Here is a 111,569-nt window from a genome sequence, read left to right as displayed (position 1 = left end):
ACTGCCGCGCTGCTCGACGAGAAGCACACCGGCGAGACGTACTCGCTGTCCGGGCCACGCATCCTCACGATGTCCGACGTCGCCACCGAGCTCTCCGCCGCAAGCCGGCGACCGATCGAGTACGTCGACCTCACGCCGGAGCAGCACGTCAACGAACTGGTCGAGTACGGCGTGCCGCTGGAGGACGCGGAGTCCGTCAGAGACCTCTTCGCGGTGATCCGCAATCACCGCTCCGAGTACGTCTCCGAAGGCGTCCGGCAAGTGCTCGGCCGGGCACCCCGGGATTTCAGCGACTGGGCGCGAACCACCGCGCAAACAGGCGTTTGGTCCGCATGAGCCGCTAGGCCCGGGCCTAGCAATGTCCTTGGGGCCGATACGAGACGTGTCGGACGGCTGAGCTAGGCGCGGCACCGAACCTGCCCCCAAGGAACCTGCCTCCACCGGGCCGCAGCGGCCGGGTGGAGGCAGGCAGGCAGGATTCAGTTTGCCGATCGCAGCATCGACCTGATGCCGACGGTGAGTCCGAGAGCCGCGGTGATCAGCGCAGCGACCCAGCCCCACAAGGCGGCCGAAGATGTCACGTCGCCGCCGAACAGCGTCCGCTCGGCGTCGACCAGATACGACATGGGATTGAACTTCGACGCCACCTGCATCCAGCCCGGCCCGTTCTCCAGCGGCAGCAGCATCCCCGACAGGATCATCAGCGGGAACAGGAAGGTCTGCTGCACCACCCAGAACATCCAGTCCTGCTTGCGCACCGCGATCGCCAGCGCATAGCTGAACGAACCCAGCCCGATCCCGAACACGGCTAGCAACGCCAACCCCACGATCGCCCCATCCAGGTGCAGCTCGAACCCGAACGGCACCATCACCGCGATCACGATCACAGCCTGACCGAACAGCGGGACCATCTCCTTCAGCGCTCGCCCGATCAGCAGTGACGACCGGCTCAGCGGGGTCACCATCATCCGTTCGTGAGCGCCGGTCTGGAACTCGAACAGCAGGTTCGCCCCGGTCGTCGAGGTCCCGAACAGCGTCGTCATCACCAGGATCGCCGGCACGAACCATTGCCAGACCCCGCCGTTGAGCGATCCGCCCATCGATGCCGCGAGCAACGGCCCGAACAGCCCCAGGAAGAACAGCGGCTGGATCATTCCGAAGATCAGCGAGAACGGGTCCCGCAGTACGGGCCTCAGCTCCCGCGTCATCACGATGCCGACGTCGCGAAGCAGGCTCCGGCGGACGGGGTCGGTGGTCGGGACTGCGATGGAGGGTGCGATGAGGGTGGTCATGCTGCGGCCTTTCCGTTCGAGCTTGCATTGGACTCGGCCTCGCGCAGGCTGCGGCCGGTGAGGTTGAGGAAGACGTCGTCGAGCGTCGGGCGATGTACCTGAGCGGTCGCGACCGGTACGCCGTTGTGCTGTGCGGCGGTGATCAGTTCAGGCAAGGCCGCAGGGCCATCCGCGACCCGCACGGTGAGGCGGTCGCCGTCTGCTTGGACCTCGCGGGCTCCTGGGAGCTGCTCCGCCAGCCGCTGGAGTGGGCCTTGGTTGCCGGGGGCAACTGTCAGTAGGAGTTGATCACCGGCCAGGTCCGCCTTCAGAGCGTCGGCCGTGTCGTCCGCGATCACCTCGCCGTGATCCACCACGACCACCCGCTCGGCCATCGAGTCCGCCTCGTCCAGGTAGTGCGTCGTCAGCACGATCGTGATCGAGTACTGCTCACGCATCCTGAGGATGTGGTCCCACAGGTTCGCCCGGTTCTGCGGATCGAGCCCGGTCGACGGCTCGTCCAGGAACAACAGCCGCGGCGCGTGCACCAGTCCCATCGCCACATCCAGCCGGCGGCGCTGACCACCTGACAGATCGGAGACCTTGCGCTGCGCCAGCTCCTTCAGCTCGAGCGACTCCAGCAATTCGCCCGTGCGCCGCTTCGCCGCGCGCCGGTCGAGTCCGTAGATCACGCCCTGGCCGTAGAGCTCGTCGGCAACGCGCTGGGAGTGGCCCGCGCCGTTGCCCTGGCCGACATACCCGAGCTGGCGGCGGACCCGCCCCGGCTCGGCGGCCACGTCGTACCCGGCGACCTTCGCGGTGCCCGACGTCGGCGCGATCAGGGTGGTGAGCATCCGCAGCGTGGTGGTTTTGCCGGCGCCGTTCGGGCCGAGGACGGCGACCAGTTCGCCAGGCTCGACATCCAGGCTGATGCCGCGAACCGCGTGGACGGTCTCGGTACGGCTCACCACGAAGTCCTTGGTGAGCTCTCGGGTGCTGATCACGATGTCTCCTTGTGTCGTTAGGGCTGACACTCAGGACACTTCCAGCAGAAGAGGACAGGTTCTGGCCGTTACTCGTGCCAATCTGAAGTCATGTCCGAAACCTCGGCTCGACTGCTTTCGCTGCTGTCCCTGCTCCAGGCGCGCCGCGACTGGCCCGGCGCGCTGCTGGCCGAACGGCTGGAGGTGAGCCCCCGCACGGTCCGCCGCGACGTGGACCGCCTGCGCGACCTCGGCTATCCGGTCCGCGCGACCAAGGGCCCGGACGGCGGCTACCGCCTGGACGCGGGCGCGGAGCTGCCTCCGCTGTTGTTCGACGACGACCAGGCGATCGCGGTCGCCGTCGCCTTGCAGACGGCGACAACCACCGTGACCGGTATCGAGGAAGGCGCCCTGCGCGCGCTCGCCACGGTCCGTCAGGTCATGCCCGCACGGTTGAGGCAGCGCGTCGATGCCCTGCAGGTCACAACGGTCGACAAGTACGCCGATTCGCGCCGGGCGAAGGTGGATTCGGAACATCTGATCGCGATCGGTGCTGCGCTGCGCGCCCGCGAGGTCCTCCGCTTCGACTACGCGTCACCCGGCGCTTCGGAGGACGAGTGGGTGCCGCCACGCCGGGTGGAACCGCATCACCTGGTCACCTGGGGCGGGCGGTGGTACCTGGTCGCGTGGGACCTGGAGCGGAACGACTGGCGGACCTTCCGAGTGGACCGGATGCTGCCGAAGTCCCCGAGTGGCCCCCGGTTCACCCCTCGCGAACTCCCCGCGCCCGACGTCGCGACGTACATCTCGAGTCGTTTCCAGAGCCAGAACCAATGGCCGTGCCGCGGTGAGGCGATCCTGCGAGCGAAGGCTTCCGACATCGCCCGCTGGGCCGGCCGCGACGCGATCGTCGAGGAGCTCACGCCGACCAGTTGCCGCCTGGTCCTCAGCGCCTGGTCCTGGACCGGGCTGGCGGCCACCTTCGGCATGTTCGAGGCGGACCTCGAATTCACCGGTCCACCCGAACTGAAGGAAGCCGCCACCCAGCTCGCCACCCGCTACAACGCGGCGGCCAGTGCCTAGTTCTTCACGACCAGCTTGTGGTTGCCGACGTCGGCCAGCCATGCACGCCCCGGCTAGGTCTCACGGCTACACCTCAGCGATCGACTGGCCGGACACACCGAGCCTCCTGAGCGTGTACGTCGACGACGTGGACGAGGTGTTCGCCCGCGCGCTCGAAGCCGGTGCGAGCGTGGTCACCGAGCTGACGACCTCCAGGATCGTCGGTGATCGCGGCGGACGCCTCAAAGACCCGGTCGGCAACATCTGGTGGATCCAGACCCACCTCCACGATGTCGACGCCGCCGACCTCCCCGGCCTGTTCGCCGACCCCGCTGAGGCCGCGACAATGCGTCGGCTCCAGGACTCCTTCGCCGCCGAAATGCGCACCCGCCGCTGAAATCCACGCTTGCGTCCGAAGAACCGTGGGGCGGGACCCCCGATTCTTCGGACGCAAGCAGGTAGGTCAGCTGCGGGGCGTGGTGAGGGACGTGATGGCGGGGTTGGTCCAGTCGCTGGAGATGATGGTGGCGCCGCGGGCGGCCAGTTGGTTGAGCTTGTCGGTGGCCTGCTGGACGGTGGGGTTGTGGCCGTCGATCGCCGGTGCGACGTTCTGGGCATCAGCCATCACCAGCAGGTAGTGGCCGTTCTTGTAGAAGTCCGTGCTGCCGGCGACCCAGCCGTTCGCGTCGCCGTCGAAGGTGACGTACCACTGGGCGCGCGAGCCGCCGCGATCGCCGACTCGGGGATCAGTCGCGGAGGCACCGTTGATCGTGGTGAACATGGTCGCCCTGCCGAGGTTGCCCGACGCCTTGAGGCTGGTCAGGTGGTCGGCGTACTCCAGATCCGTGTCGTAATTGTCCAAGGGATTCTGCGCTTCGAACGCACCGGTCTCCGCAAGGATGACGAACTTCCCGCGAAGGCTCTCCCGGCTCGGCCACGCACCACCTCGTACTGCGGCGTCGAGCGTGGCCGCGCTGCCCTTCACGTCAGCCGGGTGCAGGATCGCGCCCGCGCCGAGCGCGTTCGTGAGCAAGGTGTCGAACTGCGCGGGGCCGAACCCGTTGGTCCCGTCGAAACCGTTCTTCAGTTCCAGCTTCAGGATCACCGGAGCATGATCCGGGTTCTGGTCGTGCCAGAGGCGGATGTTGCGCAGGCAGGTCTGGAAGCTCTGGTTGCGCGATCCAGAACGCAGCGCGGCGTACGTCGTGGCGGACGAGCAGTTGTTCGCGTTGCCCGGGTCGTGGCCGGCCCAGTAGGCACGCGAGCCGAGGAAGTTCTGCCAGACGTCGAGTTCGAGCATCGACGCACCCGACTGGAGCGCGTCGACCAACCAGGGAAAGGTTGCCTGGACGTACGCGTTGTGGACACCGACACCGGTGATCCCGGCGATCGAATTGTCGGCCGTGGTCGCGGCCTGGGCGGTTGAGGTGGGAAGGATGGCTGCGGCGGCGAGCGCCAGCAGGGCAGCAAAGGACGAACGCTTCACGGCATGACTCCTCAAGGGGCGGTTTGGGAGTGGCTGATTCACATCGTGAACTAAGTCACCGCAGCAGCGTCGTCGCCGATGGCGTGTCGGAGGCGAACCCGTTCCGAACGGCAGAAGTCAGGAGGAGTACAGAACGGGGTTCAGTGGCGACGAAACCCGGTCGCCTGCCGCGTTGCCCGGCATCCAGTTCTTCAGGTCGGCTTCTTGGTTGGTGTTCACCGGTGGCGCGATCTCCATCTCCGCGTCCACATAGATCACCGTCATCACCCGCCGAGGCACGTCGGTGTTGTTGGGCGCCGCATGATGGAACGTCCAGCCGAGGTGATAGCTGACCTCACCCAGATCGAACGGCTCGGAGATCTCGGCGAACGACTGTGCCGCCAGGGCTTCCTGCAGTACGCGCTCCGACTCGTCGCTGATCGGCAGGTCCCGCCCGTGCTCGAACGTATGACTCCCGGACGCGAAGGCAAGCGGGCCCATCTCCATCGGCGTCTCCTGCAGAGGGATCCACACGGTCACGCAGCGATCTGTGGCGAACGGCCAGTAGTACTGGTCCGCGTGCCACGGGGTCACGCCGCCGCCGGACTCCTTGTAAAGCGCCTGGTCGTGATACAGCCGGACGGACCGTACGCCGAGTAGCTGCGCCGCGATCCGTGCGAGTCGTGGCGACGACACGAACTCCAGCACCGGTTCGCTGTGCTGCCACAGGTTCGTCACCTGCAGGAACGCCTTGCCGTAGGTGTCGCGCTCCTCCAACGGCAGCTGCTGCGTGTTCAGCTCGATCACCTTGCCGGTGATCTCAGGCTCGTACGCCGCGATCGTCTCGGGGCTGAGCACGTTCTTCAGTTTCACGAACCCGTGCTCGGCGAAGTGGGCGATAGCGGCCCGATCGAGGGCGTAGTCGGTCTCGAGCTCTGAGCTGGTAAGCGTCATCCCACCAGGGTCCCGGCGGCATCCAACGTTGTAAAGGCGGGCGGTCGACGTTTCCGGTCGTAGCCGAAGAATCAGGCCACAGGTGTTCGCGGAGTTGCTCGATGTCCGCGATGAGGTGCCAGGTGGTGTTGGTGTCGAGGTCGACCTCCGGCTCGGCCGCGTCCGGAGTACTGCGGCCGCAGTTGCGCTGGTCGAACAGCACGACCTTGTACTTCGCTGGGTCGAACCGGCGGCGCCAGAACGGACCGGCTCCTGAGCCTGGTCCGCCGTGCAGCACGACCGCGGGTTTGCCGTCGGGTTTGCCGCAGAGGGTGGCCTCGTCACTCTCGAGCCCGGCGAAAACGCGAGACAGCGGATCGTGCATCTGACCGACAAGACCCTCCCGACCATCGAGGCTGAGTGGCGGGCGACCACCGCCGCGCTGGCGGAACTGGATGCGGAGCTCACGGCACCCCTCGGCCAGATCCTGGGGGAGATAGTTGCCGCAGTCACCCGCAAGCCCTTCCGTGAACGGATCGCCGACCACACCTGAGTCGCCGGCTCCACGCCGTAGATCCTCGGGCAGACAACGGAGGTTCAGGCGGCGTCGTGGAACACCAGGCCGAGGGTGTGGCGAAGACCTGAGCGGACTGTGCTCACGCCGTGCCGGACCGGCGAGGCGGACCAGCCGCGTGACGACTTCACCGGGCGATCCCTTGTCGTGAAGATCAACCCGCGACCTTGCGGCAAGGAGGTCACCGTGCCGCGGGACTGCGCACGCGGCCGCTGCTCGACCAGCAGGAACTCCCCGCCGACATGATCCACGCCCGGCCGGTCCAGCCCGATCACCACCTGCAACGGGAACACCAGGTCGCCGTACAGGTCGCGATGCAGCGCGTTCCAGTCACCCGCCTGGTATCTGAGCAGGATCGGCGTCGGTCGCGTCTGCCCCGCCCGGTGGCAGTCGTCGAGCCAGTCGGTGAGCGTGTCCGGCCAGGGCGCGGGCCGGCCGAGCCGCGTCGCCCACTCGCGCGCGATCGGCAGCAGGTGCGGATAGAGCGACTCCCTCAGCTCGGCGACCACGTCCGGGAGTGGGTGGTCGAAGTACCGGTACTGACCCGAGCCGAACCGGTAGCGCTCCATGTCGATGGTCGCCCGGAACCGTTCTGCCTCGCCGTACAGGCTTGAGATCTCAGCGCACTGCGCGGGGGTGAGCAGGGGAGGAGTCAGCGCGCATCCGAGCGAGTCGAGTTCCGCCGTCAGGTGGGTCCAGTCGAAATCCATACCTGTGGAACGTGCGCGGCTGCGCGGATGTGAGGGCTTCAGAGGGTCCCCGTGTAGGTGAGAGCGAACGCGCCGCACGGGCAGAGGAACAGCGACGCGACCACGATCACGCCCTTGAACGTCTGCCCTGGCCCGATCAACCGCCGGTACGCCGCGACGAGCACCGGCACCATCACGATTTCCAGCGCCAACATGCTCCGGGGAATCACAGTGCCGAGAGCGGCCAGTACCACGGACAGCCCCGCGGCCGCGATCCAAGCGGCAAAGCCCAGCCGGTACGTCGTAGCGGCGCCAAGGCGAACCGCGATCGTCTGGTATCCGGCAGCGCGATCCGCCTCCAGGTCGGCGAGAGTCGTGGGCAGATAGAGGCCAACGGCAACCAATGTGCCCTGCAACGCCATCAGCCACGGGAATCCGCCGAGGTCGGGTGTCACCGCGGCCCATCCTGCGAGCGGTCCGAAGGCGCCCAAGGCAAGGGAATTCACCGCGACGTCGAAGCCGGCCCGAGTCTTCAACCGCACCGGTGGAACGCTGTAGGCCCAGCCGAGCACCAGCGCCAGCAGCACGCCCAGGATGAACACCTCACCCACGTAGACGCCTGTCGCGAGCGAGGCAATTCCAGCGACCAGCGCGATCCGCTTGGCGCCCCCGACCGAGACTCGCCCGTCGAGCAGCGGGGACTTCGACTTGCGCGGGTTCAGCAGATCGCCGGGCAGGTCGTACGCGTCGTTGATCGCCAGCACCGCCAACCACAACAACGGCCCCATCACCACAGCGCCAACGAGCAGCCGCGGCCAATCCTGCACCGCCGGCACCAGCCGGTGTGTGGCCAGCAGAATCCCTACGTAGTAAGGAACAACCGACACCACCCAGAACGCCGGCCGCCCCACCGCCAGTACATCCCGAACCCGTCCGGCGGTTCTGAGGCCGTCCCGCGATGCCGAATTCCGTCCCACCACTGTGGTCACATCACCACACTGCTCCTCCCCGCTCTGATGACACCTCCCTCTGGCGAGTGAAACCCCTCACTCCACGGCGTCTTCAGGCGTGATTGTGAGCAAGAGAACCCGATTCGAGTGCGACCCGGACAGATCCGTCGGCCGCCGGTGCCAGTTCGTGCGGTTCCGATCCCTCACCGAGCGGCACTTCCTCGACAACGACCCGGCGAGAATCTCCACGAACCACACCCACCCACGCCGGCGCCTCTTCGCGTCTCGCGGACCGCCAACACTCACCTTCCGCCACGGCCACCCCACCAACCCCATCCACGCAGGCTCGGCACCGCCCTCAAGGCCACCCAGGAGTCGGCTTACTGAGTGTTGGCGGTCCGGCCCTTCCGCTTGGGCTCGGATTCAGCTGCACCACGGCCTCGGCTGGCTTCAGCCACCGACCTCACGTTCTCCACCCATGCGATGCCCAGGGACTGTGCCGACCGGTCTATTTCAGCCGACCTGTCCCCACCGCCCCGGACCGAACTGCCAGGGCGGTGAGAGCGCGGCTACCCCAGCTCGGCTCCGCCCGCCGTTGACCACGTCTTCCTCCCTCCTCGACCCACCGACGAACCCGACTACCCGGCTCGACCCGCCGACCTCCACCTGACTTCCCTCGTCGACCCGCCGACGACCACCGACTACCCGGCTCGACCCGCCGTACCGACGGCGTGATTTCGGCGGGTCGGGCCGGGTAGTGCCACCACCCCGGCGGGTCGGGCCGGGTAGTGGGGCCACCCCGGCGGGTCGAGCCGGGAAGTCGCGGCGGCGTCGGCAGGTCGGGCCGGGTAGTGGGGCCATCCCGGCGGGTCGGGCCGGGTAGTGGGGCCACCCCGGCGGGTCGAGACGGGAAGTCGCGGCGGCGTCGGCGGGTCGGGCCGGGTAGTGAGGCCACCCCGGCGGGTCGAGCCGGGTAGTGCCGCCATCCCGGCGGGTCGGGCCGGGTAGTGCCGCCACCCCGGCGGGTCGAGCCGGGAGGTCGCGGCGGCGACCGGGTCACCTCGCGCGCTGGACCAAGCCGCCGTGGTCTGGCTACGTGGTCTCTGGTCAGGGGCGTCCCGACGTACTGCGCCTCAGCCGGAGACGGGGTGGTACGCGCACGAGCTCGCCAGATCGGCCGGGGCGGACGACTTTCCGGTGGCCTTTGCCGTGGGTTTCCCCGTCGGCTTGGCGGTGGGGGTGTTCGACGGCTTCCTCGGATGGAGGGCGTTCTCGACGATCAGTCGCATTGCGGCGTAGTTGGGGTTGCGGCCGTTCGGGAAGTTCTTCTCCTTGTCGAGGTCGACGTTCGAGATCTTCGCCGACTTCACCTTCTGCCCGAGCGTGACCAGGTTGCCCAGCATGGTCTGCGGGATGTCCGTGCGAATCAGCTGCTCACCCGCCTTGGCGACTTCCTGGTAGTGCGTGAGGACGTTCTGCGGCGTCGCCCGCTCGACGATCGCCTGGATCGTGCAGCGCTGACGTTCCTGCCGCGCGATGTCCGAGCCTTTGACGCCGAACCGGCCGCGCGCGAACCACAGCGCGTCGTGCCCGTTCAGCTTCTGGTTCGGCCCGGGCTGCAGGTAGCCGCTGGGGAGAATGTCGTCGGCCGGCCCCGGGCCGCCATAGTCGCCGCCGATCGGCACCTTGTAGTTGATGTTCACGGTGATCCCGCCGAGTGCGGTCACCATCTGCTCGAAGCCGGACAGGTTGATCTGCAGGTAGTAGTGCAGCTTCAACCCCAGCGCCTCGCCGACCGACAGCTTCAGGACGTCCGCGCCCTTGTTGTCCGACTCACCGAGCAGGTCGCCGTAGTCGCGCGGGACATTCCGGTACATCGCGTCCAGGTAGTACTCCATCTGCTCGGTGTCGCCGAGCCGCGGATCCCAGTAGCCGGTCGGGAACTGCTTGTGCAGCGGGGAGTCCTTCGGGAACGGCATCCGCATGAAGTTGCGGGTAAGCGAGATCAACGCGGTGTCGCCGGTCTTCGTGTCGATGCTCGCCACCATCACGGTGTCCGTCCGGGTGCCGTCCCGCCCGGCGCCGTCATCCGCGCCGAGCAGCAGCAGGTTGAGCCGGGGCAGTTGCGCCCACGGGTCCTTCTTGTCGGCGATCTTCGGCCGGGTCGCGCTCTTGGAGTGCCCGCCCGCGAAGACCTTCCGCACCAGACTTCGCTGTGCCACCAGGTTCTGCGCCCCCAGCGCCGAACCCGACGCGATCGTGCAGCACACCAGCCCGATCACGAGTGACCCGAACAGCCGCGCCCCCAGACCCGCTTGCAACGGCCGCAACATCTTGTACGACGAGACCACGATCGCGACCCAGCCGAGTGCCACCAGCCCGAGCCCGGCGATCATCCAGAGCAGCAGGTTCGGGTCCAGCGCCCACGCGATCACGTCGTCCCGCCGAGCCAGCCCGAGGTAGGCGGCGCCGCCGAGCGCCGAGACGGTGATGCCCGTGACCAGGACGCCGAGACGAGTCCGCCCAGCCACCAAGTACGCCGTACCGGGCACTGCCGCGCCGAGGACGGCGAGCAGCACCGCACCGAACGCGGATCGCTGCCGGGTGCTTCTGGGCTTTGCTCGTCTGGCTCTAATCGCGCTCGGGGACATGGCTCCACTCGGTGGCCGGGAACAGGGCGGACGGACGCCTCCCCTGTTGGCGTCCACGGGGTCTGACTCCTTGTCGCGGAGAAAAGTTCGGCATGATGCGTGCCGTGACTGCGATCGAGGTGAGAAGGGCCAAGCCGGACGACGCCGAGGCCCTGGTCCGGCTCAGGGCGCTGATGCTCGAGGCGATGGGGATGGGGGAGGACATCGGGGGTGCGGACGCACCCTGGCGAGACGTCGCGGTGCGGTATTTCACCGAGGGGCTGGCCTCGCCGCAGACGTTCGTCGCGTTCGTCGTCGATGATCCCGAGGCCGGCGTGGTGGCGGGCGCCGCAGGGCACTGCAACCTGCACGCTCCGAGTCCGAAGGATCTGAGCAGCACGCGTGGCACCGTCTACAACGTCAGCACCGAACCCGCGTTCCGGCGGCGCGGGCTGGCCCGGGCCTGCGTGGTCGCCCTGCTCGACTGGTTCCGCGACGAGACCGACGTCGGTCAGCTCGAGTTGCACGCCACCCAGGCCGGCGATGCCCTCTACCGAGCCCTCGGCTTCGTCGCAAGCACCTACCCGGCCCAACGTCTCGTCATCGTCCGCTGACTACCTCGTACTGCGAGAACGCTTCTGCCCTGCGCAGGCAAACCGGTTGTGTCGCGAATGCCTGGCCCTACCTCGACGGCAGACGCTACGAGAGCCGCCTCGGCAAATACGACGACCCAATCCCGGCGTTCAGTTCTGGATGATCGAGAAGATGTTGCCGGCGGGATCCTTGAACCAGGCGATCAGCGGGCCCTGGCCCCGGTAGATCCCGAGGCCGTCCTGCTGGTCGCTGTACCGCTCGAAGGTGATGCCGCGGTCGGTCAGCTCCTTGGCGGCGGCGTCGATGTCGTCCACCGGGAAGTTCAGGATCGTGTACTCCGCGGGCGTGTGCTGCGGCTTCGGGTAGACCAGGACGGCGTTGCCGCCGGCGAGCTGCAGCCTGAGCAGGCCGTTCTCCTCGGTGACGTCGAGGCCCAACGTCTCGGTGTAGAAGCTCTTCGCCGCCGGGAGGTCGTCCACGGCGAACCCGCTGAATGCCTTGCTGTCCTTCAACATCTTGTCCTCCAGACCGGTCGGCACCCGGTCGGTGCCTCTATCCGGTACGTCGACGCCGGCCGCGCCGCTTCGACAAGGTCGGCAGGTCAGTTGTTCAGGGCGGTGTGCGAGCTCTGGCTCGTCATCGCGGTGACGGCGGCTGTCTCCAGACCGTCAGCGACGGTGTGCAGCAGACGGACCAGCTGGGCGGCGTCGGCCGGGCCGAGGATGCCCGTGATCACGTCGAGGACGCGGACCGTCAGGCCGTCCAGCTGGGACAGGCGGGCCTGGCCGGTGCCGGTGACCTGCAACCGTGGCGAAGTCCGGACCAAGCCGAGCGCCTCGAGCTCGGCGACGGCCAGCTCGGCCTCGCCGGGGGTGGTGCCGACCTGCTCGGCGACGCCGTCGGCGGTGTCGCGGCCCTGGGAGATCGCACTCAGGACCAGGGCCGCCGGCATCTTCATGCCGACCGCGTCCTGCAGTCCGAGGATCAACGGGTGGGCGTGTCCGCGGACGCGCTCCACGGCGTCGAGCAACCGGAGGGCGTCGCCGACGTCCCCGATCAGCTGCTCGGTCTGGACCGTGGCGATCCCGGTGGCCTGCGCGATCCCGTCAGGGACGGCCAGAGCCTTGGTTCCAACGTCTTCGATGGTCACGCGTCCAGCCTACGTAGTCCTTCCGACACCCCGGCGTGTCGTGCCTGAGGAAAGTCTGTGAATTGCCGATGAATTGACATCCGAAAATGCGTTCGAGCCGGCTCGTGGGCCAATTCCGTTTTCTGGACAACTGCCCAGAAATCGAGCGTGACCTAACGTCCGGCTCGTCCGTTGGATCTGACGTGACGGTGAACACACGGCGCACCGGCACCGCGCTCGCTCCGCGTCTCAAGGCCGACCACCCCTCGAAATTTGCCTGGAGGACAAGTGATAACCGCCACCGCCACCCAGACGTCTGAGCGCCGACGCGTACGAGTCTGGTTCGGTGAGCACGTCATCGCCGACTACAACGCCGAGCCGGCGTTGGCCGAGCGGTACGCCCAAGCCATGAGCCGTCGTTTCGCCGGACTGCGGGTCACCAACGACCCGATGCCGGCCACCGATCGTCTCCCCGACCCCCTGCCCGGCGAGCGCATGTGGGATGTAGCACCCCGCTGAGACCCTTGATCGGCGGCAAGCGAGTGCGGGCGCTCTGCCCCTCGCTTGCCGCCCTCAATTCCCCTTTGAATTGCGCCTGAACAAAATGTAGGAATACCCCCAGAGCGACGTCCGCACCGCGATCCCAGCATCCCCGCGGTGCGGACGTTTCAGGTTCTCCCGCGCCTCGTGAGGTAGGTGGCCAAAGCCTCGATCCCGGCAACTCCTGAGCTCGATTGCCGGTGATGTCGAGCCGGGCGGACGGGTTCCGACGTACCGGATGTGAGCTGATCGGCAGCTCCGATCCGGAGGAGACGAACAGATGGCAAGGCCCGTTCTGAACAGCATGTTGCTCGGCAGCACCGACCCCGACCGATTGAAGGCCTGGTACCTCGACGGCTTCCACGCCGAGGTAGACGGCTACGGCAACCTGAACCTCGGCGGGTTCGGCCTGGTGATCGAGAAGCGGGACGACGTCGCCGACCGGACCGCCGAACCCGGGCGGTTCGTGATCAACTTCGCCGTCGAGGACATCGAGGCGACCGCAACCCACCTTCGCACCCTGAACGTCGAGTGGCTGGTCGAGCCGGAGGACCGTGGCGTCGGCTGGTTCGCGACGTTGATCGATCCCGACGGCAACTACGTCCAGCTCATCCAGATGAAGCCGGAGTACTACGCCAAGCTCTGACCCACGCGCTCGGGCCCGGCCGCTCGCAGGGTCGCACCATCGACGACGTTCGGGCGAAATCCCGCCAAGAAGCCCAGTCCGTTCTCTAGCCTGGCCGGATGGACCCAGCGTTCGCGCCACAGCACGCGAGCGACCGCTGGTCGAAGACCCGAGGGTTGTGGGGGCGCCGTGATCGAGGAGTTCCGGGTTGAGGTTCCGCAAGCGGAGGTTGACGACCTGCGGGGCCGGCTGGAGCGGGTTCGCTGGCCCCGTCGACTGCCGGTCGACGGGGCCGGTTCCGCCGCGCAGTGGGAGCGGGGGGTGCCGATTGAGTATCTGCGGCGCGTGGTCGAGCGGTGGCTGGACTACGACTGGCGGGAGTGGGAGGCGCGACTCAACGAGTTCCCGCAGTTCACCACCTGGATCGACCAGCAGACCATCCACTTCCTGCACATCCGATCACCAGAGCCGGTTGCGCTGCCTTTGATCCTCACGCACGGCTGGCCCGGCTCGGTCGCGGAGTTCGTCGACGTCATCGGGCCCTTGACGAACCCGCGCGCGTACGGCGCGAACCCGGCCGACGCGTTCCACGTGGTGGCACCATCCGTCCCCGGACACGGGTTCTCCGTCCCGCTCGAAGACCCCGGCTGGAACCACGAGCGGATCGCCCTCGCCTGGGCCACGTTGATGGCCCGCCTCGGCTATTCGCAGTACGGCGCTCAGGGTGGCGACACAGGCTCGGTGGTGTCCCCGTTGCTCGGCAGGATCGACTCGGACCACGTGGTTGGCGTACACCTCAACGGTGGGCTGGCATTTCCCTCCGCACTGCCAGGGGATTTCGACGAGCTGAGCGCCCGCGATCAGGCCAAGTTGCGCCTGGCCGAACACCTTCGCGCGACCGGCACGGGCTATACCGAGCTGCAGTCGACGAAACCGCAGACGGTGTCGTTCGCGCTCAGCGATTCCCCAGTCGGCCAGCTGGCCTGGATCCTGGAGAAGTTCCACGACTGGACCGACCCGACCCGGGAACTCCCCGAGGATGCCGTTGCCCTCGGCCACCTCTTGACGGACGTCTCGATCTACTGGTTCACCAACACCAGCGCGACCACCGCCAACCTGTACTACGAGAATCGCCGCGCCGAACAGGTCGCCGGCCGCTCGGAGGTCCCTACGGGCGTAGCAGTCTTCCCGACCGATCCGGCGATGCGGCACATTCTCGACCGTGAGCACAACCTCACGCATTGGAGCGAGTTCGACCGCGGCGGACACTTTGCCGCTTTGGAGGCGCCTGACCTGCTGGTTGACGACATCCGAACCTTCTTCAGCACTCTGCGGTGAGCCTCCGCAGCCTCTACGGTGAGCCTCAGCAGTAAGCTCGGCAGCCGTGATCGACGCCGTAGGAAGTCCGGGCCCGGGCAACCGCTCGGGCAGGTGACGTCGACTTGCCTTGCCGCCAGGCGGCCAGGAAGGGTTGCGGCGCGACTGCGCCTCGTCGGATCCACCACCTGCCGGCCGCGGTGGGCCAACTGATGCCGAAGTGCAGGTGCGACGGCGTGAAGCGGGCACTTCCGGTCTTGCCGATCAGTCCGAGCGTCTGCCCCGCACGGACCTGGAGGCCCGGCTTGATGTCCGTCCCGACCTGGGACAGATGTGAACCGTAGTACCGGACCCCGTCGACGCCGACCACGGATACCGACAGTCCGCCGCGGTCTCGTCCCACGTTGGTTCGCGGATTCCAGGAGTCGACCCGGGTCACCTCGTCGACCCGCCCATCCACCGGCGCGACGAACCGGCACCCCACAGCCGCGAAGATGTCCGATGCCGGATAGTCGTGATGACTCTGCGAAGCGCTCGCCTTGCACCCACCCACCGGAAACACAAGATGAACCTTTGCCTCCGGCAACCGACCACCCGGCGGGACCGGAGTGCTGGCCCGAGTCGGCGCAGCGGTCGGCCGGGCTTGTTTGGCCGGCGAGGGCGTCGACTGGACTACCCCTGGCGTCGTCAGGGACGAACGAATGAGCGGATCCGCTGACTTGTCGGATGCCGATCGGTCGAAACCTCCGTTCGACCTGAGCAGGACGAACCCACCGACGGCCAGCACGAGAGCGCATGCCAGGCAAGCTGCCAGGAGGGACCGCCTCACTGGAACCAGAACGCGTTGACGGTCGCGACCGAGTAGACCGTTTCGCAGGGAATCCCGTTCTTGTCGGCATCCATGCGTGCCGGCCTGTCGTAGAACCACCAATAGGCGACAGTTTGGGCGTAGGTCGCACCGCGAGCGGCGAGGTCACGGCAGAGCAGGCCGGTTGTCAGCGGCGCTGCGCCGCCGATCTCCCGGCCAGCCCAGTACTGTCCGATGTCGCTGCGCGGATAGACCGTCTCACAAGGGATTCCGTTGCGGTCGGCATCCATCTGGTTCGGTTGGCCGTGCAGTCGCCAGTAGTCGATCGCGGCGACGTAGCTGTATCCCTTGGCCTTCAGATCCCTGCAGAACAGGTTTGCCGGCAGCGATCGGACATCGCCGCGAGCCTTTGGCGGTGCCGGCGCGGTGGTGCCCTTCACGGACGGCTGGACGGTCACCGTGGCGACAGTTGCCGGCGCTGAGGCGACAGTCGTCGTCTGCGGCGTGGTGGCCGCCTTGTCGGCCGGACCGGCTCTGTTCATCAGCACGACCAGCCAAGCCAGCAGGACGATGATGACGCCGACGGCAACCCCGGCCAATGCAGCCAGCGTCGCATTGCCATGGTCCTTCCCGACGCGCTTCTCGGAGTGACGATCGGTAACGAAAAGTAGTTTTCTTCCCATGATTTCCCCCAGGCGCTATTCAAGCCTCGGCGCTTACCGGCTGTCTACGGCCCAGCGACCCCCTATCTGGGGCCCACGACCCCCAGCAAATGCGACGCGGTCGCGAAGCACGGAAACTTTGCGGAATGGCGGTGTACGTGGTTCACCGGAATAACACCTCGATGTCACTCGGAAAGGCGATGATCCCGCCGGATTCCGCCATCCGAGAGGAAACACGATGGGACACTCCCACGGTCATCAGCACGGTCAGCACGGTCACAGTCACGGGCATGGCCACACCCATGGCCACACCCACGGGCACGACCACGATCATCACCAGCCGAACACCGAGCTCGACGCGGCCACCACCGCAGCCCTCGACCAGTCGATCCCGGACAGCGAGCTCTCGCCGACCGAGGTGTCCCGGCGCTCGCTGCTGCGCTCGGCCGGCATCCTCGGTGGTACCGCCGCGCTCGCCGTCACCGGCGCGCAGGCCGCTGCCGCCGCGGCGCCCAAGACCGTCCCGGGCTGGATCTTCGAGCAGGGCAAGCGTCCGCAGGTGTGGCTGGCCGGGGACCACCACATCCACACCCAGCTCAGCTCCGACGGCATGTACCGGGTGATCGACCAGGCCCGGCACGCCGCCGCGTTCGGCCTCGACTGGCTCGTCATCACCGACCACGGCGGCGCGACGCACGCCCGGATCGGTGTCGACCTGGTGAACCCGCAGATCAAGGCGGCTCGGACCGAACTGAAGAACACGCTGATCTTCCAGGGCCTGGAGTGGAACATCCCGGCCGCCGAGCACGGCACGGTGTTCGTCGCCCCGGGCTCGCGTGAGGTCGAAGTACTGAAGCAGTTCGAGAACAGCTACGACGGCAGCGTGAACAACGCCGGTGCCAACAGCCCGGTGAACGAGGCGCTCGCGGTGTCGGGTATCCAGTGGCTCGGTCAGCAGGTCGACCGCCGCCGGGTCGAGGACGCCCTGTTCCTGGCGAACCACCCGGCCCGCAACGGCGTCGACAGCCCGCACGAGATCCGCAACTGGCGCGACGCCGACCCGCGGATCGCCGTCGGGTTCGAGGGTGCTCCGGGCCACCAGGCCGCCGGCCTCCCGAAGGGCATCGGCGCCGCGAACGCCCGCGGGTTCTACGGCAACGCGCCCAGCGCGAACTCGTTCCCGGCGTACCCGGCCGAGAGCTACCGCACCTGGGGTGGCTTCGACTGGATGACCGCGACAGTGGGCGGTCTCTGGGACAGCCTGCTGGCCGAGGGCAAGCCGTGGTGGATCAGCGCGAACTCCGACTCGCACGTGAACTGGAACGAGACCTCGCGTCGCCCCGACGGTTCGGACCAGGCCCAGTTCGACCGCGACGGCCGCTACATGGATCCCGTCTACGGCAACACGGTGAACGCACTCGCGGGTGACTTCTGGCCCGGCTTCTACAGCCGGACGCATGTCGGCGCCGAGCGTCGCGACTACCTGGCCGTGATGGAGGGCCTGCGGAACGGCCGGGTCTGGGTGGACCACGGCGCGCTCGTGAAGGGCGTAGAGGTCGAGGTCCGCGAGGTCGGCAAGAAGTACGGCGAACCGCTCGGTGGTGCGCTGCTGGTACGCCGGGGTCGTCCGGTGGAGCTGGTCGTCCGGATCACGACCCAGACGATGCCGAACTGGGCCAACTTCGTTCCGGTGCTCAACCGGGTGGACGCGATCCGTGGTGCGGTCAAGGGTGCGGTCAGCGACCGGGACACCTTCAAGGCGCCCGATACCAAGGTCGTCCAGCAGTGGGACACCTCCGGCAAGCGCGGCACGTTCGAGCTGGTGCTGCCGCTTGGCAAGGCGGAGGAGGCGTTCTATGTGCGCGTCCGCGGCACCGACGGACACCGCGGGCAGCCCGGCTACCTCGGCGCAGCGATCGACCCGGCCGGTCCGCAGCTGGACGTGGTCGGCGACGCTGACCCGTGGGTCGACCTGTGGTTCTACACGAACCCGATCTGGGTGCTGCCGAAGTAATGATCATCGCCGTAGATGCGGACAGCCGGGACGCGCTCGAGGCAGAGCACGTTCTGCATGAGCTGTTGGCTTCCGTTGCCGGACCGGTCGTCGCCTGCACCCACGTGGTGTCGGGCGGCGACCGGCCGCACCTTGCCGTCTCGATCACCGGTTCGGCTGATCTCGACGCGGCGGCCCTGACGCACGAGGTCGGCTCGGCGATCATCCGCCCCGGCGCCGCCGAACCAGAGGTCGCCGGCCCCAGCCGTCTCGTCCGTGGCGCCTATGTCGCCGCCGTCGAAACAGCCCTCGGTACTGCGGGACGCCTGGTCAGGTTTCCCGGACAGGAGCAGGCGCGGGGAGTCATGACGGTCGCGGAATTACGTGAGCGCTGTGGGATCGACGAGGTGGAGGCCCTCGGCGGAATCCCCGTCGACGAGGACTCCCTGGTCGACACTCTCGACTTCATCCGCCCGATCCGACGCAACGGCCAGGTGGTGCTGCTGGTCCAGCCGGCGGCAGGTGGCGTCCTCATCCCCTTCGAGGTCGAGCACCAACAGAAATGCTGCGCTGATCACTGACCCCGCGGACCGCCGGCACTCACCAACCTCCGCCGGCGGGAGCCCGTCAGGCTCAGCCCGCCAGGTCAGAACCGGGTTGGTGAGTGCCGGCGGTCCGGTCATCCCAGGCGGGGGCGTCTCGCAGTACGGGTGGGAGCGGGCCGATCACGCCGAGGCGTTGGGTGCAGCGGGTGAGCGCGACGTACAGATCGCGGAGGCCGCGCGGGGACTCGATCAGGATGCCGTCGGGGTCGACCACCAGGACGGAGTCGAACTCGAGCCCCTTCGCGCCGGCCACTGTGAGCACGGTGATGTCGTCCCCACCGCCGATCGCCTCTTGCACCAGCTCGAGCCGGGACCGCGAGGTGATCACCCCGACCTGCCCGTGCTGGACCTCCTCCCGGGCGACCTTGCTCACGTACTGCGCCTGGTCCGCCGGCGGGACTTCCTCGTGCCAGGGCTTCACGCCGGTGGATCGCACCGACTCGGGCGCCTTCGCTGCCGGGTCGACCTCCGACAGCACGTGCCCGGCCAGGTCCATCACCTCAGCGGGTGTGCGGTAGTTCATCGTGAGCTCGGCAAGCCGCCAGCGATCCCCGAAGGTCTGCACGAGCGCTTGCTGCCAACTCGTCCCACCGCCGGCCGCCCCGGTCTGGGCGACATCCCCGACCAGCGTCATCGAGCGTAACGGGCAGCGCCGCGCGATCGCCCGCCACGCCATCGGCGACAACTCCTGCGCCTCGTCGACGATCACGTGGCCATAGGTCCACCGGCGATCGGCCGCGGCCCGGTCGGCCAATGTCCGGTCGTCGTCCGCCTCGTAGCGCGCCGCCAGCGACTCGGCGTCGAGGAGGTCCTTCGCGGTCAGCACCTCCGACTCCTCGTCCTCGTCGAAGTCGGTCGAACCCGAACCGGTCAGCACATCCAGCGATCCCTGCGCGTAGGCGATCGCCCGCGCTCGGTCGGCGCGTTCCCGGGCCGCGTCGCGCCCGTCGTCACCGAGCAGCTCGGCTGCCTCGTCGAGCAGGGGGACATCCGCCGGGCTCCAGTCGTCGCCGTACCGGAGCAGGTGTTCACGGTCGAGCGGGCTGAGTTGCGGCGCAGCCGTGGCCAGCCGCTCCTCGTCGCCATACAGGTCGACCAGAAGGTCCTGCGGGCTGAGCAGCGGCCAGAGTCGCTGCAGCAGGTTCTTGACCGCGGGCTCGGCGACGACCTCCTTGCGGAGCTCCTCCAGGTCGTACTCGTCCAGCAGGTTCTCCCCGCCGAGCGGGTCCGCGCCGATGATGTCGGCGTACTGGCAGGTGAGCGCGTCGATGATGTCCTTTCCGAAGAACGGCCGGGCCTGGTTGTGCGTGAGCCCGCGAGCGCGAGCCCTGGCGCGTGCGTCCCCGCAGACGGAAGAATCCAGCCGCAGTACGGTGCGGTCGACGGTCACCTCGATCGGCTCGGCCGGGAGCCACTGCCGATCCGCGACGGCCTTCTCGATCACGTTGGCCATCGCGGCGCGGCCCTTCACCTCGGCAGCCTCGGGCGACTCCGGCCGGGTCGCGATCAGGTCGGGATAGAGCTCCGCGACCGTGACGAGTCGGACGCCGTCCTCGCCGAGCGACGGCAACACCTGGCCGATGTACTTCAGGAAGGTGGAATTGGGACCGACCACCAGAATTCCGCGCTTTTCCAGCTGGTCACGATGGGTGTACAGCAGGAATGCGGCCCGATGCAGCGCGATCGCGGTCTTTCCGGTGCCCGGGCCACCCTGGACCACGAGGATGCCGGCGAGTTCGGAGCGGATGATGCGGTCCTGGTCGGCCTGGATCGTCCGCACGATGGACTCCATCGTGCCTGTCCGCTTCGTGTTCAGCGCGCTGAGCAGGATCTCCTCGCCGACCACGCCCCGGCCGGGTTGCGACGCGCCCGGCGCGGTCCGGTCGAGATCGAGTTGTTCGTCCTGGATGTCGACGACCTTGCGCAGCCGGGTCTGGATGTGCCGGCGCCGGATGACCCCGTGGTTCTCGACCGCGGTCGCGATGTAGAACGGCCTGGCCGCAGGCGCACGCCAGTCCACCAGCAGCGGTTCGTAGTCATCGTCGTGCAGCCCGATACGACCGATGTGCAGCACCTCGCCGGCCTCGTCGTCGAGCCGTCCGAAGCAGAGTCCCTCCTCGGCCGCGTTCAGCCGGGCGAGCCGCGCATTGAGGTCGCGGATCCGGCCGTCGCGCTGGTGCAGGGCCTGCCGGTTGCGAGTGCCGGCGACCTGCTCGTCGCGCAGGCGACCGTCGGTACGCTCCCGCTCACGGTCAAGCGTCGCGTAGAAAGTCGCCAGGTGATCTTGTTCATCCTGGACCGGATTCTGCAATTCCAACCCCTTGTGATAAACTCTGCCCGTTGGTTCCCAGAGATGCTTTCTTGAATGCTCTGGTGGTAGCCACAAATATCCTGAGTTTAACGCATTTCGCTCATTGCTGCGCAGCCCGGGAAAGGGCACCATCAGTGGGCATGACGGTCCATCACATCGTCCCGCCGTACCTGCTCGAGCACCTCGAGCGGACCGTGGACGACCCGAATCTGCGGGCGCGCTACCGCCAGTCCCTCCAGCACGACGCTGTGTTCCGCGCTCGTCGCGCTGCCGCCCCACCGACGGCGGCGGGCGGCGGGCCGACGCGCGAGGTCCATGACGCCGAGCACGAGACCGCGTTGCCGGGGCGGCTGGTGCGTTCCGAGGGCGGGAATCCCAGTTCGGACGACGCGATCAATGAGGCGTACGACGGGACCGGCGCGACCTGGACGATGTTCAGCGAGTGCTTCGGGCGGGACTCGGTGGACGGGGCCGGTCTGCCGTTGATCTCGACGGTCCACTACGACCGGGACTACGCGAACGCGTTCTGGGACGGCGCGCAGATGGTGTTCGGCGATGGGGACGGCGTGATCTTCCGCGGCTTCACCGGCTCGATCGACGTCACCGGCCACGAGTTGACCCACGGCGTCACGCAGTACACCGCGAACCTCGTGTACGAGGGCCAGTCGGGCGCCCTGAACGAGAGCATCTCCGATGTTTTCGGCTCACTCGCCAAGCAGCACCACCTCGGTCAGAGCAGCGCGGACGCTGACTGGCTGATCGGAGCCGGCATCTTCCAGCCCGGCGTCCAAGGTGTCGCGCTGCGCTCGCTCGCCGCACCAGGGACCGCGTACGACGACCCACGGCTGGGCCGGGATCCACAGCCGTCCCACATGTCTTCGTACCTCGAGACCACCGACGACAACGGCGGTGTCCACCTCAACTCGGGCATCCCCAACCACGCCTTCTACCTGGTTGCGACTGCACTGGGCGGCAACGCGTACGAGGCCCCCGGCCAGATCTGGTACGCGACGATCACCTCGGGGAGCCTCCCCGAATCCGCCGGCTTCGCGGATTTCGCCCGGGCGACCCAGTCGGCAGCCGAGACCCTCTACGGCCCGACGTCTCCCGAACTGACCGCCGTGACCACGGCCTGGCAACAAGTAGGCGTGCTGCCAAGTGTCACCCAGCCACCACAGCCCGCCACGGCTGCGGAGTCGGGCGATCTCATGCGCGCCGCCAAGACTGCGCTGGACCCCAGCAAGCCACCAACGCTGCCACCCGAACCCATCGCCGGCGACGAGCCCGCCGCAGGCGACGACGGCGTACAGAAGTGATCGGCTAGCGGGCTCGACGGCGGGGGGCAGGCGGGAGTCTCCGCAGCTGTGTCCTAAGTCGCCCCCGAGCGGTTTGACCTCAAGTCTTCTTGAGGTAATACCTTCGATCGAGTGACTGTTCATCCGCTCCGCCTGGCGCTGCTCGTGCGCAACACCGAGCCTGGGGGCTTCGGCACCGTCGCGACCGAGTGGTTCCAGCGCCAGGTGGAGCAGCGGGACGAGTTCAAACTCGAGCTGGTGGATCTTGCCGCCACGCCGCTGACCTCCTTGCCCGCACGGATCGAGGAAGCGGACGCCGTGGTGATCGTCAGCCCCGAGTACAACCACGCGTATCCCGGCGACCTCAAGTCGGCGATCGACGCGGTCCGGCGCCCGTGGTACGCGAAGCCCGTCGCTTTCATCGTGTACGGCGGACGCTCGGGTGGCATCCGCGCGGCGGAGCAACTCCGCCTCGTCTTCGGCGAACTCCACGCGGTCCCGATCCGCGAAACCCTCAGCTTCCACCAGGCCCCCAGTTGCTTCGGGCCTGACGGCACTCCCGTCGACCCGACCACCACGGACGCCGCCGGGCTCCTGCTCGACCATCTCAGCTGGTGGGCCCGAGCCCTCCGAGACGCCCGGGCCGAAACGCCGTACCCCGCGTAGAAACCAGAGCCGAACGGTCTCGAGGTTCTCGGCTGTGCTCTGATGACAGGCGTGACGAGTGAGGATTTCGAACTGCGGACCGAGCCGTTCCGCCCCGAGTTGCTCGTGCACTGCTACCGGATGCTCGGCTCGATCCACGACGCCGAGGACCTCGTGCAGGACACGCTGGTCCGAGCTTGGCGCGCTTTCGACCGGTACGACGAGAAGCGCGCGTCCCTTCGGACCTGGCTCTACCGGATCGCGACCAACACCTGCCTCAACGCACTCGAAAGCCGCAAGCGCAGACCATTGCCCACGGGCCTGGTCGGGCCCGGCGAAGATCCAGAGGCTCCACTGGTCCGCGGCGAGGAAGTCCCGTGGTTGCAGCCGTTCCCGGACGGCCTGATGCGGACAGATCCGAGTGACCCGGCCACGGTGGTCGCAGAACGCGGCAGTCTGAGGCTCGCCCTGATCGCAGCGATGCAGTACCTGCCGGCCAAGCAACGCGCCGTCCTGATCCTCCGCGACGTGCTCGACTGGTCGGCCGCCGAAGTCGCCGAGGCGCTCGAGATCTCCCCGGCCGCGGTGAACAGCGCCTTGCAGCGAGCCCGCGCCAAACTGGCCGACGCCGCCGTCGGCGAGGACGACGTACTGGAGTCCGACGATCCGGCCTGCCGGGCGATGGTCGACCAGTACATCGAGGCGTTCGAGAAGGCCCATGTGGTGGCGTTCTCGAAGCTGCTCGCCGAGGACGTCATCCTCGAGATGCCGCCCTTCCTCAACTGGTTCGCCGGCCGCGAGAACTACGTCCGCTTCGTGGCGCGCGTCTTCGAGTTGCGCGGTACGGACTGGCGGGTCTTTCCCCTCGCGGCCAACGGACAGCCAGGCATCGCGGTGTACTGCGGCGACGAGACCGGCGTACACCGCCTGCATACGCTTCACGTGTTCACGATCACCAAGGCCGGCATCACCCACAACCGCGTCTTCCAGGATGCCGGGGTCTTCGCCGCCTTCGGGCTGGCGCCTGAGTTGCCGTCGCAGGAATAGGTCAGGAGGAGTGGCTGTTGGCGTTCAACGTGAGTGCTGAATCGATGCCCCTGTCCGTGCTCGACCTTTCGCCGGTGCCGACGGGGACGCGACCGTCCCAGGCGCTGCACGAGACCCTGGAGCTCGCCCGCACGGCCGAGGCCGCGGGTTACCACCGGTACTGGCTCGCCGAGCACCACAACATCCCGAGCGTGGTCAGCTCCAGCCCCGAGGTGATGATCGCCGCCGTCGCGGCAGCGACCTCGACGATCAGGGTCGGCTCGGGCGGCATCATGCTGCCGAACCACTCGCCGCTCAAGGTCGCCGAGACCTTCCGGGTTCTGGCCGGACTCCACCCGGGCCGCATCGACCTCGGCATCGGCCGCGCTCCTGGCACCGACCAACGCACCGCGCTGGCCCTCCGCCGCAGCCGCGAGGCCCTGTCCGCCGACGACTTCCCTGAGCAGTACGCCGAACTGCGCGCCTACGCGGAGGGATTCCCCGCCGGACATCCGTTCGCGCCCATCTCCGCCCAGCCCGACGACGTACCGCTGCCGCCCGTGTGGATCCTCGGCTCCAGCGCCTACGGCGGCCAGGCAGCAGCCGCACTGGGAACGGGTTTCGCTTACGCCGGCCACTTCGGCAACCTCGATCCGGCCGGGGTGATCGGGTCCTACCGCGAGATGTTCCAGCCCTCGCCCGAGCAGGCCGAGCCGCACGCCATTCTCGCCCTCGCCGCGATCGTCGCCGAGACCGAGGAACGCGCCCAGGCGCTGGGTCGCGCCAACGAACTCTCGATGCTCAGGCTGCGCTCGGGCCGTCCCGGCCCCCTGCCGTCACCCGAGGAAGCCGCGGCGTACCCGTGGTCCGAGGGTGAACGCGCCGCCGTCGAGGAGTGGGCAGGCCTGGTGTCAGTCGGTACTCCGGACCAGGTGGCGGCAGACCTCGACCGCCGAGCCCGTTCGGCCGGTGCCGACGAACTCATCATCACCACGAACATCCACGACCCGGCCGAACGTCGCCACTCCTACACGCTGCTGGCTTCGGCGTGGGGCCTCAAACCGCGCTAGAACATCCCGTTGGCGTTCGCCGAGCTCTGGGGCACGTCCTGGATGACGTCCCAGTGCTCGACCACCTTGCCGTCTTCGAGTCGGAAGAAGTCCGCCACCGCCTGGCCGGGCGTGCCAGGCTCGAGGACGAGGTGCGAGTGCGTGACCACCATGCTGCCTTCGCCGATCACACGCTTGATGTCCAGTTCCAGCTCCGGGTACTGCTCGAGCAGGTAGTGGACGAACGCGATGAACGCGTCGGGTCCGTCCGGGGCCTGGGGATTGTGCTGGATGTAGCGGTCTCCGACGTGCTCCGCGACTGCCCTCTCCGGGTCGCCACCGAAGGCGGTCCGGTAGTAGTCGACGACGGCCTTCTTGTTCTGCTCCACGGACACGACTGCTCCGATGCGGTTGAGCACCCTCGAGCGCAGGCGCTGGTTCTGGTGACAGATGTCGCCCCGACTCACGCTAGGGACCGTGCTCTCGATCCGGCATCCCCAGTTCGAGGTGGTCAAGCGCAGCCTATGTGGAGTCAGCTCGATGTGCCGCGGATGTGTTCGAAGATGAGGCTGGTTTCGGCGTGGACGACGGCGGGGTCCGCGGTGAGGTGGTCCAGGACGAAGTCGCGGAGGGCGTCGGGGGACGCGGCGGCCACGTGCAGCAGATAGTCGCTCGCGCCGCTGACGTGGAAGAGCGCGAGTACGCCGGGTAGGCGCGGCGCCTGCGCCCGGAACCGATCGATCTCGTCGCGCGAATGCGCACTGATCCGGATCGCCACCATCGCCTGCAGCGGGCGTCCCAGCGCGGCCAGGTCCACATCCGCGTGGAAGCCACGGATCACGCCCCGGTCGCGGAGCGCGCGGACCCGGGTCAGGCAGGTCGACGGCGCGATCCCGGTCGCCTCGGCCAGCGCATTGTTCGGCATTCGTCCGTCGGCGGTCAGCAGCCGGACCAATTCCTGATCGACCTCGTCGAGCGCAGCAGGCACCGGCTGCGGGGCCGGTCCAGGCGTCCGACGATCCTTCGGCATGCCCCCACTGTAAGGCTCATCCACAGAATCCACAGCGTGTGGATAGACCTGTGGACAAATTTTCTTCGGAACAATGGGGTGGAAGCTGCAGAAGATTCCATCCTCAAGAGCAATCGAGGGAGCCCGCTGACTACGCGCGACGCCGCGTGGGGTGGCGGCCTCAGCTGAAGCTGATCACCCGCGCGGTGTCGCCGGCGCTAGGAGGGGAGTGATCAGGCGGGAATGGGCGCCGGCTGGGTCAGGACCTTGTCGATGATTCCGTAGTCGAGCGCCTGGCCAGGCGTGAACCAGCGGTCCCGGTCGAAGTCGGCTTCGATCCGGCCGCGTGGTTGCCCGGTGCGGTCGGCCAGGAGGGTTGCCAGGTCCTTCTTGGCCAGCAGTGCTTGCTCTGCCTGGGTCTTGATGTCCGTCGCGGTCCCGCCCATGCCGCCGAGCGGCTGGTGCATCATGATCCGCGCGTGGGGCAGCGAGAACCGCTTGCCCGGCGCACCGCAGGTCAACAGCACCTGGCCCATGGAAGCGACCAGTCCCATCGCGTACGTCGCGACGTCGTTGCTGATGAAGTTCATCGTGTCGTAGATCGCGAGCCCGGCCGACACGGACCCGCCTGGCGAGTTGATGTAGAGCGAGATGTCAGCAGTCGGGTCCTCGGCGTTCAGCAGGATCAGTTGGGCGCACAGGGCGTTGGCATTCTCGTCCTTGATCTCGTCGCCGAGCACGAGGATGCGTTGCCAGAGCAGGCGCTGGTAGATGTGGTTGTCGAGGGCATTCAGTGGCTTGGTCTCGCTCATGTCGTCCAGCCTCGCCCCGCGCCGCCCGGGAGTCCCGGGAATCTGCCCGTGGCAGATCTGCCCACCGCAGACCCGGCGGGGATGGCACACTCGGTACAGGACCACGGACCGAGGAGGGCCCAGACGTGTTGCTACGCCAGGTGATCGGAAACGTCTTCCGCCGGCTGCGGCGCGAGCGGGGGATCACCCTGCGCGAGCTCGCCCAGCTGGCCCAGGTCTCCGTGCCGTACCTGTCCGAGATCGAGCGCGGCCGCAAGGAGCCGTCCTCGGAGATCCTCGCGGCGATCTGCCGGGCGCTCGAGCTCGAGCTGACCGACCTGCTCGCCGAGGTGCAGTTCGACCTGGCCACCGTGGTCCGGTCCACGCTGCCGATTCGGCTGCAGACCACGTCGATCCGGGTGGCAGACTCGTCCCCGCAGCGGATCGCGTCCGCTCCGAACGCTCACTCCACCTCGGCGCAGGCCTTCGCCCTGGTCGCCTGAGCCCCGCTCGATCCAGGCGGTGCTCTGGCACAGCAATCCCGCCGCGCGGTCCTGGCGTACGACACCCGCGCCTGCCGAGGTCCTGACCTTCCACCAGGGCCTGGCTGATTACGCACCCACGCCGCTGCGCGAGGTGCCGTCCCTGGCTGAGGAGCTCGAGGTTGGCCGCGTGCTGGTGAAGGATGAGTCGCAGCGGTTGGGCCTGCCCGCATTCAAGGCGCTCGGTGCGTGGTGGGCGATCCACCGCACCCTGCAGGATCTCGCCGGGCCAGTCGAGCTCGTCACTGCGACCGACGGCAACCACGGCCGCGCTGTAGCTCGCATGGCTTCCCTGCTGGGTCTAGCTGCCCACATCTACGTTCCGGACGTGGTCAGCGAGCAGTCCATCGAAGCCATCCGCGCCGAGGGTGCGAGCGTCACCCTCATACCCGATTCGTACGACGCTGCTGTGGTTGCTGCAGCCGCGGCGGCCACCGGTAACCGGGTGCTGATCCAGGACTCGGCCTGGCCCGGGTACGAGGTGGTCCCGCAGCGCATCGTGGACGGGTACTCGACCCTGTTCCGGGAGATCGACCTGCAGCCTGACCTGGTCGTAGTACCGATGGGTGTCGGCTCTGTTGCGCAGGCAGCGGTCACGCACTACCGAAGCGGGTCGAGCGCGCCGGTAGTACTCGGAGTAGAGCCAGCACGAGCCGCCTGCATCACAGCCAGCCTCCAAGCCGGCGAACCCGTCACTGTCTCTACCGGCACGACCGTGATGGCAGGCCTGAACTGCGGCACGCCATCCAGCCTCGCGTGGCCAGTCCTCCAGGCAGGGCTGAGCGCGTCGGTGACAGTAGAAGAGGACGAGGCGATCCAAGCCGTGGCGGATCTCGGCGGCGAAGGCATCTCGTCCGGCGCAAGCGGGGCCGCGACATTGGCGGGATTCCGCGCGGCGCTCGCCGCGGGTCAGCGGGACGCGCTGGGGGTCACCGCCGGCAGCACGATCGTCCTGATCAGCACCGAGGCCTCGCCCGAATTCGGTCGACACCCCGCCGCCTGACGGGCAGTCTCTCGACGTGGAGATCAGAGTCCGCTTCCCCGTTGACGACACCGAACTGTCGACTCTGCATGCGCTCGCGTTCGGGTCCGCGGTCGAGGTGCAACCTTGGGCGGCGCGGCTGGAGCGGCACGCCCTCACCTGGGTCGGTGCCTTCAGCAACGATCAGCTGATCGGCTTCGTCGGAGTCTGCTGGGACGGTGGCGCGCACGCCATCATCCTCGACACCGCGGTCCATCCATCGCATGGTCGACAGGGCATCGGCAAGCAGCTCGTGCTCGCCGCCGCTCAGGAGGCGACCCTGGCCGGCTGCGAGTGGCTGCACGTCGACTTCGAACCGCAGCTCGCCGATTTCTACCTGACGGCCTGCGGCTTCTCGCCCACCGACGCCGGTCTGCTCAAACTTCGAGATTGACCGCGGTCCCTAGCCTGCCCCGACCCAGCCACCTTCCGCCTGCCAATTCTTTGGCTCCGGCGCCAAGCCCGGCCGCCTCGCAGGTGCCGCTGGATCCCGGCCACCGATAACGGCTTCTTCGTCCGATAGCGCCTCATTTTCCCGCCAGTGGCCGAACAACCCGGCAGCTGACCCTCCAGAGTGTGGGGCTGTACCTACTAGTATGTTCGGAAGTCGACGAGAGGGGTGTGGCTGTGTACGCGATGCAGTACGAGATCAATCTGCCGGCTGACTACGACATGGGGATCATCCGGCGGCGGGTGGAGACGCTGGGCGCGCGGACGGACGACTTCGACGGGCTGGGGGTGAAGGCGTACCTGGTACAGGACCAGGCGAACGGCGCGATCGCGAACCAGTACGCGCCTTTCTACCTGTGGAAGGATCCGGCGGGGATGGGGCGCTTCCTCTGGGGTGGCGGGTTCTTCAGTGGGATCTGCAAGTCGTTCGGACGGCCGAGCGTGCGGCACTGGACCGGTGTCGAGGCTCGTCGCGGGTCGGCTGTGGATCAGCCGGCGCTCTCGGCGACGAAGCACACCCAACTGCTTCCGCCTGATGTGGATCCTGCCGAGCCAGTCGCCGAGGCTGTTCGGCTGCTGGAGAAGACGGCCGCCATGCCGGGTGTCCACAGCACGGCGATCGCTGTGGATCCGAGTCGGTGGGAGCTCGTTCACTTCACCTTGTGGAGTGGCGAACCGGGGACCGTGCCCGGCACGCGGTACCAGGTGCTGCACTTGTCCACACCCGGAACAAAAGGCCTGTTCGACCGGTGACTTCACGCATATCTTTTAAGGCATGACGTACTCGAGCCCGCACCTTTGACGCCCTGACCGCGTACCACCGAGCCTGTCCGCCCGCATCATCGCGTATGCGGCGTTGCAGGACTTCATCCCGCTGTATCCGCTCTACCAGTTGCTGTTCACCGATCACGGGTTGTCGGCATCGCAAGTGTCGACGCTGTTCATCATCTGGTCCACGACCGCGTTCGTGCTCGAGGTGCCCTCGGGTGCCTGGGCGGACGTGTTCTCCCGGCGCAAGTTGCTGGCTCTCGGCTCACTGCTCAGTGCGCTGGGCTACGCCAGCTGGATCCTCGTCCCCTCGTACGCCGGGTTCGCGCTCGGCTTCATCCTCTGGGGAGCCAGCTCCGCGCTGATCTCCGGAACCTTCGAAGCACTCGTGTACGACGAGTTGGCCGCGCGCGGGTGCACCGACAGGTATGCCGGGCTCATCAGTCGGGCCAAAGCGGCCGCGCTCGTTCTCAACCTGGCGGCTACCGCGCTGGCAGCTCCGCTGTACAAGCTCGGTGGTTACCAGTTGGCGGGTGCCGTGAGCGTGCTCAGCTGTCTTGCTCAGCTGGTTGTTGCGTTGTCCTTGCCGGAAGCGACCCGGGTCGCCACGGCGGACGAAACAGAGGAGGTGGAGTCTGGCTCCGGACCACTCGGGCGGTATGGATCGATGCTGCGCTCGGGACTGGCCGAGGCGGCGACCAGTCGGCCGGTTCGCAAGGCCGTTGCCCTGGTCGCGCTGCTGGGCGGATTCCTGGCGTTCGACGAGTATTTCCCCTTGCTGGCAAGGGATGTCGGCGCATCGACCACCCTGGTGCCGTTGCTGATCGCCGGAACCGTTGCCGCACAGGCGATTGGTGGAGCGCTGGCAGGACCGGCCTACAGGTTGCGCGCGTCGATCTTCGCAGTCGGGCTGGCCGCGACGGCGGGGCTGATCGCTTGGGGTTCGTTGAGCGGAACCGTACAGGGGTTCGTCCCGATCGCCGTCGGCTACGGACTGATGCAGCTGGTCATCATCGTCGCCGAGGCTCGTTTGCAGGACGCGATCGAGGGACCCGCCCGCGCCACGGTGACGTCGGTCTCGGGGTTGTTCGCCGAGGTCTTCGCCGTCGCGGTCTACGCCGGCTTCGCCCTCGGCTCGTTCCGGTTCACCCTCCCGGCCCTGGTCGCCGCCCTGACCATCCCCGTCCTACTGACCGCCCTCATCACCCCCGCTGCCCTCCCACCCCCAGCGTCGGAAGGAACCCGGTAGCCCCCGTCCTCCCGGCCGCGAAGGCCCGGTGAACCAGCCGTCGCCGACCGCAGGAGGGCGGGGCGGGGTGATTATTCGGTGTTGGCCGAAGGGTGGGGCGCATACGGTCGGGGAGTGACGACAACCGATAGGCCGCAGAGTGTTCTTGCGGCGGGTGCTGCAGCGGTGACCGTCGTGCTCTGGGCCTCTGCCTTCGTGGCGATCAGGCATGTGGGCCACGAGTTCTCGGCTGGGGCGTTGTCGCTCGGGCGGTTGCTCGTCGGCAGCCTGCTGCTGGGAGCCTTCGTCTTCACGCGACCGCGCAGGTGGCCCGCCAAGCGCGACTGGAAGCTGCTGCTGGTCTGCGGACTGCTGTGGTTCGGCGCCTACAACGTGGCGTTGAACGAGGCTGAGCAACGCCTCGACGCCGGAACCGCCGCCATGCTCGTCAACATCGGGCCGCTGCTGATCGCGCTGCTCGCCGGAGTGTTGCTGGGCGAAGGATTCCCGCGTCAGTTGGTGATCGGCAGCATCGCCGCCTTCGGAGGGGTCGTCCTGATCGGCACGTCGTCATCGGAAGGCAAGGCCGAGACGTGGGGAGTCATCCTCTGCGTCGCGGCGGCGGTCGCCTACGCGATCGGAGTGGTGGCGCAGAAACCGCTGCTCGGGCGGCTGCCGGCCTTGGAGGTGACCTGGCTGGCCTGCACGATCGGCGCGATCAGCTGTCTTCCGTTCGCGCCGGCGCTCATCAGCGAGACGGCCGATGCACGTGCCTCGACCATCTGGTGGATCGTGTTCCTAGGAGCATTCCCGACCGCGCTCGCCTTCACCACCTGGGCCTACGCCCTCGCACGAACCAGCGCGGGCCGGATGGGAGCAACGACGTACCTGGTACCGCCGCTGACGATCTTGCTGGCCTGGCTCCTGCTCGACGAGACACCGGCCCCGCTAGCCTTCGCGGGCGGAGCACTTTGCCTTCTTGGTGTTGCCATCTCCCGCACCAGACGCCGGGCCCCCGCAGCACCAACCTCAATCACGACCGCGCCCGACTAGTCCCAGCTTCAGGCGCGGGTATCACGTGGCGCGAGGGCGGGATAGCTGGCCGGCAGCGGTGTGTGGTGCGCGGTCAGGGCGTGGAGTGGGTGGCCGTTATGCCGTTGGTGAGGAGGGTCAGGGCGGTTTCGAAACCGGTGTCGAAGTCGTAGTGGAGGCCGTCCTCGCCAAGGGCTTCGACGACTCGGGTCAGCGCTGGTGCCTTGCCGGGCGGCAGGAGGTTGACTCGGGCGAGGAGGTCCGGAGCCAGGTCGAACGTCTCGGCCCGGACCGCCGCTTCACCGAGCATGAAGCCGTGGATGAAATCGACGAGGGTGTTGACCGCTTCGAAGATCTGCCGCGGCGAGAGCCCGGCCCGTTCCAGTGCGCGGTAGAACGGTTCGACCGTCGCGACCACGACCTCGGAGACGGCCGACGTATCGGACAGGACCTGCAGCGCGAGGTTCGGATGAGCTCGCAGGGCGTTGCGATACGCCCGCGCCGCGTTCTTCAGTTGCTCCTGCCACGGCAGTTCGTCGCCGGCGTCGGCGATGTCGAGTTGCGAGAAGACCAGCTCGGCCAGACCCGCGAACACGGCGGCCTTGTTGGGCAGGTGGTGGTAGATCGACATCGGGTTGACCCCCAGCGTCGACGCGAGCCGGCGCATCGTCATCGCCTCGATGCCCTCGTCGTCGACGATTCGCAATGCCGCCTCGAGAATCGCCCCCCGGCTGAGCCGTTCCTCCCCTGACCGCGGTCGCCCCGATCGACCGGCCCCGGGCTTGCCAGCAGTAACCATACGTCGTATGATACAAAATCATACAACGTATGGCCAGCGCGGGGCGGCAAGGACGGCCTGGATGCCGATGGCGATGGAGGTGGCGGGTGTGATGGGCGATGGCAGTGAGAAGCCATTGGCGGGGAAGGTGGCGTTGGTTGCCGGAGGGACGCGAGCAGCCGGGCGGGGGATAGCTGTGCAGCTGGGCGCTGCCGGGGCGACCGTGTATGTGACCGGACGGACCACGCAGGCGGAGCGCTCGGAGATGAACCGGCCGGAGACGATCGAGGAAACCGCCGAGCTCGTCGACGCGGCGGGCGGCCACGGCATCGCAGTACAGGTTGATCATCTGGTTCCGGATCAGGTCCGGGACCTGGTCGCGCGGATCGACCGCGAGCAGGGTGCGCTGCACGTCCTCGTGAACGACGTCTGGGGTCAGGCCGGTGAGCCGGAGTGGGACAAGACGGTCTGGGAGTCGGACCTCGACACCGGGCTGCGGTTGTTGCGGCTCGGGGTTGAGACGCACGCGATCACCAGCCACTTCGCGCTGCCGCTGCTGATCAGGTCGCCGGGCGGCCTGGTGGTCGAGATGACGGACGGCACCAACGACTACAACGCGGATCATTACCGCGTGTCCTTCTTCTATGACGTGGCCAAGGGCGCGGTGAGCCGGATGGCGTTCGCGCTGGCTCACGAGCTCGAGCAGTACGAGGGGACGGCAGTGCTGGTGACGCCCGGGTGGTTGCGATCGGAGGCGATGCTCGACGGGTTCGGCGTCACCGAGCAGCACTGGCGGGACGCGACCGAGACGATCCCGCACTTCGCGATCTCTGAGAGCCCGTCGTACGTCGGCCGCGCGGTCGCCGCCCTCGCCGCCGACCCCGAGGTCGCCCGCTGGAACGGCAAGTCCGTGTCCAGTGGAGAACTGGCGAAGGTCTACGGCTTCACCGATCTCGACGGCAGTCAGCCCGACGCGTGGCGCTACATCGTCGAGGTCCAAGACCCCGGCAAGCCGGCCGACACCACCGGCTACCGCTGACCCGCCGACCCGGGATCCCCAAGCTTTGCCGTGCCAAGCCTCGCCGTGCCAGGCCTCGCCGTGCCACGCCTCGGCGAGCCGGGATCCCGGCGCGGGTTGCTGTGGTGCGCGGACCAGGGGCGCGACCTTTGGTGAGGCTAGCTGTCGTGGATGGGCCAGGGCTGATTCGCCTGGTCCCCGGCAGGTTGGTCTCAGGCCACTCCTGGTGCTCGCGCGACCGCCCCGGCAGGGCGACTTCCACCGCCTCCGGAAACACCGCAACCGCATCACACAACACCGTCACGTCGACCCAAGACATTCTGGCGCTGGAGACGGTCAGGAAGGGACCACCATCCAGGTGGCGAGGGTCGCCATGATGAGGGCGATCGTGCCGTCCAGGAATTGCCAGGCGCGAGGCCGGGCGAAGACAGGGCCGAGTTTGCGGGCGAGATACCCCAGGGCGAAGAACCAGCCGAAGCTTGCGGCGACTGCGCCGAGGCCGTAAAGCCAACGACCGTCCGTGCCGCGCTGGTTGGCGAGTGACCCGAGGAGCACGACCGTGTCGAGATACACGTGCGGGTTGAGATACGTGAACCCCAGACAGGTCAGTACGACGCTGCGCAACGCGGCGGGAGCGTGATCCGCCGGGCTCATCGACTCCGGGTGGAAGGCCCTCCGCGCGGCGACCACGGCGTACGCGAAAAGGAAGGCGGCACCCCCGTACTTCGCGATGCTCAAAGCAGCCGGGCTGCTCGTCAGGAGAGCGCCGAGGCCGGCGATTCCACCCGAGATGAGCAGGGCGTCCGAGAGGGCGCAGGTCAGGACCACCGGCAGTACGTGCTCGCGGCGTAACCCCTGGCGCAGGACGAACGCGTTCTGCGCGCCGATCGCAACGATCAGCGAGAGCGACGTGGCAAAGCCGGCGAGGAGGGGCATGCCTCGAACGTAAGCTCCGGCGAGGCAGCAGACCAGCTAAAGATTCTACAGCACCATTAGCATTGCTTCATCATGCAAATCGACTCCGCACAGCTCGACACCTTCGCGGCCGTGATCGACGAGGGCAGCTTCGACGCCGCCGCGCGACGGCTGCGAATCACCCCGTCGGCGGTGAGCCAGCGGATCAAGGCGCTCGAGAGCCGGCTGGGTCAGGTCCTGGTCCAGCGGACGAAGCCTGCTCGCAGTACCGAAGCGGGCGAGGCTCTGCTGCGGCTGGCTCGGCAGGTGGACCTGCTGGAAATCGAGGCGGTCGCGGCCGTCAAGGGCAAGGTGGAAGGCCTGCGGCTGCCCCTCGCGGTGAACGCGGACTCGCTCAACGGCTGGTTCCTCCCGGCGCTGCTCGCGGTACCGCCGGAGTTGGTGACCGCGTTCGACGTTCGCCAGGAGGATCAGGATCACTCGGCCGAGCTACTCCGCAACGGCACGGTGCTGGCCGCGGTGACAGCCGATCCGCGGCCGGTCCAGGGCTGCCGGGTTCAGGCGCTCGGCAAGATGCGGTATCTGTCGGTCGCCACACCCCAGTACGCCGAGCGCTGGCTGACGGGCCGTCCGCTGGCCGAGGCGCTCGCGGCCGCGCCGATGATCGTCTTCAACTCCAAGGACATGCTGCAGCACCGGTTGCTCCGCAAGGTCACCAGAAGGCACCTCGATCCGCCGGTCCACTCGATCCCCGCGCCGGGGCCGTTCGTTCGCGCTCTCCGGCTCGGCCTCGGTTGGGGCATGCTCGAGGAGGAGGTGGCCGCTCCCGACCTCGCCGCTGGCTCGCTAGTAGAAGTTGCCAACGGCAAGTATGTCGATGTCCCGCTCTACTGGCAGCACTGGAAGCTCGACTCGGCGGTGCTGGACGCTCTCACGACGGCGGTTCTGCAGGCTGCCGGGCATGGGCTTCGTACTCCCTGAGCTCGACCTTGTTGCCGACCGTCAACGGCAGTTCGTCGATCATCTTGCGCCACGGTCAGGTGAGGTGTCGCTGGCCCTACAAGTCGTTGGTGAGGCGACTGTATGACTATCTCAGACGCCTGTTCAAGACGCTTGTGCCAGACTCCGGTTAGGATCCGGGCATGGGAAACCGTGAGGCGCTGGTCGAGGGCGCGAAGACCTGTCTGAAGGAGAAGGGCTACAGCCGGACGACCGCGCGGGACATCGCTACTGCGGCCGAGGTCAGCCTGGCTGCGATCGGCTACCACTTCGGGTCCAAGGAAGCGCTGATGAACGAGGCGATGCGGCAGGCGCTGGACGAATGGGGTGCGGAGGTCGGCGCGGCGATGGCCGGCGGGCTGGGAGCCGACGCCACGGCGCGCGAGCGGTTCGTGCAGACCTGGCGGCATGCGGTGGACACGCTCTCCACGCCCAGCACCCGGGCGCTGTGGATCACCCAGTTCGAGGTGCTCAGCCTGGGGGCGCACAAGCCGGAGTTGCTTCGGCAGTTGTCGAATCTGCGAGGCGAGGCGCGGGAAGGGGTGGCGACGATGTTCGGTGCGGTCGACCCGGACCTGGACGAGGCCACGGTGCAGCAGGTCGGCACGTTCCTGCAGGCTCTGCTGCTCGGCGTGGTCGTGCTCTGGCTGTTGGACCCGGACAAGGCACCAAGCGGAGATGACCTGGCCAAGTCCATCGAACTGGTCTGCGCCCGCATCCAGTCGAGCTAGGCTGACCCTCGCCTGCTGAAGGGGACCCGTGATGAAGAAGGCCGTACTGGTCGCGCTGGGCGTACTGCTGACTGTCGCCGGCGTGGTGTGGACGCTGCAGGGCCTCGGCTACATCAGTGGCAGCTCGATGACCGGCAGCACCTTGTGGGCCGTCGTCGGCCCGATCGTGGCCGCCTTCGGCGTCTCCCTGCTCTACGTCACCTTCCGCGGCCCCCAACGCCGCTAGCTCTGCACTGCCCCCTGCTTGCGTCCGAAGAAGTGCGGGTCCTGCCCCTCGCTCCTTCGGACGCAAGGACGTCAGAGCGGGCGGTACATCACGTGGAGGCCGACGAAGCCCTTGCTCGGGTGGTGGAAGGCTTCGGGGACGGTGCCGATGATCTGGAAGCCGAGGTCCTGCCACAGTTTCACCGCATGCTCGTTGGTTTCGACGACCGCGTTGAACTGGATCGAGCGGAAGCCCTCGGCCCCGGCCCAGTCGATCATGTCCTGGCAGAGGGCGCGTCCGACTCCCTTGCCGCGCTTCGAGGCGTCGACCATGAAGCTGGCGCTGGCGACATGCGCGCCGGGGCCCGGGCGGTTCGGGTACATGTTGGCGCTGCCGAGAACGGTGCCGTCGGCATCGACCGCGACGGTGGTCCGGCTCTGCCTCGCCGTCGACGGCGACATCCAGAGCCCGCGCGCCTGCTCTTCGGTGATGGCCGGGTCGTAGGCGTAGGTCTCGCTCGCGGTGACGATCTCGCGGAAGAACGGCCAGATCGCCGGCCAGTCCTCGGCGGACGCTGCTCTGATCTGCAAAGTGGATTCCATGATGCGAAAAGCATCACCTCCCCAGCGGCAGCTGCCAACCGGTTTCCGGCTGGGCGCCTAGACTCGCGGGGGATGACAAACACGGTGGTCGATGGGTTGCCGCGCTGGAGTCTGGCCGTGCCCCCGCTCGCTCTCGTTGTCCTGGCTCTGTCCTGGGGCCGCGACCTCGGCGCAGTACTGCTGATCCTGGTCTGCGCCGGTCTCGGCGCGGCGGTGATCGCCGCGGTCCACCATGCCGAGGTGGTCGCGCACCGGGTCGGCGAACCATTCGGCACGTTGATCCTCGCGCTGGCGGTGACGATCATCGAGGTCGCCCTGATCGTGACGCTGATGGCCTCGGGTGGTGACAAGGCGGCCTCGCTGGCCCGCGACACGGTGTTCGCCGCCGTGATGATCACCTGCAACGGGATCCTCGGGCTGGCGCTGGTGGTCGGGTCGTTGCGGCACAAGACGCAGGAGTTCCGGGTGCACGCCTCCGGGAGCGCACTCGCCGTGATGACCGCGCTGGTGACGTTGAGCCTGGTGCTACCGACCTTCACGACCAGTACGCCGGGGGCCACCTTCAGCTCGGCGCAGTTGGCGTTCGCCGGGGCGACGTCGCTGGTGATGTACGGGATCTTCGTCTTCGTGCAGACGGTCCGCCACCGCGACTACTTCCTCCCGGTGGATATTTCCGAGACACCCGCCGTCACTCTCACGACTCCCGCCTACTCGGCGCCCGTCTCCGATGACATCGAGGCCTTGGATCCACCAGACGAGTTGGATCTGCCAGACGAGTTGGATCTGCCAGCTGAGGAGGATGAGCCGCACGCGGCGGCGCCGAGTGGCAACGTGGCGCTGGTCAGTCTCGGGTTGCTCTTCCTGTGCCTGATCGCGGTGGTCGGGCTGGCGAAGACCGTGTCACCCAAGCTGGAGTCCGCGGTCGAGTCGGCCGGCGCGCCGCTGGCCGTCGTCGGTGTGGTGATCGCCCTGCTGGTGCTGCTGCCGGAGACGGTCGCCGCGGTTCGTGCCGCGCTCCGCAACCGGCTGCAGACCAGCCTCAACCTCGCCCTCGGTTCGGCGCTCGCCAGCATCGGACTAACGATCCCCGCGATCGCGGTGGCGTCGATCTGGCTCGACGGCCCGTTGGTGCTGGGCCTGGGTGGCAAAGAGCTGGTGCTGTTCGCACTGACCGTGGTCGTCAGCATGCTGACCCTGGCAACCGGCCGCGCCACGTTGCTCCAGGGCGCAGTACACCTGATGATCTTCGGGTCGTTCGTCTTCCTGACTGTCAGCCCGTGAGCGTCGTGAGGTAGTCGACGACCTCCTGGTGGTTGTGGCGGCCAATCCCTTCGGCGCTGTGGTAGCCGGGATCCTCGATCGTCGGGTCGGCGCTGAGCGGCTCCCAGTGAAAGGGGCCCACCTTCGCGGGTCGCAGCCGAGGGATCGCGCCGAAGTTCAGCCCCCATTTCGCTCGGACCAGCTGCCACCACCATCGTGTAGATGTTGCTCAGGGCAATTTCCGGAGACGGCTCCGGCTCCCGGTCAGTGCGCTTCCATCCACCATTCGGTGAACTCGTGGGCGCGGCCGTCGCGGTCCAGGCGGATCACCCACAGGTTGCTGAACTCCGCCGGCGGATCGGTCAGGTAGGTGGTCCAGCCCCGGACGAAGCCGACGCCGTCGCCGAAGCCGAGCACCTGGTACTCGAAGGTCGTCTCGCCCGGCGCGTCCGCGACCTCGAGCCAGGCGTTCACGATCGCGTCGCGCCCGAGCACCGGCTCCTCGTCGGGCCGCCGGTAGAACGCCGCGTCCTCGGTCCACAGTGCCGCGATGTCGGCCGGATCGTTCGACTCCCAGGCGCGCCGGTACCCGTCGACCCACCGGTCCAGATGCCGCTCCCGCATCCCGCTCACCCCGCGATCTCCATGCCCGCATCCTCCCGTGTCACCGGCCGTCCCCGGACGTCCAACACTCATCAACCTCCCCACCATCGCGCCACCACGCGCCGCTGACGCTCGGAGAAGGCTCAGCGGCCGTCGCCGGGCCGGGTTGATGAGTGCTGGAAGTCCGGGCCATCCGGCCTACTGGCACGAGACGCCAGGCCCTGAGGCTATCCGGCGCGGGTCTACTCGCCGGTCAGGCCGTCGACGCGCTCGCGGAGCAGGTCGGCGTGGCCGTTGTGCCGCGCGTACTCCTCGACCATGTGGATCAACAGCCACCGCACCGAGTACTCCTCGTCGCGACGCGGGTGGCGGAAGGTGTGATCCAGGTCGTACCCGCTCACGATCTCGTCCGAGGTCCGGATGATCGCCTTGAAGTCGGCGAGGTCCTGCTCGGCCTGCGCCGGATCCACCAGGTCGAAGTCGCCGTCGGGCTGCTCGGTTGTCCACAGCCGCGGTTCCACCGGTCGTCCGTCGAGGCAGATCTGATACCAGAAGCGCTCGACCTCGGTGAGGTGCCGGACCAGGCCGAGCAGGCTCATCGTGGACGGCTCGGCGCTGCGGGTGGCCAGCTGCTCACCGGTCAGACCAGAGGTCTTCCACAGCAGCGTGCCGCGATGGAAGTCGACGAAACCCTGCAGGAGTTCGCGCTCACCCGCCACGGTTGGCGGATCGGCGCGGAAGGCGGAATCTTCTGCGGTGGTCACGGCGTTGAACCTATCGTGCGTCTCACACCCGGATACTCTCCGCAGACGATCCCGGGGTGACGTACACTGTCGGTGACGGTCCGCCCAGTTCTGCCTCGGACCGCGCTCCAGCGCCCATCGTGCGCTGGCGTCGACCACCACGCGCCGCAGCCCACCTGGCCGCGCCGGGCAGGACGACCCTCGACTTTCTTGGAGTACCACATGGCGGCACGCCGCCCCAGTATCACTACGCCCGATTCCACTCGCACCGATCAGACAGCACGCGCCCAGGGTGAGGCCCCAGCGCGTCCGCGGCGCCGACGCCGCTCCGGTGCCCCCGGCAACAACGCCGGCAACAACCAGACCACTCGCACGAATGGTGCTAACGGCACCGGCCGTACGCCGGTCGCCGGCAACGGCTCGTACGACGAGCTCGAGGTGACAGTGGTCCCGGACGACCTGACCTTCGCCGACCTCGGCGTACCGGCTCAGCTGGTCACCGCATTGGCGGCGACGGGTGTGACCCACCCGTTCCCGATCCAGGCGGCCACGCTGCGGGATTCCCTGGCCGGCCGGGACGTGCTCGGCCGCGGCCGGACGGGTTCCGGTAAGACCTACGCATTCGTCCTGCCCCTGTTGGCCCGACTGGCCGCCAGCGGCACGAAGCGCCGGCCGAACCACCCGCGGGCGTTGATCCTGGCGCCGACCCGGGAGCTGGCAACGCAGATCCAGGCGTCGATCACGCCGCTGACCGATGCGCTCAAGCTCCGCACCATGACGATCTTCGGTGGTGTCGGGCACGGTCCGCAGATCACCGGCCTGCGCAACGGAGTCGACATCGTCGTCGCCTGCCCCGGCCGGCTCGAAGACCACGTCAAGGCCGGGCACGCGAAGCTCGGCTCGGTCGAGATCACCGTGCTGGACGAGGCCGACCACATGGCCGACCTCGGCTTCCTGCCGGCGGTCCGGCGCATCCTGGAGGCGACTCCGGCCGATGCGCAGCGGCTGCTCTTCTCGGCCACGCTCGACGCAGGCGTCGATGTGCTGGTCAAGCGGTTCATGACCAACCCGGTCACGCACAGCGTCGACTCGGCTCAGTCGCCGGTCGCGAAGATGACGCACCACGTGCTACACGTCCAGGCCGACAGCCGGCTGCCGGTGCTGGTCGACCTGACCGCCGCACCGGGCCGCACGCTCGTCTTCACCCGGACCAAGTACGGCGCGAAGTCGCTCACGAAGAAGCTGATCGCTCAGGGCGTTCCGGCCGTCGAGCTGCACGGCAACCTGTCCCAGGGAGCCCGGACCCGGAACCTCGAGGCGTTCTCCGACGGCTCGGCCAACACGCTGGTCGCCACGGACATCGCCGCCCGCGGCATCCACGTGGACGACGTCGCGCTGGTGATCCACGCCGATCCGCCGATCGAGCACAAGGCCTACCTGCACCGCTCCGGCCGTACTGCGCGGGCGGGCGCTGAAGGAACCGTCGTCACGCTGATGACGGACGACCAGGTCCGCGACGTGCGAGACCTGACCAAGAAGGCCGGGATCGCGCCGAAGGTGACCAAACTCCGCATCGGTGATCCGCTGCTGTCGGAGCTCGCGCCGGGTGAGCGGACCTTCGTGGCTCCCGTCGCGAAGACCACGATCGAGCCGAGCGCGGGCCGTCGTACCGGTGGCTCCGCCTCGGCGGGCGGTCGTGGGCGTCGTGGCCGCGGCGCCGGACCGGGCGCAGGCGCCGGCCGTGGCTCCGGGGCCGCACGCGGAGCCGGAACCGGAGCTGGGCGCGGAACCGGCGGCGGGCGCGGGGCTGGTCAGGCGACCAAGTCTCGTGGCGCGGCGCGCGGTGGATCGGGCTCCTCGGGTGCACCGAAGAGCTACTCGACCACCACGCCAGGGACCAGCTCCCGCACGGCAGGTGCAGCAGCCTTCTCGGCAGGCACCCGCTCCGGGGGCTCACGCCGCGGTCGCTGACCTCCACTGGTCGCTGACCTCCTAGCACTACCAGGGCCCAAGCCCGTCCCAGTCAGGCTTCTGACCGGGGCGGCCTGGGCCTTTGCGTGACGCTCGCGCCTTCTGTTGCCGGGGGCATGCGGACGGTACGGTTCGCTCGTGAACACCGTCGCGCAGATCTTCGTCGGCCTGGCAGGCGCCTTCCATCTGGCTGTCTTCGCCATGGAGAGCCTGCTCTTCCGGAAGCCGAGCACCTACAGGCGATTCCTGATCCCGAACCGGGCCGAGGCCGAGATCGCCCAGCCGTGGGCCTTCAACCAGGGCTTCTACAACCTGTTCCTGGCGCTCGGTGCGTTCGGCGGCCTGATCGCAGGTGGGGACAAGGGTCACGCGATCGCGCTGTTCTCCTGCGCCTGCATGGCCGGTGCCGGCATCGTCCTGGTCGCCTCGAACCCCAAGCTGGCTCGATCCGCGGTCCTGCAGGCCGGCCCGCCGATCCTCGCGCTGGTCCTGGCTGCGTCGCTGTGAGTTGAAGTCGACTTGAAGTCGAAGAGTTGACTTCAAGTCCACTTGATGTCCCAGGGTACTCGGCATGACGACGATCACCGAGGAGTCCATCCCGCGCACCCGAGTGGGTGTGCTCTCGCCGCAGTACAGGGCGTTGACGGTCGGGATGGTCGCTCTGGTCACCTTGGTCGCGTTCGAGTCGTTGGCGGTGACCACCGCGATGCCGACGGTGGCGCAGGCACTGGACGGCCTGTCGTTGTACGCGCTCGCGTTCGGCGGACCGTTGGCGGCGGGGGTCGTGGCGATCGTCGTCTCCGGCACCTGGAGTGATCTGAGGGGGCCGACCCGCCCGCTCTGGCACGGCACCGCGTGGTTCGTGGCCGGCCTGCTGATCGCCGGTCTCGCGCCGTCGATGGAGGTGTTGGTTGCCGGCCGCATCATCCAGGGCTACGGCGCCGGCCTCCTGACGGTCGCCCTGTACGTCGTGGTCGGACACCTCTACCCGGCGGAACTCCGGCCCCGGATCTTCGCCGCCTTCGCCACCGGCTGGGTGGTCCCGTCACTGGTCGGTCCCGCGATCGCCGGTCTCGTCGTGGAGCACACCAGCTGGCGGATCGTCTTCCTCGCAGTACCGGTGCTGGCGATCCCGGCCGTCCTGGTGATGCGCCCGGGGCTCGCCCACGCCAGTGCACCGAGGGAACGAAGGGATCAGCGGCTCTGGGACAAACGTGCGACGATCGCGATCGCCGCAGCCGTAGCTGTCGGTCTACTTCACTACGGTGGTCAGCAGCGCGGCGTCCTGCAGGTGCTCCTGCTTGTTGTCGGACTGACCGGCGTCATCTTCTTCGCGCCGAAGTTGCTGCCCAGCGGGACGTTCCGGATGAGCGCAGGACTCCCGGCGGCGATCGCTCTGCGAGGGTTGGTGGCTGCGTCCGGGTTCGGCGCCGAGGTGTTCCTGCCGTTGATGCTGACTCGCGAACGTGGTCTTTCCCCTGCCTTCGCCGGGTTGGTTCTGACGATCAGCGCGCTCAGTTGGACCGCTGCCTCTTGGTACCGCGGCCGCCCGAACCAGCCGTTCTCCCACGGTGTCTTCCTGCAGGCGGGCATGATCTCGCTCGTGCTCGGCATCGCGACCGCGGCCCTGACGCTGAACCCGCACGTCCCTGTGCTGGTCGGAGTCCTGGGCTGGGGGCTCGCCGGACTCGGCATGGGCACGGTGTTCCCGACCCTCTCGGTGCTGATCCTGGAGTATTCCAGCCGCGAAGAGCAGGGCGCCAACAGTGCGGCCGGGCAGCTTGCCGCTTCATTGTCGACGGCAACTATCCTGGCGATCTGCGGCTCGCTGTTCGCCGCGATCGAGCCGCACTCCGCGACCACGGCGTACCTGGCGGCCTTCGGACTGCCGGCCGTGCTCGCGCTCCTCGGCGTCCAGGCAGGCCGCCGTACGACGGCGCCCTGAACTACTCCTTGGAGCCGCTGACCCCGCGCCCCGCGCCCAGACGCTGTCGGGTGGGAAACCTCACCCGCGACGCGCGGCTCCGTTGACCCTGACAGACGGCTGCGGCTACGGTTCGGGGGACAACCTGCGGTGCCATGAGGGAAACCGGTGAAAGTCCGGTACGGCCGCGCCACTGTGAGCGAGCTTCTGCTCGTGAGTCAGGACGCTCGGACACCAGCAGCCTTTCGAAGGGGACGCGCACTTCCCCAGGAGGTTCAGATGCCAACACCTGTTTCCGCTCGCCCGGTCGCCGTGCCTGCCGTATCGCCGCGCCTGCTCGCAGCCGCCCTGCTCACCGTGGGCCTGTTGCTGATGCTCGCGTACCTGGTCGCGTTCGACCAGGGCGCGCTGTCCCAGTCGGGCATGTACCTGCACGAACTGATGCACGACGGCCGGCACCTGCTCGGCGTCCCCTGTCACTAGTGCCCCTGGAAACAAAGGGCCCGCCGGACCGGCGGGCCCTCGGAAAGACAGGACTGCCATGCGCAGCTTCGCTTCTCTCCTGGTGCGCGGACTGATCGTCGGCCTCTTCGCCGGCCTGTTGGCCGGAACCTTCGCGTACGTGATGGGCGAACCGCACATCGACTCGGCGATCGCGATCGAAGAAGCGACCGGTGCCGCGCACACCCACGATGCCGCCGGGAACGCTGTGCCCGTCGAGCCTGACGAGAAGCCCCTCGTCAGCCGGGACGGCCAGCGCGCCGGACTCTTCCTCGCCACCTCCCTGTACGGCGTGGCGCTGGGTGGCATCTTCGCGGTCGGATTCGCCCTGTTCCGGCGCAAACTGCGGACCAGCAGCGACTCGTACGCCGCACTCGGCCTGGCTGCGGCTGGTTATGTGGGGATCGTGCTCGTGCCTTTCCTCAAGTACCCGCCGAACCCGCCCGCCGTCGGTGATCCCGAGACGATCACCAGGCGGACAGTGACCTATCTGCTCACGCTGGTGATCGGCCTGCTCGCGGTCTGGGCGGGAGTCGCCGCCTCCCGCTGGGCGCTGCGGTTCGGCCCGGTCCAGTGGATCCGACTGGCCGTCGGCGGATCCGCCTTCCTGGCGACGGTGGTCGCGGCGTACCTGATCCTGCCGACGATCAACGAGGTGCCCGGCTCGTTCCCGGCCACCTTGCTCTGGCAGTTCCGACTCGCCTCGCTCGGCACGCAGACGACACTCTGGCTGCTACTCGGGCTCGGCTATGCCGCCGTGATCGATCGCCGCAAGCCGGCCACTACCCAGGCTGAGGCGGTTGCGGCTTGAGCACACTCACGCTGGTCGCGCACGCCCTCACGCCGGCGCTACGAGGTCTCGTCCTGGGCGGAGCTCCCGAACCGGATATGTCCAGCGTCGAGGCGGCCCGCGAACTCAAGGTCGAGGCCGACGAAGTCTTCGCCGGCCCAGAACCGGCCGCACTGAAGACGGCGGAGGCGCTCGGGCTGACTCCGTCGATCGAGCAGGCGCTGCGCGATCGCGAGTACGGCGACTGGAACGGGCAGAACCTCGAGGAACTGCTCGCGGCGGATCCCGGGCCGGTGGCCGCTTGGCTCGACCACCCGCATACCGCACCACCCCGTGGCGAGAGCGCGAACGACCTGATCGCCCGGGTCGCCGACTGGCTCGGCGATCTCGCCCAGGCGGAGGCGGAGCGTAGTACTGGGCAAGGGCGACGAACCATCGTGGCTGTGGTTCATCCGGCGGTCGTCCGCGCGGCGGTGCTGTACGTACTCGATGCACCGGCGGAGTCCCTTCGGCACGTCGACGTGCGGCCGCTTTCGGTGGTCCGGTTCTCCGCCTATGCAGGCTCGTGGTCCCTCGTCCTCGGCTGACGGAGCCCACCGATCAGCTGGTCGCGGCTCGTTCGGCGGCGCTTCGGAGGACGCAGAACTCGTTGCCCTCCGGGTCGAGCATGACGACGAAGCCGGCGCCCAGGGGTGCTCCCGGCTCCAGCTTGTCGGGTGTGGTCCGGTCGTCGTAGACGATGGCGCCGAGGTTGAGCAACCGCTCGACCTCCTCGTCGCGGGACCCGTCCGGCTCCAGATCGAGGTGGACCCGGTTCTTGACGGACTTGGTGTCCGGGTTCTGCCAGAACAGCAGGGTCATCGAGTCGGTGGTGACGGTCGCGGCCGGATCGCCCGGGAAGTCGTCGTCGGCGAGCTTGCCGCCGAGGACCTCGGCCCAGAAGGTCGCCAACGTGTAGGGGTCATGGGTGTCGAAGGTGACTGTGCGCACGGAGGAGGTCATGGGGGTGAGCGTGGCGCAGGTGACTGACCCGCGCTACTGAATTGCAGCCGGCTTGCGGAAGAACAGGCATGCCTGGGGGACTGCGGCCTCTAGATCCGTGATCAGTCGGGTGTGCGCGATCAGGCCGGCGGCGGTGGCCAGTTCGGCGATCCGGTCGGGCGGCAACAGGTAGACATCCAGCGACATCGGGTGGCCGCCGTACCCGGACTTCTTGTGCCGGCGTTCGTCGCCGACGTGGAAGCCGAGCAGCAGTTCTCCACCGGGAGCCAGGACTCGGTGGAACTCGGCGAACGCGACCGGCAGGACTTCCGGTGGGAGGTGGACGATCGACCACCAAGCGATGAGCCCGCCGAGTCCGGCGTCTGGCAGGTCAAGGTCCGTCATCGACCCGACGGCGAAGGTCAGCCCCGGGTGGTCCCGACGTGCCACTTCGACCATCCCTGGCGACAGGTCGACACCGGACGCCTGCAGTCCGAGTTCGTGCAGCAAGGCGGTCACACGACCCGGCCCGCAGCCCACATCGAGGACCGGACCGCTGCCGCCCTGCTGCACGAGCTCGGCGAACCTCGCCAGTGTCGCCCGTTCCCACGGCCCGCCGTCGCGCACTATCTCGGCATAGTCCGCGGCGACGGTGTCGTAAGACGTCCGGGTGTCATGCAGGTAGGACTGGGTCACGCCGGAGAGATTAAGCCTTGCCGAGGGTCTGCTTCTGGCGCCCCAGTCCCTCGATCTCGCACTCGACGATGTCGCCGGGTGAGAGGTAGGGGAACCGACCAGACAGTGCCACGCCTTCCGGCGTGCCCGTGTTCACGATGTCGCCCGGATCCAGCGTCATGTACTGCGAGAGGTCGCGGATCAGGGCCGCCACCGAGAAGATCATGTCGCGGGTGTTGGAGTCCTGGCGAGGCTCGCCGTTGACGAACGACTTGAGCGCGAGGTTCTGCGGGTCGCCGATCTCGTCCGCCGGGACCAGCGCCGGGCCGAGCGGGTTGAAGGTCTCGCAGCACTTGCCCTTGGACCACTGGCCGCCGGACACCTCGAGCTGGAACGCCCGCTCGGACACGTCGTTGGAGACCGTGTACCCGGCGATGCAGGCGAGCGCCTCCTCGTCCGACTCGACGTACCGCGCGGTCTTGCCGATGACGACCGCGAGCTCGACCTCCCAGTCGGTCTTCGTGCTGCCGCGCGGAACCAGCACCTCGTCGTGCGGGCCGACGACGGTGTTGGGGTGCTTGAAGAAGACGATCGGCTGAGCGGGCGGCTCGGCGCCGGACTCGGCCGCGTGGGCGGCGTAGTTCTGCCCGATGCAGACCACGGCCGCGGGCCTGGCGATGGGCGCGCCCACTCGCAGGCCGGCGGCGTCCACCACCGGGAGCGAGCCTGCCTCCAGTGCGGCGCGGGCACGCGCGATGCCGTCCGAGGAGAGGAAGGCGCCGTCGATGTCGGCGGTGACGGAGGTCAGGTCGTAGACGGTGCCGTCGGCGTCGCGCACGTACGGGCGCTCCTCACCGACCGCGCCGAGGCGCAGCAGTTCCACAGAATCTCCTAGCGGTGTCAGATCATTCTTTGTCGAAAATCGGCCTCAGCCGAGACCGGGAGGCCTCGATGTGGGATCGCATCGCGGCGGCCGCCTCGGTGGGGTCGCCCTTGCGGACGGCCGCCACCACTGTCTTGTGCTCGCGAAGTGCCTTGGTGGCGATGCCGCCACCGTAGTACAGCCGGAACAGGTGCAGGTGGCAGTGTGTGCGGGCGAAGGACTGCCGGGCGGTGTCGTTGCCGGACAGTTCCAGCACCAGGTCGTGGAACCGCTGGTCGTGTGCGGCCATCGCCTTGTAGCTGTCGTAGTCGGGCCGGTCCGGGACGTCGGTGTAGCTGAGCATCTCGTCCTTGAGCCGGACCAGATCGTCCGCGGCGGCGCGCTCGGCCGCCCGGCCGGCTGCCCACGGCTCGATGTGCAGGCGGTACTCGAAGAGGTCCTCGAATTCCTCCTTGGTCAACCGGGACGACACCCGGTAGCCGCGCAGTGGCTCCTTGATCACCAGGCCGTCGGACTCCAGCCGGGCCAGCGACTCGCGGATGGGGGTCTGGGAGATGCCGAGCTCCCGGGTCAGCGCGTCGATGTTGAGCCGGGTGCCCGGTTCGACCACGCTGTCCATGATCAGGCCCTTGACCGTCTCGTAGACGTCGTCACTCAGTACCTGTCGCTGGGGCAGGCGGGTGAGCTGTCCCGCCAGACCCAGATGAGCATCTGTCACAGTCGCTCCTCCCGAAACCTCATTCTGCCCGACCCTCCACCGGTTGGTGTGCACAGTCGTTACCAGAGCAAGTCTTGACGCCACCAGTGTGAAGCGGCAGCATCAGCTACGCAATATCCTATAGGATCTTTGAGGAGCAGGCCCCATGAACGTCCCATCGCTCTACCGGAAGACCGCCGTCGGGCTGGCCATCGTTGCGCTGGCCGCAACCGGCTGCAGCACCAAGAGCTCCAACGACACTGCGGGCGGTAGCAGCGGCAACGATGCCTCCGCCGGTACGTCGGGCGGTCCGGTCACGCTGAAGGACGCCTCCAAGGTCAAGCTAGCCCTGATCCCGGGCGGCGCGCACCCCTATTTCCAGCCGTGGAAGACGACCGCGGAGCTCGACAAGACCGACTTCAAGCTCGGTGACGTCACCTTCAACGAGACCGGCGAGTGGGACCAGGGCAAGCAGAACAATGTGATCAACTCGCTCGCGGCCCAGGGCTACAACGCGTTCGGGATCTTCGGTGTCTCGCCGACCGACATCAACTCCACCTTCGAGGACCTGAAGGCGAAGGGGTTCGCGGTCGGCTCGCTGGCCTCCTGCCCGGCCGGTGACACGAACTCGGCCGACTTCTGCCTGTCCACCGACGTCGAGGCGGCGGCGTACAAGGCGACCAAGGCAACGATCGACGCGATCGGCGGCGAGGGCACGATCGTGCACCTGACCGGTAACAACGTCGACTCGAACACGCAGCGCCGGATCGCCGGGGTGAAGAAGGCGATCGCCGAGACGAACGGCAAGGTGACCGAGCTGCCGGTGATCACCGACATCGACAAGGACCTGCAGACCGCGCAGAAGGCGGTCGCCGACCTGCTCGCCTCCAAGGGCAAAGAGATCAAGGGCATCGTCACCACCGCCTACAACCCGGCGGTCGCGGCGGCCGACGGCGTGGCCAGCAGCAAGCTGCCGATCAAGGTGGTCGCGATCGACGACGACGCCAAGATCCTGTCCGGGATCAAGTCCGGCGGCGTGGCCGCGACCGTGACCCAGAACCCGGTCGGCCAGGCGTATGTCGGCGGCTGGCTGCTCGCCCTGCTCGGCTCCAAGCAGTGCACGATGAAGACCCCCGGCGTGATCGTCGACTCGGGCTCCTTCGTGGTCACCAAGGCCAACGTGGACAGCTACGACACCGAGCGGAAGGCGAAGACGGCTGAGCTGCAGAAGGAGTTCGCGAGCCAGCTGACCTGCCAGTGACGTACTGACAATCCTTTGCTGAACGGCCATCCGAAAGCGGTAGAGAGCTTGCCCAAGTCAACAATCACCCGAGCCGAGGCGTTCCTCGTCGACCTCGAGGTGGAGACCGTCCGGACCGACGCGGTCCAGGCGTTCCTCAAACAGGAGACGGTGTTCGTCGAGCTGGAGACGAGCGACGGCCTCAGTGGCCTTGGCTACTCCTACACGATCGGAACCGGTGGCAGCGCGGTCCTCGCGATGCTGCGTGACCACTTGCTGCCCCGCCTGGTCGGCGCGGACGCGCGCAATGTCGAGGGGATCTGGTTCGACCTGTTCGCGTCCACCCGGGCGACGACAGTCGGGGCGATCACCTCGCTGGCGCTGGCCTCGGTAGACACCGCGTTGTGGGATCTCCGCTGTCGCCGTGCCGGTGAGCCGCTCTGGCGGCTCGCCGGTGGGTTCCGCCGGAACGTGCCGCTGTACGACACCGAGGGTGGCTGGTTGCACCTGACAACGGACCAGTTGGTCGCGGGCGCCCTCGCCTCGCAGAAGGCCGGATGGCCCGGGGTCAAGCTGAAGGTCGGCAAGCCCCGCGTGCACGAGGATCTGGAACGCCTCCAGGCCGTCCGGGACGCGGTCGGTCCAGCGCTGGACATCATGGTCGACGCGAACCAGTCGATGACGTACGCCGAGGCGAAGCGGCGCGCTCGCGCCTTCGAGCCGCTCGACCTGAGTTGGTTCGAGGAGCCACTGCCGGCCGACGACCTGACCGGACATGTCCGGCTCGCCGACTCCACCTCGATCCCGATCGCGGTGGGCGAGTCGATGTACTCCGTGTCGCAGTTCCGGGAGTACGTCGCCGCCGGCGCCGCGGGCATCGTCCAGGTGGACGTCGCCCGGGTCGGCGGTATCACCCCGTGGCTGAAGGTGGCGCACCTGGCCGAGACCTTCAACCTGGAGGTCTGCCCGCACTTCCTGATGGAGCTCCACGTCAGCCTGACGGCCGCAGTACCGAACGGTCGGTACGTCGAGCACATCCCGCAGCTTCGGGCGATCACGCACACCGAGATGGAGATCGTGGACGGTCACGCCGTGGCCCCCGACGAACCGGGACTCGGCATCGACTGGGACCACGACGCGATCGACGACCGGCGGGTCTCATGAGCGCACCGGTCTCGGAGACGGCCACCGCGGCGCTGCAGGAGCCGGACGCCCCGGTCGAGCAGCCACGCGGTGGGCGGGTCCCGTGGTGGGCGAACCAGCGGATCGGCCTGCTGTTACTGGTCGTCGCCCTCTCCGCCCTGTTCGGCATCCTGCGTCCCGCGTTCTTCAATCAGCAGTTGGTGGTCTTCCCGCTGCTGCGCGACATCGCGATGTTCACCGTGGTCGGCCTGGCCCAGATGTGCGTGCTGTCGATCGGCCACATGAACCTGGCGGTCGGCCGGATGGCCGCCGTCTCGATGATGGTCACCGGCATCTCGTACGACCTGTGGCACTTCGGCCTGTACGCCGGGTTGCTGGTCGGGTTGATCGCCGGGGCGGCGATCGGCGCGCTCGCGGGGTGGGTGATCGCGCGGACCGGCGTGAACTCGTTCGTCGTCACGCTCGCCCTGGACTTCCTGCTGCTGGGCCTGATCCCCCTCGTCTATACGGCGCTGACCGACAACGCGGCCTTCGTCACCAAGCCACCGGGCATGCGGGAGCTGCGGAACTACTCGCTCGCGGATGTTTGCATCGGCAACGTCTGCGGATCTCCCGCGGTGCCGCAGTTGGCGATGTTCGCGGTGATCGCGATGGTCGTGGTCGGCTGGATCTACAGCCGCACGAAGCTCGGCCGGGAACTGCTGATGACCGGTACCTCGGTCAAGGCCGCCGAGCTGTCGGGGATCCCGACGGCGCGACGGGTGATCATCGCGCATGCCATGTCCGGGTGTCTTGCCGCTCTGGCCGGGTTCATGCTGGCCGTCAGCACCGGTTCGATCAAGGCGACGATCGGTGAGGAGTTCATGCTGCCGTCGTTCCTCGGCCCGATCCTGGGCGGCACCCTGCTGGCCGGCGGGTTCATCTCCGTGTGGGGCACGCTGCTCGGCACCGCGCTGACCACGGTGATCCGGAAGGGACTCGACCTGCTGGGCGTCGGGCTGGAGAGCCTGAACATCTACCTCGGCCTGATCCTGCTGGTCGCGCTCTCGACCGACCGGATCCGAACAGTGTTCTCCGAGCGGCAGGGGGTGAGAAAACGATGAAACGCTTCGCCCTCCGTTTCGCCAGGACGACGGAGATGACCTTGCTGGTCATCTGCGTGGCGATGTTCGCCGGCCTGGTGATCGCCTCGAACGGTGACCTGCTCTCGGCCAATTCCTTGAGAGTGCTGCTTCAGTTCCTTGCCGTGCCCGTGCTGATCGGCTTGGCTCAGATGGTGGTTCTGGCCGTGGGACAACTCAACCTGGCCGTCGGTGCGATCGGTGGATTCGCCGCGGTCAGCATGGGTGTGCTGATGGCCGACCACGGGGTGCCCGTGCCGCTCGCGCTGCTGATCGGATTCCTGCTGGCATCCGTGGCCGGCCTGCTGAACGGTTTGCTCGTGGTGCTCACCCGGATCAATGGATTCATCGTGACGCTCGCGACCATGACAGTCCTGCTCGGCGTGCAGTACCGCGTGGTCGGCACGCGCACCGTCGACGGCTATCCCCAGAGCATCAAGAGCTTCGGCTCGTACGCCGTGTTCGGCATCCTGCCGTTGATCTTCCTGGTGGCGTTGGTGGTGGCCGCCCTGCTCGCGGTGATGCTGCGCCGGACTGTGCCCGGGCGACAGCTGCTCGCCTCGGGCGGGAACCCCATTGCCGCAAGGCTTTCCGGCATCTCGAACGACCGGTCCGTGATCATCGCGCACACCTTGTCCGGGGCGATCCTCGGCATCGCCGCGATCCTCACGGTCGCCTCGTCGCCGGGTGTGAACAAGAGCATCGGCGGTGACTGGCTGCTCCCGAGCTTCGCCGCCCCGATCATCGGTGGCGCCTTGCTGACCGGTGGTTCGGCCGTCGTGCTCGGCACGGTGCTGGCCGCGTTCATCGTGCGATTCGTCGACACGGCCCGGGCGGAGTTCTCGCTCGAGCCGAGCTGGGTGAACTTCGTCGTCGGTGCGGTGGTTCTCGGCTCGGTCGTGCTCGGGCAGGTCCGCACCCGCCGGCAGGAACGCCGTACCGTCGTCAAAGCGCCGGATGCGGCCGTGGCCGGAGGTGTGTCATGACGCTGTTCGAGGCCGAGAAGGTGGACAAGCTGTTCCCCGGCGTGCGCGCGCTGGACGGGGTGACGCTGAAGCTGGAAGCCGGCTCGGTGCACGCCCTGCTGGGCGAGAACGGCGCGGGAAAGTCGACCCTGATCAAGGTGATCACCGGGCTCTACCGTCCGGACGGCGGTCGCCTGCTGCTCGACGGCAAGGAGGTGCAGTTCGGATCGCCGCACGAGTCCGCTGCCGCGGGCATCGGCGTGGTGCACCAGGAGCGCAACCTGATCCCCGGGTTCACCGTCGGCGAGAACATCCTGCTGCAGAAGCTGCCGACGTCGCGCGGACTGGTGGATCGCGCGGCTATTCGTACCGAGGCGGCACGCTGGCTGGCCGAGCTGGACCTGGACATCGATCCGGACCAGCCGGTGACCGATCTGTCCGTGGCGCAGGCGCAGTTGGTCGAGATCGCGAAGGCGCTGTCGATCGAGAGCCGGGTGCTGCTGTTCGACGAGCCGACCGCGTCGATCACGCCGAACGAGGCCGAGCGGCTGTTCCGGGTGGTCGGCAAGCTGAAGGACGCCGACTGTGCGGTGCTGTTCGTCAGCCACAAGCTCGAAGAGGTCTTCCAGATCTGCGACACCGTCACGGTCCTCAGGGACGGCGCGTCGGTGCTGGAATCAGGCACGCTGTCCGACCTGACCCGTGACGAAGTGGTCGACCTGATGGTCGGCCGCGTCCACGAGGCCCTCGCGCTACCACCGCGGACCGTCCCCACCGGGGCCGCACCGCTGCTGGAGCTGTCCGGAGTCAGTACTGCGACCGGTCACGCGGACGTGGATCTCACGGTGCGGCCGGGCGAGATCGTCGGTCTGTACGGGCTCGTCGGCGCGGGGCGGAGCGAGCTCGCCAAGGCGCTGCTCGGGCTGGACCGGATCACAGCGGGCGAGGTCCGGGTGCGTGGTCAGGTGGTGCGGATCCGCAACGTCCGCGACGCGTTGCACCACCACAAGATCGGCTACGTCACCGAGAACCGGAAGGAGGAGGGCGTCTTCCTCGAGCAGTCGGTGAGCCGCAACATCGCGGTGACGGTGTGGGACAGGCTTCGCAAGGCCTTCGGCTATGTGCCGGCCAAGGCTGAGACCGCGATGGTCGCCGAGTACGTAGAACAGCTCGGGATCCGGATCGCGTCACCGGCGCAGCTGGCCGGGACCTTGTCCGGCGGGAACCAGCAGAAGGTGTCGCTGGCGAAGTGGTTGGCGGCGAAGACCGAGATCCTGATCATCGACGAACCCACGGTCGGGATCGACGTCCGGACGAAGGACGCCTTCCACACGCTGATCTGGGACCTGGCCGCCAATGGGCTGGCGATCCTGCTGATCACCTCGGATCTACCGGAGATGATCACGCTGGCCGACCGGGTGGTGGTGATGCGGGACCACCGGGTCCGCGGTGAGGTGGCGAACGACCACGACTACGACACGATGAGCCAGCGGGTCATCCGGCTCATCCACGCAGAAGGGACCACCGCGGCATGAGCGGGCGGGTTGACGAGGACACCGGCGGGCAGGCCGACGGTCGCGTGGGTGGGCGGGTCGATGCGCACCACCACATCTGGGATCTGAGCGTGCGCGAACAGAGCTGGATGGTCGGTCCTGAGCTTGATCCGGTCCGACGGAACTTCACGATCGATGACCTGGCACCGCTCGCATCCGCGGCGGATGTCACCGCGACCGTCGTGGTGCAGACAGTGAGCGTGGCCGCGGAGACGCCGGAGTTCCTGGATGTTGCTGCTGGCAATGAACTGGTCGCGGGCGTGGTCGGCTGGGTGGATCTGACCGCGCCCGATGTCGCGGATGCTCTTGCCGGACTGCAGAACAGGCCCGACGGTTCGTGGCTGAAGGGGATCCGGCACCAGGTGCACGACGAGGCGGATCCACGCTGGCTCTGCCGTCCCGACGTACGGGCTGGTTTGAAGGCGGTGGCTGATGCCGGGCTGGTCTATGACCTGTTGACGAAGACGCCGCAGCTGCCGGCCGCTGTGCAGACGGTTGCCGCGTTGCCGGAGCTGGCGTTCGTGGTGGACCACATCTCGAAGCCGGTGATCGGTGCGGATCCGGAGCCGTGGGCAACGGAGCTGCGAGCCCTCGCGGCGCTGCCGAACGTGTCGTGCAAGCTCTCGGGGATGGTGACCGAGGCTTCGTGGACCGACTGGAAGGTGGCAGACCTGCAGCCGTACGTGGAGGTCGTGCTCGACGCCTTCGGTCCGGACCGCGTCATGTTCGGCTCGGACTGGCCGGTCTGCCTCCTCGCCGCCTCGTACGCCGAGGTGGTCGAGGCCGCCGAAGAACTGACCGCCGGCCTGACCCCCGCCGAACGCAACGCCATCTTCAGCACCACAGCGCGCCGCGTCTACCACCTCACCTGACCTCCCCGACACCCAGCGTCCGAAGAACCGGGGGTCCTGCCCCGCACTTCTTCGGACGCAAGGTGTTCAGGGGGAGGCGGCGAACTCGACCCGGACGCCGAGCAGCCGGACCGGTCGTCTCAGCTCGAACTTGGCCAGTACCGCGAGCGCCGCCGCGGCCACCACCTCGGGATCTTCGGTGACCTCGGGCAGCTTCCGGCTCTTGATCGGCGTGTAGAAACTGGTGAACCGGACCTTCACGTGGACCCGCTGAACCCGTCGGCCCTCGGCGACGACGTCCCGGGTCAGCTCCATCGCCATCAGCCGGATCTTCTCCTCGATCTCCGCCCTTTCGGTCAGGTCTTCGCCGAAGGTCACCTCACGGCTCCGCGACACCGGTTCGCGGGGCACATCGGTCACCTCGGTGTCACCCAGGCCGCGCCCCAAGGCGAGGTACCAGGTACCCATTTTCGGCCCGAACCGCTTCCGCAGTACGTCGAGGTCGGCCGCGGCGAGATCGGCCACGGTGTGCAGGCCGAGCTCGTTGAGGTTCTGCGACATCCGGCTGCCGATTCCCCACAGCTCGCGCACCGGACGGTGGTCCATCACCTCGGCCCAGTTCGCCGCGGTCAGTTGGTAGACCCCCGCGCCGGTGCCGCTGTCCCGCTTGCCGAAACCGGTCGCGAGCTTCGCCCGCACCTTGTTGTCGCCGATCCCGATCGAGCACGACAGCCCGGTCCGCTCCAGCACCGCCTTCCGCAGGTCGGCCGCGAGGCCCCATGGGTCGTCGCTCGTCGCGCCGACGAAGCACTCGTCCCAGCCCCACACCTCGACGATCACGGGGAACTCGCGCAGCGTGTCCATTACCTCGGTCGACGCCGCCTCGTACGTGGCCGGGTCCGACGGCAGGAACACGGCGTCCGGGCAGCGTTTCCACGCCGCCTTCAGCGGCATCCCCGAGTGCACGCCGAACTCGCGCGCCTCGTACGACGCGGTGGCGACCACCTGGCGGGCCTGGCTCGGATCGCCCGAGCCGCCGACCACGACGGGGAGCCCCCGCAGCTCGGGGTGGCGCCGGACCTCGACCGCGGCGAGGAACTGATCCATGTCGACGTGCAGGACCCACCAACGGCTCATCGACGACTCCTCGGACTTGATACCCCAGGGGTACCACAGTCGCCCGAACAGGTCTTGGACCACGGACCTCCCGCACCGGCTTGTTGCCCTTGGCCACGGTCTGTGGTTGGACGAATCGAGACCAGGAGCAAGTAGTTGCCTGGAGCCCCTTTTAGGTCCGCGCCCGCGGGCAGTCGTCACCGTGTGTGAGGGGGTGTGGGGAGGTTTGTTCGCGGGTACTTTGACTGATGCCGCGGTTATGCAGACAGCCGCAGTGATTCCCGATCAGCCCGAGGTGTCTGTCGATGGCTCAGTTTTTCCGGACCGGCTCATGAGTCGGCGTAAGCCGCCGGCCGGGGCGGTCACGAAGGGGCCGGATGGTCTGCCCGACCCGCTGATGGAGAATTGGGAGTGGCAGGACGAGGCCGCCTGCCGGGACGTCAATCCCGAGTTGTTCTTCGCCGCCGAATCCGAGCGTGGTCTGCGGAAACACGCCCGCGAGATGCTCGCCAAGTCACTGTGCGGCACCTGTCCCGTGCAGCGTGAGTGCCGGAACCACGCGGTCATGGTCGGCGAGACATATGGCGTCTGGGGTGGTACGACCGAGGAAGAGCGCGAACCCGCCCTCCACGGCCGCCGCTAGGTGGTTACCCGCCGGTCAACCCAGCTGGGTGGAGCTGACCCTGGGTCGACGAGGCAGGCGTGGTCACGCTGTGTGCCATCGCGCAGGGGACCGTGATCGCCCTGCCCAGCTGACCTCTCGTGCGCGGTGCCCGGCTCGTCGCTCCGGGGTCAGTCGAAGAGTTCTTCGAAGAACGACTTCTTCTTCTTGCGGGGGTACTGCTGGTTGCCATAGCGGTCGTTGTCGTACCGCTTGTCCTTGTCATAGCGGCGATCGTCGTACCGCTTCTCCTCGTACCGCTTCTCTTCGTAGCGCGGCTGCTGCGGCTGCTGCGGGACTGGCGCCGCAGGGGTGTTGAAGGCGGCCTCGGCGTCGACGAGCCGCTCCAGTTCACCCCGGTCCAGGAAGATGCCGCGGCACTCCGTGCATTGGTCGACGGTGATGCTGCTGCGCTCGTAGGTTCGCATCGAGCCTTGGCACTTGGGGCAGGTCAGGGTCTCCATCTCAACACCCTAGGTGACGAAATGCCCGTCATCCCGGGAGTTCAGTGACTTCTTAGGAAGTGCTCACTCGGACGCATTCGCCTCAGGACGTGCCTGAACCGATCAAGCCCGGCCGGCACCCGTTCCATCAGATCTTCCCGGCCGGCTGGTGGTTCATACGGTTCCGGCCAGAAGTCGGTGATGTGGGTGATCAGCTCGCCGCGGAACCACGACCCGCGTCCCCTCAGTACTCATAGCCCGACCGGAATCCGCTGCACCGACAGGCGCGGCCACGCGGAGCTCGCTCGGCGCCGAAGTACGGGTGGGTTACTTGAAGCGGCCGAGGAAGTTGTTGAGGATGGGGCCGGCGGCCTTGGAGCCGGAGGCGCCGCCTTCGACGATGACGGCGAACGCTACGTCGCCTCGGTAGCCGACCATCCAGCCGTTGGTGATGACCTTGCCGTTGGAGACGACCTCCGCGGTGCCGGTCTTCGCCCCGTTCGCGCCAACGCCCTTCAAAACGCTCGCTGTTCCGCCCTGCACGTTGGCCCGCATCATCGCCCGCAGCGCGTTCGTAGTCGCTGCGGGCAACGCGGAAGCCACGGGACCGTTCGCGTCCTTGCCCGGGACCAGGACCGGCTTCAGTGCGGTGCCGTTCTTCACCGCGCCGGCCACCATCGCCATCTGCAACGGGCTCGCGGTCACGGTGCCCTGGCCGATCATCGACGCCGACTCGGCGACGACGTCCTTCGGCGCCGGGACCTTGCCGCCGTACGCCGGGATCGACAGCTTGAGGTCCTGGCCGAAGCCGAACATCGCCGCCGCCTTCGTCATGCCGTCGGCGGGGAGCCGGCCGTTCTGGGAGATGAAGGCGGTGTTGCACGAGTTGATGAAGGCCTTCTCCATCGTGCCGGTGCCGTACGCCGCGAGCCCGTCGTAGTTCTTGAAGGTCTTGCCGAACACGTTGATGGTGTTCGTGCACGGCATCGGCGAGTTCGCGGTCATCCCGGTGCCCAAGAGCGCCGCCGAGGTGACGATCTTGAACGTCGAGCCCGGCGCGTACTGGCCCTGGAAAGCGCGGTTGTAGCTCGTCGCGGTCGGCCCGTTGGCGGCGGCCAGGATCTGCCCGGTCGAGGCCTGTACTGCGACCAGCGACGCGGGCAGCTTGCTCGTCGCGAGCGCGGCTTCAGCGTATCGCTGCAGGTTCGTGTCGAGGGTGGTCTTCACGACGGTGCCGGGCTTGCCCTGCTGGTTGAAGACCTCCTTGATCGCCATCTTCGTCTTGCCGTCCCGCAGCGTCACCGTGCCGCCCGGAGTTCCCGCGAGCTGCTGCTGGAACGAGTACTGCAGACCGGTCGTTCCGACCAGGTCAGCGGAGGAGGCTGTCGGGCCGGCGTTCTTCAGCGTCTCGGCAGTCGCCGTCCGCATCGTGCCGATCACCGAACGCGCGAAGTTCGCGCTCTCCGGCAGCGACTGGGTGCCGCCCATCGTGAGCAGGCCGGGCAGCTTGCCCATCGTCGGCCGCAGCTTGTCCCAGTCCTCCGCGCGGATCGTGATCGCGTCGATGAACTGGCCGGCCGGCGCCGTCGTCGCCCGCGTCCGCAGCTTGGCTCCGTCGACCTGCAGCTTCTGCTGGAGGGCCGCGTACGTCGCCGCGGTCGCCACGTTGCCTGAGGCGACTCCGACGATCACGACCGGGCGGTTCGTCGTCAGCGGCTTGCCGGTGCGGTCGAGGATCGAGGCCCGGTTGGGCGCCGTACGAACCCGCTTCAGGTAGTTCGCATCACTCAGGCCGGGGTAGATCGTGTCGCCCGACGCCTTGATCTTCCAGGTGCCACCCGTCTTCACGGCGGTCGCGGAACTGGTCCACTTCATCGTCCCGATCCCACGCAGGATCGCCTCGACGGCGAGGTCCTGCGTGCAGGTGTTGCTGTCCGAACACTTCGGATCACCCTGCGGCGTCACGGTCACGGACTGCGCGACCAGAGCGGTGTCGACGCCGTCGAGCCGTGGCCCGAAGGTGGTCGGCGCGTCGGTCAGCGCGGCTGCCTCGTCGGGCTTGCCGTTCGGCGCCCAGGCCTTCACCCAGGCGGCGGCGAAGGACTTGACCAGCGCGGCGGAGGCCTGCGTCTCGTTGTTCGGGTCCGGCTTCCCGCTGCCCGACTTGCTGTCGGTACAACCGGCGGTGACCAGCAGAGCACTCAGACACACGATCGCAGCAGTTCGCTTCACGTTCCCAACTCTCGCACGGCGACGGGTACACACCTTGAACAGCCTTCGGCGTGTGGCCAGCCTGCCACGAGGGGGAAAATACTCACTCCGGACCTGCTCAGCCGAGCTGGATCACCGCGAAGCGGGCGCCCTCGGGGTCCGCGAGCACCGCCATCCGGCCGAAGTCGGTGTCGAGCGGATCACCGGTCAGTTCGCCACCGTGATCCCGCACCTGTCCGATGGTGGTGTCGGTGCACGAGGTCGCGAAGTACGGCAGCCAATGCGGCGGCGTCCCGGTCGGCAGGTCCGGGTGGAACTCCCCGGTCCCGGCGACCGGCTTGTCTGCGGCGTACAGGGCGGCGTACTGGGTGTCGTAGCCGCCGATCTCCTCCAGCCGGTAGCCGAAAACCGCCGAGTAGAACGCCTTGGCGGTCTGGTGGTCGCGGCTGAGGGCCTCGCTCCAGACGAACGAGCCGGGGGTCGACCGCCGCCCGCTGCCGATGTGCTCCGCCGCCTGCCAGAGACCGAAGATCGCGCAGTTCGGGTCGGCCGCGATCGCCATCCGGCCGTGGTCGCCGATGTCGTCCGGCTCCGTCAACAGCCGGCCGCCCTGGCTGCGGATCGTGTCGAGGGTGAGCTCCAGGTGGTCGGTCGCGAGGTAGGTCGTCCAGCGGCTCTGCAGGTGCTCGGTGCCGGGCTGCTTCGGGCCGATGCCGCCGACGTCCTCGCCGTCCACTCTGCAGACGTAGTAGTCGCCTGACGTCTGGTGCTCGTAGTCCCAGCCGAACAGTTCCGCATAGAACCCCGCTGCCGCCGCCGCGTCGTTCGCGGCCAGTTCCACCCAGGTCGGCGTACCCGCCGGCCGGGGCACGTTCCGCTCGGTCATCTACCCTCCGGGAATCCGTTTGCCAGGCGAGCCCCCCAACCTGCCAGGCAGTCCCGGTCACGTCGAGCCGATCACCAGCTGATCGGGTAACGGTTCGGTCACTCCTGGGGCGTATTCTGCTCGGTTGTGACCCGCCTAGCACTGCACAGCCGCCTGATCCCCGGCACCGAAGAGGCCTACGAGCTCGAGCACGCGCGAGTCTGGCCCGAGCTGATCACGGTGATGAACCGCGCCGGCATCACCGACTGGAGCATCTGGCGCAGCGGCCGCGATCTGTTCCACCTGGTCGAGTGCGACGACTACGAGGCGGCCGTCGCCCAGCTCGCGAACGACCCCGTCGACAAGCGCTGGCAGGAGCACATGAGCCAGTTCGTCGAAAGCTTCGCCCAGAACCCGGAGGGCCTCGCCGGCCAGTCCCTGCGCCACGTCTGGACCATGACCGAACAACAGGACTAGCCCGTACTACGCCCGGCGCGGGCCCGACATGACCGAGCACGCGGGCCCGGCGGACTAGGCGCGCATCTCCCAGACGAGGACTTCGGCGCCTTGCTGGCCGGCGGTGAGGCGGGGGCCTTCGCAGGCGAGTAGGCGCGCGGCGTCCGCAGTACCGAGGGTTCCGGCGCCTTCGAGGCTGATGGTGCCTAGGGCAACGAAGAGGTGTACGTGCGGCGCTTGGGGCAGGTGGACACTCGCGCCCGGCAGGAGCCGGGCGGCGTACAGGCCTGCCTGCTCCTGGTTGATCCGGATAGCGCCGGTGGTTGCGTGCTTGGGCAGGCCTGAGGCGATCGGCACGAGCTCACCCGCGGCCAGCGCGTCGTTGACCTCTGCTTGCTGGTACGACGGGGCGAGGTCGAGCTGGTCCGGCCGGACCCACATCTGCACATACCGGACCGGCTCGCCCGCGTCGTTCTTCTCGGAGTGCTGGATGCCGCTCCCGGCGCTCATCCGCTGGGCCAGTCCGGGGTAAACGATGCCGCTGTGGCCCTCGGAGTCCTGATGCACCAGGGCGCCCCGCAGTACCCAGGTGACGATCTCGAGATTCTGGTGCGGGTGTGTGTCGAATCCGGTGCCTGGGGCAACCACTTCGTCGTTGTGCACCATCAACAGGCCGAAGCCGACGTTCGCGGGGTCGTAGTACGGGCCGAAGGAGAACGAATGGTGCGAGTCCAGCCAGCCGGTCGTCGTACGGAACCTGTCGTCGGCCCGGCGGATGTCCACACTCATGACGACCAGTGTCGCTCAGCGGTCGGCGAACTCAGTAGTAACCCCTCTGGCCGTCGAGCAGTTCGCGGCTGGTGTCCAGGTGGCCGAGGTGACGGGCGGTCTGCTCGACGCCCCGTCGCCACTGCCGACCTGAAACGGGACTGCGGCCACTCGGTGGGTGGCCGCAGTCCCTTCCCGGGGAGGGAGTCTTGGTGTCAGCCGGTGGGGTTGCCGTTGTCGGAGCCGAGTTTCGCCTTGGCCGTCTGGGATTTGCCGGCCCGGGTGTAGGTGATCGTCACCTCATCGTCCGGGCGGTGCGAACGGACTGCGGCGACCAACGCGTCCCCTGACGCAATCGCCTTGCCGTTGACGGCGGTCACAACATCGCCCGCCTTCAAACCGGCCTTATCCGCCGCACCGCCGGACGTCACCTGGCCGAGGGTCGCTCCTTGTGAGAGCCCGTCGGAGGACTGCGCGTCGCCGACCTGTACGCCGAGCCGTGCATGCGTGGCCTTGCCCTTGGCCGCTAGCTCGTCGATGATCGGCTTGGCCTGGTCGATCGGGATTGCGAAGCCCAGGCCAATGTTGCCGCCGGCGGATTGTCCCGATCCGCCCGCGGTCTTGATCGCGGAGTTGATTCCGACCACCTGGCCGGCCAGGTCGATCAATGCGCCGCCGGAGTTTCCGGGGTTGATGGCGGCGTCTGTCTGGATTGCTGGAAAGACTGTGGTGCTGTTCTGCTGCGAGTCACCCGAAGTGACCGGGCGGTTGAGCGCGGAGACGATGCCGCTCGTCACAGTCGCTTCCAGGCCGAACGGCGAACCGATCGCGACCACGCCCTGCCCGACGCCGAGCGTGCCGCTCTTGCCGAGCACGGCCGGGGTCAGGTTGTTGGCGTTGGCCCGGATCACCGCGAGGTCGGTCAGCGGGTCGGTGCCGACGATGGTGGCGGACAGGGTCCGGCCGTCGTTCAGCATCACCGAGATCGAGCCGCCACTGCCGGCGCTCTCCACCACGTGGTTGTTGGTGACGATCAGGCCGTCCTTGCTGATCACGATGCCGGACCCGGTGGCCGCGCCCTGCGATGTGGCCACGCCGATCTTCACCACGCTCGGCAGGACCTTGGCCGCGGCACTCTGCACCGAACCGTCCGGCGCGGAAGCCGGAGCGGCCTGGCCGCTGGTCAGCGGAGCCGTCACCGACGGCGTCGCGCTGTTGGAGTTGTTCGTGGCCGAGTACACAGCCGCACCACCCACACCGCCTGCGGTGCCGACCAGCAGCGCGGTGGCTGCCACCAGAGCCAGACCGCGCCGCTTGGGCTTCGGTGGCTCGGGGTCGGCGGCCGGCGGCTGCGGGCCGAACGGCCAGCCCGGGCCCGGTGACGTCCCCTGATGCGTCCCGGTCGTCCCGAACTGTCCACCCTGTTGGTAAGCACTCCCACCTGAGGGGTGCTGACCGGGCCGCTGCTGGCCGCCCTGCGGCGCGTACTGCTGCTGCGAGTGCTGGCCGTAGCCGGTCAACGGCAGCTGCTGCGTGCGCTCAGGCGTACCGAACGACGGCGAGGCGCCCTGCTGGGGCTGGTTCCCGTACGTCGAACCCTGCGCCGGGTTGTCCTGACCCGGGTGGTTCTGCGGCTGGTGCGGCTGGTTCTCGGTCATGGGCTGTACTTTGTCGGCCGCACCTGAGAACCCCCTGAAGATCCCGTCAGAGCAGCCGAAGAACTCCGTGAAGATCCCCTGAAGAACCTGTGAGCCCGTGCACACGCCGGGCCTGGGCGATCACGAAGCTGAGAGGGCGACACGCGGAAATCTACTGTGATGGGAGTAGACATTCGGGGTTGAGCTGGTTAAGGTTCCTGGTGTTGCGAAGAGAGAACAGCACAGCTGACGCGGGCAGCCGACGACTGTCCATGCACGATGGGTACAACCAGAACGAGCAACACAGCAGTTCGAGCAGGACCGCAGATCTGCCGGAGCCGGTCAAGGTAAGGGGTTCCGGCAGCTGCAGCAGGACGGCCAGGAAGTGCGCAGTACGAAGTCAGTAGTAAGGCAGTGAGCAGGACTGGCCGGCAGTAGTGATCAGAAGTCGGAACACTGAAGAAGGAGAGGGTTACATCATCAGGATCGCCCGCTGTGGCTGCGTTTCGCCGGGCGGGTACCGCAGTCCCATCGAAAGAAGGTGGTCTTCGGTTACGCATTTCGCGATCCCCGCTGGATTCGCCCCTTGGGGCGGACCGCGGAAGTAGAGACCGGCTCGAGAGCCGGTAGATGGTGACAATCCAACCCCAGGGCCCCGGTGCTTCGGCACCGGGGCCCTCGACACGGAGGTGCGATGATCCCAGGCCAGCAGGTGGAGCAAAAAATGAGTACAGAGTGAGTACAGAACCGAACACAGAGTCGACCAACTTCGACGACGAGGACTATCCGGCCTACACCATGGGCCGGGCCGCCGAGATGATCGGCGCCACCCCGGGCTTTCTGAGGAGCCTGGATGAGGTGAAGCTGATCAGTCCGCAGCGCTCCGAGGGCGGACACCGCCGTTACTCGCGCTACCAGCTCCGCCTAGCCGCACGGGCCCGCGAAATGGTGGACCAGGGAACAGCCTTGGAGGCTGCCTGCCGCATCATCATCCTGGAAGACCAGCTAGCCGAGGCTTTGCGCATCAACTCCGAACTCCGCGCCCCCGCCGAGCTCCCCACAACAGCAGACAGCTAGCACCCCGTGCGCCTTACAGATCGTCGCTGATCAGCGGGTCAGCGGGTCTGGGTGGCGGCGTGGGGGAGCCAGAGGGTGAACTGGGCGCCTCCGCCGGGGACGTTGCGGGCGTAGATCATGCCGCCGTGCTGCTCGGCCGCGTGCTTGACGATCGCGAGCCCGAGGCCCGAGCCCGGGCGGCTACGCGCCTCGCTGGACCGGTAGAACCGCTCGAACACGTGCGGCAGATCCGCCTCGGAGATGCCCGGGCCGGTGTCCGTCACCGTCAGTACGCCGTCGAGCAGCCTCACCGTGACCCGGCCCACGGGTTCGCCTTCGCCGCGGGCGGTCGCTGCGTCATCCGGCACGCTGTACTTCGCGGCGTTGTCGAGCAGGTTCGTCACGGCCCGGCCGAGCAACCGCTCGTCACCCCAGACCGGGAACGGGTTGATCTTCACGTCCCACTCCAGCCCGGGGGCGCGGCGGCGTACCTTGATCACCGCGTCCTCGACCACGTTCGAGAGTTCGATCAGCTCTGCGTTCCGGACCTGCGGGGTGTCTCGGGCGAGCTCGGTCAGGTCGCCGATCAAGGCGGTCAGCTCGTCCATCTGTGCGCGGACGTCGTCCAGCAGTTGCTGCCGGTCCTCGGGCTTCAGTCCGCCGCGCTTGTCCGCCTGGGCGAGCAGGTCGAGGTTGGTCCGGATGCTCGTCAGCGGCGTCCGCAGTTCATGACCCGCGTCCCCCACCAACCGCCGCTGCCGGTCCTGCGACCGGGCGAGGGCGGCAAGCATCGCGTTGAACGCCACTGCCAGCCGGGAGATCTCATCAGAACCAGTGACCGGGATCGGGTTGAGTTGTTCGGTCCGCGCGATGTGTTCGGCGGCTCCGGTGAGCCGGGCGAGCGGGCGTAGACCGGACTGCGCGATTGCGTTGCCGGCCAAGGCGGCGCCGATCACACCGAGCAGACCGAAGGCCCAGAGCACGATGCCGAGATTGTGCAAGGTTTGGTCGATCGGCTGCAGGGACTGCGCGACGACCAGGGCCGCTTTGACATTGCTGTGCGGGATGTCTGCTTTGACGGCGACCACTCGGTAAGGGGTGCCGTTCGGTGCGCCCGCGGTGCGGACGCTCGGATTGTCCGACTGCGTCTTGGCGATGTTGAGCTCGTCCTGCCCCATCGGTGGCAGGTAGGCCGGCGAGACCCCGAGTGCCTGTCCGTTCTCGAACAGCAGGCCGATCCGGGTGTCGCTCAGGCCTAACGCGTCGGGCGGAGTCTGAGCGATCACGGCTGGATCGGTGATGACCTGCGAAGCCGCGGCCGCCCTGGCACGGGTGACCAGGCTGTCGTCGAGGTTCTGGTACATCTGCTGTCGCACGGTCAGGTAGGCCGCCAGGCTCACGAAGGCAACGGCGAGACCCACGGCCACAGCTGCGAGCAACGTGACGCGGGAGTGCAGGCTCAGCCGGTGCAGCTTCTCCTGCCACCAGTTCTGCGTCCGGGCCGCCGTCTCGCGCATTCGGTTGTTCCCGTTGCCGACGACAACGGTTTCATCCTGAGTCTGCGGTTGTACCTGCCCGCCTGTTCCCGGTGCGCCGTCGGGCCGAGGGCCTGTCCTTGGTTGGTTCGGCTCCGGACCGGCCGAGCCCGGCCCCATCGGCGCGGAACCTCCTTGGCCGGGCGGTGTGGAACCACCGGAGCCTTGACCGGGTGGTGTGGAACCGCCCTGGCCCGGGCGGCCGGCGTACGAGGGAAAATCAGGGGGTTGCGAGCTCACGGTGGGGTGTCTCTCAGCACATAGCCGATGCCGCGGACCGTGTGGATCAGGCGCGGCAGGTTTTCCACCTCGGTCTTGCGGCGCAGGTAGCCGATGTAGACCTCGAGCGAGTTGGCCGTGGTCGGGAAGTCGTAGCCCCAGACCGCGTCCAGGATCACCGCCCGCTCGAGCACCCGGCGCGGGTTGCGGATCAGCAGCTCGAGCAGGGAGAACTCGGTGCGGGTCAGCGGGATCGGGACGTTGCCGCGGTGCACCTCGTGGGCATCCACGTCCACCACCAGGTCGGCGTACTGCAGGACCTCGCCGCGTGGTCCGCCCTCGCCCGGCGTCGTACTGCGCCGCAGCAGCGCGCGGAGTCTGGCCAGCAGCTCCTCCAGCGCGAACGGCTTGGTCAGGTAGTCGTCGCCGCCGGCATCGAGGCCGTCCACCCGGTCCGCCACGGCGTCGCGGGCGGTGAGAACCAGGATCGGCACATTGTTGCCCGCGGCTCGCAGTGCCTTGGTGGTCTCCAGCCCGTCCAGGCGGGGCATCATCACGTCCATCACGATCACATCGGGTTCGACGTTACCGATCACCGCAAGCGCCTCGGCGCCGTCGGAGGCAGTCACCACCTCGAAGTCGTTGAACTCCAGCGAACGGCGCAGCGAGTCCCGGACCGCCCGGTCGTCGTCCACCACCAGTACTCGCATTTCGTGCTCTCCCGCTTCGCCTGAGTCGTCATTCGCGCAGGCCCGGCCGTCGGGACCTCCGCTTGTCGAGGCTATGCCGTCTGTTTGAGAATCGCCTGAGAACCCGCTGATCAGTCGCGAAGGAGGATCTCGTCGGCGTAGGTTTCCCGCGTGGACATCGTCGAATTCGCGCCTGAGCCGGAGCAGTACACCTGGACCTTCGGCGGCGCAGCCCCCATCCGTAAGGTGAAGCCCGGATCGGTCCTGCGACTGTGGACCGAGGACGCCTTCTGCGGCAAGCTCCGCAGCACCGAGGACCTGGCCAGCGCCTCCCTGACCATGCCGTTCGTGAACCCGCAGACCGGGCCGTTCTACGTCGAGGGAGCCGAGCCGGGGGACACCCTGGTGCTGCACTTCGTCGAGCTGACCCCGGCCCGGAGCTGGGGCGCCTCCGCGACCATCCCGTTCTTCGGCGGCCTGACCAGCACCGACCGCACGGCCACCCTGCAGGACCCGCTGCCCGAGCGAACCTGGATCTACGAGGTGGACACCGAGCGGCAGACGGTCGGATTCCAGGCGCAGGGCAGCAGTCTCGAGATCGCGCTGCCGATCGAGCCGATGCTGGGCACGGTCGGTGTCGCTCCGGCTGCCGGCGAGGTGCGCTCCTCGCTCGTGCCCGACATGTTCGGCGGCAACATGGACACTCCTGAGATGAAAGCGGGCGCCACCTGCTACCTCGGCGTCAACGTGGAGGGTGCGCTCTTCTCGATCGGCGACGGTCACTACCGGCAGGGGGAGGGTGAGTCCTGCGGTACTGCGGTCGAGGGCGCGATGAACGTCGTCCTGGTCGTGGAGCTCCTCAAGACCCAGGGTCCGGTCTGGCCACGGATCGAGAACGACGCGTACCTCGCAGTGGTCGGCTCGAGCCGTCCGCTGGAGGACGCGTGGCGTGCAGGGCAGGTGGACATGGTCGGCTGGCTGGGTGAGCTGTACGGCCTCGACAAGCTGGATGCCTACCAGCTGCTGAGCCAGGTCAGCGAGGTACCGCTCGCCAATGTCGTCGACGCCAACTACAGCGTGGTCACCAAGGTCCCGAAGCGCCTACTGCCGTCGGTCGAGGTGTACGGCGGCATCCACCGGCAGCTGCGCGACTTGGCCGCCACGCTCTGAGTTACTGCGGCTGCGGGAGACCGCAACACCGATCAGGCACAGGACGCCGCCAGCGAGTGCCAGTAGCGGGGCCTCGGCGTGCACGGCCAGACGAACAGCTCCTTCATCGTCTACGCGCCGGTCGGGCCTCGTCTGGTCGGCGGTCCGGACCGCCAACACTCATCAAGCGGCGTGGGCAGGTCGCTTTCCCGCTCAGGCAAGGCGGCCGCCGGCGTCGGGCGGGCCGTTGGCGAGTCGTGGCGGTCCGCTTGTCGGGTTGGTGAACCCCAACCAGCGTCGGGAGTGGTCTGCATCACTACGCTGGGGGCGACTTCAGCGACCCCTGGAAGGACCTGACCATGGCTGCCGACAAGTCTGTCCGCAGAGTTGCCCTGCTCACCGCGGGCGGCCTCGCGCCCTGCCTGTCATCCGCCGTCGGCGGACTGATCGAGCGCTACACGCAGGTAGCGCCTGACGTGGAGATCATCGCCTACCTGAACGGGTACCACGGACTGCTCAGCGGCCGGCACCTCGAGGTGACGCCCGACGTACGGGCGAAGGCTGGGCTGCTGCACAAGTTCGGCGGCAGCCCGATCGGCAACAGCCGGGTCAAGCTGACGAACACGGCCGACCTGGTCAAGCGCGGTCTGATCGCGGACGGGCAGAACGCCCTGCAGGTCGCGGCTGAGCGGCTGGTCGCAGACGGCGTCGACGTCCTGCACACGATCGGCGGCGACGACACCAACACCACCGCTGCCGACCTCGCGGCCTACCTGCACGAGCACGACTATGACCTGACCGTGGTCGGTCTGCCGAAGACCATCGACAACGACGTGATCCCGATCAGGCAGAGCCTTGGCGCGTGGACCGCGGCCGAGCAGGGCGCGATCTTCGCCCGCAACATCATCGCGGAGCACAGCTCGAACCCGCGGATGCTGGTCGTCCACGAGGTGATGGGCCGCAACTGCGGTTGGTTGACCGCGGCAACGGCCCAGGAGTACCGCAACTGGCTCAAGCAGCAGGAGTGGAACCCGGGCATCGGTCTGACCGCGGCCGGCTGGGACGTGCACGCCGTTTACGTGCCTGAGGCAACGATCGACCTGGATGCCGAGGCGGAGCGGCTGAAGAAGGTGATGGACGAGAACGACTGCGTCAACATCTTCTTGTCCGAGGGCGCCGGGGTGCCGTCGATCGTGGCCGAGATGGAGGCCCGCGGCGAGGCGGTCGGCCGCGATCCGTTCGGTCACGTGAAGCTCGACACGATCAACCCGGGCGCGTGGTTCGCCCAGCAGTTCGCCGAGCGGATCGGCGCCGAGAAGACGATGGTCCAGAAGAGCGGCTACTTCAGCCGGTCCGCGGCCGCGAACGACCGGGACCTCGCGCTGATCAAGGAGTGCACCGACTACGCGGTCGACGCCGCCCTGCGCGGCGAGTCCGGCGTGATCGGCCACGACGAGGAGCGGGGCGACGAGCTCCGCGCCATCGAGTTCCCCCGCATCGCAGGCGGCAAGGAGTTCAACCCCGAGGTCGAGTGGTTCACCACCCTGCTGACGGAGATCGGCCAACACTGACCCGCCGCTGACGACAACGTCCGAAGGACCGTGGGTCAGGCCCCGCGGTTCCTCGGACGCAAGCGATTTGGTGACGGCGTGCAGTCGGGTCGGCCAGGAGTCAGGTGGCGAGCCGGGTGACCCAGACGTCCGCGGCTTTCTCGATCTGGTCCAGCACCTCCTCGAAGCCGGCGTCATCGCCGTAGTACGGATCCGGTACGTCGACGTCCGCGAACAGCTCGACCGGTACTGCGAGGTCGGGGCCGCCGCGGCGTACCAGAGCCGACAAGTGACCCGAATCCATCGCGAGCACGAGCTGCCGATCGGTGAACCACTCGCGGCGGAACTCCTGCGCCCGGTGCGCGCTCCCGTCGTACCCGCGCCGCCTGAGTGCCGCCGCGGCCCGCGAATCCATCCGATCGCCGGCGTGCCAGCCGCCGGTGCCCGAGCTCGTCACCACGACGCCCTCGATTCCCGCCTCGGCCAGCTTGGCGCGCAGCACCACCTCGCCGATCGGGGAGCGGCAGATGTTGCCCGTGCAGACCACCTCGACGTGCCTCACCGCACCGGTCATCCAGCGGTCACCGGATCTCGGCCTCGTCCGGCAGGATCGCGTTCAGCAGGATGCCGACCAGCGTGATCACCAGGGACCCGAGCAGCGCGGAGCCGAACCCGGAGACGTGGAACTGGACGTCCAGCTTGCCGGTGATCCACGACGTGAGCAGCAGCATCAACGCGTTGATGACGAAGATCAGCAACCCCAGTGTCAGGATGATGAACGGCAGCGACAGCAGTTTCGCGATCGGCTTCACCACCGCGTTCACGATGCCGAAGATCGCCGCGACGATCAGCAGCGTCAGGACCCGGCGGCCCGTGGTGGCGCCCTCCAGCGTGATCCCGCCGACAACCCAGCTCGCAACCGCCAGCGCGACCGCGTTGGCGAGCAACTTGATGATCAGGTTCTTCATACCCTCGATCCTCCCACCCAGGGGTTCACCCGCCTCGCCCAGCCACGGACACGCCGGTACTGCGGATCGCCGAGCCGCCCGTACTACGGACAGCGGCGCGACGTACGGGGGTGGGGCGAGGCGCGCGTAGTACGGGGTGGGTCAGGTGGGTGGGGTGGTGGCGATCGCTTCGAGGAGGGATTCCTCGGCGCCGGCCAGGTGGCGGCGGAGTTCCTCGACGCATTCGTCGAGGTCACCCTTGTCCAGCAGGCGGACCAGTTTGCGGTGGGACGCGACCTGCTGCCTGGCGTCCTGGCGGAGCGCGTCGACGCGGGCCAGCGCGAGTCTGGCCTCGCCGGTGATCGAGTCGGCGGTGGCGATCAGCCGGGCACTGCCGGTGAGCGCGACCAGGCTGCGGTGGATCGCCAGGTGGGTCTCGGTCATCGCTTCCGGGTCGGCGCCCTCCTTGGCGGTGGCGGCGAACGTGCGCATCGCGGCGCGGACCCGCTCCCGAGCCAGCTCGTCGGCGTCGAACCAGGCCCTGATCCCGGCGGACTCCAGCACGAACCGTGCCTTGCAGATGTCCGCGACCGCGGCCGGGTGCAGGATCGCGACGCTCACGCCCTTGTTCGGCTCGCGGACCGCCAGACCCTCGGTGACCAGCATGGTCATCGCTTCGCGGACCGTGCTCCTGGCCACGCCGAGTGCCTCGGCGAGCGGCTGCTCGCGCAACGGCGTCCCCGGTTCGAGGTCGCCGGCGAAGAGGGCCGCGCGCAGTGCGTCGACGACGCGGTCCACCGTCGTCGATCGATCCACCCGCAGCCGTTCGTACATGAAGGTGATTCTCGTCCAGTCAGGGGCCGTTGTCGCGCGCGGCACGGTTGTCGGCGCCCGGTGATGGCCGGGCCTGTGGATAACTTACGACGCCGTCGCCCCGTTTTCGGCAGGCTGTTCCTCAGCGACCGGCCTTCCTGCCGGCCACCACCGAGCGAGTGAGGAGAGGCCATGGGCGAGGGCAAGACCCTACCGCTGCTCGGCGGCCTCGCCTTCCTGCTGCTGCCGCTGCTGCTAGTGATCACCTTGCTGTGCACGGCTCTGGCCGCAGGTAGCAGCCATGCAGATCCGTGCTCATCGACGGATTCGCTGGTGGGCTCGAACAACCAGCAGAGGGCCTTCAACTACTTCGCCTCGAACGGCTACAGCAAGGAACAGGCCGCGGGAATCGTCGGCAACCTCATCCACGAGTCCTCGGTCGAGCCGATGCTCAAGGAGGGCTCGCTCTCCGGCACCAGGACCTCGGCGAGCGAGGTCGACAGACCCGGCAGCGTGGACGACTGGGCAGGCGGCTGGGGGATCGTGCAGTGGACGCCGGCCAGCAAGGTGATCACTGCGTCGAGGCGCCTGGGGATCAAGGACGAGCAGATCGAGTCATTGGACTATCAGCTCGGATTCCTGAAGCAGCAGCTGGACGGCGACGGCCCGGTGCCCGAAGGCAGGGCCGGTCAGGAGTTGAAGGCAACGCGCAGCCCTGAGGATGCGGCCTTCGCGTTCGGCCGCTGGTACGAGCGGTTTCAGGGCTCGGAGAATCCCGACCACGAGCGCTACGCACAACGCAGGACCGCGGCCCGGCAGGTGTTCACCACCTTCGCCGATGTGGTTCTCCCCGTGGCAGTGCCGGTCGCTGCCAAATCCGGGGCCACACCTGGCGCCACACCCGGTGCCGCAGCCGGTGCCGGAGCGGGTGCTGGAGCGGGTGCTGCGGGGCTGGGCGGATGTGGAGCCGGCGATGGTGACGTCGTCAGGACGGCGCTCTCGCTGGCCTGGGACACCAGCGGGCACGGGAAGTTCCAGGGTGACGCCAAGCCGGAGTACCAGGTCGCCATGCCGAAGTTCAACGGCGCCACCGCGATCGACCCCCACAGCGACTGCGGTGTCTTCGTGGCGACGGTGATGGTGATGAGCGGGGTCGACAAGGGCTACGTGCGTCGGGTTGCCAGCAGCCAGCGCGAGTACGTGCGGAGCTCACCGAAGTACCAGACGTTCGAGAACCTCGACAACGTCAGCCAGGTGCAGCCCGGGGACATCTTCGTGCACGACGGCCACACGTTCATCTACACCGGCAACTACCAGGGCGGCGACGGCAAGACCTACAACGCGGCTTCGGCGTCATTGCACGGGCATGTGCCGGAGGCAACGACCGTGTACTTCTCCGATGCGCGCGGCCACTACACCGTGGCCCGGATCAAGAAATAGGGAGTGCGCGCGATGGATGAGAGTCAGCGGAGCCGGGTGCTGGGCGGCGCGGTCGTGGTCGTCCTGGTAATGGTGGTTGTGCTCGGCGGATTCCTGGTGTTCCGCAGTAAGCCTTCGCACATGCTGACAGTGAGGTCGATCCCGAACGACCTGACCTTGACTCTGGACGGAACGGCGATCGCCGCGGACGGTCAGGTGAAGGTCAAAGAAGGGCGCCATACGCTGGTTGGCCAGCGGCGCGGCTTCGAGACCTACACCCAGAGGATCGACCTCCGCGGAGACTCCTCGGTCAAGGTGTACCTCTTCTCGAACAGTGCCGATGGTCGGTCCTGGGAGCGGAACCATCCGGATCAGGTGCTGGAGACCGAGGCCGACGCAGCCCGGAGGTACGAGGAGATGAACGGCCGGCTGCAGCGCACCTATCCGATCCTTCAAGAGTTGCCGTACGTCGGACCCGGGTTCACGGTGAACTACGGCGCGTCCGAAGCGCTCCCGGACGACCCGGAACAGCTCGCCTTCTACATCAAGGTGACCGACTCCGAGGGCCGCCGGAAATCGCAGGAATGGCTCACCGGCCACGGCTACGCCACGGCCGACCTGGAGCTGATCTACACGACCTGAGCGGCAGGCGACCGGTCGCCCCGGGGTGGACGATGCCACCCGGGGGCGAACCGGCGTACCGGAGGAACTCAGAACATCAGGGCGCGCGCCGGGTCCTCGAGGATGGAGGCGACGTCGGCGAGGAAGGTGGAGCCCTTCTCACCATCGATCAGGCGGTGGTCGAAGGACAACGCCAGCGTCGTGATCCAGCGCGGGACGATCTCGTCGTCGACCACCCACGGCTGCTTGCGGACCGCCCCGAACGCGAGGATCGCGGCCTCGCCCGGATTGATGATCGGCGTTCCCGCGTCCACCCCGAACACCCCGACGTTCGTGATCGTGAAGGACCCGCCGGCCTGGTCCGCCGGCTGCGTCCTGCCCTCGCGCGCGACCGCGACGAGGTTGTTCAAGGCACCGCACAGCTCTGGCAGCGTGAGCGACTCGGCGCCCTTGATGTTCGGCACGATCAGCCCGCGCGGGGTGGCCGCGGCGATGCCGAGGTTCACCGAACCCTTGAGCACGATCTCCTGGGCCTGCTCGTCCCACGCCGCATTGATGATCGGCGTACGACGGGCGGCCAGCGTGACTGCCTTCGCCACGATCAGCAGCGGTGAAACCTTCAGGTCGCGGAAGGCCTTGTCCTTCTTCAGCCGTTCGACCAGGTCCATCGTGGCGCTGACGTCGACGGTGATCCACTCGGTGACGTGCGGCGCGGTGAAGGCACTGGCGACCATCGCCTGAGCCATCACCTTCTGCACACCCTTGATCGGTATCCGCGTGTCACCCTGCGCACTCACCACCGGCGAAGCCGCGAAGCCGGCTGCAGCACCGGCTGCGTAGCCAGCCGAAGCACCGGCGTCGGCGGCCGGTGCCGCCGCATGGCCCTCGACGTCGGCCCGGGTGATGATGCCGCCGGGACCGGTCGCAGTCACCGTCGCCAGGTCGATCCCGAGGTCCTTGGCCAGCTTCCGCACCGGCGGCTTCGCCAGCACGTGCACGGATCCGCCAGCCTGGTTGCTGCCGGCAACCACCGCTTCTGGTGCGGGCTCAGGCTCGGCAGCCGTGACCGGAGCAGTCGATGCGGCGACTGGGGTCGGGGCCTGCGGAGCTACGGCCCGAGTGGCGCCCTTGCGGGGGCGGCGCTTGGCCTCGGTGGTCTTGGGGCCATAGCCGACCAGGACCGCGGTCCGTCCACCGGGAGCCGCACCGCCGATCTTGCCGGCCTCGATCTCGTCCCCGTCCGGGATGGACGGAACGAGGTCCTCCTGCGGCGTGCCTTCGCCCACCGGCGGAGCCAGGTCGCCCGGCGAGGCGTCACCCGTCTGCACCGAGATGATCGGCGTACCGACGTCAACCGTCTCGCCCTCGGCCACCAGGAGTTCGGTGACCACGCCGGCGAACGGCACCGGCAACTCGACCAGCGACTTTGCCGTCTCGATCTCGACGATGGTGTCGTTCAGCTTGACCGTGTCGCCGGGCTTGACCTTCCAGCTGACGATCTCGGCCTCGACCAGGCCTTCTCCCACGTCCGGGAGGCGGAACTGCTGGATCCCCATCAGTACTCCATCACCCGGTCGACACCTTCGAGCACCCGGTCCAGGTCGGGCAGGTACTCCTCCTCCATCCGCGAGGGCGGGTAGGGGGTGTCGAACCCGGCGACCCGCAGTACGGGCGCTTCCAGGTGGTAGAAGCATTCCTCGGTCACCCGGGCAGCGAGCTCGGAGCCGGGGCCGAGCGACAGCGGCGCCTCGTGCACGACGACCGCGCGGCGGGTCTTCTTCACCGACTCGAAGATCGTCGCCAGATCGAGCGGCGCGATCGAGCGCAGGTCGACGACCTCCAGGTTGCGGCCGTCCTCGAGCGCCGCTTCGGCCGCCTGCAGGCAGGTCTTCACCATCGGGCCGTAACAGAACAGCGTGGCGTCGGTGCCCTCACGGACCACCTTGGCCTTGTACAGCGGGTTCGCCGGCGGGACGTTCTCGTCGAGCTCGGCCTTCTCGTGGTACCGGCGCTTCGGCTCGAAGAACACCACCGGGTCGTCCGACGCGATCGCCTGCTGGATCATCCAGTACGCGTCGACGGGGTCACCGCAGGCGACCACCTTGAGGCCGGCGACGTGCGCGAACAGCGTCTCCGGGGACTCCGAGTGGTGCTCGACCGCTCCGATGCCGCCGCCGAAGGGGATCCGGATCACGATCGGCATCTTGAGCTTGCCCATCGACCGGTAGTGCATTTTCGCCACCTGGCTGATGATCTGGTCGTACGCCGGGAAGACGAAGCCGTCGAACTGGATCTCACAGACCGGCCGGTAGCCGCGCAGGGCGAGCCCGACGGCGGTGCCGATGATGCCGGACTCGGCCAGCGGGGTGTCGATCACCCGGTCCTCGCCGAAGTCCTTCTGCAGGCCCTCGGTGACCCGGAAGACACCGCCGAGCTTACCGATGTCCTCGCCCATGATGAGGACCTTCGGGTCGTTCTCCATCGCGGCCCGCAGGCCCATGTTGATGCCCTTGCCCAGGCTGATCTTCGCCATGATTCAGCGCTCCTCTGCTGTGTCACCGAAGGAGGCCGCATAGGCGGTGTACTGCGCCTTCTGCTCCACCAGCTGCGCGGTCTGCTCGACGTACGCGTGGTCGAAGAAGTCGGTGAGTGACGGGTCGGGCATCGACAGGCAGCCTTCGCGCAGCCGGGCGGCGATCTGGTCGGCCTCGGCGTCGATGGCGTCGAAGAAGTCGTGGTCGACGCCGGCCGACCGGGCCAGGTAGGCCTTCACCCGCTCGATCGGGTCCTTGAGCTTCCAGTACTCCAGGTCCTCGGACAGCCTGTACTTCGTGGGGTCGTCCGAGGTGGTGTGGGCGCCCATCCGGTAGGTGTAGGCCTCGACCAGGGTCGGGCCGCTGCCCTCGCGGGCCCGCTTGAGCGCCTGCTGGGTGACCGCGTAGGTCGCCAGTACGTCGTTGCCGTCGACGCGGACGCCGGGGAAACCGAAGCCCGCGGCGCGCTGGTAGAGCGGGATGCGCGTCTGCCGGTCGATCGGCTCGGAGATGGCCCACTGGTTGTTCTGGCAGAAGAAGACGACGGGGGCGTTGAACACCGAGGCGTAGATGAAGGCCTCGTTGACGTCGCCCTGGCTGCTGGCGCCGTCGCCGAAGTACGCGATCGTCGCCTCGCCGTCCTCGGGGTCACCCACAGCGTGGTCGCGCTGCTGACCCATCGCGTAGCCGGTCGCGTGCAGCGTCTGGGCGCCGATCACGATCGTGTAGAGGTGGAAGTTGTTGTCGCGCGGGTCCCAGGCGCCCTGGTCGACGCCGCGGAACAGGCCGAGCAGGTTCAGCGGATCGACCCCCTGGCACCAGGCGACGCCGTGCTCGCGGTAGGTCGGGAAGACCATGTCCTTCTTGTTCAGGGCGCGGCCGGAGCCGATCTGCGCGGCCTCCTGACCGAGCAGCGAGGCCCAGATGCCGAGCTCGCCCTGACGCTGCAGGGCAGTCGCCTCCGTGTCGATCCGGCGGACCAGCGTCATGTCCCGGTAGAACCCCTTGATCGCCTCGTCATCGAGGTCGAAGGAGTAGTCCGGGTGCTCGACGCGCTCGCCTTCGGGCGTCAGCAGCTGGACGAACTCGACCTCCTCGGAGGCCCGGGACGGACTGACCGGCGCCTCGGCGGGCGCGAACACTTCCGGGGCAAGGCCCGGCACCGACTCACTCACATGCACTCCTCGGGTTCGAGCGCGGGATCGCCGCGACCGCAACGTTGCACGGGCCCCGACCCATCCAGCCGGGTGAGGCTTCCGGGGAAGAACCGCGTGGATCCAGGGTTGATGCACACCGCGTGGCAGTGAACCTCCTCACTGGTATCACTGCCTATCTTGCCGGACACCGTACCCAGCAGGTTGCTGATCCGCTAACTGTCTGGACGCGGACTTGTACGCCGGTACCGGAGGCCGTCTCAAGATGAGACACCAGTCCGGCAGGTGGTCACATCCCGGCCTCTCCTCCCGCTCGAATCCGAGGTTGTGACACCTCGGCCGGGATTCACACGGCATGTGTCACAGCTTCGTACCGATTACGGCACCCGCTCGAGCCGCCCGGACTTGAAGTCGGCCTGCTCCGCGATCGCTGTCACCAGGCGTGTTCCCCCGTCATGCCCTGCGAACAGCGCGTGCGGGTCGCGTGCGGATTGCCAGTCGTGGTCTCCCCGTCGTGCACCGCGAACAGCCCGTGCGCGCATGCGTGATCCGGCGGGTGCGTGGCGGCCTCCGTGCCGTCGCCTTCCACTGTCCACCCGCGCGCCGTCCACCACCCTGGAAGCCGGCGGCGCGGTGTCGGGAGTCACCCGCAGGACGGGCTGTCGAGTGTGAGGAGTTTGGGAGCGAGTGTGTGGACCGAGTGGCCGGTAAGCGTTTGCCAACGACCCGGTCCGCACACTCGATCCACGGGTTGGGCGAATGGCCCCAAGGTGGGGCCACTCGATGACTGTTGTCCGGTCTGTGAGCCCCAGATGCTGTCCAGTCGGTGATCCCGCCACGACCCCACAGGCGACCGCGTCAACGTGGCGGGAAAGCATGGTCCGCTGGCCGGATATCGCCTTGTGGCTGGATCGACGCGCGGACTAGTGTCAGCATCGTCAACACATTACGCCCATGACACCGCCCGAGAGGATGTCTCCGATGGCCGCTTCCGCCCCTGCCGTCCTGCCCGAGACCGGCACCCGCCAGGCCTCGGCGGCGATGATCTGGTCGGCTCTGGCGGTCGTGTACGTGGTCTGGGGCTCCACCTACCTGGCGATTCGCGTGGTGGTCGAGGCGCACATCCCGCCGATGCTCGGGATGGCAGCCCGGTTCCTGGTCGCCGCTGTCCTGCTTGCGGCCTTCCTCGCGCTGAAGTCCGGCCCGGGGCGGCTGCGGGTCAGCGGACGCGAGCTGCTCGGTTCCGCCGTGGTCGGTCTGCTGCTACTTGCCTTCGGCAACGGTGCGGTGGCGATCGCCGAGCAGACGGTTCCGTCGGGACTCGCCGCGCTGCTGGTCGCCGCGGTACCCCTCTGGCTGATGCTGTTGCGGGTCGGCGGCGGCGAACGGCCGCGACCGCTGACCTGGCTCGGGGTACTGATCGGATTCGCTGGAGCGGCTCTGCTCTCCCTGTCCGGCGGCGACACGAGCGCGAAGCCGCTGTCGGTGGCCATCCTGGTGCTCGGCACGATCAGTTGGGCGGTGGGCTCGCGATACTCCCCGCGCCTGGGCCTGCCGAAGGACCCTCTGGTGGCGACCGTCTACGAGATGGTCATCGGCGGTACTGCGATGGTGCTGATCGGTGTACTGCGGGGCGAGCCCGGGCGGCTCCACGTTGGCGCGATCGACACCTCGGGCTGGATCGCGCTGGCCTACCTGGTCGCGTTCGGCTCGCTGCTCGCGTACACGGCCTATTCCTATCTGTTGGCCAACGCCCCGATCTCGCTGATCGGCACCTACGCCTACGTGAACCCGGTGGTCGCGGTGTTCCTCGGCTGGTTGATCCTCAGCGAGCACGTCACCGCGAAGATTCTCCTCGGTGGCGCGGTCGTCGTCCTCGGCGTCGCCCTGGTCGTCACGGCCGAACGCCGCCGCACTCCCGTCGCCCCCGCGGTCACCGCACCTCGCGACTGAGCCCCCGGCCCCGGCCGCGGGCTGCGGGAGACCCGGAAGAAGGAAGAACCCGGGCTCCCATGGGGTGCCCGGGTCTCCCACCGCTGCCGATGCGCGCGGCAGCGGGTCCGTGTTTGCCGGCCGACGCCCTGCCCCGAAAAAACAGGACGCGAAACTCCGGCAATGTTGCGACGACATTCCGATTCGTCGTGGTAATGCCAATTCGGCGACCACCGAGCCCGCCGAAAATCACCCTCGAATCACCGGGTCATCCGTCACCCGCGCACAGACAACGACGAAGTCCCCGATCGGTTACGGGCTGAGGGCAACGACTCCCTGACCCAGCTGCTACCGACAAGTTGCCTGGTCAGAGGCATGTTGTTGCCGGGTCAGCAATCCCATCGCGTCATCGCTATGCCCTCAGGCCGAATCCCGCCTGAATCACGCCGGGCCGGAAAAGTTTGCCGAAGAAGTTTGTAACCACCCGGGACAGGTCTCGTTACCACTAAGACGAATCCGTCAAACCCGAAAGGAAACCTCGCATAATGCAGGTAACACGCAAGATCGCCGCTGCAGCGGCTGTGGCAACCGTTGCCACGCTGGGCCTGGCCACCGTCGTGAGCGCCAACATGATCGACGACACCAAGGCCAACAGCGGCCTTGCTGACGCGGCTTCGGTGGCGAGCAAGGGCTACGGCGACCACGGCAAGGGCAAGTTCTACTGGGTCAAGGACGACGGTAGCCTGCTGGCCGTCACCGACAACAACGTCGGTCCGTTCCAGGCCTGCCACAACTTCGTCCCGGTCAACGGTGTCGGCGGCCAGGTGCCCGTCACCGACATCACCGGCATCGTCGGTTTCTGGAACGACAACAACACCGCGACCGCTGTCAAGACCTGCGAGCAGGACTCGAAGCAGAACAACGACAAGTGGTACCGGATGGACGAGGGCGGCCTCATCTCCGTCTCCGACAACAACGTCGGCCCGTTCCAGGTCTGCCACAACGAGGTCCCGGTGAACGGTGTCGGCGGCCAGGTTCCGGTCTCTGACCTCGCCGGCGTCCTCGGCCTCGGCAACGACAACAACGCTGTCGACACGCTGAAGACCTGCGAGCAGGACTCCACGCAGAACAACTGACCCTCCCTGGTCAGTGATGCAGGACCCGAGATGGTCGCCTCGGTGGGGCGATTGAATCGGTAGCACCATCAGAAGCGGCATCGGGAAGTACGCCTCACTCCTTCCCGGTGCCGCTTCTCCTCGCCCGGGTCCCAGCCCGGTCCGAGCCGCCTTCTGTCAGCCGTCGAGGTCGCGGAGGTCCAGGACTGTTCCGCTGTCGAGCCGACGGTCGAGCAGCGACCAGATCCCCCGCGCGGCCTGCTCGGCGGTGATCAGCCCGCCGGAGCGCTTCAGGTCGCGGAATCGTTCGACGGCAGGAAACGCCCGCTCGTCCACCGCTCGGATGTCACCCTGCATCGCCGTGTCGACCACGCCAGGCGCTACTGCGATCACCCGGCAGCCGTTCTCCTCGGCGCCGACCGTACGCACCCATTGCTCGACCGCGGCCTTGCCGGCGTTGTAGGCCGACCAGCCCGGGTACGGGTTTCTCGCGGCGCCGGACGAGAGCATCACCAGATGCTTCTCGCGGTCCAGCTCAGCCGTCGCCCGGAGGAACGCCCGGCCAAGCACCTGTGGCGCAGCCGAGTTCAGCAGCACAGCCCGGGTATAGGCGTCCGCGTCGACCGCCGCAGCCGGGCCGATCGGAACGACCGTGCCGGCGTTGTGCACGAACACCACCCGGTCGCCATCGAACCCGGCCAGCTCGGCCGCGAAGTGTTGCTCGACCCGCTTCCAGTCGGCGGGGTCCGACAGATCAGCCTTGAAGTGCTCCACGGTCCCTCCTCGCCGCGACAGGTCGATGACCCGCGCGTCCGGGAACGGAACGGCCGAGGCCAGCGCGGCACCGATCCCGGCGGAGGCGCCGGAGATCCAGATCAGCGAGCTCACTGGCGCCAGGAGCGGGCGACGTCGAGGAAGAGGTCGTTCGCCTCGCGCTCACCGATCGTCACGCGGGCGCCGTCACCGGGGAACGGCCGGACCGAGACGCCCTCGGCTTGCGCCGCCTCGGCAAACGCCAGGGTTTCCCCACCGAGCGGCATCCAGACGAAGTTCGCGTGCGTCTCCGGCACATCCCAGCCGGCCGCCCGCAGCTCTGCGACCACCCGGGTCCGCTCGGTCACCAGGGCGTCCACCCGTTCCAGCAGTTCGTCCTCGGCCTCGAGTGAGGCGATCGCGGCCGACTGGGCGATCTGGCTGACCCCGAACGGCAGCGCGCACTTGCGGATCGCCGCCACGATCGGCGGGTGCGCGATCGCGTAACCAATCCGGAATCCCGCCAGCCCATAGGCCTTGGAGAAGGTCCGCAGCACCACGACGTTCGGCCTGTCCCGGTAGACCTCCGCGCCGTCGACCGTCTCGGGCTCGCGGATGAACTCGCGGTACGCCTCGTCCAGTACGACGAGGACGTTGCGCGGGACGACATCGAGGAACGCCAGCAACTCGTCCCGGCGAACCACCGGCCCGGTCGGGTTGTTCGGCGTACAGACCAGGACGACGCGGGTGCGGTCGGTCAGCGCGGCCTCCATCGCCTTGAAGTCATGCCGCGCGTCCTCGGTCAGCGGCACCTGCACCGAGGTCGCCCCGGTCAGCTGGACCGCGATCGGGTAGGCCTCGAACGACCGCCACGCGTAGACGACCTCGTCGCCCTCGCCGCACGCAGCCTGCAGCAGGTGGTACAGCACCGCGACCGAACCCGTGCCGACCGCGAGGTCGGTCACCGGCACGCCGAACCGCTCCGACAGGGCCTCGAGGAGCTCGAGCGCACCCATGTCCGGGTAGCGGTTCATGTTCGCCGCCGCCTCCATCGCCGCGGCCAGTACGCCGGGCAGCGGGGGATACGGGTTCTCGTTGCTCGACAACTTGTACGTCGGCCGGCCGTCGGTGCGCTCGGGTGGTCTGCCCGGCTTGTACGCCGCGACATCATCCAGACAGGCGCGGAAGCGGACCTCGTCCTCAGGGGTCATGCTCGCAGGCTAACTGTTGCGGCGCCGGGGTAGAACCCTGCCTCGGCGGACCCTACAAATTGACCATCAAGGGACCCCGCAAGGTCCGCTCATTCGCCGTGAATCCGACCGAACGTTGGACAAAGCGGCAGCGAATGGGCGGAACGCCTTGGCGTCGGCGGTCAGCCGCGGTAGCGCCCGCAGTACCGGAGATCAGGTGGGCAGGACGACCTCGCCGCCGGGAAGCGTGGCGGGGGTGAGGTCGAAGTCGAGGGGGTTGGTCAGGCAGCGGGCCGAGCCGCCGCCCTTGTGGAACTCCGACAGGTCGAGCACGACGATCTTCAGGCCGAGGCCGGTCAGCAGCTCCCGTAGCCGCGGCGAGCAGGCGGGCATGATGATGGTCTCGTTCACGACCAGGGAGTTCCCGCTGAACGCGAACGCCTCCTCGTCGGTGAGCACGATGGGGTCCGGAACGATGCCGAACAGCTCGGCCTGGCTCGCCGCGTCGAAGGCCGGCGGGTAGACCAGCGCGTGGGTGCTGTCGACCGGGCAGAACGGCAGGTCGAGGTGGTACATCCCCTCGTGCGCGATCCGCAGCCCGCGGACCCGGAGGTTCCACTCGGTCGCCAGGTGCTTGAGCGCATCCGCCTCGGTGCGTGGGCCGTAGCCGACCACCAGGCTGTCGCCGAAGAGGAAGGCATCGCCCGACTCGAAGTGCGGGCCGATCCCTTCACCGCCGGTCCGGCTCAGCTCGAACCCGTGGCCGGTGAACCAGTCGGCCGCCGTCAGCGACTCCTTGCGCCGCGGCTCGAACCGCATGTGGGAGAGCATCGCCCGTCCGTCACCGGTCGCCAGGCCGAGGTTCATCGCGTAGACCATGTCGGGGGAGTCCGGCCGCTGCTCCAGCACCTCGACCTCGCCACCCGCGTCGACGATCGCCTGACGCAGCGAGTCCCACTGCTTCATCGTCAGCGCCGGGTCGGGCTGGTCCTGGGTCGACATGTACGGATTGATCACGTAGTCGATCCGGAAATGGTCCGGCCGGACCATCAGATAGCGGCGACCCCACCCCAGCGAGTGACCCATGAAACCACCTCTGCGACTCGGGTCGGCGACATTGACCGATCCCCTGATTGTCTGACAATCAGTCAGTGTGCAGTCCTGCCTGACCCGAGTCAACACGGCTCGGCAGAAGGCCTGCGCGGACCCTGTCCACCTGGAGGAACTCGGTGGTGGAAGGGATGGTCGCCGGGAGAAGGTAGCGGGGTGGCGGTCTTGCTGGCGGTGCTCGGTGCGGCGGTGTTGCACGCCGTGTGGAACGCACTGGCGCACGGGGTTCCGGACCGGCTGGGCGGCTTCGCGTTGCTCGGGTTGTCGTCCGGGACGTGCGGCCTCGTCACGGTCGTGATCACGGGACTACCACCCGCACGTGTCTGGCCGTACATCATCGCCTCGGTCCTGCTGCACCTTGCCTACTACGGCGGCTTACTGGCGTCCTACCAGCTCGGGCAGTTCAGCCAGGTCTACCCGCTGGCTCGCGGTACGTCGCCCTGGGTGGTTGCCGTGGTCGCGATCGTCGTCCTGCACCAGGAGCCGGTGCCAGTAGAGCTGGCCGGAGTACTGCTGATCTCGGCCGGGCTGATCGCACTCGTGTTCATCGGCGGTCGTCCTACCCGGCGGCAGTCACCCGCGTTGTTGGCCGCGTTCGGGACGGGGCTGACGATCGCGGCGTACACGGTGGTGGACGGAGTCGCTGTCCACAAGGTCGCCCTGGCGTCGTACATGGGCTGGGTGTTCATGCTGCAGGGCTTGATCGTGCCGCTGCTCGTGCTCTGCCGGCGTGGCCCGGGCTTCCTGACTGTGGAGCGACGTTTCCTGTACGCCGGACTCGGCGGCGGGGTGGTGTCCCTTGCGGCGTACGGGCTGGTGTTGTGGGCGCAGACGCGCGGCACGCTGGCCTCGATCGCGGCCTTGCGGGAGACCAGCATCATCTTCGGGGCGATCATCGGCGCGCTGTTCTTCGGCGAACGGTTCGGGCCGAAGCGCGCTCTCGCCGCTGCTGTCGTCGTCGCCGGGATCGTGCTGATCAGTGCTGGATAAAGGAATCAGGGGGCCCCGGGCGGGGGACCCCCTGACTCGGCCTGCGATGTTTCAGTAGCGCGTCACGGCGTCCAGCGCGTCGACGATGCCCTCACCGAAGAAGGCGTTGTTCGCCGTCGTGCCGGTGCAACGCGGGTCGGGTGTGGCTGGGCACGCGGTGTCGTCGGCCTCCCGCTGCAGGGCCTTCTCCAGCTCACGCGGACCCCACCACGGGTGGACCGACTTCATCAGCGCGGCGACGCCGGTGACATGCGGGGACGCCATTGAAGTGCCGCTGAACTTCGCGTAGCCGCCGGGCACCGTCGACAGGATGCTGCTGCCCGGAGCCGCCACGTCGATCTTGCCCAGGCCGAAGTTGGAGAAGCTGCTCTTGGCCACGGCCTGGGTGGTGCTGGCAACTGTGATCACCCCAGGCAGCTCGGTCGGCATGTCGAGGCAGTCGTTGTTGATCTGCCGGGTCACCGTCGTGGTGTCGTTCGGGCTACTGCTGTCGGTGGTCTTGTGGGCCAGGTCGTAGTTCGAGTTACCGGCGGCCGCGACCGAGAGCACGCCGTGCTTGGTGGCGTACTCGTAGGCGCGGCGGACCGCCTCCTGGACGGCGCCCTGGTCTCCGTTGTCCTTGCACCAGAACGTCCACGGGTCGATGAAGTAGCTGTGGTTCGTGACGTCCATGTGGTGCTCGGCGGCCCAGATGATCCCGCAGATCGAGTACTCCGGGTAGATGAAGCCGTCGTCGTTCACGACCTTCACCGAGGCGATCCGGACGCCCGGAGCGACGCCGACGATGCCGATTCCGTTGCGGGCGGCGGCCACTGTGCCGGCCACGTGCGTGCCATGGGAGCTGGTGGTCGGCCGCCAGCCGCCGGCGGTGGTGTCGGGCACCCCGTTGTTGACGCAGTTGACCGAGTCCTTGGCGTCGAAGTTCGGCGCCAGGTCCGGGTGGGTGTCGTCGACCCCGGAGTCATTGATACCGACGAGGACCCGGCGGGATCCGTCGGTCACCTTGTGCGCCAGGTCGGCCTTGATCTGCTGCATGTCCCACTGCTCGACCTCGCGCGGGTCGGGAGTCGGCGTACCCTCGGCCGTGTTCAGGCCCCGGCTCTGCGCAGTCGGCGCAGTCGGCGCGGTCTTCGCGGCGGAGCCGACCGGGCCCTCGCTCACGGCCGCGGTCCGGGTGGCGCCGACCGACTGGATCTCCCGGCCGTCGCGACCGGAGCGGACGTCGGTGCGGAAGTCGGCGTTGGTCGCCTGCGCGATCACCACGCCGATCTCGTCGTAGGACTGGACCACGGTGCCGCCGGCGGCCTTGACGGCCTCCTCAACCTTCTTCACGTGGCCGTGGCCGGCCTTGGTGTTGATCGCGTAGTTCATCAGCGGACCGGGCGCGGACGAGGCAGCGGTCGATGCGGTGGGCGCGAAGGGCGCGGCCTGGGCGGCAGTGGCGGCACCGGCCGTGGTGAAGGCCAGAGCCGCCACGGCAAGGCCGGCACTCAGCCGGTGGGAACGGGAGCTACGGGACACACTGTCTCCTCGGGGCGATAGCGAGTGGACGGAACGCTGCCCGCGACTCTAGAACGCTTCTGCGCCCACGGGTCCCCGGGCCACCCAACACACGGGAAACCCTGCACCGCCTGCTACCGACAGTCCCCGGCCTCACTCTCCGCTGTCGACCTACTGCCCACAGCTGTGGATCGTCCTGTGGATAACCCGTGGACAAGCCGCGCGGTCAGGTGGACAAGCTGTGGAGTCAGCAGCCGCCTCAGGCGGCCGGAGCCTGTTGACGCCACTTGTCCACAGCCGCTCATTGCACCAGCCCACAGACCGCGCGAGCTTGTCCACAGCCGAGGGAAGGAAATCGGGATAGAAGGTGTTGCGTGTAAGTTAGATACAACAGGTATACGTCGTCTTGGTGAGGGGTGAGCAGTGAGCAGCGGGGTGCCGGAGAACGAGCCGGCGAGTGTGGGGTCGGTGTTGGGGGATCAGACCACCGAGATCGCCCGGATCGTCGCGGAGTCGGCTCCCGGAGTGGAGCGGATCCCGGCAGCGGAGCGCGTCTACGCGTACGTGAAGGCAGCCATTCTGGACCGGGTCTACCCCGGCGGTGAGTTGCTGACCGAGGGGGAGCTGGCCACCGCGGTGGGAGTCTCCCGTACTCCGGTCCGTGAGGCGCTGCTGCGGCTGGAGGAGTCGGGGCTCGTCAAGCTCTACCCGAAGAAGGGCGCGCTGGTCCTGCCGGTGCTCCCGCAGGAGATCAACGACGTCCTCGAGGCGCGCGAGCTGATCGAGGTCCACGCGGCCGCCAAGGTCTGGCCGCGCCGCAAGCAGCTCGCCGAGACCCTGAAGCCACACGTCGACGAGATGCGCAAACACCGCAGGGCCGGGGATGCGAAGAGCTTCCTGGAGGCGGACCGCGCCTTCCACGAGGCCATCGTCGGTGCCGCGGGCAACGAGATCCTCGCCAAGCTCTACAACAGCCTGCGCGACCGCCAGGTCCGGATGGGCGTGCCCGGCATCGAGGTGCAGCCCGCTCGGATGGACAGGTCGATCGCCGCTCACCAGGAGATGATCGACGCGCTCGGCGGGAACAGCAGCAAGCGCTTCCGCGAGCTCGTCGTCGACCACATCCACGCCGCCGAGACCGACCTGCGGGGCCTGCGGTGACCGAACTTCTCTTCCCCCTGGGCGGTCGTCGCGCCTGGGCGGTCTGGGCCACTGCTGTCTTCACCTACCTGGTCACCGTGTTGCACCGCGGCTCCATGAGCGTCGCGGGTCTGCAGGCGGCCGAGCGGTTCCACATCTCCGCGTCCGCGCTCGCCAGCTTCACTGTCGTGCAGCTGACCGTGTACGCCGCGATGCAGGTGCCGGTGGGCATCCTGCTGGACCGCTACGGGTCGAAACGCCTGCTGATCGCGGCCTCGGGACTTCTCTTCGTCGCTCAGTCCGCGTTCAGCCTGGTCGACTCCTACCCGGCGGCACTCGCGGCCCGGGCGATCCTCGGGGTGGGCGACGCGCTCGTCTTCATCAGCGTGCTCCGGGTGGTCATGTCCTGGTTCCCGGCCCTGCGCCAGCCGGTGATGTCACAGACCACCGGCATGCTCGGCGGTATCGGCGCGATCGTGTCGACAGTTCCGATGGCCGCCGCCTTCCACTCCTTCGGGTGGACCGGCACCTTCGCCGGCGCGAGCGTGCTCAGCCTGATCACCGGTGTCGCCGTCCTCTTCCTGCTCAAGGACAGCCCGTACGACGAGCCGCTGCACCGGACGAAGCAGTCCCTCTCGGAGGTCCGGCACAACCTGCGCCGGGCCTGGAGGGAGCCGGGCACCCGGCTCGGCCTTTGGACCCACTTCACTACCAGCTTCTCGGGCAGCACCTTCGGTCTGCTCTGGGGTTATCCGTTCCTGGTCCGCGGCGAAGGACTCGCTCCGACGACCGCGGCGGCTCTGCTGATCCTGCCCGTGCTCGCGGGGCTCTGCTACGGACCGGTCGTCGGCCGGTATGCGGCGAAGTTCCCCTTCTACCGGTCGTGGATCGTGCTCGCCGTGATCGCGGGATCCGTGGCCATGTGGACCGTAGTACTGGTGTGGCCAGGCCGGGCTCCGATGCCGGTCCTGCTCCTGCTGATCGTCGTACAGGCTGCTGGTGGTCCTGGGTCGATGCTGGGGCTGGACTATGCGCGGACGTTCAACCCGACGACCCGGTTCGGCGCCGCGAACGGGATGGTCAACACCGGCGGGTTCATCGCGACCCTGCTCTGCATCGGGATGGTCGGGGTGCTGCTGGACGCGTCCTCGGGCGGCGCGCCGCAGACCATCACCGACTTCAAGTGGGCGCTGACCTTCCAGTACGTGCTGTGGGGCATCGGCACGGTCCAGATCCTGCGCTACCGGCGGCGGGCCCGCGCGACGTTGGCCCGGTACAACCCCGAGGCCTACGAGGCCCTCCGCGCCAACCAGATCGTCCCTCTCGAGGCCTGACCCCGCCTCCGATGAGCTGGCGGGGGTCCCGCCACTTCTCCGGACGCGACAGGGCTGTCTCAGGGGCGCGCCAGGCGGGTGCCAGGGCGGTATCAGTGGTGCGGCGGACGGTGGTTCCAGAACAGTCATCTGGGAGGAACCGATGTCCACAACGAACCAGGTCGCCATCTCGGCCGAAGGTCTGGTCAAGAAATATGGCACCACCACCGCGCTGGACGGCGTCGACCTGAGCGTGCCGAGCGGCAGCGTGCTCGGCGTCCTCGGCCCGAACGGGGCCGGCAAGACCACCGCCGTCCGCATCCTCGCCACCCTGCTGAGCCCGGACGCCGGGCACGCGACAGTCGGCGGCTACGACGTGGTCCGTGAGGCGGCGCGGGTCCGCGAGATCGTCGGCCTGACCGGCCAGTACGCGTCCGTCGACGAGGACATGTCCGGGCGCCGCAACCTGGTCATGATCGGCCGCCTGCTCGGGCACTCCCGGCCGCGGTCCAAGGCCCGAGCCGACGAGCTGCTCGAGCGGTTCGGGCTGATCGAGGCCGGCGACCGGATCGCGAAGACCTACTCCGGCGGGATGCGCCGCAGGCTCGACCTGGCCGCGAGCCTGGTCGGGAACCCGAGCATCCTCTACCTCGACGAGCCCACCACCGGGCTGGACCCGCACGCCCGCGACGGGGTGTGGGACACGGTCCGCAACCTGGTGCTCGACGGAACCACCGTGCTGCTGACCACGCAGTACCTGGAAGAGGCCGACGCACTGGCCGACTCGATCATGGTCTTCGACAAGGGCAAGGTCGTGGCCTCGGGCCGTCCGGCCGAACTGAAAGCGCAGGCCGGCCGCCAGTCGATCGACGTCAGACCGGCCGAGCCGGGTCACCTGGAGCGCGTCGCCGCGATCGTCGCCGAGTCCGTCGGGGTGCGTCCCACCGTCGACGTGGTGAACGCCCTCGTCAGCGCACCGGTGACCGACGGCTCGGTGCTACCGGTCGTCGTCCGCCGGCTCGACGAGGAGGGGATCGCCGTCACCGAGCTCGCGCTCCGGCTGCCCAGCCTGGACGAGGTCTTCCTCGCCCTCACCGGGCACGCCACCGAAGAAGAGAACGTCGCAGCCCTGGAAGGAGCGGGCCGATGAGCACCGCGACACTCGAAGTACCCGCCCCCGCGGCCCGCCGGAGCCGGCCGTTCGCCTGGGTGGAGCAGAGCCTGACCCTTGCCTGGCGCAACATCGTGCGGATCAGGCAGAACCCGGAGGCGCTGGCGGACGTGACGTTCCAGCCCATCATCTTCCTGGTGCTCTTCCTGTTCGTGTTCGGCGGTGCGATCTCCGCCGGTGGGAAGTGGCAGGACTACCTGCCGTACCTGTTGCCGGGGTTGCTGGTGCAGACCGTCGTGTTCTCGACGATGGGGACCGGGGTCGCGTTGAACGACGACTTCGCCAAGGGCGTGTTCGACCGGTTCCGGAGTCTGCCGATCTCGCGGATCGCGCCGCTGGTCGGTGCGGTGCTGGGCGACGCGGTGCGGTACACGCTCTCGATCGTCATCCTGATGGGAACCGGCTTCGTGCTCGGCTTCCGGTTCGGGAACGGGGCGGGCAACGGACTGCTCGCCTGCCTGATCGTGCTGCTGTTCGCGCTCTCGCTGTGCTGGGTGTGGGTCTGGCTGGGGCTGAAGCTCCGGACCGCGCAGGGCGTGCAGGGAGTCGCGTTCCTGGTGATGTTCCCGCTGACCTTCGGCAGCAACGTGTTCGTGAACCCCGACACGCTGCCCGGCTGGATGCAGGCCTTCGTGAACGTGAACCCGGTGAAGTACCTGGTGAACACGATGCGGGGGCTGATGCTCGGCGGCGAGGTGCGGCAGCCGCTGCTGATCACGCTCGCCTGGATGGTCGGCCTGATCGCGGTCTTCGCCCCGCTGGCGATCCGCGCCTACCGTCGCCGCACCTGATCGCCGCAACCACAACGGGGGTCGAGGCAACTGCCTCGGCCCCTGTTGCCTGTCGCGGCAAAAAGGCGACGCTCAAGCGAAAGGCCCTATTTTCACACGGAAATCGGCCGGTCATCACGATCCGATCTGGCTAAGATGACAAGAGTTCAGGCACGGGGTATCGACAAGAGGTGCAATGAGCGAACCCTCCGTACGCCGCTATTCCGGACGCTCGGTGGACGAGTGGAAGGCGGCGCGACGGGAACGGCTGATGGACGCCGCGCTGGAGCTGTTCGGTACTGATGGCTACCAGGCGACCTCGGTGGAACGCCTGTGTGCAGAGGCGAAAGTGTCGACCCGGCACTTCTACCACGAGTTCCGGAACAAGGAGGCGGTCCTGCTCGCGGTGCACGCCGAGGTGATCGAGCTGGCAGTCCGTAGTACAGGTGATGCGCTCGAGCGGACCGCCGCCGCGCCGGTCCGCGAGCGGATCACCGCGGCCGTCGACGGCTACCTGCAGGCGATCATGGCGGATCTGCGCCGGGCGCGGATCTCCTTCGTGGAGGTTGTCGGCACGAGTCCCGCGATCGAGGAGCAACGCATCGCGTTCCGCGAGTTGCTGGTCTCGTGCGTGGATCACATCGGCGAGACCGCTGTCGCCCGGGGGGAGATCGCGCCGAAGGACTTCAGGTTCCTGGGGTTGTGCTTCATCGGCGCGGTGAACACCGTCGTGTACGACTGGATGCTGAAAGAGCCACGCCCACCTGAGGACCAGGTCCAGGGCGCACTGCGCGACCTGGCCGTCGCCCTCATGACGAGCTGATCACCTTACGGAGCTCCGCGGTCGCGTCCTCGCGGTTCAGCGCCGCGCCCGCTTCGTAGGCAGCGTCGTACCCGTCGGACCCGAGCGCCTCGCGGAGCCGTTCGACAGTACGGCGTACGTCGAGGTTCGGCCGGCTCCGCAGGCCGCGCAGAGCCGCGGTGATGCCGAGCAGCCGGGCGGCGCGTTCAGGATCGCCGGCCAGCAGATCGACCTCGGCGGCACTCTCGATCACCATGGAGATCAGCGGCATGTCGTCACTGCTCAGTGCGAGGTCGAGGCCGAGGCAACTGTGCTTGCGGGCGGTGGGGAGATCGCCGAGCGCGACCGCCACCCGAGCACGCTGCCCCATCACCAGCGCGTGCTCGTGCGGGGCCAGCCGCCCGACGCTCAGGTCGAGCAGTTCGTAGGCGCCTTCGGCTCGTTCGTGCGCCTCGTCGAAGTCGCCGCGTCGGAGCGCGAGCGCGCTCAGCCCGACCATGGCGATCGACTGCCCGCTCCGGCTGCCGGTCTCCTCAGACAGCTGCCGCGCCCGGAGCAGGTCGGCGAGTGCACCGTCCAGGTCACCGAGCTCGGCCCGGCTGAGCGCACCGGAAGACAACAGTTGCGGGACGCCCTCCGTGGTGCCCAGCTCGGCGATCAGCCGCAACGCCTCCGTCAGGGACGCCAGCGCGGCGGCATGGTCGCCGACGGCGCCTTGGTAGCTCGCCATCCCCCGGAGTGCCAGCGAGGTGCCCCATCGGTCGCCGAGCTCGCGGAACCCAGCCATCGCCAGTTCGAGATCGGCGAGCATCTGATCGATCTCGCCCTCGTTCTCGTTGACCATCGCCTGCATCATCGTCGCCATCGACCGGGTCCACAGGTCCGGCACCCCCCGCGCCTCGTCCAGCTCGCGGGCCATCGCCGGCTTGTCGCGGCGGGCAGCCGCCCAGATCGCGTTGGTGAGCAGCCCGACCGCGGAGCCGCGAACCTCCTGATGCCGTCGGCCGAGCCACCGCACCTCGGCGAGTGACCGGATGGCCTTCGCGAACGAGGCGGGAAGATCCTCACCGGCCGAGATCGTGCCGATCGCGTACATCAGCACGGTGGCCGCCCGCGTGACTGGTTTGGTAGGCCCCGGTACAGCCAACGCTGCTTCGAACCAGGTGATGGCCTCTGCCGGACGGCCGCGCATGTTCCAGTACTCGCCGAGCACCGAGACCAGTTCGACCGAGTTGGCGGCATCGCCGGCGTCGACCGAGCTGCGCAGGGCGTCGAGGAGGTTCTCGTTGTCCGCGTCGAACCGTGAGATCCATTGCAACTGCTCGCCGGTCCGCAGCTTGGTCTCCGCCTGTGCGGCCAGTTGCAGGAAGTACGTCGTATGCGCCTGCCGCACGTCGGCGGACTCGCCCGAGGCCGCAAGTTGCTCGGCGCCGTACGCCTTGACCGTTTCGAGCATCCGGTAGCGCACGGACCTGTCGTCGGCGGCCGCCTCGACGAGCGACTTGTCGACCAGCGACGCCAGTACGCCGAGCACGGCCTCGGGTGGAAGGCCGGGACCGCTGCAGACTTGCTCGGCCGCCTCCAGGGTCGCGCCGCCGGAGAAAACTGACAGGCGTCGTGCGACTGCCTGCTCGTCCGGCTCCAGGAGCTCCCAGCTCCACTCGACCACAGCGCGCAGCGTCTGGTGCCGTGGCAAAGCTGTCCTCGAACCGCTGGTCAGCAAGCGGAACCGATCCGCGAGTCGCTCGACGATCTGCACCGGCGTCAACGCGCGCAACCTGGCGGCGGCCAGTTCGATCGCCAACGGCATGCCATCGAGCCGCCGACAGATCTCCGCGATCGCCTCCCGGTTCCCTTCGGTGATCGTGAAGTCCGGCCGTACCGCGCGGGCGCGGTCGACGAACAGCTGGACCGACGGGTAGCTCTCATCCACGCTATCCACCGGCGGCAGCCCGAGTGGCCCCACCTGATGGAGGTACTCGCCGGGGATGCTCAAAGGCTCGCGGCTGGTCGTCAGCACCCGGAGCCGCGGACAGACCGCCAGTAGCGAATCGACCAGCGCGGCGACTTCCTGGACCAGATGTTCGCAGTTGTCGAGGACGAGCAGCACCCGCCGGTCGGCGATCACCTCGACGAGCCGTTCCGTCGCGGCGCGGCTGGTCGGCAGGTGTTTCGGCGCAAGGGTCGTCTTGAGATGGTCGACGTATTCGCTGGCGCCCAGCGCGGTCAGCATCGCCGGCGCGACATCAGCTGCGTCGCCCAGCGGAGCCAGCTCGACGAACCAGATCCCGTCGCCGCCCTGCTCCATCAGCGAGCGCCCGGTCTCGGTCGCCAGCCGCGTCTTGCCGGCGCCACCCGAACCGACCATCGTGACGAGGCGCGTTCCGTTGTTCAGCAACCTCATCAGCTCGGCGACATCGTCGGAGCGACCCACGAAGCTGGTCAGAGGCATGCGCAGGTTGCTCTTCGGGGCCGCTTGGACCGGCGCCAGGTCGACGGCGCGCGCGGCCGGATCGATCGAATCACCCCGCAGCACCTGCACATGCAGCTCACGCAGCCTGGTCCCCGGATCCGCGCCGAGCTCGTCGGCCACGGTGCTCCGCACCCTCTCGTACGCCGCGAGTGCCTCGGCTTGGCGACCATCGGCGTACAGGGCTCTGATCAGGAGTTCGTGCAAGCGTTCGCGGAGCGGATGCGCGACGGCGAGCCGTTCGAGCTCGGCAGTCACTTCGCGCGCGTGTCCGCTGGTCACCGCGGCCTCGGCGAGATCCTCGGACGCACCCAGCCTGAGCTCGGCCAGCCGATCAGCCTCGATCCCGGCGAAGGGAAGATCCCGCAGGTCCGTCAGGGCGTCGCCACGCCAGAGCCGCTCGGCCTGGGTGAGGAGCGCCCGGGCCTGAGCAGGATCCGACGCCAGCAGTCGCCGGCCCCGGCGGACGAGATCCTCGAACTGGAGCGCGTCGACGGACTCCGGCGGGATGGTCAGCGTGTAGCCGGCCGGGCCGGACTGGACCGAGATGCTCGATTCGGTGGCGGGCAGACCCGCCCGGAGCCGGGAGACCAGGGACTGCAGGGCGTTGGCGCTCGGCGCCTCGCTGCCCCACAACCCGTCCACGAGCGTCTCGATCCCCACCGGACGGCCGGCGTCCAGGGCCAGCCGCGCGAGCAACCCACGCAACCTGACGCCGCGGACGTCCAGCGGAGTCCCGTCGGCCGCCCACATCGCGAGAGGCCCCAGCACCGCTATGCGCACCACTCCAGCCTCCCACACCACCCCTCAGCTCGGTTGCGTCCGAAGAGGTGAGGGGCCTGCCCAACGGCCTTTCGGACGCAAGCTCCCACCGATGGCTTACTGTCGGCGGGTGACCGAGATCGCCGCCAAGACCCAGTCCGCCCTGAGCCGGATCCTCGCCGAACGTCAGACCGAGGGCCGGGTGCCCGGGATCGTGGGTGCCGTCGCCCGATCCGGTGCGCTGGCCTGGTCCGACGGGGTGGGGTCAGCCGACCTGTCCGCACCGGGGGTGCCGCCGACCGCCGATTCGCAGTACCTGATCGCCTCGCACAGCAAGACCTTCACCGCGGTCGCGATCATGGCGCTGCGCGACGAGGGCAAGCTCAGCCTGGACGCACAGGTCCAGGAGTTCATCCCGGAGAGCAAGCACGAGGGAATCACCGTGCGGCAGATGCTCAGCCACATCAGCGGCATGCAGCGCGAACCCGTCGGCGATGTCTGGGACCAGCTGAACTTCCCGGACCGCGCCGAGCTGATCGCGGGCTGGAACGAGGCCGAGCGGATCGGCAAGCCGCACCACCGGTTCCACTACTCGAACCTGGTCTACTCGGTGCTCGGCGAGATCGTGGCCCGCCTCGACGGGCGGTCATGGTACGAGTCGATCCAGGCGCGCATCCTGCAGCCGCTGGAAATGCGCCGTACGACGGTCGGCATGGACGGCGGGCCCGCGGCCACCGGGTACTACGTGCCACCGTTCTCCGACGTACCGGTCAAGGAGCCGCTGATCGACATCGGCGCGATGGCTGCGTGCGGGGGACTGGCGAGTACTGCGGAAGACCTCGTCCGGTGGATGATGTTCATCGCGAACCCCACCGACGAGGTGCTCTCCAAGGACACCCTCGACGAGATGTGCCAGCCGCAGACGATGGCCGACGTGGACCGTTGGCAGCTCGGGTTCGGCCTGGGGTTCATGTTGTTCCGCCGCGGTGAGCGGGTCTTCGTCGGTCACACCGGCGGCATGCCCGGCCACATCACCGGCAGCTTCGTGCACCGCCCGTCCGGCACCGCGGGGGTCACGCTGATGAACACCACCTCGTCCCCCGATCCCGCCACGATCGCGACCGACCTGATCATCAAGGTCCTCGAGGACGACCCGGCCCTCCCGACCCCCTGGATCCCCGGCACCTCGGTCCCCGACGAGCTGGTCGGCATCCTGGGCACCTGGTTCTCCGAGGGCAACCCCTTCGTCTTCTCCGTCAAGGACGGCAAGCTCCAGGCCGCCGCCCCGGGCCTGCCCTCCTGGAAGGCCCCTGCGGTCTTCGAGAAGATCTCCGAAGACCTCTACCGCACCGTTTCGGGCCGCGAAGTAGGCGAACTCCTCCGCATCACCCGAGACGCTACCGACACTCCCACCACCCTCCACTGGGCCACCTACCTCTGCACCCGCCAACCCCTTGCCTTCGGCGAATGGCTCTAGTCCGACAGCCGTAGTTCGTGATGATGCCTTTCGGCGCGGGGGGGGGGGCCGTGGAGGGCTGGGTGGGTGCGGCCCTGACCAAGAGTGGGGACCTGGGACAGGTAGTCGGGGCCTTGAACATGTTATTTCGTGTCCGCGGTCCCTGTTTGGTGTTCAAGGTCGCCGCTTCGGGATTCGGAAAAGCCCTTGTGGACAAGGGAATTGCGGATCGGCGCATCTGCCCGGGGAAGGCCGGCCCGGGCGGCCCTCGAACAGAAGGCCGCCCGGGTTCGAGCTACTTGTTGTAGCTGGTGTGGCCGTCGAATAGTTCGCGGATAATGTCGAGGTGGCCGAGGTGGCGGGCGGTCTCCTCGATCATGTGGCAGAGGACGTACCGGGCCGAGGCCGGACCGTCGTCGTCGTAGTTCGCCTTCTGCACGTCATCGAGGGAGAGACCGCTCAGGATCTCGTTCGAGCGGGCACACTCCTCGTCGTACTGGTCCAGCAGGCGGGCGAGTGGGACGCCGTCGGCAACGCGCATCTCGGCGTTCCGGGGGCCGTCTTCGGTCCACGGCGTCTGGCCGGTGTCCGGAGTGCCGAGCAGGTCCTCGGTGAACCAGGAGTACTCGATCCAGCGCATATGCGACACGAGGCCCGCGACCGTCATCAGCGGCGATGTCGGCAGCAACTTGCGGTGGGCGTCCGCGTCGCTCAGACCCTCGCACTTCATCCTCACGAACGACCGTTGCAGATCGAGCCAGCCGGTGAGTTGGGTTCGCTCGTCCGCGGTCAGCGGCGGACGGGTCACTACGTTCATTGCAGCTCCTGTGAAGACAGAGCCGCCAGTCTCAGCCGCGGGTGCGACGGACAGGCAGCACGACGGAAACACTCGACATCGCCCTCACCTTCCTTCCGTCGCTCGACCAGAACCATAGCGCCCCGCCCGGCCCGCGCCTACTGATTTAGCAGCCGCGCCTTGACCTCGTTCTTCAGCACCTTGCCGACCTTCGAGCGCGGCAGGTCGTTCCAGACCTCGACCTGCTTCGGCGCCTTCACCGCACCCAGGCGGCTCTTCACATAGTTCCGCACCTCGGACTCGGTCACGGTCAGCCCGGGGTGGAGTTGCAGCACGGCCGTCACTCGTTCGCCCCACTTCTCGTCCGGCAGGCCGACGACCGCGCAGTCCCGCACGGCCGGATACGACATCAAGGCCTGCTCGACCTCGGCCGAGTAGACGTTGAACCCGCCGGTGATGATCATGTCTTTCGCCCGATCCACTATGTAGAGGTAGTTGTCGTCATCGAGGAACCCGATGTCCCCGGTGTGGTGCCAGCCGTACTGCGAAGCGGCCGCGGTGGCCTCGGGGTCCTGGTAGTAACCCGCCATCACCAGCGACCCCCGTACGACGATCTCCCCGCGCTCGCCGCGATCCACCAGCCGGCCGTCGTCGGCCATGATCGCCACCTGGGTCAGCGGACTCGGCTTGCCGGCGGAGGTGAACCTCTCGACGGCCGGCGTCCCGTCGGGATGGAAATGGTCGGCGGGCGCCATCGTGGAGATCATCATCGGCGCCTCGCTCTGACCGAAGAGCTGCGCCATCACCGGACCGATCCGCTCCAGCGCCTCCTCCAGCCGAGCCGCCGACATCGGAGCGGCGCCGTACCAGAAACACCGCAGGGAGCTCAGATCCGTTGTAGGCAAGGCGTCGTGCGCGAGCAGCATGTAGATCAGCGTCGGCGGCAGGAAGGTGTGCGTGACCCGGTGCCGCTCGACCAGCGCGAGGAACTCCGCGAGGTCCGGCGCCGGCATGATCACGATCTCGCCGCCGAGCGTCAGGATGGGGAAGGACAGTACGCCGGCCGCGTGCGTGAGCGGCGCGAGCGCGAGATACACCGGGCGCTCGGTGAACGGGTAGCTCATCAGGGTGATCGCCGACATGGTCTCCAGGTTCCGCTCGGTCAGCACCACCCCCTTCGGCCGCCCGGTGGTGCCGCCGGTCCCGACCAGCATCGCGGTGTCGTCGACCACCTCGGCCTGCCACGGATCAGCCGGTACGCCGTCCAGCCACGCGGCCAGGCTGGTGACCTCGGGCAAGGAATCGTCCAGGCAGACCACCAGCGACAGCTTCGGCAGCTCCGGCAGGATCTTTTCCACCAAGGGCAGGAACGCACGCTGGAAGATCAGACACGAGCAGTCGAAGGCGTCGAGCAGTTCGCGGTTCTCGGCCGCCTCGTTGCGCGGATTCACCGGGCACCAGATCGCACCCGCGCGGGCGATGCCGAAGACGCACGCGAAGGAGATCGGGTTGTTGGCGGACAGGATCGCCACCTTGCTGCCCGGCGAGATCCCCGATTGCTGCAAGGCCCGCGCAACCTGGAACGACAGCTCCTGCACCTCGGTATAACTCAAGCTGGTGCCATTCATCGTCAGGCATGGCGATTCCGGACCGAGCGAGGCGCCCTTGTCCAGGTAGTCGTACAACCGCACGCGGGCCTCCCTCGGCCGGGCTGCAGATGCGGGGGCTTGCCCGGGGGTTTGGGTTGACACCCCCGCACCTGGTCTGAGTGGTCGCTGACCGACCGCTAGTGATGAACCGTGACGACTGGTTCGAGGACGAGGCCGAAGCTTCGTAGTACGCCGAGCAGTTCGCGGTGCCCGAAGGCCTGGCAGGCCGACGCGAGCCCGGCCCGGCGCGGCGGCTGCTGGAGCAATGAGTACGCCGCGTAGGCCTGCAGAACGCCGGTCTGCTTGTAGTTGCTGTTGCCGTGGATGACGCAATGCGCGCGCCCGAGTGGTCCCGAGGCGTGCACCGAGTCCAGGGACGTGTTGATGCGCGGGTTCTCCCGCGGCGGCATGCTCGCCTGGACCGATGCCGCGACCTCTCCGAGGGCCGCGTCCTGCTGATCGAGGGGGAGCGTCTTGATCTGGCTCTCCACCATCTTGACGGCCTCGACGACACCTTCCATGACAGCCCGGTCGAACACCCCTCCGGCCACCTTCACATTCGCCACCCGTGGGTCGTTCTTGAACCACACCGGATGACTCGTTCCACCCCACGGCAGCGCGAGCGCGCTCGCGTGCTGACCGGGTACGTTCACCTCGAACGTGGTGAGCGGATCCCACTTCACCAGTTCGTTCTGCTCGAGGTAGTGCCAGTCCGCCTTGAGGATGGTGAAGATCGTCTGGGTCGAGGCGTAGGTCGGGAAACCCTTCCACAGCACGAGGATGTCGAGCGTGTCCAGCCCAGGTGTCTCCAGGCAGATGTTCGCCGCGATCTCGCCGGTCGTGTACATCTGGGCGACACCCGGTGCCAGCAGCAGCCCCTGAGCGGCGTACTTGTCGCTCCATCCGTTCTGCGCGTCCAGCAGCCAGTCCTGCTCGCCTGTGGTGTCGAGGTAGTGGCAACCGGCCGCGAGAGCGGCTTCGACCACGTCCGGGCCGTGCTTGACGAACGGGCCGACCATGTTGCTGACCACCTTGGCGCCGCGGAACAGATCTGTCAGCGCACTCACCTCGTGCTCGACCTCGACGACCTCATGGTCGACCGTGTCGATACCGGGGACCTTGTCGAGCACCTCCTGGATGCGCTGGGCGTCCCGGCCGGCTGCGATGAACGGGACGTTGAACTCGCGCAGGTATTCGCAGACGAGCCGCCCGGTGTAGCCGGACGCGCCGTACACGACGACGGGTTTGCTCATCTCACATCCCCATTCCGCCGTCGACCGGCAGGCCCGCGCCGGTGATGAACTTGGCCGCGTCCGAGACCAGGAACACGACCGCGTCCGCCATGTCGCCGACCTCGCCGAGCCGCCCGAGTGGGGTCAGCCCGACGACGTCACCGACGGCGGCCTCCGCGGACGGCCACAACCCGAGGGTGACCATGTCCGCCGCCAACTGCATGCCCATCTCGGTCGGTACCAGGCCCGGATACACACAGTTCACCCGGACGCCGTAGCCCAGCTTGCCTGATTCCATCGCCGCCACGCGGGTGAGCCGGTCCACCGCCGACTTGGTCGCGGAATACCCGCCGATACCGGGGAAGGGGATCGTCGCCGCGACGCTGGAGATGTTGACCACCGAGCCACCAGACCCCGCCGGTCCACCAGGGCGCATCGCCCGGAACGCGTGTTTCAGCCCCAGCGCGGTGCCCAGGACGTTGATCTCCAGCATCTTGCGGACGTCCTGGGGATCGAGGTCGACGACCAGGCCGGACAGTTCGACGCCCGCGTTGTTGATAAGGATGTCGAGACCGCCGAGCTCCTCGATGGTCGCGTTGATCGCGGTTTCCCAGCTCGCGTCGTCGGTGACATCCAGCGCGACGAAGGCCGCTGTGGCGCCGGTGTCCTTCAGCTTGTCGGCGGTCTCCTTGCCCAGATCCTCCTGGATGTCGGCGATCACCACGGCCGCGCCGGCTTTCGCCAGAGCCTCCGCCATGCCGGCGCCCAGACCGCGGGCACCCCCGGTCACCAGTGCCTTCCGTCCGCTCAGGTCGTACATGGACATCTCCTCCTCGCGCTCGGCGGGTGCCCGATCACCGGTGAGGTGCGGTGACCGGGCGATGGACACAGCGTCACGGAAGTCTTGACACTCGTCAAGACTTTCCTGGACAACTGTCAAGAAAATCGGTTGTCCGGCTAAACTCGACATTGGAAACCCTGGAGGTTGCCGATGACCGAGGCGACGGATCGGATCTCGCGCCGGCAGGTGGACAAGTTCGCGGAGCGCCGCTCCCAGTTGGCCACCTCGGCGCTGCGCACCCTGTCCGAGCTCGGCTACGCCCGGACGAGTCTGCGGGAGATCGCGCAGAACTCCGAGTTCTCGCACGGCGTGCTGCACTACTACTTCCGCGACAAGGTCGAGCTGATCACGTACTGCGTAAAGCAGTACAAGGCGGAGTGCGTCACCCGGTACGACCAGATCGTCGCGACCGCGGAGTCCGCGGACCAGTTGCGAGAGACCTTCGGCGCCGCACTGACGCTCACCTGCGACGAGGACGGGTCGATGCACCGGCTCTGGTACGACCTGCGCAACCAGGCCCTGTTCGAGGACTCGTTTCGCGCGGACGTGCTGGAGATCGACAAGACCCTCGAACTGATGATCTGGCGCATCGTCACCCAGTACGCCGAGCTGAGTGGTCGTGCGCTCGCGGTCTCCTCCTCCACCGCCTACGGGTTGCTCGACGGGCTCTTCCAGCAGGCCCTCTTCCGCAACCTCGCCGGCGACGAGACAGCCCTGCCCGACCTCCGCACCGGCGTCACCCAGACCCTCCCCAAACTCCTGGTCTCCTGACCCTGTGGACGAAGCGCCCGTCGGCGGCTCGTGAACTGGCATCCTGTTCCCCGACGGCAGTCATACCTACTTGAAAGGTCTGGTGATGAGCTTGGACGCACGATTCGATCTGCCGATCTTCACCAAGACCGAGACAGCGATGCATCTCGGGCTGCCTCCGACGACGCTCCGCTACTGGCTCCAGACAGGCGCTCTGCAGGCGGCTGAGCGCGAACATTCAAGCCAGGCGACCATGACATTCGCCAGCGTGGTTGAAGCGCACATGCTCCGGCAGTTGCGCGTGGCAGGCCTTTCGCTCCGGGCGATTCGCGACGCGGCGATCAGATTGCGCAGCGAGGTGGGTCGGCCGTATCCGCTGGCCTGGAAGCGTCTGGCCCATGACGGCCGGGATCTTCTGATGGAGATCACGGCCGAGGGCCGTGATCCCTCATGGGAGCGCATCCGTGATAGTCAGGGCGGCCTGGCGGGCGTGGTCGAGCTCGGTCTGGAGCCGATCAGCTGGGCGCCGGACGACTATGCGAACAGACTGCGCCTGGTGGCCTATCGCGGTGCTCAGGTGATCGTGGATCCAAGGTTCTCCTTCGGGCAACCGATTCTCGAACGGGCAGGGGTTCGGGTTGAAGACGTCGTGGACCTAGCTCGGGCCGGCGAGTCTTATCAGGTGATCGCCGACGAGTTCGGCATCGAGACGACCGAGGTCGAGGCGCTTGTCCGGCCTCATATCCGCGCCGCCTAGGTTCTATATCGACGTCGGGCTGGGGGGACTGGCCGTTCCTGCTCTGGTCCGCGAACTCGGCTGCGAGGCGCTGACCAAGGTCCAGGTGTTCGGCCAGCGGAAGGTCGAGGACACGGAATGGATTGCGTGGGCCGATGCTGCGGACCTGGTGGTCCTGACCAAAGATGACGCCATCCGACGACGTCCGCTGGAACGCGCAGCGCTGGCGGAATCGCGACTCCGTGTGTTCTGCCTGACCAACGCGAATCTCACCAAGGCGCAGCAGGTCGCCAGATTCGAAGAGCGATGGCCGGCGATTCTGCGCAGATGTGCTCAGCCGGGACCATTCGTCTGCGGCGTTTACACCGATCGTCTGCAGGATCTGAACATCTGAGTGGCAGTTCAGCCGTTGCGGAGGTCGTTGATCCGCTTGGCCTTGCCTAGGGAGCGTTCGAGGGCATGCGGGGGTAGGACCTCGACAGCCGCGGTGACGCCGACCAGGTCCTTGATGCGACGGGACAGGGTTCCGGCCGCCGAGGCATAGGAGTCACTGGGGAGATCGGGACCGGCCTCCACCTGGACGGTCAGCTCGTCCAGGCGGTTCGGACGACTCAGAACGCACAGATAGTGCGGGGCCAGCCCGTCGACCAGCAGGATCTGTTCCTCGATCTGGGTCGGGAAGACGTTGACGCCGCGGACGATCATCATGTCGTCGGTGCGGCCGGTGATCTTCTCCATCCGCCGCATCCCGGGACGGGCCGTGCCCGGCAGCAACCGGGTCAGGTCCCGCGTCCGGTACCGCAGCACCGGAAAGGCTTCCTTGGTGAGCGTCGTGAACACCAGCTCGCCGACCTCGCCGTCCGGCAGCACCTCGCCGGTGACGGGGTCGATGATCTCGGGGTAGAAGTGGTCCTCCCAGATGTGCAGGCCGTCCTTGGTCTCGACGCACTCCTGCGCGACACCCGGCCCCATCACCTCGGACAGCCCGTAGATGTCCACCGCGTGCATCCCTGTCCGGCTCTCCACCTCGGTGCGCATCTGCTCGGTCCACGGTTCGGCGCCGAAGATGCCCACCCGCAATGAGGTCTCCCGCGGATCCATGCCACGGGCAACCATCTCGTCGAGGATGGAGAGGAAGTAGGAGGGCGTCACCATGATGATCCGCGCCCCGAAATCGCGGATCAGGTCGACCTGGCGTTCGGTCATCCCGCCGGACACCGGAACCACCGTGCAGCCGAGGCGTTCGGCTCCGTAGTGCGCGCCGAGCCCACCGGTGAACAGCCCGTATCCATAGGCGATGTGGCACACGTCGCCCGCCCGACCGCCCGCCGCGCGGATCGACCGCGCGATCAGATTCGCCCAGTTGTTGATGTCGCCGCGCGTGTACCCGACCACCGTCGGGCGTCCCGTCGTACCGGAGGAAGCGTGCACGCGGACGACTTCGGAGCGCGGGACGGCGAACAGGCCGAACGGGTAGTTGTCCCGCAGGTCCTGCTTGGTGGTGAACGGCAAGCGGCTCAGGTCGGCCGGCGAGCGCAGGTCGCCCGGTTCGAAGCCCACGCTGTCGAGCGCCGCGCGATAGTGCGGGACGTTCTCGTACGCCGCGCGCACCGTCGTCTGCAGCCCGGCCAGCTGCCGCGCCCGGAGCTCGTCGACGGACAGCCGTTCGCCGTCGTCCTGCAACTCCGGCGGGCAGGCCTCGCCAAGGAACCGGTCCGTCATCGAACGCCTCCAGAGAAGTTCAGGGGCGGGCCAGCAGGGTCGCGATGCCCTGGCCCACCCCGATGCACATGGTGGTGAGCGCGTACCCGGCATCGCGGTGGCGAAGTTCCAGGGCGGCGGTGAGAGCTAGACGGGCGCCGGACATGCCCAGGGGATGGCCCAGGGCGATGGCGCCGCCGTTCGGGTTCACGTGCTCGGCGTCGTCGGGTAGGCCGAGCTCGCGCAGTACTGCCAGGGACTGGGCCGCGAACGCCTCGTTGAGCTCGATGACGCCGAGATCCGTCAGCGCGACACCGGTGCGTTCGAGGAGTCTGCGGGTGGCGGGAACCGGGCCGATGCCCATGATGCGGGGCGCGACGCCCGCGGCGGCGGTGCCGACGATCCGGGCCAGCGGGGTGACGCCGAGCCGCTCGACTGCCTCGCCGCTCATCACCAGCAGGGCCGCGGCGCCGTCGTTCACACCGGACGCGTTGCCGGCGGTGACCGTGCCAGGGTCACGGAAGGGCGTCTTCAGCGCGGCAAGTGCTTCCAGCGAGGTCTCGCGCGGGTGCTCGTCGACCTCGACCGTCGTCACGGCGCCCCGCCTGCCGGGCACGGCCACCGGCACGATCTCCTCCGCGAGCCGCCCGTTCGCGACAGCCTTGGCCGCACGCTGCTGGCTGCGCAACGCGAACAGATCCTGGTCCTCACGAGACACCCCGAACTCCGCAGCCACGTTCTCGGCCGTCTCGGGCATCGACTCGATCCCGTACTGCTTCTGCAGCAGGGGATTGACGAAGCGCCAGCCGATCGTGGTGTCGAAGACCTCGGCCTGCCGGGAGAAGGCGGTCGTTGCCTTCGGCATCACAAAAGGTGCCCTCGACATCGACTCCACGCCACCGGCGACGACGATCTCGTGGTCCCCGGCAATGATCGACCGGGCCGCCGAGGCGACTGCGTCGAGACCCGACCCGCAGAGCCGGTTGATCGTGGTGCCGGGCACTGTCTCGGGCAGACCCGCCAGCAACAAGGCCATCCGGGCCACGTTGCGGTTGTCCTCACCGGCCTGGTTCGCGCAGCCGAGGATCACGTCGTCGATCAGGGCCGGGTCGAGCTCGCTGTGCCGGGCCAGTAGAGAGGAGACGGTGTGGGCCGCGAGATCGTCGGGGCGCACCGCGGCGAGCGCGCCGCCGTACCGGCCGATCGGGGTGCGGACGCCGTCCGCCAGGTAGGCCACGCGGGTCATGAACTCTCCTCGACTCCGGACTCGATGACGGTGTACTCAGAGTCGGACTCAGAGCCGGACTCAGAGCCGGACTCTGTGCAGGACTCAGGGCCGGACTTGAGCACGGTGCCGGACAACTGCCGGCTGCGACCGCGGAACTCGGCGATCAGGTCGTCGCCGCGCCGGACCGTCACGTCGTAGATCCCGTTCCGCCCGTACGACGCCCGCTCCCGCGCCTCGGCGACCAGCACATCCCCGCGCTGGGCCGGCGCGATGAAGACGATGTCGCAACCCTGCGCGACGGTGACCTGGTTTCGCGAGTTGCAGGCGAAGGCGAAGGCCGAATCGGCCAGGGTGAAGACGAAGCCGCCGTGCGCGATCCCGTGGCCGTTCACCATGTCGGCGCGAACAGTCATCTCGAGCACGGCGGTGCCCTCGGCGACCCGGACGAGGCGCATGCCGAGCGTGGCGCTGGCGGTGTCCTCCGCCCACAGGGCGGCAGCCACCTTCGCGGCCAACTCATCGCTCATCTGTTCACCCAACAAGGACTGGCTGTGACACTCTATCGGCGATCTGGTCAAGGACTGTAACATCCCAGACGCAACGACACAGCGGCGACCTACGCTGTCCGTAAGTCCGAGCCCACCAAGCATGGAGCGCGCAGATGACCACCGCACCGACCCGTACCGACTGGCTTGCCGCCCATCGCGAACGCCTGGACGGGGCGCTGGCCGCGATCCGTAGCCGTGGCTACTACTCGGCGTTCCCGGAGTCGCCCAGCCCGCGCGTGTACGGCGAAACGGCGGCCGACGACGGCAGGGCGGCGTTCGAGGCGCACCGCGGTACGTCGTACCCGCTCGAGACGCCTGGGTCCAACGGCACGGTCACCACGGAGCAGTCGCCGTACGGGATCCAGCTGGACATCCAGTACCCGCGAACCGTCGAAGAGGGCCTGGACGAGTTGCTCGCGGCTGCCAAGAAGGGCATGTCCGACTGGCGAAAGGCCGGAATCGACACCCGTGTCGGCGTCACCCTGGAGATCCTCGACCGGCTGCACAAGCGCGTCTTCGAGCTGGCGAACGCTGTCCAGCACACCAGCGGCCAGGCCTTTGTGATGGCGTTCCAGGCCGGTGGCGCGCACGCGCTCGACCGTGCGCTCGAGGCCATCGCCTACGCCTCCGAAGAGATGAACCGCTACCCGGCCGAGGCGGTCTGGGAGAAGCCGGCCAAGGGCGACCCGATCCGGCTGGAGAAGAACTTCACCGTCGTCGGCCGCGGGGTCGCGCTGGTCATCGGCTGCAACACGTTCCCGACCTGGAACTCCTGGCCCGGCCTGTTCGCCTCGCTGGTCACCGGAAACGCAGTCGTGGTGAAGCCGCACCCGCTGGCCGTGCTGCCGCTCGCGATCACCGTCGAGGTCGCCCGCGAGGTGCTCGCCGAGGGCGGCTTCGACCCGAACCTGGTCACCCTGGCCGCCGAGCACGTCGGCGACGGGCTCGCCAAGCCGCTGGCGCTGCGCCCCGAGGTGAAGGTCATCGACTTCACCGGTGGCAGCGAGTTCGGCGAGTGGCTGGAGCAGAACGCGACCCAGGCTGAGGTCTTCACCGAGAAGGCCGGCGTCAACGCAGTACTGATCGACTCGACCGACTCGTTCAAGGCGCTCTGCAACAACCTCGCCTTCACCCTGTCCCTGTACTCCGGCCAGATGTGCACCACCACGCAGAACCTCTTCATCCCGGCCGACGGGGTCGAGACGGACGAGGGCCACAAGTCCTTCGACGAGGTCGGCGCGGGCATCGCGAACTCGATCAGCAAGCTCCTCGGCGACGACGCGCGCGCGGTGGAACTGCTCGGTGGCATCGTCAACCAGGCCGTGGTGAGCCGCCTCGAGCTGGCCCCGGAGTACGGCGACGTGGTGCTGCAGTCACGAGGCATCAAGCACCCGGCCTACGAGGACGCGGTGGTCCGCACGCCGCTGCTGGTCGCGATTGACGGCAAGGACGAGGAGGTCTACGGGCGTGAGTGCTTCGGGCCGGTCTCGTTCCTGGTCCGAACTGCGGACACCGACGAGTCGATCGACCTGTTCCGCAAGACGGTCGGCGAGGGTGGCGCGATGACCGCGGGGGTCTACTCGACGGACCCGGCGACGCTGGAGAAGGTGCGGGAGGCGGCGCTCGAGGTGGGTGTCGCGCTGTCGGAGAACCTGACCGGCCAGGTCTTCGTGAACCAGTCGGCCGCCTTCAGCGATTTCCACGGCACCGGCGCGAACCCGGCCGCCAACGCCACCTACACCGACGGGGCTTACGTTGCGAGTCGCTTCCGCGTCATTCAGTCTAGGCGTCATGCCTGACGCCCTGGACCCACAGAATCTGACCGAAGCTCTCACGTACTACGACAGCTGGCTGGCGTTCAACCAGCGCTACCAGCGGATCCCCGGGGTCCAGGCGGCGGTTTTCGCCGGCGACGCGATCGCCTTCTCCGCGGCGTACGGGCTGGCCGATGTCGAGCAGCAGGTCGAGCTGACCGAGAACCACCTGTTCCGGATCGCGTCGCACTCGAAGACGTTCACCGCGACGGCCGCCTTCCAATTGGTGGAGCAGGGCCGTCTCCGGCTGGACGACAAGGCGGCCCAGCACGTCACCGAGATCGTCGGTACGCCGCTGGGTGAGCGGACTGTGCGGGATCTCCTCAGCCACGCCGGCGGGATCACCCGGGACAGCGAGGAGGCCGACTTCTGGCAGCTCGCGACCGGCTTCCCGGACCGGGACCACCTGCTCGCGGTGCTGAAGGAATCGGCGTCCGCGGTGATTCCGGAGAACGACCGGTTCAAGTACTCGAACATCGGCTACGGCCTGCTGGGCCTGGTGATCGAGGCGGCCGCGGGAACGTCGTACAACTCCTACGTCCAGAGCGCGATCGTCGACAAGCTCGGGCTGTCGGGACTCGGCCCGGAGCTGGACCCGAACCGGAGCAACGAGTACGCGGCCGGCTACAGCTCGCTTTCCTATGCCGACGACCGGGTCCCGATCGAGCACGTCGACACCCGTGCGCTCGCTCCGGCGACCGGGTTCTACGGCAACGCGCGTGACCTCGTCACCTACTTCTCCGCGCACCTGCCCGGCGACGACCGGCTGTTGACGGACGCCTCGAAGCGGCAGATGCAGCACCCGCTGTGGAAGACCGGCGAGGAGGACGGGCCGCGGTACGGGCTCGGTCTGCAGGTGTCGAAGGTCGGCAAGCGGGACGTGTTCGGTCACGGCGGCGGCTACCCCGGTCACATCACCCGCTCACTGGTCGACGGTGAGCGGCGGCTCGCGGTGTCGGTGCTGACGAACGCGATCGACGGCTCCGCCGCGCAGCTCGCCGAGGCCGCGCTGAAGCTGATCGACCTGGCCGAATCTGAGGATCGCGGCCAAGGCGAGGCCCGCTTCACCGGCCGCTACGCGAACCTCTGGGGCGTGTACGACATCGCGCTGCTCGGCGGCCGCCTCTACGTGATCGACCCGACCTCACCCGACCCGGCCGCCGAACCGCAGACCCTTGAGGTCGAGGGCGATTCGCTCCGCGTCACCGGCGGCAACGGCTACGGCTCGTACGGCGAGTCGTACCGCTTCACCTTCGACGACAACGGCCGGGTCGAGTCCGTGCGCGGCTCCAGCGGACTGCTGGCCCAGCCCCTCGACGCCTTCGTCCTGCCCGATCGCGTTCGAACGAAGAGCTAACCTCCAGACCATGACCATCCACGGGGAGCACCCGTTCCTGCCGCCGGAATCGGAGCGCAGCCCGGTCCGGCGGCTTCGCGGCCGGCTGCCGTCGCCGGTCAGCCTCTGGACCAGCTCGTACGACGGGAAGCGGGCCGGGCTGACGGTGTCGTCGATGCTGGTGGCGGACGGGGACCCCGGGGTCGTGATCGGGTTGATCGACCCGGACTCCGACCTCTGGGAAACGTTGCGCGAGGCAAGGACCGCGGTGGTCAGCCTGCTCGGCGCTCCGCACCAGCAACTCGCGGACGCCTTCGGCTACGTGGCCCCGGCACCGGGTGGTCCGTTCCGGATGATCGAGTGGACCGACACCGAGTGGGGCCCGGCCCCGGTCGGTGTCAGCACCTGGGCGGGTTGCCGGTTGGCTGACGCGGATCCACCCGAGGTCGGCTGGGCGCTCCAGGTCCAGCTCGAGATCGCCCACGTCGAACTCCTCCCCGACGAGATCCCACCCCTCATCCACCGCCGCGGCCGCTACACCGTGCTCTGAGGCAGTGCTTGCGTCCGAAGAACCCGGGGGCAGGCCCCACGGTTGTTCGGACATAAGGTGGGGATCATGCGTGCCACCACGATTCATGCTCCGTTCGACGTCCGGCTCAGCGAGGTGCCGGACCCGGTGATCAGCGGTCCGACCGACGCCGTGATCAAGATCGTTGCCGGCTGTATCTGCGGCTCCGACCTGTGGTCCTACCGGGGCGAGAACAAGATCACCCCCGGCAGCCGGATCGGGCACGAGTACGTCGGTATCGTGCAGGAGGTCGGTTCCGACGTCCGCACAATCAAGCCGGGCGACTTCGTTGTCACCCCGTTCGTCGCCAGCGACGGCACCTGCCCGAACTGCCTGGCCGGGTACCAGTCGGTCTGCCAGAACATCGTCGGCATCGGCTCGAAAGACGCGGACGGCGGCCAGGGCGAATACGCGAAGGTCCCGTACGCCGACGGCACGCTGGTCGCGACCCCGGAGGTCCCGGACGACTCGCTGGTCCCGTCGCTGCTCACGTTGTCCGACGTGATGGGCACGGGCTGGCATGCCGCTCGTGCCGCGCGGGTGAAGCCCGGCGACACGGTGGTGGTGGTCGGCGACGGCGCGGTCGGGCTGTGCGGCGTACTCGCTGCTGTCCGGATGGGTGCCGAGAGAGTCGTCGCGCTGTCGAGGCATGAGGCCCGGCAGAAGATCGCGAAAGAGTTCGGAGCCACGCATATCATTGCCGAACGCGGCGACGAGGCGAAGGCCGCAGTACTGGAACTGACCGACGGCGTCGGCGCGGACGCGGTACTGGAGTGCGTCGGCACGGACCAGTCGTTCAAGACGGCGTTCGACATCGCCCGGGCCGGCTCGACGGTCGGGTTCGTCGGCGTTCCGCACGGCGTCGAGGTGCCGATCCGCACCATGTTCAGCCGTAACGTCGGCCTGGCGGGCGGGGTCGCCCCGGCGCGCCAGTACCTGCCGGAGCTGATGGCGGACGTACTGTCGGGGGCGATCGACCCCGGGCTGGTGTTCGATCAGGAGCTGCCGTTGGAAGAAGTGGCCGAAGGCTACAAAGCGATGCACGAACGGCGTGCGATCAAGACCCTGCTGCGTCCGTAGCGCGCAAGACCACCCGACCGGGGTGGTGGGGAGGGATCAACAGGTGCACTGCGCGAACTGGCCTTTCAGACGCGGAGTGTGCGCGCTCTCATACGCGAGCTGCGCGAGGGGTCACGTCTGCGCAACGCGCCTGCGCGGAGCGTTGACACCCGACCAGCCCCGTGCCCAGAGTTGGGCCGTCAAGGGGGCATTCGTTGTAAGACAGCTCCAAAAGCTGAGCGGAGAGTGAAAACATGCGTGGTGGTTGGAGCAAGACCGTCGCGGTAATGGGTGCCGTGGGTCTTCTCGCGGTCAGTGCCTGTGGGAACAGCAGCGACAGCGGCAGTGGGAACTCGGCGAGCAAGGATGTCACCGTCTTCACCTGGTGGGCGGACGGCGGCGAGAAGGCCGGCCTGGACGGACTCGTGTCGGTCTTCGGCACGAAGTGCAAGGACTACAAGTTCGTGAACTCGGCTGTCGCCGGTGGCGCCGGGGCGAACGCCAAGCAGGTGCTGGCGAACGACCTGGCCGCGAAGAAGCCGCCGTCGACCTTCCAGGCGCACGCGGGCGCCGAACTGGGCGACTACATCAAGAACGGCCAGGTCGACGACGTCACCGACCTGTACAAGCAGTTCGGCCTGGACAAGGCGTTCCCGCAGAGCTTGCTGGACAACCTGACCGTCGACGGCAAGATCTACTCGGTGCCGGCCAACGTGCACCGCGCCAACGTCGTGTGGGCGAACCCGACGGTGCTGAAGAAGGCCAACATCGACGCCGCCACGGCCCCGGCCACGGTCGACGCCTGGATCGCCGACATGGACAAGCTGAAGGCCGCCGGGGTGAAGTACCCGCTCGCCGTCTCCAAGGGCTTCGCCGAGGAGATGGTGATGGAGGCCGTGCTGCTCGCCGAGCTCGGTGCTGACAAGTTCGTCGGTCTGTGGAACGGCAAGACTGACATGGCCGGCCCTGACGTCACCGCCGCGCTGGAGAAGTTCAAGAAGGTCCTCTCGTTCGGCAACGTCGACCGCGAGGCGATCGACTGGCCGGACGCGCTGGGCTATCTCAACAAGGGTCAGGCGGGCTACCAGCTGATGGGCGACTGGGTCGCCGCGCAGGAGTTGTCCCTCAAGGTGCCGGAGACCTCGTACACCTACTGGCCGGCGCCGGGCACCGCGGGGAACTTCCAGTTCCTGGCGGACTCCTTCACCCTGCCGACCGGTGGTCAGGACCCCGAGGGTGCGAAGTGCTGGCTGGACGTCGTCGGTAGCGCCGACGGCCAGAAGGCCTTCAACACCAAGAAGGGCTCGATTCCGGCCCGCTCCGACGCGGCTCCGGCGGACTACCCGAAGTACCAGCAGTCCGCGATGGCTGACTGGAAGAAGGACAAGATCGTCCCGTCCTGCGCTCACGGTGCCGCGTGCACGCTGGGCCAGAACGACAGCATCCTGTCCGCGATGGGTCAGTTCAGTAGCGGGCTGGATGTCGCAACGCTGCAGAAGGCACTGGTCGCGGCTGCGAAGCCGAACTGATCCGTGCTGATCTCGTCGGCTGACAACTACCAGGAGTCCTGAGCATGCACGGAAGAATCCGCACCTGGGGGCCAGGGGCGTTGGTGCTGCTGCCCACGGTGCTGTTGCTCGGGTACTTCGTCTACGGGCTCATCGCCTGGACGTTCAACACCTCGTTGACCGACCGGCACACGGCCCGGCCCGGCTCGGCGAACTATGTCGCGTTCGACAACTACGCCAACCTGTTCCATGAGGACAGGTTTCTCAACTCGCTGAAGAACCTCGGCGTGCTCACGGTGGCGTTCATCCTGGGCACGCTGATCTTCGGCCTGTTGTGGGC

At 68.0% G+C, this 111,569-nt stretch carries 115 protein-coding genes and 1 riboswitch (2 of these 116 only partly in view); of the genes, 63 read left to right on the top strand and 52 right to left on the bottom strand.

The genetic code is table 11. The features are described from left to right. Positions 1-336 carry the 3' portion of an NAD(P)H-binding protein gene (locus ABD210_RS14810; protein WP_344111889.1) on the top strand. 510 nt of this gene lie to the left of the window's left edge, so 336 of the gene's 846 nt are visible here — the last part of the coding sequence; the start codon falls outside the window, past its left edge; the stop codon is at positions 334-336. A 143-nt stretch (positions 337-479) separates the two neighbouring features. On the opposite strand, the gene ABD210_RS14805 is transcribed toward ABD210_RS14810, so the two are convergent. Together ABD210_RS14805 and ABD210_RS14800 are read right to left on the bottom strand one after the other, a co-directional pair. Then, a complete protein-coding gene (locus ABD210_RS14805) occupies positions 480-1,292 on the bottom strand; it encodes an ABC transporter permease (RefSeq protein ID WP_344111888.1) in 813 nt (270 codons plus the stop codon). Further along, the gene (locus ABD210_RS14800) at positions 1,289-2,275 is read right to left on the bottom strand and encodes an ATP-binding cassette domain-containing protein (RefSeq protein WP_344111887.1); all 987 of its coding nucleotides are present in this window, start codon (positions 2,273-2,275) and stop codon (positions 1,289-1,291) included. The genes ABD210_RS14805 and ABD210_RS14800 overlap by 4 nt, the downstream gene beginning before the upstream one ends. A 90-nt stretch (positions 2,276-2,365) precedes the next feature. Here ABD210_RS14800 and ABD210_RS14795 point away from each other — a divergent pair, with 90 nt between their 5' ends. Together ABD210_RS14795 and ABD210_RS14790 are read left to right on the top strand one after the other, a co-directional pair. After that, the gene (locus ABD210_RS14795) at positions 2,366-3,337 is read left to right on the top strand and encodes a helix-turn-helix transcriptional regulator (RefSeq protein WP_344111885.1); all 972 of its coding nucleotides are present in this window, start codon (positions 2,366-2,368) and stop codon (positions 3,335-3,337) included. A 112-nt stretch (positions 3,338-3,449) separates the two neighbouring features. Further along, on the top strand, positions 3,450-3,713 hold the full coding sequence (locus tag ABD210_RS14790) for a VOC family protein (RefSeq protein WP_344111884.1): 264 nt from the start codon (positions 3,450-3,452) through the stop codon (positions 3,711-3,713). Positions 3,714-3,779: 66 nt separating this feature from the next. Here ABD210_RS14790 and ABD210_RS14785 read toward each other — a convergent pair whose 3' ends face one another. The 3 genes from ABD210_RS14785 to ABD210_RS14775 all read right to left on the bottom strand — a co-directional run bounded on the left by ABD210_RS14785 (position 3,780) and on the right by ABD210_RS14775 (position 6,099). After that, complete coding sequence (locus ABD210_RS14785; RefSeq protein ID WP_344111883.1) at positions 3,780-4,802, bottom strand: phosphatidylinositol-specific phospholipase C domain-containing protein; 1,023 nt, start codon at positions 4,800-4,802, stop codon at positions 3,780-3,782. 117 nt (positions 4,803-4,919) lie between these two features. Beyond that, a complete protein-coding gene (locus ABD210_RS14780) occupies positions 4,920-5,681 on the bottom strand; it encodes a phytanoyl-CoA dioxygenase family protein (protein ID WP_344112062.1) in 762 nt (253 codons plus the stop codon). Beyond that, entirely contained in the window at positions 5,602-6,099 is a 498-nt protein-coding gene (locus ABD210_RS14775; protein ID WP_344111882.1) for an alpha/beta fold hydrolase, read from the bottom strand. The genes ABD210_RS14780 and ABD210_RS14775 overlap by 80 nt, the downstream gene beginning before the upstream one ends. Here ABD210_RS14775 and ABD210_RS14770 point away from each other — a divergent pair. Further along, positions 6,004-6,267: a hypothetical protein gene (locus ABD210_RS14770; RefSeq protein WP_344112070.1), complete on the top strand. Its 264-nt coding sequence runs from the start codon at positions 6,004-6,006 to the stop codon at positions 6,265-6,267. The genes ABD210_RS14775 and ABD210_RS14770 overlap by 96 nt on opposite strands. A 44-nt stretch (positions 6,268-6,311) precedes the next feature. On the opposite strand, the gene ABD210_RS14765 is transcribed toward ABD210_RS14770, so the two are convergent. From ABD210_RS14765 to ABD210_RS14755, 3 genes are all read right to left on the bottom strand, one after another. After that, positions 6,312-6,998, bottom strand: a complete 687-nt coding sequence (locus ABD210_RS14765; RefSeq protein ID WP_344111881.1) for a 2OG-Fe(II) oxygenase — start codon at positions 6,996-6,998, stop codon at positions 6,312-6,314. A 38-nt stretch (positions 6,999-7,036) separates the two neighbouring features. Further along, the gene (locus ABD210_RS14760; protein WP_344111879.1) at positions 7,037-7,966 is read right to left on the bottom strand and encodes a UbiA prenyltransferase family protein; all 930 of its coding nucleotides are present in this window, start codon (positions 7,964-7,966) and stop codon (positions 7,037-7,039) included. 1,094 nt (positions 7,967-9,060) lie between these two features. Beyond that, positions 9,061-10,506, bottom strand: coding sequence for an LCP family protein (locus ABD210_RS14755; RefSeq protein ID WP_344111878.1), 1,446 nt, complete (start codon positions 10,504-10,506; stop codon positions 9,061-9,063). 176 nt (positions 10,507-10,682) lie between these two features. Between ABD210_RS14755 and ABD210_RS14750 the strand changes: the two genes are divergently transcribed. Further along, a complete protein-coding gene (locus tag ABD210_RS14750) occupies positions 10,683-11,171 on the top strand; it encodes a GNAT family N-acetyltransferase (protein ID WP_344111876.1) in 489 nt (162 codons plus the stop codon). Positions 11,172-11,300: 129 nt separating this feature from the next. Here the strand turns inward: ABD210_RS14750 and ABD210_RS14745 are convergent, their stop codons facing one another. Together ABD210_RS14745 and ABD210_RS14740 are read right to left on the bottom strand one after the other, a co-directional pair. Next, the gene (locus ABD210_RS14745) at positions 11,301-11,666 is read right to left on the bottom strand and encodes a VOC family protein (protein WP_344111875.1); all 366 of its coding nucleotides are present in this window, start codon (positions 11,664-11,666) and stop codon (positions 11,301-11,303) included. Between the two features lie 86 nt (positions 11,667-11,752). Then, complete coding sequence (locus ABD210_RS14740; RefSeq protein ID WP_344111874.1) at positions 11,753-12,301, bottom strand: MarR family transcriptional regulator; 549 nt, start codon at positions 12,299-12,301, stop codon at positions 11,753-11,755. A gap of 267 nt (positions 12,302-12,568) precedes the next feature. Here ABD210_RS14740 and ABD210_RS14735 point away from each other — a divergent pair, with 267 nt between their 5' ends. From ABD210_RS14735 to ABD210_RS14725, 3 genes are all read left to right on the top strand, one after another. Further along, complete coding sequence (locus ABD210_RS14735) at positions 12,569-12,799, top strand: hypothetical protein (protein WP_344111872.1); 231 nt, start codon at positions 12,569-12,571, stop codon at positions 12,797-12,799. 301 nt (positions 12,800-13,100) lie between these two features. After that, a complete protein-coding gene (locus ABD210_RS14730; RefSeq protein WP_344111869.1) occupies positions 13,101-13,466 on the top strand; it encodes a VOC family protein in 366 nt (121 codons plus the stop codon). Between the two features lie 168 nt (positions 13,467-13,634). After that, positions 13,635-14,783 carry an epoxide hydrolase family protein gene (locus ABD210_RS14725; RefSeq protein ID WP_344111867.1) on the top strand — a complete coding sequence of 383 codons (1,149 nt, stop codon included), beginning with the start codon at positions 13,635-13,637 and terminating at the stop codon, positions 14,781-14,783. Positions 14,784-14,808: 25 nt separating this feature from the next. Here the strand turns inward: ABD210_RS14725 and ABD210_RS14720 are convergent, their stop codons facing one another. Beyond that, complete coding sequence (locus ABD210_RS14720; protein WP_344111866.1) at positions 14,809-15,324, bottom strand: M23 family metallopeptidase; 516 nt, start codon at positions 15,322-15,324, stop codon at positions 14,809-14,811. Between the two features lie 263 nt (positions 15,325-15,587). Beyond that, on the bottom strand, positions 15,588-16,253 hold the full coding sequence (locus ABD210_RS14715; RefSeq protein ID WP_344111865.1) for a hypothetical protein: 666 nt from the start codon (positions 16,251-16,253) through the stop codon (positions 15,588-15,590). A gap of 217 nt (positions 16,254-16,470) precedes the next feature. Between ABD210_RS14715 and ABD210_RS14710 the strand changes: the two genes are divergently transcribed. Further along, positions 16,471-18,246 carry a histidinol-phosphatase gene (locus ABD210_RS14710; protein ID WP_344111864.1) on the top strand — a complete coding sequence of 592 codons (1,776 nt, stop codon included), beginning with the start codon at positions 16,471-16,473 and terminating at the stop codon, positions 18,244-18,246. After that, positions 18,246-18,806, top strand: a complete 561-nt coding sequence (locus ABD210_RS14705) for a hypothetical protein (RefSeq protein ID WP_344111862.1) — start codon at positions 18,246-18,248, stop codon at positions 18,804-18,806. The genes ABD210_RS14710 and ABD210_RS14705 overlap by 1 nt, the downstream gene beginning before the upstream one ends. 52 nt (positions 18,807-18,858) lie before the next feature. Here ABD210_RS14705 and ABD210_RS14700 read toward each other — a convergent pair whose 3' ends face one another. Beyond that, positions 18,859-21,141: a HelD family protein gene (locus ABD210_RS14700; protein WP_344111860.1), complete on the bottom strand. Its 2,283-nt coding sequence runs from the start codon at positions 21,139-21,141 to the stop codon at positions 18,859-18,861. A gap of 140 nt (positions 21,142-21,281) precedes the next feature. On the opposite strand from ABD210_RS14700, the gene ABD210_RS14695 reads away from it, so the two are divergent. The 4 genes from ABD210_RS14695 to ABD210_RS14680 all read left to right on the top strand — a co-directional run bounded on the left by ABD210_RS14695 (position 21,282) and on the right by ABD210_RS14680 (position 25,177). After that, positions 21,282-22,457 carry a M4 family metallopeptidase gene (locus ABD210_RS14695; RefSeq protein ID WP_344111858.1) on the top strand — a complete coding sequence of 392 codons (1,176 nt, stop codon included), beginning with the start codon at positions 21,282-21,284 and terminating at the stop codon, positions 22,455-22,457. A 111-nt stretch (positions 22,458-22,568) separates the two neighbouring features. Further along, complete coding sequence (locus ABD210_RS14690; RefSeq protein WP_344111856.1) at positions 22,569-23,102, top strand: NADPH-dependent FMN reductase; 534 nt, start codon at positions 22,569-22,571, stop codon at positions 23,100-23,102. A 42-nt stretch (positions 23,103-23,144) separates the two neighbouring features. Further along, positions 23,145-24,128, top strand: coding sequence for a sigma-70 family RNA polymerase sigma factor (locus ABD210_RS14685; protein ID WP_344111855.1), 984 nt, complete (start codon positions 23,145-23,147; stop codon positions 24,126-24,128). Positions 24,129-24,145: 17 nt separating this feature from the next. Beyond that, positions 24,146-25,177, top strand: a complete 1,032-nt coding sequence (locus tag ABD210_RS14680; protein ID WP_344111854.1) for an LLM class flavin-dependent oxidoreductase — start codon at positions 24,146-24,148, stop codon at positions 25,175-25,177. Here the strand turns inward: ABD210_RS14680 and ABD210_RS14675 are convergent. The 3 genes from ABD210_RS14675 to ABD210_RS14665 form a co-directional block, all read right to left on the bottom strand. Further along, on the bottom strand, positions 25,174-25,623 hold the full coding sequence (locus ABD210_RS14675; RefSeq protein ID WP_344111852.1) for a nuclear transport factor 2 family protein: 450 nt from the start codon (positions 25,621-25,623) through the stop codon (positions 25,174-25,176). The genes ABD210_RS14680 and ABD210_RS14675 overlap by 4 nt on opposite strands. A 65-nt stretch (positions 25,624-25,688) precedes the next feature. Further along, positions 25,689-26,186, bottom strand: a complete 498-nt coding sequence (locus ABD210_RS14670) for an Lrp/AsnC family transcriptional regulator (RefSeq protein WP_344111851.1) — start codon at positions 26,184-26,186, stop codon at positions 25,689-25,691. Between the two features lie 212 nt (positions 26,187-26,398). Next, a complete protein-coding gene (locus ABD210_RS14665) occupies positions 26,399-26,977 on the bottom strand; it encodes a ClpP family protease (RefSeq protein WP_344111850.1) in 579 nt (192 codons plus the stop codon). A 125-nt stretch (positions 26,978-27,102) separates the two neighbouring features. Between ABD210_RS14665 and ABD210_RS14660 the strand changes: the two genes are divergently transcribed. From ABD210_RS14660 to ABD210_RS14635, 6 genes are all read left to right on the top strand, one after another. Beyond that, a complete protein-coding gene (locus tag ABD210_RS14660; RefSeq protein WP_344111848.1) occupies positions 27,103-27,459 on the top strand; it encodes a helix-turn-helix domain-containing protein in 357 nt (118 codons plus the stop codon). 19 nt (positions 27,460-27,478) lie between these two features. Beyond that, positions 27,479-28,501 (top strand): pyridoxal-phosphate dependent enzyme, encoded by a 1,023-nt coding sequence (locus tag ABD210_RS14655; protein WP_344111847.1) that lies wholly within the window; start codon positions 27,479-27,481, stop codon positions 28,499-28,501. Between the two features lie 16 nt (positions 28,502-28,517). Further along, entirely contained in the window at positions 28,518-28,913 is a 396-nt protein-coding gene (locus ABD210_RS14650; protein WP_344111846.1) for a GNAT family N-acetyltransferase, read from the top strand. A gap of 227 nt (positions 28,914-29,140) precedes the next feature. After that, a complete protein-coding gene (locus tag ABD210_RS14645) occupies positions 29,141-29,722 on the top strand; it encodes a DUF4865 family protein (RefSeq protein WP_344111845.1) in 582 nt (193 codons plus the stop codon). Between the two features lie 103 nt (positions 29,723-29,825). Beyond that, positions 29,826-30,986: an MFS transporter gene (locus ABD210_RS14640; protein ID WP_344111843.1), complete on the top strand. Its 1,161-nt coding sequence runs from the start codon at positions 29,826-29,828 to the stop codon at positions 30,984-30,986. Between the two features lie 114 nt (positions 30,987-31,100). Beyond that, the gene (locus tag ABD210_RS14635) at positions 31,101-32,018 is read left to right on the top strand and encodes a DMT family transporter (protein WP_344111841.1); all 918 of its coding nucleotides are present in this window, start codon (positions 31,101-31,103) and stop codon (positions 32,016-32,018) included. 73 nt (positions 32,019-32,091) lie between these two features. On the opposite strand, the gene ABD210_RS14630 is transcribed toward ABD210_RS14635, so the two are convergent. After that, positions 32,092-32,796 (bottom strand): TetR/AcrR family transcriptional regulator, encoded by a 705-nt coding sequence (locus tag ABD210_RS14630; RefSeq protein WP_344111840.1) that lies wholly within the window; start codon positions 32,794-32,796, stop codon positions 32,092-32,094. 61 nt (positions 32,797-32,857) lie between these two features. On the opposite strand from ABD210_RS14630, the gene ABD210_RS14625 reads away from it, so the two are divergent. After that, positions 32,858-33,814, top strand: a complete 957-nt coding sequence (locus tag ABD210_RS14625; protein ID WP_344111839.1) for an SDR family oxidoreductase — start codon at positions 32,858-32,860, stop codon at positions 33,812-33,814. A 315-nt stretch (positions 33,815-34,129) separates the two neighbouring features. On the opposite strand, the gene ABD210_RS14620 is transcribed toward ABD210_RS14625, so the two are convergent. Next, positions 34,130-34,729 carry a LysE/ArgO family amino acid transporter gene (locus ABD210_RS14620; RefSeq protein ID WP_344111837.1) on the bottom strand — a complete coding sequence of 200 codons (600 nt, stop codon included), beginning with the start codon at positions 34,727-34,729 and terminating at the stop codon, positions 34,130-34,132. 72 nt (positions 34,730-34,801) lie between these two features. On the opposite strand from ABD210_RS14620, the gene ABD210_RS14615 reads away from it, so the two are divergent. The 3 genes from ABD210_RS14615 (at position 34,802) to ABD210_RS14605 (ending at position 36,664) form a co-directional block, all read left to right on the top strand. Continuing rightward, positions 34,802-35,689, top strand: coding sequence for a LysR family transcriptional regulator ArgP (locus ABD210_RS14615; RefSeq protein WP_344111835.1), 888 nt, complete (start codon positions 34,802-34,804; stop codon positions 35,687-35,689). A gap of 161 nt (positions 35,690-35,850) precedes the next feature. Continuing rightward, positions 35,851-36,438 carry a TetR/AcrR family transcriptional regulator gene (locus ABD210_RS14610; protein WP_344111834.1) on the top strand — a complete coding sequence of 196 codons (588 nt, stop codon included), beginning with the start codon at positions 35,851-35,853 and terminating at the stop codon, positions 36,436-36,438. A 31-nt stretch (positions 36,439-36,469) separates the two neighbouring features. Next, a complete protein-coding gene (locus ABD210_RS14605; RefSeq protein ID WP_344111833.1) occupies positions 36,470-36,664 on the top strand; it encodes a hypothetical protein in 195 nt (64 codons plus the stop codon). 71 nt (positions 36,665-36,735) lie between these two features. Here the strand turns inward: ABD210_RS14605 and ABD210_RS14600 are convergent, their stop codons facing one another. Continuing rightward, a complete protein-coding gene (locus tag ABD210_RS14600) occupies positions 36,736-37,245 on the bottom strand; it encodes a GNAT family N-acetyltransferase (protein WP_344111831.1) in 510 nt (169 codons plus the stop codon). Positions 37,246-37,317: 72 nt separating this feature from the next. Here ABD210_RS14600 and ABD210_RS14595 point away from each other — a divergent pair, with 72 nt between their 5' ends. Beyond that, positions 37,318-38,526 (top strand): calcium:cation antiporter, encoded by a 1,209-nt coding sequence (locus ABD210_RS14595; protein ID WP_344111830.1) that lies wholly within the window; start codon positions 37,318-37,320, stop codon positions 38,524-38,526. A 243-nt stretch (positions 38,527-38,769) separates the two neighbouring features. Here ABD210_RS14595 and ABD210_RS14590 read toward each other — a convergent pair whose 3' ends face one another. Then, positions 38,770-39,129, bottom strand: a complete 360-nt coding sequence (locus tag ABD210_RS14590) for a nuclear transport factor 2 family protein (RefSeq protein ID WP_344112060.1) — start codon at positions 39,127-39,129, stop codon at positions 38,770-38,772. 221 nt (positions 39,130-39,350) lie between these two features. Next, positions 39,351-39,872, bottom strand: coding sequence for a DinB family protein (locus tag ABD210_RS14585; RefSeq protein WP_344111829.1), 522 nt, complete (start codon positions 39,870-39,872; stop codon positions 39,351-39,353). 201 nt (positions 39,873-40,073) lie between these two features. Here ABD210_RS14585 and ABD210_RS14580 point away from each other — a divergent pair, with 201 nt between their 5' ends. The 6 genes from ABD210_RS14580 to ABD210_RS14555 all read left to right on the top strand — a co-directional run bounded on the left by ABD210_RS14580 (position 40,074) and on the right by ABD210_RS14555 (position 45,624). Then, complete coding sequence (locus tag ABD210_RS14580) at positions 40,074-41,822, top strand: DEAD/DEAH box helicase (RefSeq protein WP_344111827.1); 1,749 nt, start codon at positions 40,074-40,076, stop codon at positions 41,820-41,822. Positions 41,823-41,960: 138 nt separating this feature from the next. Next, positions 41,961-42,329 carry a DUF1304 domain-containing protein gene (locus tag ABD210_RS14575; protein ID WP_344111826.1) on the top strand — a complete coding sequence of 123 codons (369 nt, stop codon included), beginning with the start codon at positions 41,961-41,963 and terminating at the stop codon, positions 42,327-42,329. A gap of 64 nt (positions 42,330-42,393) precedes the next feature. After that, positions 42,394-43,767, top strand: a complete 1,374-nt coding sequence (locus tag ABD210_RS14570) for an MFS transporter (RefSeq protein WP_344111824.1) — start codon at positions 42,394-42,396, stop codon at positions 43,765-43,767. Between the two features lie 139 nt (positions 43,768-43,906). After that, positions 43,907-43,973: riboswitch (cobalamin riboswitch) on the top strand. A gap of 52 nt (positions 43,974-44,025) precedes the next feature. Continuing rightward, positions 44,026-44,229, top strand: coding sequence for a CbtB domain-containing protein (locus ABD210_RS14565; protein WP_344111822.1), 204 nt, complete (start codon positions 44,026-44,028; stop codon positions 44,227-44,229). A 58-nt stretch (positions 44,230-44,287) separates the two neighbouring features. Continuing rightward, positions 44,288-45,058, top strand: coding sequence for a CbtA family protein (locus ABD210_RS14560; protein WP_344111821.1), 771 nt, complete (start codon positions 44,288-44,290; stop codon positions 45,056-45,058). Further along, positions 45,055-45,624 (top strand): histidine phosphatase family protein, encoded by a 570-nt coding sequence (locus ABD210_RS14555; RefSeq protein ID WP_344111820.1) that lies wholly within the window; start codon positions 45,055-45,057, stop codon positions 45,622-45,624. The genes ABD210_RS14560 and ABD210_RS14555 overlap by 4 nt, the downstream gene beginning before the upstream one ends. A 13-nt stretch (positions 45,625-45,637) precedes the next feature. On the opposite strand, the gene ABD210_RS14550 is transcribed toward ABD210_RS14555, so the two are convergent. The 4 genes from ABD210_RS14550 to ABD210_RS14535 are packed head-to-tail and all read right to left on the bottom strand — an operon-like array spanning position 45,638 to position 48,294. Continuing rightward, positions 45,638-46,039, bottom strand: coding sequence for a VOC family protein (locus ABD210_RS14550; protein ID WP_344111819.1), 402 nt, complete (start codon positions 46,037-46,039; stop codon positions 45,638-45,640). A gap of 33 nt (positions 46,040-46,072) precedes the next feature. Next, a complete protein-coding gene (locus tag ABD210_RS14545; protein ID WP_344111818.1) occupies positions 46,073-46,714 on the bottom strand; it encodes a class I SAM-dependent methyltransferase in 642 nt (213 codons plus the stop codon). A 10-nt stretch (positions 46,715-46,724) separates the two neighbouring features. Beyond that, positions 46,725-47,576 carry a fumarylacetoacetate hydrolase family protein gene (locus tag ABD210_RS14540; protein ID WP_344111816.1) on the bottom strand — a complete coding sequence of 284 codons (852 nt, stop codon included), beginning with the start codon at positions 47,574-47,576 and terminating at the stop codon, positions 46,725-46,727. A 22-nt stretch (positions 47,577-47,598) separates the two neighbouring features. Further along, positions 47,599-48,294, bottom strand: a complete 696-nt coding sequence (locus ABD210_RS14535) for a GntR family transcriptional regulator (RefSeq protein ID WP_344111815.1) — start codon at positions 48,292-48,294, stop codon at positions 47,599-47,601. 145 nt (positions 48,295-48,439) lie between these two features. Between ABD210_RS14535 and ABD210_RS14530 the strand changes: the two genes are divergently transcribed. From ABD210_RS14530 to ABD210_RS14505, 6 genes are read left to right on the top strand one after another with little or no spacing between them, the layout of a single operon-like run. Beyond that, positions 48,440-49,534, top strand: a complete 1,095-nt coding sequence (locus ABD210_RS14530) for a sugar ABC transporter substrate-binding protein (RefSeq protein WP_344111813.1) — start codon at positions 48,440-48,442, stop codon at positions 49,532-49,534. Positions 49,535-49,582: 48 nt separating this feature from the next. After that, positions 49,583-50,677 carry a mandelate racemase/muconate lactonizing enzyme family protein gene (locus ABD210_RS14525; RefSeq protein ID WP_344111811.1) on the top strand — a complete coding sequence of 365 codons (1,095 nt, stop codon included), beginning with the start codon at positions 49,583-49,585 and terminating at the stop codon, positions 50,675-50,677. After that, a complete protein-coding gene (locus ABD210_RS14520) occupies positions 50,674-51,759 on the top strand; it encodes an ABC transporter permease (RefSeq protein ID WP_344111810.1) in 1,086 nt (361 codons plus the stop codon). The genes ABD210_RS14525 and ABD210_RS14520 overlap by 4 nt, the downstream gene beginning before the upstream one ends. Positions 51,760-51,794: 35 nt before the next feature. Further along, positions 51,795-52,763: an ABC transporter permease gene (locus tag ABD210_RS14515; RefSeq protein WP_344111809.1), complete on the top strand. Its 969-nt coding sequence runs from the start codon at positions 51,795-51,797 to the stop codon at positions 52,761-52,763. After that, on the top strand, positions 52,760-54,277 hold the full coding sequence (locus tag ABD210_RS14510; protein ID WP_344111807.1) for a sugar ABC transporter ATP-binding protein: 1,518 nt from the start codon (positions 52,760-52,762) through the stop codon (positions 54,275-54,277). The genes ABD210_RS14515 and ABD210_RS14510 overlap by 4 nt, the downstream gene beginning before the upstream one ends. Further along, positions 54,274-55,167: an amidohydrolase family protein gene (locus ABD210_RS14505; RefSeq protein WP_344111805.1), complete on the top strand. Its 894-nt coding sequence runs from the start codon at positions 54,274-54,276 to the stop codon at positions 55,165-55,167. Before ABD210_RS14510 ends, ABD210_RS14505 begins: the two co-directional genes overlap by 4 nt. A 66-nt stretch (positions 55,168-55,233) precedes the next feature. Here the strand turns inward: ABD210_RS14505 and ABD210_RS14500 are convergent, their stop codons facing one another. Continuing rightward, entirely contained in the window at positions 55,234-56,283 is a 1,050-nt protein-coding gene (locus ABD210_RS14500; RefSeq protein ID WP_344111804.1) for a DNA polymerase IV, read from the bottom strand. Between the two features lie 310 nt (positions 56,284-56,593). On the opposite strand from ABD210_RS14500, the gene ABD210_RS14495 reads away from it, so the two are divergent. Continuing rightward, entirely contained in the window at positions 56,594-56,905 is a 312-nt protein-coding gene (locus ABD210_RS14495) for a WhiB family transcriptional regulator (RefSeq protein ID WP_344111803.1), read from the top strand. 149 nt (positions 56,906-57,054) lie between these two features. Here the strand turns inward: ABD210_RS14495 and ABD210_RS14490 are convergent, their stop codons facing one another. The 3 genes from ABD210_RS14490 to ABD210_RS14480 all read right to left on the bottom strand — a co-directional run bounded on the left by ABD210_RS14490 (position 57,055) and on the right by ABD210_RS14480 (position 60,463). Beyond that, positions 57,055-57,387, bottom strand: a complete 333-nt coding sequence (locus ABD210_RS14490; RefSeq protein ID WP_344111801.1) for a TFIIB-type zinc ribbon-containing protein — start codon at positions 57,385-57,387, stop codon at positions 57,055-57,057. Positions 57,388-57,693: 306 nt separating this feature from the next. Next, positions 57,694-59,598, bottom strand: coding sequence for a penicillin-binding transpeptidase domain-containing protein (locus ABD210_RS14485; protein WP_344111800.1), 1,905 nt, complete (start codon positions 59,596-59,598; stop codon positions 57,694-57,696). Between the two features lie 97 nt (positions 59,599-59,695). Beyond that, complete coding sequence (locus ABD210_RS14480) at positions 59,696-60,463, bottom strand: VOC family protein (protein ID WP_344111798.1); 768 nt, start codon at positions 60,461-60,463, stop codon at positions 59,696-59,698. 126 nt (positions 60,464-60,589) lie between these two features. On the opposite strand from ABD210_RS14480, the gene ABD210_RS14475 reads away from it, so the two are divergent. Then, a complete protein-coding gene (locus ABD210_RS14475) occupies positions 60,590-60,919 on the top strand; it encodes an L-rhamnose mutarotase (protein WP_344111797.1) in 330 nt (109 codons plus the stop codon). A 54-nt stretch (positions 60,920-60,973) separates the two neighbouring features. Here ABD210_RS14475 and ABD210_RS14470 read toward each other — a convergent pair whose 3' ends face one another. Then, entirely contained in the window at positions 60,974-61,687 is a 714-nt protein-coding gene (locus ABD210_RS14470) for a pirin family protein (RefSeq protein ID WP_344111796.1), read from the bottom strand. Between ABD210_RS14470 and ABD210_RS14465 the strand changes: the two genes are divergently transcribed. Further along, complete coding sequence (locus ABD210_RS14465) at positions 61,686-61,820, top strand: hypothetical protein (RefSeq protein WP_344111795.1); 135 nt, start codon at positions 61,686-61,688, stop codon at positions 61,818-61,820. The genes ABD210_RS14470 and ABD210_RS14465 overlap by 2 nt on opposite strands. A 61-nt stretch (positions 61,821-61,881) precedes the next feature. Here ABD210_RS14465 and ABD210_RS14460 read toward each other — a convergent pair whose 3' ends face one another. Continuing rightward, positions 61,882-63,324, bottom strand: a complete 1,443-nt coding sequence (locus tag ABD210_RS14460) for a S1C family serine protease (protein ID WP_344111794.1) — start codon at positions 63,322-63,324, stop codon at positions 61,882-61,884. A 714-nt stretch (positions 63,325-64,038) separates the two neighbouring features. On the opposite strand from ABD210_RS14460, the gene ABD210_RS14455 reads away from it, so the two are divergent. Continuing rightward, complete coding sequence (locus tag ABD210_RS14455; protein ID WP_344111792.1) at positions 64,039-64,380, top strand: MerR family transcriptional regulator; 342 nt, start codon at positions 64,039-64,041, stop codon at positions 64,378-64,380. A gap of 38 nt (positions 64,381-64,418) precedes the next feature. Here ABD210_RS14455 and ABD210_RS14450 read toward each other — a convergent pair whose 3' ends face one another. Both ABD210_RS14450 and ABD210_RS14445 read right to left on the bottom strand, forming a co-directional pair. After that, positions 64,419-65,876 carry a sensor histidine kinase gene (locus tag ABD210_RS14450; protein WP_344111791.1) on the bottom strand — a complete coding sequence of 486 codons (1,458 nt, stop codon included), beginning with the start codon at positions 65,874-65,876 and terminating at the stop codon, positions 64,419-64,421. Between the two features lie 254 nt (positions 65,877-66,130). Further along, the gene (locus ABD210_RS14445) at positions 66,131-66,823 is read right to left on the bottom strand and encodes a response regulator transcription factor (RefSeq protein WP_344111790.1); all 693 of its coding nucleotides are present in this window, start codon (positions 66,821-66,823) and stop codon (positions 66,131-66,133) included. Between the two features lie 150 nt (positions 66,824-66,973). On the opposite strand from ABD210_RS14445, the gene ABD210_RS14440 reads away from it, so the two are divergent. Beyond that, positions 66,974-67,972: an acetamidase/formamidase family protein gene (locus tag ABD210_RS14440; protein WP_344111789.1), complete on the top strand. Its 999-nt coding sequence runs from the start codon at positions 66,974-66,976 to the stop codon at positions 67,970-67,972. A 338-nt stretch (positions 67,973-68,310) separates the two neighbouring features. Next, a complete protein-coding gene (locus ABD210_RS14435; RefSeq protein ID WP_344111787.1) occupies positions 68,311-69,522 on the top strand; it encodes a pyrophosphate--fructose-6-phosphate 1-phosphotransferase in 1,212 nt (403 codons plus the stop codon). Between the two features lie 100 nt (positions 69,523-69,622). Here ABD210_RS14435 and ABD210_RS14430 read toward each other — a convergent pair whose 3' ends face one another. The 3 genes from ABD210_RS14430 to ABD210_RS14420 form a co-directional block, all read right to left on the bottom strand. Next, the gene (locus ABD210_RS14430; RefSeq protein ID WP_344111786.1) at positions 69,623-70,075 is read right to left on the bottom strand and encodes a low molecular weight protein-tyrosine-phosphatase; all 453 of its coding nucleotides are present in this window, start codon (positions 70,073-70,075) and stop codon (positions 69,623-69,625) included. 7 nt (positions 70,076-70,082) lie between these two features. Further along, complete coding sequence (locus tag ABD210_RS14425; protein ID WP_344111785.1) at positions 70,083-70,469, bottom strand: phage holin family protein; 387 nt, start codon at positions 70,467-70,469, stop codon at positions 70,083-70,085. A 141-nt stretch (positions 70,470-70,610) separates the two neighbouring features. Next, positions 70,611-71,282 (bottom strand): GntR family transcriptional regulator, encoded by a 672-nt coding sequence (locus ABD210_RS14420; RefSeq protein WP_344111784.1) that lies wholly within the window; start codon positions 71,280-71,282, stop codon positions 70,611-70,613. A 171-nt stretch (positions 71,283-71,453) separates the two neighbouring features. Between ABD210_RS14420 and ABD210_RS14415 the strand changes: the two genes are divergently transcribed. After that, positions 71,454-72,701, top strand: a complete 1,248-nt coding sequence (locus ABD210_RS14415) for a phage tail tip lysozyme (RefSeq protein WP_344111783.1) — start codon at positions 71,454-71,456, stop codon at positions 72,699-72,701. A 12-nt stretch (positions 72,702-72,713) separates the two neighbouring features. After that, a complete protein-coding gene (locus ABD210_RS14410) occupies positions 72,714-73,322 on the top strand; it encodes a PEGA domain-containing protein (RefSeq protein ID WP_344111782.1) in 609 nt (202 codons plus the stop codon). 68 nt (positions 73,323-73,390) lie between these two features. Here ABD210_RS14410 and ABD210_RS14405 read toward each other — a convergent pair whose 3' ends face one another. The 4 genes from ABD210_RS14405 to ABD210_RS14390 form a co-directional block, all read right to left on the bottom strand. After that, the gene (locus ABD210_RS14405) at positions 73,391-74,857 is read right to left on the bottom strand and encodes a dihydrolipoamide acetyltransferase family protein (protein ID WP_344111781.1); all 1,467 of its coding nucleotides are present in this window, start codon (positions 74,855-74,857) and stop codon (positions 73,391-73,393) included. Further along, complete coding sequence (locus tag ABD210_RS14400) at positions 74,857-75,834, bottom strand: alpha-ketoacid dehydrogenase subunit beta (RefSeq protein ID WP_344111779.1); 978 nt, start codon at positions 75,832-75,834, stop codon at positions 74,857-74,859. The genes ABD210_RS14405 and ABD210_RS14400 overlap by 1 nt, the downstream gene beginning before the upstream one ends. A 3-nt stretch (positions 75,835-75,837) precedes the next feature. Continuing rightward, complete coding sequence (gene pdhA, locus ABD210_RS14395) at positions 75,838-77,010, bottom strand: pyruvate dehydrogenase (acetyl-transferring) E1 component subunit alpha (RefSeq protein ID WP_425552662.1); 1,173 nt, start codon at positions 77,008-77,010, stop codon at positions 75,838-75,840. Between the two features lie 356 nt (positions 77,011-77,366). Further along, complete coding sequence (locus tag ABD210_RS14390) at positions 77,367-77,531, bottom strand: hypothetical protein (RefSeq protein ID WP_344111777.1); 165 nt, start codon at positions 77,529-77,531, stop codon at positions 77,367-77,369. Between the two features lie 439 nt (positions 77,532-77,970). Here ABD210_RS14390 and ABD210_RS14385 point away from each other — a divergent pair, with 439 nt between their 5' ends. Together ABD210_RS14385 and ABD210_RS14380 are read left to right on the top strand one after the other, a co-directional pair. Beyond that, positions 77,971-78,942 carry an EamA family transporter gene (locus tag ABD210_RS14385; protein WP_344111776.1) on the top strand — a complete coding sequence of 324 codons (972 nt, stop codon included), beginning with the start codon at positions 77,971-77,973 and terminating at the stop codon, positions 78,940-78,942. 524 nt (positions 78,943-79,466) lie between these two features. Further along, the gene (locus ABD210_RS14380) at positions 79,467-80,057 is read left to right on the top strand and encodes a hypothetical protein (protein ID WP_344111775.1); all 591 of its coding nucleotides are present in this window, start codon (positions 79,467-79,469) and stop codon (positions 80,055-80,057) included. A 156-nt stretch (positions 80,058-80,213) separates the two neighbouring features. On the opposite strand, the gene ABD210_RS14375 is transcribed toward ABD210_RS14380, so the two are convergent. The 3 genes from ABD210_RS14375 to ABD210_RS14365 form a co-directional block, all read right to left on the bottom strand. Continuing rightward, positions 80,214-80,924, bottom strand: coding sequence for an SDR family NAD(P)-dependent oxidoreductase (locus tag ABD210_RS14375; protein ID WP_344111774.1), 711 nt, complete (start codon positions 80,922-80,924; stop codon positions 80,214-80,216). After that, positions 80,921-82,000 (bottom strand): histidinol-phosphate transaminase, encoded by a 1,080-nt coding sequence (gene hisC, locus ABD210_RS14370; RefSeq protein ID WP_344111773.1) that lies wholly within the window; start codon positions 81,998-82,000, stop codon positions 80,921-80,923. Before hisC ends, ABD210_RS14375 begins: the two co-directional genes overlap by 4 nt. A gap of 192 nt (positions 82,001-82,192) precedes the next feature. Continuing rightward, on the bottom strand, positions 82,193-83,065 hold the full coding sequence (locus ABD210_RS14365; RefSeq protein ID WP_344111771.1) for a dimethylarginine dimethylaminohydrolase family protein: 873 nt from the start codon (positions 83,063-83,065) through the stop codon (positions 82,193-82,195). Positions 83,066-83,245: 180 nt separating this feature from the next. On the opposite strand from ABD210_RS14365, the gene ABD210_RS14360 reads away from it, so the two are divergent. Then, positions 83,246-84,079, top strand: coding sequence for an EamA family transporter (locus tag ABD210_RS14360; protein ID WP_344111770.1), 834 nt, complete (start codon positions 83,246-83,248; stop codon positions 84,077-84,079). A 51-nt stretch (positions 84,080-84,130) separates the two neighbouring features. Here the strand turns inward: ABD210_RS14360 and ABD210_RS14355 are convergent, their stop codons facing one another. Beyond that, positions 84,131-85,600 (bottom strand): S8 family peptidase, encoded by a 1,470-nt coding sequence (locus ABD210_RS14355; protein WP_344111768.1) that lies wholly within the window; start codon positions 85,598-85,600, stop codon positions 84,131-84,133. Between the two features lie 402 nt (positions 85,601-86,002). Between ABD210_RS14355 and ABD210_RS14350 the strand changes: the two genes are divergently transcribed. From ABD210_RS14350 to ABD210_RS14330, 5 genes are all read left to right on the top strand, one after another. Further along, a complete protein-coding gene (locus tag ABD210_RS14350) occupies positions 86,003-86,740 on the top strand; it encodes a GntR family transcriptional regulator (RefSeq protein WP_344111766.1) in 738 nt (245 codons plus the stop codon). Then, positions 86,737-88,053 (top strand): MFS transporter, encoded by a 1,317-nt coding sequence (locus ABD210_RS14345; RefSeq protein WP_344111764.1) that lies wholly within the window; start codon positions 86,737-86,739, stop codon positions 88,051-88,053. The genes ABD210_RS14350 and ABD210_RS14345 overlap by 4 nt, the downstream gene beginning before the upstream one ends. Before the next feature lie 142 nt (positions 88,054-88,195). Further along, on the top strand, positions 88,196-89,182 hold the full coding sequence (locus ABD210_RS14340; protein ID WP_344111763.1) for an ATP-binding cassette domain-containing protein: 987 nt from the start codon (positions 88,196-88,198) through the stop codon (positions 89,180-89,182). Continuing rightward, complete coding sequence (locus tag ABD210_RS14335) at positions 89,179-89,994, top strand: ABC transporter permease (protein ID WP_344111762.1); 816 nt, start codon at positions 89,179-89,181, stop codon at positions 89,992-89,994. The genes ABD210_RS14340 and ABD210_RS14335 overlap by 4 nt, the downstream gene beginning before the upstream one ends. 175 nt (positions 89,995-90,169) lie before the next feature. Then, entirely contained in the window at positions 90,170-90,796 is a 627-nt protein-coding gene (locus ABD210_RS14330) for a TetR/AcrR family transcriptional regulator (RefSeq protein ID WP_344111761.1), read from the top strand. Here ABD210_RS14330 and ABD210_RS14325 read toward each other — a convergent pair. Beyond that, positions 90,783-94,031: an ATP-binding protein gene (locus tag ABD210_RS14325; protein ID WP_344111759.1), complete on the bottom strand. Its 3,249-nt coding sequence runs from the start codon at positions 94,029-94,031 to the stop codon at positions 90,783-90,785. The two genes, ABD210_RS14330 and ABD210_RS14325, sit on opposite strands and share 14 nt — an antisense overlap. A gap of 106 nt (positions 94,032-94,137) precedes the next feature. Here ABD210_RS14325 and ABD210_RS14320 point away from each other — a divergent pair, with 106 nt between their 5' ends. After that, positions 94,138-95,484, top strand: a complete 1,347-nt coding sequence (locus ABD210_RS14320; protein WP_344111758.1) for a serine hydrolase domain-containing protein — start codon at positions 94,138-94,140, stop codon at positions 95,482-95,484. Between the two features lie 274 nt (positions 95,485-95,758). Here the strand turns inward: ABD210_RS14320 and ABD210_RS14315 are convergent, their stop codons facing one another. From ABD210_RS14315 to ABD210_RS14300, 4 genes are all read right to left on the bottom strand, one after another. Next, entirely contained in the window at positions 95,759-96,280 is a 522-nt protein-coding gene (locus ABD210_RS14315; RefSeq protein WP_344111757.1) for a DinB family protein, read from the bottom strand. 137 nt (positions 96,281-96,417) lie between these two features. Further along, positions 96,418-97,950, bottom strand: a complete 1,533-nt coding sequence (locus tag ABD210_RS14310) for an acyl-CoA synthetase (protein ID WP_344111756.1) — start codon at positions 97,948-97,950, stop codon at positions 96,418-96,420. Between the two features lie 95 nt (positions 97,951-98,045). Beyond that, on the bottom strand, positions 98,046-99,161 hold the full coding sequence (locus tag ABD210_RS14305; RefSeq protein WP_344111754.1) for a DUF5938 domain-containing protein: 1,116 nt from the start codon (positions 99,159-99,161) through the stop codon (positions 98,046-98,048). A gap of 1 nt (position 99,162) precedes the next feature. Further along, on the bottom strand, positions 99,163-100,029 hold the full coding sequence (locus tag ABD210_RS14300; protein ID WP_344111752.1) for an SDR family NAD(P)-dependent oxidoreductase: 867 nt from the start codon (positions 100,027-100,029) through the stop codon (positions 99,163-99,165). 102 nt (positions 100,030-100,131) lie between these two features. Between ABD210_RS14300 and ABD210_RS14295 the strand changes: the two genes are divergently transcribed. From ABD210_RS14295 to ABD210_RS14285, 3 genes are all read left to right on the top strand, one after another. Then, the gene (locus ABD210_RS14295; RefSeq protein ID WP_344111751.1) at positions 100,132-100,752 is read left to right on the top strand and encodes a TetR/AcrR family transcriptional regulator; all 621 of its coding nucleotides are present in this window, start codon (positions 100,132-100,134) and stop codon (positions 100,750-100,752) included. A gap of 85 nt (positions 100,753-100,837) precedes the next feature. After that, positions 100,838-101,488, top strand: coding sequence for a DUF433 domain-containing protein (locus ABD210_RS14290; protein ID WP_344111750.1), 651 nt, complete (start codon positions 100,838-100,840; stop codon positions 101,486-101,488). Next, a complete protein-coding gene (locus ABD210_RS14285) occupies positions 101,460-101,861 on the top strand; it encodes a PIN-like domain-containing protein (protein ID WP_344111749.1) in 402 nt (133 codons plus the stop codon). Before ABD210_RS14290 ends, ABD210_RS14285 begins: the two co-directional genes overlap by 29 nt. Before the next feature lie 8 nt (positions 101,862-101,869). On the opposite strand, the gene paaK is transcribed toward ABD210_RS14285, so the two are convergent. The 3 genes from paaK to paaI are packed head-to-tail and all read right to left on the bottom strand — an operon-like array spanning position 101,870 to position 104,923. Then, positions 101,870-103,189, bottom strand: a complete 1,320-nt coding sequence (gene paaK, locus ABD210_RS14280; RefSeq protein ID WP_344111747.1) for a phenylacetate--CoA ligase PaaK — start codon at positions 103,187-103,189, stop codon at positions 101,870-101,872. A gap of 19 nt (positions 103,190-103,208) precedes the next feature. Beyond that, the gene (gene pcaF / locus ABD210_RS14275) at positions 103,209-104,414 is read right to left on the bottom strand and encodes a 3-oxoadipyl-CoA thiolase (protein WP_344111746.1); all 1,206 of its coding nucleotides are present in this window, start codon (positions 104,412-104,414) and stop codon (positions 103,209-103,211) included. After that, entirely contained in the window at positions 104,411-104,923 is a 513-nt protein-coding gene (gene paaI / locus ABD210_RS14270; protein ID WP_344111744.1) for a hydroxyphenylacetyl-CoA thioesterase PaaI, read from the bottom strand. Before paaI ends, pcaF begins: the two co-directional genes overlap by 4 nt. 134 nt (positions 104,924-105,057) lie before the next feature. Here paaI and paaN point away from each other — a divergent pair, with 134 nt between their 5' ends. The 6 genes from paaN to ABD210_RS14240 form a co-directional block, all read left to right on the top strand. After that, positions 105,058-106,743 carry a phenylacetic acid degradation protein PaaN gene (gene paaN / locus ABD210_RS14265; protein WP_344111742.1) on the top strand — a complete coding sequence of 562 codons (1,686 nt, stop codon included), beginning with the start codon at positions 105,058-105,060 and terminating at the stop codon, positions 106,741-106,743. Next, positions 106,736-108,115 carry a serine hydrolase domain-containing protein gene (locus ABD210_RS14260; protein WP_344111741.1) on the top strand — a complete coding sequence of 460 codons (1,380 nt, stop codon included), beginning with the start codon at positions 106,736-106,738 and terminating at the stop codon, positions 108,113-108,115. Before paaN ends, ABD210_RS14260 begins: the two co-directional genes overlap by 8 nt. A gap of 10 nt (positions 108,116-108,125) precedes the next feature. Then, positions 108,126-108,644 carry a flavin reductase family protein gene (locus ABD210_RS14255; RefSeq protein WP_344111740.1) on the top strand — a complete coding sequence of 173 codons (519 nt, stop codon included), beginning with the start codon at positions 108,126-108,128 and terminating at the stop codon, positions 108,642-108,644. Positions 108,645-108,710: 66 nt separating this feature from the next. After that, positions 108,711-109,742: a zinc-dependent alcohol dehydrogenase family protein gene (locus ABD210_RS14250; protein WP_344111739.1), complete on the top strand. Its 1,032-nt coding sequence runs from the start codon at positions 108,711-108,713 to the stop codon at positions 109,740-109,742. A 233-nt stretch (positions 109,743-109,975) separates the two neighbouring features. Next, the gene (locus ABD210_RS14245; RefSeq protein ID WP_344111738.1) at positions 109,976-111,250 is read left to right on the top strand and encodes an ABC transporter substrate-binding protein; all 1,275 of its coding nucleotides are present in this window, start codon (positions 109,976-109,978) and stop codon (positions 111,248-111,250) included. A gap of 44 nt (positions 111,251-111,294) precedes the next feature. Further along, positions 111,295-111,569 carry the 5' portion of a carbohydrate ABC transporter permease gene (locus ABD210_RS14240; protein WP_344111737.1) on the top strand. Its footprint extends 625 nt past the window's final position, so the window shows 275 of its 900 coding nt (coding positions 1-275); its start codon is at positions 111,295-111,297; its stop codon lies beyond the right edge, outside the window.

The organism is Kribbella alba (assembly GCF_039529635.1).
Taxonomy (GTDB): Bacteria; Actinomycetota; Actinomycetes; order Propionibacteriales; family Kribbellaceae; genus Kribbella; species Kribbella alba.
This window is presented reverse-complemented; position numbering and strand designations above follow the sequence as displayed.

Excerpts from the sequence above, each read along its gene's own strand:
- ABD210_RS14390 (WP_344111777.1), bottom strand. The coding sequence starts at position 77,531 with ATGCGCGCACGGGCTGTTCGCGGTGCACGACGGGGAGACCACGACTGG.
- pcaF (WP_344111746.1), bottom strand. The coding sequence starts at position 104,414 with ATGACCCGCGTGGCCTACCTGGCGGACGGCGTCCGCACCCCGATCGGC.
- ABD210_RS14420 (WP_344111784.1), bottom strand. The coding sequence starts at position 71,282 with ATGTACGAACGGCTGCGGGTGGATCGATCGACGACGGTGGACCGCGTC.
- ABD210_RS14515 (WP_344111809.1), top strand. The coding sequence starts at position 51,795 with ATGACCTTGCTGGTCATCTGCGTGGCGATGTTCGCCGGCCTGGTGATC.
- ABD210_RS14385 (WP_344111776.1), top strand. The coding sequence starts at position 77,971 with ATGGCCGCTTCCGCCCCTGCCGTCCTGCCCGAGACCGGCACCCGCCAG.
- ABD210_RS14295 (WP_344111751.1), top strand. The coding sequence starts at position 100,132 with ATGACCGAGGCGACGGATCGGATCTCGCGCCGGCAGGTGGACAAGTTC.
- ABD210_RS14340 (WP_344111763.1), top strand. The coding sequence starts at position 88,196 with ATGTCCACAACGAACCAGGTCGCCATCTCGGCCGAAGGTCTGGTCAAG.
- ABD210_RS14480 (WP_344111798.1), bottom strand. The coding sequence starts at position 60,463 with ATGACCGAGCGGAACGTGCCCCGGCCGGCGGGTACGCCGACCTGGGTG.
- hisC (WP_344111773.1), bottom strand. The coding sequence starts at position 82,000 with ATGACCCCTGAGGACGAGGTCCGCTTCCGCGCCTGTCTGGATGATGTC.
- ABD210_RS14425 (WP_344111785.1), bottom strand. The coding sequence starts at position 70,469 with ATGAAGAACCTGATCATCAAGTTGCTCGCCAACGCGGTCGCGCTGGCG.
- ABD210_RS14495 (WP_344111803.1), top strand. The coding sequence starts at position 56,594 with ATGAGTCGGCGTAAGCCGCCGGCCGGGGCGGTCACGAAGGGGCCGGAT.
- ABD210_RS14470 (WP_344111796.1), bottom strand. The coding sequence starts at position 61,687 with ATGAGTGTGGACATCCGCCGGGCCGACGACAGGTTCCGTACGACGACC.
- ABD210_RS14550 (WP_344111819.1), bottom strand. The coding sequence starts at position 46,039 with ATGACCTCCTCCGTGCGCACAGTCACCTTCGACACCCATGACCCCTAC.
- ABD210_RS14745 (WP_344111875.1), bottom strand. The coding sequence starts at position 11,666 with ATGTTGAAGGACAGCAAGGCATTCAGCGGGTTCGCCGTGGACGACCTC.
- ABD210_RS14290 (WP_344111750.1), top strand. The coding sequence starts at position 100,838 with ATGAGCTTGGACGCACGATTCGATCTGCCGATCTTCACCAAGACCGAG.
- ABD210_RS14520 (WP_344111810.1), top strand. The coding sequence starts at position 50,674 with ATGAGCGCACCGGTCTCGGAGACGGCCACCGCGGCGCTGCAGGAGCCG.
- ABD210_RS14705 (WP_344111862.1), top strand. The coding sequence starts at position 18,246 with ATGATCATCGCCGTAGATGCGGACAGCCGGGACGCGCTCGAGGCAGAG.
- ABD210_RS14605 (WP_344111833.1), top strand. The coding sequence starts at position 36,470 with ATGAAGAAGGCCGTACTGGTCGCGCTGGGCGTACTGCTGACTGTCGCC.
- ABD210_RS14410 (WP_344111782.1), top strand. The coding sequence starts at position 72,714 with ATGGATGAGAGTCAGCGGAGCCGGGTGCTGGGCGGCGCGGTCGTGGTC.
- paaK (WP_344111747.1), bottom strand. The coding sequence starts at position 103,189 with ATGACGGACCGGTTCCTTGGCGAGGCCTGCCCGCCGGAGTTGCAGGAC.
- ABD210_RS14500 (WP_344111804.1), bottom strand. The coding sequence starts at position 56,283 with ATGAGCCGTTGGTGGGTCCTGCACGTCGACATGGATCAGTTCCTCGCC.
- ABD210_RS14775 (WP_344111882.1), bottom strand. The coding sequence starts at position 6,099 with ATGCACGATCCGCTGTCTCGCGTTTTCGCCGGGCTCGAGAGTGACGAG.
- ABD210_RS14315 (WP_344111757.1), bottom strand. The coding sequence starts at position 96,280 with ATGAACGTAGTGACCCGTCCGCCGCTGACCGCGGACGAGCGAACCCAA.
- ABD210_RS14795 (WP_344111885.1), top strand. The coding sequence starts at position 2,366 with ATGTCCGAAACCTCGGCTCGACTGCTTTCGCTGCTGTCCCTGCTCCAG.
- ABD210_RS14710 (WP_344111864.1), top strand. The coding sequence starts at position 16,471 with ATGGGACACTCCCACGGTCATCAGCACGGTCAGCACGGTCACAGTCAC.
- ABD210_RS14670 (WP_344111851.1), bottom strand. The coding sequence starts at position 26,186 with ATGCCGAAGGATCGTCGGACGCCTGGACCGGCCCCGCAGCCGGTGCCT.
- ABD210_RS14615 (WP_344111835.1), top strand. The coding sequence starts at position 34,802 with ATGCAAATCGACTCCGCACAGCTCGACACCTTCGCGGCCGTGATCGAC.
- ABD210_RS14460 (WP_344111794.1), bottom strand. The coding sequence starts at position 63,324 with ATGACCGAGAACCAGCCGCACCAGCCGCAGAACCACCCGGGTCAGGAC.
- ABD210_RS14610 (WP_344111834.1), top strand. The coding sequence starts at position 35,851 with ATGGGAAACCGTGAGGCGCTGGTCGAGGGCGCGAAGACCTGTCTGAAG.
- paaI (WP_344111744.1), bottom strand. The coding sequence starts at position 104,923 with ATGAGCGATGAGTTGGCCGCGAAGGTGGCTGCCGCCCTGTGGGCGGAG.
- ABD210_RS14405 (WP_344111781.1), bottom strand. The coding sequence starts at position 74,857 with ATGGGGATCCAGCAGTTCCGCCTCCCGGACGTGGGAGAAGGCCTGGTC.
- ABD210_RS14255 (WP_344111740.1), top strand. The coding sequence starts at position 108,126 with ATGACCATCCACGGGGAGCACCCGTTCCTGCCGCCGGAATCGGAGCGC.
- ABD210_RS14570 (WP_344111824.1), top strand. The coding sequence starts at position 42,394 with ATGACGACGATCACCGAGGAGTCCATCCCGCGCACCCGAGTGGGTGTG.
- ABD210_RS14620 (WP_344111837.1), bottom strand. The coding sequence starts at position 34,729 with ATGCCCCTCCTCGCCGGCTTTGCCACGTCGCTCTCGCTGATCGTTGCG.
- ABD210_RS14715 (WP_344111865.1), bottom strand. The coding sequence starts at position 16,253 with ATGGGAAGAAAACTACTTTTCGTTACCGATCGTCACTCCGAGAAGCGC.
- ABD210_RS14330 (WP_344111761.1), top strand. The coding sequence starts at position 90,170 with ATGAGCGAACCCTCCGTACGCCGCTATTCCGGACGCTCGGTGGACGAG.
- ABD210_RS14590 (WP_344112060.1), bottom strand. The coding sequence starts at position 39,129 with ATGCGGGAGCGGCATCTGGACCGGTGGGTCGACGGGTACCGGCGCGCC.
- ABD210_RS14560 (WP_344111821.1), top strand. The coding sequence starts at position 44,288 with ATGCGCAGCTTCGCTTCTCTCCTGGTGCGCGGACTGATCGTCGGCCTC.
- ABD210_RS14665 (WP_344111850.1), bottom strand. The coding sequence starts at position 26,977 with ATGAGCGAGACCAAGCCACTGAATGCCCTCGACAACCACATCTACCAG.
- ABD210_RS14730 (WP_344111869.1), top strand. The coding sequence starts at position 13,101 with ATGGCAAGGCCCGTTCTGAACAGCATGTTGCTCGGCAGCACCGACCCC.
- ABD210_RS14625 (WP_344111839.1), top strand. The coding sequence starts at position 32,858 with ATGCCGATGGCGATGGAGGTGGCGGGTGTGATGGGCGATGGCAGTGAG.
- ABD210_RS14305 (WP_344111754.1), bottom strand. The coding sequence starts at position 99,161 with ATGAGCAAACCCGTCGTCGTGTACGGCGCGTCCGGCTACACCGGGCGG.
- ABD210_RS14260 (WP_344111741.1), top strand. The coding sequence starts at position 106,736 with ATGCCTGACGCCCTGGACCCACAGAATCTGACCGAAGCTCTCACGTAC.
- ABD210_RS14335 (WP_344111762.1), top strand. The coding sequence starts at position 89,179 with ATGAGCACCGCGACACTCGAAGTACCCGCCCCCGCGGCCCGCCGGAGC.
- ABD210_RS14400 (WP_344111779.1), bottom strand. The coding sequence starts at position 75,834 with ATGGCGAAGATCAGCCTGGGCAAGGGCATCAACATGGGCCTGCGGGCC.
- paaN (WP_344111742.1), top strand. The coding sequence starts at position 105,058 with ATGACCACCGCACCGACCCGTACCGACTGGCTTGCCGCCCATCGCGAA.
- ABD210_RS14490 (WP_344111801.1), bottom strand. The coding sequence starts at position 57,387 with ATGGAGACCCTGACCTGCCCCAAGTGCCAAGGCTCGATGCGAACCTAC.
- ABD210_RS14595 (WP_344111830.1), top strand. The coding sequence starts at position 37,318 with ATGACAAACACGGTGGTCGATGGGTTGCCGCGCTGGAGTCTGGCCGTG.
- ABD210_RS14695 (WP_344111858.1), top strand. The coding sequence starts at position 21,282 with ATGACGGTCCATCACATCGTCCCGCCGTACCTGCTCGAGCACCTCGAG.
- ABD210_RS14415 (WP_344111783.1), top strand. The coding sequence starts at position 71,454 with ATGGGCGAGGGCAAGACCCTACCGCTGCTCGGCGGCCTCGCCTTCCTG.
- ABD210_RS14380 (WP_344111775.1), top strand. The coding sequence starts at position 79,467 with ATGCAGGTAACACGCAAGATCGCCGCTGCAGCGGCTGTGGCAACCGTT.
- ABD210_RS14365 (WP_344111771.1), bottom strand. The coding sequence starts at position 83,065 with ATGGGTCACTCGCTGGGGTGGGGTCGCCGCTATCTGATGGTCCGGCCG.
- ABD210_RS14445 (WP_344111790.1), bottom strand. The coding sequence starts at position 66,823 with ATGCGAGTACTGGTGGTGGACGACGACCGGGCGGTCCGGGACTCGCTG.
- ABD210_RS14685 (WP_344111855.1), top strand. The coding sequence starts at position 23,145 with ATGACAGGCGTGACGAGTGAGGATTTCGAACTGCGGACCGAGCCGTTC.
- ABD210_RS14805 (WP_344111888.1), bottom strand. The coding sequence starts at position 1,292 with ATGACCACCCTCATCGCACCCTCCATCGCAGTCCCGACCACCGACCCC.
- ABD210_RS14245 (WP_344111738.1), top strand. The coding sequence starts at position 109,976 with ATGCGTGGTGGTTGGAGCAAGACCGTCGCGGTAATGGGTGCCGTGGGT.
- ABD210_RS14465 (WP_344111795.1), top strand. The coding sequence starts at position 61,686 with ATGACGACCAGTGTCGCTCAGCGGTCGGCGAACTCAGTAGTAACCCCT.
- ABD210_RS14765 (WP_344111881.1), bottom strand. The coding sequence starts at position 6,998 with ATGGATTTCGACTGGACCCACCTGACGGCGGAACTCGACTCGCTCGGA.
- ABD210_RS14435 (WP_344111787.1), top strand. The coding sequence starts at position 68,311 with ATGGCTGCCGACAAGTCTGTCCGCAGAGTTGCCCTGCTCACCGCGGGC.
- ABD210_RS14565 (WP_344111822.1), top strand. The coding sequence starts at position 44,026 with ATGCCAACACCTGTTTCCGCTCGCCCGGTCGCCGTGCCTGCCGTATCG.
- ABD210_RS14530 (WP_344111813.1), top strand. The coding sequence starts at position 48,440 with ATGAACGTCCCATCGCTCTACCGGAAGACCGCCGTCGGGCTGGCCATC.
- ABD210_RS14450 (WP_344111791.1), bottom strand. The coding sequence starts at position 65,876 with ATGCGCGAGACGGCGGCCCGGACGCAGAACTGGTGGCAGGAGAAGCTG.
- ABD210_RS14250 (WP_344111739.1), top strand. The coding sequence starts at position 108,711 with ATGCGTGCCACCACGATTCATGCTCCGTTCGACGTCCGGCTCAGCGAG.
- ABD210_RS14600 (WP_344111831.1), bottom strand. The coding sequence starts at position 37,245 with ATGGAATCCACTTTGCAGATCAGAGCAGCGTCCGCCGAGGACTGGCCG.
- ABD210_RS14505 (WP_344111805.1), top strand. The coding sequence starts at position 54,274 with ATGAGCGGGCGGGTTGACGAGGACACCGGCGGGCAGGCCGACGGTCGC.
- ABD210_RS14580 (WP_344111827.1), top strand. The coding sequence starts at position 40,074 with ATGGCGGCACGCCGCCCCAGTATCACTACGCCCGATTCCACTCGCACC.
- ABD210_RS14510 (WP_344111807.1), top strand. The coding sequence starts at position 52,760 with ATGACGCTGTTCGAGGCCGAGAAGGTGGACAAGCTGTTCCCCGGCGTG.
- ABD210_RS14430 (WP_344111786.1), bottom strand. The coding sequence starts at position 70,075 with ATGACCGGTGCGGTGAGGCACGTCGAGGTGGTCTGCACGGGCAACATC.
- ABD210_RS14630 (WP_344111840.1), bottom strand. The coding sequence starts at position 32,796 with ATGGTTACTGCTGGCAAGCCCGGGGCCGGTCGATCGGGGCGACCGCGG.